The organism is Comamonas avium, assembly GCF_014836675.1.
Taxonomy (GTDB): domain Bacteria; phylum Pseudomonadota; class Gammaproteobacteria; order Burkholderiales; family Burkholderiaceae_C; genus Comamonas; species Comamonas avium.
In genome coordinates, this window is the sequence record NZ_JACSQK010000005.1 from 104,960 (window position 1) to 216,257 (window position 111,298).

The 111,298-nt window shown below is 58.9% G+C and carries 115 protein-coding genes and 1 tRNA gene (2 of these 116 cut by a window edge); 56 read left to right on the plus strand and 60 right to left on the minus strand.

What is annotated here, in order from left to right:
• The 10 genes from H9646_RS10695 to arsC form a co-directional block, all read left to right on the plus strand.
• Positions 1–2,481: the end of an Hpt domain-containing protein gene (locus tag H9646_RS10695; protein WP_191723668.1), read on the plus strand. The gene continues 3,615 nt to the left of window position 1, outside the view; the window shows 2,481 of its 6,096 coding nt (coding positions 3,616–6,096); the start codon falls outside the window, past its left edge; it ends in the stop codon at positions 2,479–2,481.
• A 195-nt stretch (positions 2,482–2,676) separates the two neighbouring features.
• Positions 2,677–3,276: a YqgE/AlgH family protein gene (locus tag H9646_RS10700; RefSeq protein WP_191723362.1), complete on the plus strand. Its 600-nt coding sequence runs from the start codon at positions 2,677–2,679 to the stop codon at positions 3,274–3,276.
• Between the two features lie 53 nt (positions 3,277–3,329).
• Complete coding sequence (ruvX, locus tag H9646_RS10705) at positions 3,330–3,737, plus strand: Holliday junction resolvase RuvX (RefSeq protein ID WP_225214157.1); 408 nt, start codon at positions 3,330–3,332, stop codon at positions 3,735–3,737.
• Positions 3,734–4,243 (plus strand): bifunctional pyr operon transcriptional regulator/uracil phosphoribosyltransferase PyrR, encoded by a 510-nt coding sequence (pyrR, locus tag H9646_RS10710; protein WP_191723364.1) that lies wholly within the window; start codon positions 3,734–3,736, stop codon positions 4,241–4,243. The genes ruvX and pyrR overlap by 4 nt, the downstream gene beginning before the upstream one ends.
• Before the next feature lie 2 nt (positions 4,244–4,245).
• A complete protein-coding gene (locus H9646_RS10715) occupies positions 4,246–5,208 on the plus strand; it encodes an aspartate carbamoyltransferase catalytic subunit (RefSeq protein ID WP_191723365.1) in 963 nt (320 codons plus the stop codon).
• 168 nt (positions 5,209–5,376) lie between these two features.
• The gene (locus H9646_RS10720) at positions 5,377–6,672 is read left to right on the plus strand and encodes a dihydroorotase (protein ID WP_191723366.1); all 1,296 of its coding nucleotides are present in this window, start codon (positions 5,377–5,379) and stop codon (positions 6,670–6,672) included.
• 57 nt (positions 6,673–6,729) lie between these two features.
• Positions 6,730–7,509: a lysophospholipid acyltransferase family protein gene (locus tag H9646_RS10725; RefSeq protein WP_191723367.1), complete on the plus strand. Its 780-nt coding sequence runs from the start codon at positions 6,730–6,732 to the stop codon at positions 7,507–7,509.
• 112 nt (positions 7,510–7,621) lie between these two features.
• A complete protein-coding gene (locus tag H9646_RS10730) occupies positions 7,622–9,028 on the plus strand; it encodes a dihydrolipoyl dehydrogenase (RefSeq protein ID WP_191723368.1) in 1,407 nt (468 codons plus the stop codon).
• A 67-nt stretch (positions 9,029–9,095) separates the two neighbouring features.
• Positions 9,096–9,491 carry a DUF423 domain-containing protein gene (locus H9646_RS10735; protein ID WP_191723369.1) on the plus strand — a complete coding sequence of 132 codons (396 nt, stop codon included), beginning with the start codon at positions 9,096–9,098 and terminating at the stop codon, positions 9,489–9,491.
• Positions 9,492–9,501: 10 nt separating this feature from the next.
• Positions 9,502–9,852, plus strand: coding sequence for an arsenate reductase (glutaredoxin) (arsC, locus tag H9646_RS10740; protein WP_191723370.1), 351 nt, complete (start codon positions 9,502–9,504; stop codon positions 9,850–9,852).
• Positions 9,853–9,897: 45 nt separating this feature from the next.
• On the opposite strand, the gene H9646_RS10745 is transcribed toward arsC, so the two are convergent.
• The 6 genes from H9646_RS10745 to ureE all read right to left on the minus strand — a co-directional run bounded on the left by H9646_RS10745 (position 9,898) and on the right by ureE (position 14,200).
• On the minus strand, positions 9,898–10,317 hold the full coding sequence (locus H9646_RS10745; protein WP_191723371.1) for a hypothetical protein: 420 nt from the start codon (positions 10,315–10,317) through the stop codon (positions 9,898–9,900).
• A gap of 168 nt (positions 10,318–10,485) precedes the next feature.
• Complete coding sequence (locus H9646_RS10750) at positions 10,486–11,559, minus strand: DUF697 domain-containing protein (RefSeq protein ID WP_191723372.1); 1,074 nt, start codon at positions 11,557–11,559, stop codon at positions 10,486–10,488.
• Positions 11,560–11,766: 207 nt separating this feature from the next.
• Positions 11,767–12,429: an urease accessory protein UreG gene (gene ureG, locus H9646_RS10755; RefSeq protein ID WP_191723373.1), complete on the minus strand. Its 663-nt coding sequence runs from the start codon at positions 12,427–12,429 to the stop codon at positions 11,767–11,769.
• A gap of 103 nt (positions 12,430–12,532) precedes the next feature.
• Positions 12,533–13,240 carry an urease accessory protein UreF gene (locus H9646_RS10760; protein ID WP_191723374.1) on the minus strand — a complete coding sequence of 236 codons (708 nt, stop codon included), beginning with the start codon at positions 13,238–13,240 and terminating at the stop codon, positions 12,533–12,535.
• Between the two features lie 4 nt (positions 13,241–13,244).
• Positions 13,245–13,571 carry a DMT family transporter gene (locus H9646_RS10765; protein ID WP_191723375.1) on the minus strand — a complete coding sequence of 109 codons (327 nt, stop codon included), beginning with the start codon at positions 13,569–13,571 and terminating at the stop codon, positions 13,245–13,247.
• Positions 13,568–14,200, minus strand: a complete 633-nt coding sequence (ureE, locus tag H9646_RS10770) for an urease accessory protein UreE (protein WP_191723376.1) — start codon at positions 14,198–14,200, stop codon at positions 13,568–13,570. The genes H9646_RS10765 and ureE overlap by 4 nt, the downstream gene beginning before the upstream one ends.
• Positions 14,201–14,287: 87 nt before the next feature.
• Between ureE and H9646_RS10775 the strand changes: the two genes are divergently transcribed.
• Positions 14,288–14,770 carry a gamma-glutamylcyclotransferase family protein gene (locus tag H9646_RS10775; protein ID WP_191723377.1) on the plus strand — a complete coding sequence of 161 codons (483 nt, stop codon included), beginning with the start codon at positions 14,288–14,290 and terminating at the stop codon, positions 14,768–14,770.
• Between the two features lie 40 nt (positions 14,771–14,810).
• Here the strand turns inward: H9646_RS10775 and H9646_RS10780 are convergent, their stop codons facing one another.
• Genes H9646_RS10780 through H9646_RS10805 form a run of 6 tightly spaced genes read right to left on the minus strand, consistent with a single transcriptional unit; the run spans position 14,811 to position 18,413 of the window.
• Entirely contained in the window at positions 14,811–15,275 is a 465-nt protein-coding gene (locus tag H9646_RS10780) for a GNAT family N-acetyltransferase (RefSeq protein ID WP_191723378.1), read from the minus strand.
• A gap of 8 nt (positions 15,276–15,283) precedes the next feature.
• Entirely contained in the window at positions 15,284–17,002 is a 1,719-nt protein-coding gene (gene ureC, locus H9646_RS10785; RefSeq protein ID WP_191723379.1) for an urease subunit alpha, read from the minus strand.
• A 1-nt stretch (position 17,003) separates the two neighbouring features.
• Complete coding sequence (locus H9646_RS10790) at positions 17,004–17,309, minus strand: urease subunit beta (protein WP_191723380.1); 306 nt, start codon at positions 17,307–17,309, stop codon at positions 17,004–17,006.
• Positions 17,310–17,313: 4 nt separating this feature from the next.
• On the minus strand, positions 17,314–17,451 hold the full coding sequence (locus H9646_RS10795) for a hypothetical protein (protein WP_191723381.1): 138 nt from the start codon (positions 17,449–17,451) through the stop codon (positions 17,314–17,316).
• The gene (locus H9646_RS10800; RefSeq protein WP_191723382.1) at positions 17,452–18,060 is read right to left on the minus strand and encodes a HupE/UreJ family protein; all 609 of its coding nucleotides are present in this window, start codon (positions 18,058–18,060) and stop codon (positions 17,452–17,454) included.
• A 50-nt stretch (positions 18,061–18,110) separates the two neighbouring features.
• Positions 18,111–18,413: an urease subunit gamma gene (locus H9646_RS10805; RefSeq protein ID WP_191723383.1), complete on the minus strand. Its 303-nt coding sequence runs from the start codon at positions 18,411–18,413 to the stop codon at positions 18,111–18,113.
• 327 nt (positions 18,414–18,740) lie between these two features.
• Between H9646_RS10805 and urtA the strand changes: the two genes are divergently transcribed.
• The 5 genes from urtA (at position 18,741) to urtE (ending at position 24,771) form a co-directional block, all read left to right on the plus strand.
• On the plus strand, positions 18,741–20,012 hold the full coding sequence (gene urtA / locus H9646_RS10810) for an urea ABC transporter substrate-binding protein (RefSeq protein WP_191723384.1): 1,272 nt from the start codon (positions 18,741–18,743) through the stop codon (positions 20,010–20,012).
• 195 nt (positions 20,013–20,207) lie between these two features.
• Positions 20,208–21,755 carry an urea ABC transporter permease subunit UrtB gene (urtB, locus tag H9646_RS10815; RefSeq protein ID WP_191723669.1) on the plus strand — a complete coding sequence of 516 codons (1,548 nt, stop codon included), beginning with the start codon at positions 20,208–20,210 and terminating at the stop codon, positions 21,753–21,755.
• Between the two features lie 131 nt (positions 21,756–21,886).
• Positions 21,887–23,038 carry an urea ABC transporter permease subunit UrtC gene (urtC, locus tag H9646_RS10820; protein ID WP_191723385.1) on the plus strand — a complete coding sequence of 384 codons (1,152 nt, stop codon included), beginning with the start codon at positions 21,887–21,889 and terminating at the stop codon, positions 23,036–23,038.
• Entirely contained in the window at positions 23,035–23,907 is an 873-nt protein-coding gene (gene urtD, locus H9646_RS10825) for an urea ABC transporter ATP-binding protein UrtD (protein WP_191723386.1), read from the plus strand. The genes urtC and urtD overlap by 4 nt, the downstream gene beginning before the upstream one ends.
• A gap of 171 nt (positions 23,908–24,078) precedes the next feature.
• A complete protein-coding gene (urtE, locus tag H9646_RS10830) occupies positions 24,079–24,771 on the plus strand; it encodes an urea ABC transporter ATP-binding subunit UrtE (RefSeq protein ID WP_191723387.1) in 693 nt (230 codons plus the stop codon).
• 76 nt (positions 24,772–24,847) lie between these two features.
• On the opposite strand, the gene H9646_RS10835 is transcribed toward urtE, so the two are convergent.
• From H9646_RS10835 to H9646_RS10850, 4 genes are all read right to left on the minus strand, one after another.
• Positions 24,848–25,102, minus strand: a complete 255-nt coding sequence (locus tag H9646_RS10835) for a putative hemolysin (RefSeq protein ID WP_191723388.1) — start codon at positions 25,100–25,102, stop codon at positions 24,848–24,850.
• Positions 25,103–25,340: 238 nt separating this feature from the next.
• Positions 25,341–26,201 carry a M48 family metallopeptidase gene (locus H9646_RS10840; RefSeq protein ID WP_225214133.1) on the minus strand — a complete coding sequence of 287 codons (861 nt, stop codon included), beginning with the start codon at positions 26,199–26,201 and terminating at the stop codon, positions 25,341–25,343.
• Between the two features lie 147 nt (positions 26,202–26,348).
• On the minus strand, positions 26,349–26,720 hold the full coding sequence (locus H9646_RS10845) for an Hsp20/alpha crystallin family protein (RefSeq protein WP_191723389.1): 372 nt from the start codon (positions 26,718–26,720) through the stop codon (positions 26,349–26,351).
• A 237-nt stretch (positions 26,721–26,957) separates the two neighbouring features.
• Entirely contained in the window at positions 26,958–27,845 is an 888-nt protein-coding gene (locus tag H9646_RS10850; RefSeq protein ID WP_191723390.1) for a LysR family transcriptional regulator, read from the minus strand.
• A gap of 103 nt (positions 27,846–27,948) precedes the next feature.
• Between H9646_RS10850 and H9646_RS10855 the strand changes: the two genes are divergently transcribed.
• From H9646_RS10855 to H9646_RS10865, 3 genes are read left to right on the plus strand one after another with little or no spacing between them, the layout of a single operon-like run.
• Positions 27,949–28,962 carry a Bug family tripartite tricarboxylate transporter substrate binding protein gene (locus H9646_RS10855; protein WP_225214134.1) on the plus strand — a complete coding sequence of 338 codons (1,014 nt, stop codon included), beginning with the start codon at positions 27,949–27,951 and terminating at the stop codon, positions 28,960–28,962.
• A gap of 23 nt (positions 28,963–28,985) precedes the next feature.
• Complete coding sequence (locus H9646_RS10860; RefSeq protein WP_225214135.1) at positions 28,986–30,380, plus strand: lyase family protein; 1,395 nt, start codon at positions 28,986–28,988, stop codon at positions 30,378–30,380.
• Positions 30,377–30,823 carry a carboxymuconolactone decarboxylase family protein gene (locus H9646_RS10865; RefSeq protein ID WP_191723391.1) on the plus strand — a complete coding sequence of 149 codons (447 nt, stop codon included), beginning with the start codon at positions 30,377–30,379 and terminating at the stop codon, positions 30,821–30,823. Before H9646_RS10860 ends, H9646_RS10865 begins: the two co-directional genes overlap by 4 nt.
• Before the next feature lie 34 nt (positions 30,824–30,857).
• Here the strand turns inward: H9646_RS10865 and H9646_RS10870 are convergent, their stop codons facing one another.
• The 5 genes from H9646_RS10870 to H9646_RS10890 all read right to left on the minus strand — a co-directional run bounded on the left by H9646_RS10870 (position 30,858) and on the right by H9646_RS10890 (position 35,482).
• Positions 30,858–31,688: an urease accessory protein UreD gene (locus H9646_RS10870; protein ID WP_191723392.1), complete on the minus strand. Its 831-nt coding sequence runs from the start codon at positions 31,686–31,688 to the stop codon at positions 30,858–30,860.
• Positions 31,689–31,801: 113 nt separating this feature from the next.
• On the minus strand, positions 31,802–32,374 hold the full coding sequence (locus H9646_RS10875) for a nucleoside deaminase (RefSeq protein ID WP_225214136.1): 573 nt from the start codon (positions 32,372–32,374) through the stop codon (positions 31,802–31,804).
• A 398-nt stretch (positions 32,375–32,772) separates the two neighbouring features.
• Positions 32,773–33,549 carry an ABC transporter permease gene (locus H9646_RS10880; RefSeq protein ID WP_191723393.1) on the minus strand — a complete coding sequence of 259 codons (777 nt, stop codon included), beginning with the start codon at positions 33,547–33,549 and terminating at the stop codon, positions 32,773–32,775.
• Positions 33,550–33,566: 17 nt separating this feature from the next.
• Entirely contained in the window at positions 33,567–34,394 is an 828-nt protein-coding gene (locus H9646_RS10885; RefSeq protein ID WP_191723394.1) for an ABC transporter ATP-binding protein, read from the minus strand.
• Positions 34,395–34,453: 59 nt separating this feature from the next.
• On the minus strand, positions 34,454–35,482 hold the full coding sequence (locus tag H9646_RS10890; protein ID WP_191723395.1) for an ABC transporter substrate-binding protein: 1,029 nt from the start codon (positions 35,480–35,482) through the stop codon (positions 34,454–34,456).
• Positions 35,483–35,737: 255 nt separating this feature from the next.
• Between H9646_RS10890 and H9646_RS10895 the strand changes: the two genes are divergently transcribed.
• The 3 genes from H9646_RS10895 (at position 35,738) to H9646_RS10905 (ending at position 38,390) form a co-directional block, all read left to right on the plus strand.
• A complete protein-coding gene (locus H9646_RS10895; RefSeq protein WP_191723396.1) occupies positions 35,738–36,187 on the plus strand; it encodes an acyl-CoA thioesterase in 450 nt (149 codons plus the stop codon).
• Between the two features lie 320 nt (positions 36,188–36,507).
• Complete coding sequence (locus tag H9646_RS10900) at positions 36,508–37,005, plus strand: MarR family winged helix-turn-helix transcriptional regulator (RefSeq protein WP_191723397.1); 498 nt, start codon at positions 36,508–36,510, stop codon at positions 37,003–37,005.
• Complete coding sequence (locus tag H9646_RS10905; protein ID WP_191723398.1) at positions 37,002–38,390, plus strand: MATE family efflux transporter; 1,389 nt, start codon at positions 37,002–37,004, stop codon at positions 38,388–38,390. The genes H9646_RS10900 and H9646_RS10905 overlap by 4 nt, the downstream gene beginning before the upstream one ends.
• Before the next feature lie 127 nt (positions 38,391–38,517).
• Here H9646_RS10905 and H9646_RS10910 read toward each other — a convergent pair whose 3' ends face one another.
• Together H9646_RS10910 and H9646_RS10915 are read right to left on the minus strand one after the other, a co-directional pair.
• A complete protein-coding gene (locus H9646_RS10910) occupies positions 38,518–39,558 on the minus strand; it encodes a patatin-like phospholipase family protein (protein ID WP_191723674.1) in 1,041 nt (346 codons plus the stop codon).
• A 155-nt stretch (positions 39,559–39,713) separates the two neighbouring features.
• Positions 39,714–40,157 (minus strand): CBS domain-containing protein, encoded by a 444-nt coding sequence (locus H9646_RS10915; RefSeq protein ID WP_191723399.1) that lies wholly within the window; start codon positions 40,155–40,157, stop codon positions 39,714–39,716.
• 364 nt (positions 40,158–40,521) lie between these two features.
• On the opposite strand from H9646_RS10915, the gene H9646_RS10920 reads away from it, so the two are divergent.
• A complete protein-coding gene (locus tag H9646_RS10920; protein ID WP_225214137.1) occupies positions 40,522–40,929 on the plus strand; it encodes an SH3 domain-containing protein in 408 nt (135 codons plus the stop codon).
• A 386-nt stretch (positions 40,930–41,315) separates the two neighbouring features.
• On the opposite strand, the gene H9646_RS10925 is transcribed toward H9646_RS10920, so the two are convergent.
• The 7 genes from H9646_RS10925 to H9646_RS10955 all read right to left on the minus strand — a co-directional run bounded on the left by H9646_RS10925 (position 41,316) and on the right by H9646_RS10955 (position 50,488).
• Positions 41,316–41,390 (minus strand) — tRNA-Arg (locus H9646_RS10925).
• A gap of 69 nt (positions 41,391–41,459) precedes the next feature.
• Positions 41,460–45,536: a translocation/assembly module TamB domain-containing protein gene (locus tag H9646_RS10930; RefSeq protein WP_225214138.1), complete on the minus strand. Its 4,077-nt coding sequence runs from the start codon at positions 45,534–45,536 to the stop codon at positions 41,460–41,462.
• A 4-nt stretch (positions 45,537–45,540) separates the two neighbouring features.
• Complete coding sequence (locus H9646_RS10935; RefSeq protein ID WP_191723400.1) at positions 45,541–47,394, minus strand: autotransporter assembly complex protein TamA; 1,854 nt, start codon at positions 47,392–47,394, stop codon at positions 45,541–45,543.
• 4 nt (positions 47,395–47,398) lie between these two features.
• Positions 47,399–48,586, minus strand: coding sequence for a vWA domain-containing protein (locus tag H9646_RS10940; RefSeq protein ID WP_191723401.1), 1,188 nt, complete (start codon positions 48,584–48,586; stop codon positions 47,399–47,401).
• 73 nt (positions 48,587–48,659) lie between these two features.
• Entirely contained in the window at positions 48,660–49,286 is a 627-nt protein-coding gene (locus tag H9646_RS10945; protein ID WP_191723402.1) for a GNAT family N-acetyltransferase, read from the minus strand.
• Between the two features lie 12 nt (positions 49,287–49,298).
• The gene (locus H9646_RS10950) at positions 49,299–49,547 is read right to left on the minus strand and encodes a hypothetical protein (RefSeq protein WP_191723403.1); all 249 of its coding nucleotides are present in this window, start codon (positions 49,545–49,547) and stop codon (positions 49,299–49,301) included.
• 98 nt (positions 49,548–49,645) lie between these two features.
• Positions 49,646–50,488 (minus strand): AAA family ATPase, encoded by an 843-nt coding sequence (locus tag H9646_RS10955; RefSeq protein WP_191723404.1) that lies wholly within the window; start codon positions 50,486–50,488, stop codon positions 49,646–49,648.
• 108 nt (positions 50,489–50,596) lie between these two features.
• Between H9646_RS10955 and H9646_RS10960 the strand changes: the two genes are divergently transcribed.
• Positions 50,597–51,253, plus strand: a complete 657-nt coding sequence (locus H9646_RS10960) for a c-type cytochrome (RefSeq protein WP_191723405.1) — start codon at positions 50,597–50,599, stop codon at positions 51,251–51,253.
• A 58-nt stretch (positions 51,254–51,311) separates the two neighbouring features.
• Here H9646_RS10960 and H9646_RS10965 read toward each other — a convergent pair whose 3' ends face one another.
• Positions 51,312–51,749, minus strand: a complete 438-nt coding sequence (locus H9646_RS10965; protein ID WP_191723406.1) for a DUF1841 family protein — start codon at positions 51,747–51,749, stop codon at positions 51,312–51,314.
• A gap of 113 nt (positions 51,750–51,862) precedes the next feature.
• Here H9646_RS10965 and H9646_RS10970 point away from each other — a divergent pair, with 113 nt between their 5' ends.
• Both H9646_RS10970 and H9646_RS10975 read left to right on the plus strand, forming a co-directional pair.
• Positions 51,863–52,501: a LysE family translocator gene (locus tag H9646_RS10970; RefSeq protein ID WP_191723407.1), complete on the plus strand. Its 639-nt coding sequence runs from the start codon at positions 51,863–51,865 to the stop codon at positions 52,499–52,501.
• Positions 52,502–52,649: 148 nt separating this feature from the next.
• Positions 52,650–53,132, plus strand: a complete 483-nt coding sequence (locus H9646_RS10975) for a MaoC family dehydratase (RefSeq protein ID WP_191723408.1) — start codon at positions 52,650–52,652, stop codon at positions 53,130–53,132.
• Here the strand turns inward: H9646_RS10975 and trmL are convergent.
• Both trmL and H9646_RS10985 read right to left on the minus strand, forming a co-directional pair.
• Complete coding sequence (gene trmL, locus H9646_RS10980; protein ID WP_191723409.1) at positions 53,129–53,614, minus strand: tRNA (uridine(34)/cytosine(34)/5-carboxymethylaminomethyluridine(34)-2'-O)-methyltransferase TrmL; 486 nt, start codon at positions 53,612–53,614, stop codon at positions 53,129–53,131. The genes H9646_RS10975 and trmL overlap by 4 nt on opposite strands.
• Positions 53,615–53,655: 41 nt before the next feature.
• Complete coding sequence (locus H9646_RS10985) at positions 53,656–54,132, minus strand: ComF family protein (protein ID WP_191723410.1); 477 nt, start codon at positions 54,130–54,132, stop codon at positions 53,656–53,658.
• A 329-nt stretch (positions 54,133–54,461) separates the two neighbouring features.
• Here H9646_RS10985 and H9646_RS10990 point away from each other — a divergent pair, with 329 nt between their 5' ends.
• The 7 genes from H9646_RS10990 (at position 54,462) to H9646_RS11020 (ending at position 61,017) form a co-directional block, all read left to right on the plus strand.
• A complete protein-coding gene (locus H9646_RS10990) occupies positions 54,462–55,370 on the plus strand; it encodes a methyltransferase domain-containing protein (protein WP_191723411.1) in 909 nt (302 codons plus the stop codon).
• Positions 55,371–55,849: 479 nt separating this feature from the next.
• Positions 55,850–57,427 (plus strand): cytochrome c oxidase subunit II, encoded by a 1,578-nt coding sequence (gene coxB / locus H9646_RS10995; RefSeq protein WP_191723412.1) that lies wholly within the window; start codon positions 55,850–55,852, stop codon positions 57,425–57,427.
• A gap of 34 nt (positions 57,428–57,461) precedes the next feature.
• Positions 57,462–59,099: a cytochrome c oxidase subunit I gene (gene ctaD / locus H9646_RS11000; protein WP_191723413.1), complete on the plus strand. Its 1,638-nt coding sequence runs from the start codon at positions 57,462–57,464 to the stop codon at positions 59,097–59,099.
• A gap of 3 nt (positions 59,100–59,102) precedes the next feature.
• Positions 59,103–59,258, plus strand: a complete 156-nt coding sequence (locus H9646_RS11005) for a cytochrome oxidase small assembly protein (protein ID WP_191723694.1) — start codon at positions 59,103–59,105, stop codon at positions 59,256–59,258.
• A gap of 13 nt (positions 59,259–59,271) precedes the next feature.
• The gene (locus H9646_RS11010; protein WP_191723414.1) at positions 59,272–59,880 is read left to right on the plus strand and encodes a cytochrome c oxidase assembly protein; all 609 of its coding nucleotides are present in this window, start codon (positions 59,272–59,274) and stop codon (positions 59,878–59,880) included.
• Positions 59,877–60,080, plus strand: a complete 204-nt coding sequence (locus tag H9646_RS11015) for a DUF2970 domain-containing protein (RefSeq protein ID WP_225214139.1) — start codon at positions 59,877–59,879, stop codon at positions 60,078–60,080. Before H9646_RS11010 ends, H9646_RS11015 begins: the two co-directional genes overlap by 4 nt.
• Positions 60,081–60,135: 55 nt before the next feature.
• Positions 60,136–61,017, plus strand: a complete 882-nt coding sequence (locus H9646_RS11020) for a cytochrome c oxidase subunit 3 (RefSeq protein WP_191723415.1) — start codon at positions 60,136–60,138, stop codon at positions 61,015–61,017.
• 145 nt (positions 61,018–61,162) lie between these two features.
• Here the strand turns inward: H9646_RS11020 and H9646_RS11025 are convergent, their stop codons facing one another.
• Complete coding sequence (locus H9646_RS11025) at positions 61,163–61,390, minus strand: twin transmembrane helix small protein (protein ID WP_370551148.1); 228 nt, start codon at positions 61,388–61,390, stop codon at positions 61,163–61,165.
• Between the two features lie 24 nt (positions 61,391–61,414).
• Here H9646_RS11025 and H9646_RS11030 point away from each other — a divergent pair, with 24 nt between their 5' ends.
• The 3 genes from H9646_RS11030 to H9646_RS11040 all read left to right on the plus strand — a co-directional run bounded on the left by H9646_RS11030 (position 61,415) and on the right by H9646_RS11040 (position 63,552).
• The gene (locus H9646_RS11030) at positions 61,415–62,191 is read left to right on the plus strand and encodes an SURF1 family protein (protein ID WP_191723417.1); all 777 of its coding nucleotides are present in this window, start codon (positions 61,415–61,417) and stop codon (positions 62,189–62,191) included.
• The gene (locus tag H9646_RS11035) at positions 62,172–62,864 is read left to right on the plus strand and encodes a hypothetical protein (protein ID WP_404813099.1); all 693 of its coding nucleotides are present in this window, start codon (positions 62,172–62,174) and stop codon (positions 62,862–62,864) included. The genes H9646_RS11030 and H9646_RS11035 overlap by 20 nt, the downstream gene beginning before the upstream one ends.
• Positions 62,865–62,937: 73 nt before the next feature.
• Positions 62,938–63,552, plus strand: coding sequence for an SCO family protein (locus H9646_RS11040; protein ID WP_191723418.1), 615 nt, complete (start codon positions 62,938–62,940; stop codon positions 63,550–63,552).
• Between the two features lie 138 nt (positions 63,553–63,690).
• Here the strand turns inward: H9646_RS11040 and H9646_RS11045 are convergent, their stop codons facing one another.
• The 4 genes from H9646_RS11045 to H9646_RS11060 all read right to left on the minus strand — a co-directional run bounded on the left by H9646_RS11045 (position 63,691) and on the right by H9646_RS11060 (position 67,694).
• The gene (locus H9646_RS11045; protein WP_191723419.1) at positions 63,691–64,704 is read right to left on the minus strand and encodes a Bug family tripartite tricarboxylate transporter substrate binding protein; all 1,014 of its coding nucleotides are present in this window, start codon (positions 64,702–64,704) and stop codon (positions 63,691–63,693) included.
• Positions 64,705–64,832: 128 nt separating this feature from the next.
• Entirely contained in the window at positions 64,833–65,777 is a 945-nt protein-coding gene (gene rpoH, locus H9646_RS11050; protein ID WP_191723420.1) for an RNA polymerase sigma factor RpoH, read from the minus strand.
• A gap of 340 nt (positions 65,778–66,117) precedes the next feature.
• Positions 66,118–67,017, minus strand: coding sequence for an MBL fold metallo-hydrolase (locus H9646_RS11055; RefSeq protein ID WP_191723679.1), 900 nt, complete (start codon positions 67,015–67,017; stop codon positions 66,118–66,120).
• Between the two features lie 38 nt (positions 67,018–67,055).
• Positions 67,056–67,694: a DsbA family protein gene (locus H9646_RS11060; RefSeq protein WP_191723421.1), complete on the minus strand. Its 639-nt coding sequence runs from the start codon at positions 67,692–67,694 to the stop codon at positions 67,056–67,058.
• 99 nt (positions 67,695–67,793) lie between these two features.
• On the opposite strand from H9646_RS11060, the gene H9646_RS11065 reads away from it, so the two are divergent.
• The 6 genes from H9646_RS11065 to H9646_RS11090 all read left to right on the plus strand — a co-directional run bounded on the left by H9646_RS11065 (position 67,794) and on the right by H9646_RS11090 (position 76,311).
• Entirely contained in the window at positions 67,794–68,705 is a 912-nt protein-coding gene (locus tag H9646_RS11065) for a LysR family transcriptional regulator (protein ID WP_191723422.1), read from the plus strand.
• A 276-nt stretch (positions 68,706–68,981) separates the two neighbouring features.
• Positions 68,982–69,752, plus strand: a complete 771-nt coding sequence (gene dsrO, locus H9646_RS11070; RefSeq protein ID WP_191723423.1) for a sulfate reduction electron transfer complex DsrMKJOP subunit DsrO — start codon at positions 68,982–68,984, stop codon at positions 69,750–69,752.
• 17 nt (positions 69,753–69,769) lie between these two features.
• The gene (gene nrfD, locus H9646_RS11075; RefSeq protein ID WP_191723424.1) at positions 69,770–70,807 is read left to right on the plus strand and encodes an NrfD/PsrC family molybdoenzyme membrane anchor subunit; all 1,038 of its coding nucleotides are present in this window, start codon (positions 69,770–69,772) and stop codon (positions 70,805–70,807) included.
• A 102-nt stretch (positions 70,808–70,909) separates the two neighbouring features.
• Entirely contained in the window at positions 70,910–74,095 is a 3,186-nt protein-coding gene (locus H9646_RS11080; protein WP_191723425.1) for a tetrathionate reductase subunit A, read from the plus strand.
• 90 nt (positions 74,096–74,185) lie between these two features.
• Positions 74,186–74,863 carry a response regulator gene (locus H9646_RS11085; protein WP_191723426.1) on the plus strand — a complete coding sequence of 226 codons (678 nt, stop codon included), beginning with the start codon at positions 74,186–74,188 and terminating at the stop codon, positions 74,861–74,863.
• Positions 74,860–76,311: an ATP-binding protein gene (locus H9646_RS11090; protein WP_191723427.1), complete on the plus strand. Its 1,452-nt coding sequence runs from the start codon at positions 74,860–74,862 to the stop codon at positions 76,309–76,311. The genes H9646_RS11085 and H9646_RS11090 overlap by 4 nt, the downstream gene beginning before the upstream one ends.
• A gap of 199 nt (positions 76,312–76,510) precedes the next feature.
• On the opposite strand, the gene dkgB is transcribed toward H9646_RS11090, so the two are convergent.
• Positions 76,511–77,314, minus strand: coding sequence for a 2,5-didehydrogluconate reductase DkgB (dkgB, locus tag H9646_RS11095; protein WP_191723428.1), 804 nt, complete (start codon positions 77,312–77,314; stop codon positions 76,511–76,513).
• Between the two features lie 223 nt (positions 77,315–77,537).
• Positions 77,538–78,701: an MFS transporter gene (locus H9646_RS11100; protein ID WP_191723429.1), complete on the minus strand. Its 1,164-nt coding sequence runs from the start codon at positions 78,699–78,701 to the stop codon at positions 77,538–77,540.
• Between the two features lie 75 nt (positions 78,702–78,776).
• On the opposite strand from H9646_RS11100, the gene H9646_RS11105 reads away from it, so the two are divergent.
• From H9646_RS11105 to cutA, 3 genes are all read left to right on the plus strand, one after another.
• Complete coding sequence (locus H9646_RS11105) at positions 78,777–79,679, plus strand: LysR family transcriptional regulator (protein WP_191723430.1); 903 nt, start codon at positions 78,777–78,779, stop codon at positions 79,677–79,679.
• Positions 79,680–79,845: 166 nt separating this feature from the next.
• On the plus strand, positions 79,846–80,775 hold the full coding sequence (locus H9646_RS11110; protein ID WP_191723431.1) for a DMT family transporter: 930 nt from the start codon (positions 79,846–79,848) through the stop codon (positions 80,773–80,775).
• Positions 80,772–81,116, plus strand: coding sequence for a divalent-cation tolerance protein CutA (gene cutA / locus H9646_RS11115; protein ID WP_191723432.1), 345 nt, complete (start codon positions 80,772–80,774; stop codon positions 81,114–81,116). Before H9646_RS11110 ends, cutA begins: the two co-directional genes overlap by 4 nt.
• A gap of 120 nt (positions 81,117–81,236) precedes the next feature.
• On the opposite strand, the gene ftsY is transcribed toward cutA, so the two are convergent.
• Entirely contained in the window at positions 81,237–82,397 is a 1,161-nt protein-coding gene (gene ftsY / locus H9646_RS11120) for a signal recognition particle-docking protein FtsY (protein ID WP_191723433.1), read from the minus strand.
• 27 nt (positions 82,398–82,424) lie between these two features.
• Here ftsY and H9646_RS11125 point away from each other — a divergent pair, with 27 nt between their 5' ends.
• The 4 genes from H9646_RS11125 (at position 82,425) to coaD (ending at position 86,577) form a co-directional block, all read left to right on the plus strand.
• Positions 82,425–83,885, plus strand: a complete 1,461-nt coding sequence (locus H9646_RS11125) for a M16 family metallopeptidase (protein ID WP_191723434.1) — start codon at positions 82,425–82,427, stop codon at positions 83,883–83,885.
• A gap of 11 nt (positions 83,886–83,896) precedes the next feature.
• Complete coding sequence (locus tag H9646_RS11130; RefSeq protein ID WP_191723435.1) at positions 83,897–85,246, plus strand: M16 family metallopeptidase; 1,350 nt, start codon at positions 83,897–83,899, stop codon at positions 85,244–85,246.
• Positions 85,246–85,968, plus strand: coding sequence for a 16S rRNA (guanine(966)-N(2))-methyltransferase RsmD (gene rsmD / locus H9646_RS11135; protein WP_191723436.1), 723 nt, complete (start codon positions 85,246–85,248; stop codon positions 85,966–85,968). The genes H9646_RS11130 and rsmD overlap by 1 nt, the downstream gene beginning before the upstream one ends.
• A 117-nt stretch (positions 85,969–86,085) precedes the next feature.
• Positions 86,086–86,577 carry a pantetheine-phosphate adenylyltransferase gene (gene coaD / locus H9646_RS11140; RefSeq protein ID WP_191723437.1) on the plus strand — a complete coding sequence of 164 codons (492 nt, stop codon included), beginning with the start codon at positions 86,086–86,088 and terminating at the stop codon, positions 86,575–86,577.
• Here the strand turns inward: coaD and H9646_RS11145 are convergent.
• From H9646_RS11145 to H9646_RS11165, 5 genes are all read right to left on the minus strand, one after another.
• Complete coding sequence (locus tag H9646_RS11145) at positions 86,574–87,665, minus strand: zinc-binding metallopeptidase family protein (RefSeq protein WP_191723438.1); 1,092 nt, start codon at positions 87,663–87,665, stop codon at positions 86,574–86,576. The genes coaD and H9646_RS11145 overlap by 4 nt on opposite strands.
• A 106-nt stretch (positions 87,666–87,771) precedes the next feature.
• A complete protein-coding gene (locus H9646_RS11150; RefSeq protein WP_191723439.1) occupies positions 87,772–88,092 on the minus strand; it encodes a BON domain-containing protein in 321 nt (106 codons plus the stop codon).
• Between the two features lie 99 nt (positions 88,093–88,191).
• Complete coding sequence (locus tag H9646_RS11155; protein WP_191723440.1) at positions 88,192–88,629, minus strand: hypothetical protein; 438 nt, start codon at positions 88,627–88,629, stop codon at positions 88,192–88,194.
• Between the two features lie 62 nt (positions 88,630–88,691).
• A complete protein-coding gene (locus tag H9646_RS11160) occupies positions 88,692–88,859 on the minus strand; it encodes a DUF1328 domain-containing protein (protein ID WP_191723441.1) in 168 nt (55 codons plus the stop codon).
• Positions 88,860–89,195: 336 nt separating this feature from the next.
• Entirely contained in the window at positions 89,196–90,563 is a 1,368-nt protein-coding gene (locus tag H9646_RS11165; protein WP_191723442.1) for a CHASE3 domain-containing protein, read from the minus strand.
• A gap of 151 nt (positions 90,564–90,714) precedes the next feature.
• Between H9646_RS11165 and H9646_RS11170 the strand changes: the two genes are divergently transcribed.
• Positions 90,715–91,347, plus strand: a complete 633-nt coding sequence (locus H9646_RS11170; protein WP_191723443.1) for a response regulator — start codon at positions 90,715–90,717, stop codon at positions 91,345–91,347.
• Positions 91,348–91,417: 70 nt separating this feature from the next.
• Here the strand turns inward: H9646_RS11170 and H9646_RS11175 are convergent, their stop codons facing one another.
• The 4 genes from H9646_RS11175 to gpmA form a co-directional block, all read right to left on the minus strand.
• Positions 91,418–91,786, minus strand: coding sequence for a response regulator (locus H9646_RS11175; protein WP_191723444.1), 369 nt, complete (start codon positions 91,784–91,786; stop codon positions 91,418–91,420).
• Between the two features lie 90 nt (positions 91,787–91,876).
• Positions 91,877–92,629, minus strand: coding sequence for a HesA/MoeB/ThiF family protein (locus H9646_RS11180; RefSeq protein ID WP_191723445.1), 753 nt, complete (start codon positions 92,627–92,629; stop codon positions 91,877–91,879).
• A 139-nt stretch (positions 92,630–92,768) separates the two neighbouring features.
• Positions 92,769–94,217 carry a S41 family peptidase gene (locus tag H9646_RS11185; protein WP_191723446.1) on the minus strand — a complete coding sequence of 483 codons (1,449 nt, stop codon included), beginning with the start codon at positions 94,215–94,217 and terminating at the stop codon, positions 92,769–92,771.
• 95 nt (positions 94,218–94,312) lie between these two features.
• Positions 94,313–95,056 carry a 2,3-diphosphoglycerate-dependent phosphoglycerate mutase gene (gene gpmA, locus H9646_RS11190; RefSeq protein WP_191723447.1) on the minus strand — a complete coding sequence of 248 codons (744 nt, stop codon included), beginning with the start codon at positions 95,054–95,056 and terminating at the stop codon, positions 94,313–94,315.
• A gap of 141 nt (positions 95,057–95,197) precedes the next feature.
• Between gpmA and H9646_RS11195 the strand changes: the two genes are divergently transcribed.
• The 4 genes from H9646_RS11195 (at position 95,198) to H9646_RS11210 (ending at position 97,652) form a co-directional block, all read left to right on the plus strand.
• On the plus strand, positions 95,198–95,605 hold the full coding sequence (locus H9646_RS11195) for a rhodanese-like domain-containing protein (protein WP_191723448.1): 408 nt from the start codon (positions 95,198–95,200) through the stop codon (positions 95,603–95,605).
• A gap of 91 nt (positions 95,606–95,696) precedes the next feature.
• Entirely contained in the window at positions 95,697–95,954 is a 258-nt protein-coding gene (gene grxC / locus H9646_RS11200; RefSeq protein ID WP_191723449.1) for a glutaredoxin 3, read from the plus strand.
• Between the two features lie 114 nt (positions 95,955–96,068).
• Positions 96,069–96,524, plus strand: a complete 456-nt coding sequence (gene secB / locus H9646_RS11205) for a protein-export chaperone SecB (protein ID WP_191723450.1) — start codon at positions 96,069–96,071, stop codon at positions 96,522–96,524.
• A 111-nt stretch (positions 96,525–96,635) separates the two neighbouring features.
• Entirely contained in the window at positions 96,636–97,652 is a 1,017-nt protein-coding gene (locus tag H9646_RS11210) for an NAD(P)H-dependent glycerol-3-phosphate dehydrogenase (RefSeq protein ID WP_191723451.1), read from the plus strand.
• Between the two features lie 139 nt (positions 97,653–97,791).
• Here the strand turns inward: H9646_RS11210 and lysA are convergent, their stop codons facing one another.
• On the minus strand, positions 97,792–99,039 hold the full coding sequence (lysA, locus tag H9646_RS11215) for a diaminopimelate decarboxylase (RefSeq protein ID WP_191723452.1): 1,248 nt from the start codon (positions 99,037–99,039) through the stop codon (positions 97,792–97,794).
• A gap of 148 nt (positions 99,040–99,187) precedes the next feature.
• Between lysA and H9646_RS11220 the strand changes: the two genes are divergently transcribed.
• Positions 99,188–100,123, plus strand: coding sequence for a LysR family transcriptional regulator (locus H9646_RS11220; RefSeq protein ID WP_191723453.1), 936 nt, complete (start codon positions 99,188–99,190; stop codon positions 100,121–100,123).
• Here the strand turns inward: H9646_RS11220 and H9646_RS11225 are convergent.
• From H9646_RS11225 to H9646_RS11250, 7 genes are all read right to left on the minus strand, one after another.
• On the minus strand, positions 100,120–101,430 hold the full coding sequence (locus tag H9646_RS11225; protein ID WP_191723454.1) for an MFS transporter: 1,311 nt from the start codon (positions 101,428–101,430) through the stop codon (positions 100,120–100,122). The two genes, H9646_RS11220 and H9646_RS11225, sit on opposite strands and share 4 nt — an antisense overlap.
• Entirely contained in the window at positions 101,411–102,520 is a 1,110-nt protein-coding gene (locus H9646_RS11230) for a siderophore-interacting protein (protein WP_191723455.1), read from the minus strand. The genes H9646_RS11225 and H9646_RS11230 overlap by 20 nt, the downstream gene beginning before the upstream one ends.
• Positions 102,517–103,353, minus strand: coding sequence for an ABC transporter ATP-binding protein (locus H9646_RS11235; RefSeq protein WP_191723456.1), 837 nt, complete (start codon positions 103,351–103,353; stop codon positions 102,517–102,519). Before H9646_RS11235 ends, H9646_RS11230 begins: the two co-directional genes overlap by 4 nt.
• Positions 103,350–104,420: a FecCD family ABC transporter permease gene (locus H9646_RS11240; protein ID WP_318244915.1), complete on the minus strand. Its 1,071-nt coding sequence runs from the start codon at positions 104,418–104,420 to the stop codon at positions 103,350–103,352. Before H9646_RS11240 ends, H9646_RS11235 begins: the two co-directional genes overlap by 4 nt.
• Positions 104,417–105,571 (minus strand): ABC transporter substrate-binding protein, encoded by a 1,155-nt coding sequence (locus H9646_RS18435; protein WP_225214140.1) that lies wholly within the window; start codon positions 105,569–105,571, stop codon positions 104,417–104,419. The genes H9646_RS11240 and H9646_RS18435 overlap by 4 nt, the downstream gene beginning before the upstream one ends.
• Positions 105,558–107,630, minus strand: coding sequence for a TonB-dependent receptor domain-containing protein (locus tag H9646_RS11245; RefSeq protein WP_191723458.1), 2,073 nt, complete (start codon positions 107,628–107,630; stop codon positions 105,558–105,560). The genes H9646_RS18435 and H9646_RS11245 overlap by 14 nt, the downstream gene beginning before the upstream one ends.
• A gap of 214 nt (positions 107,631–107,844) precedes the next feature.
• Positions 107,845–108,858 carry a helix-turn-helix transcriptional regulator gene (locus H9646_RS11250; protein ID WP_191723459.1) on the minus strand — a complete coding sequence of 338 codons (1,014 nt, stop codon included), beginning with the start codon at positions 108,856–108,858 and terminating at the stop codon, positions 107,845–107,847.
• A 359-nt stretch (positions 108,859–109,217) separates the two neighbouring features.
• On the opposite strand from H9646_RS11250, the gene H9646_RS11255 reads away from it, so the two are divergent.
• Complete coding sequence (locus tag H9646_RS11255; protein WP_191723460.1) at positions 109,218–109,595, plus strand: hypothetical protein; 378 nt, start codon at positions 109,218–109,220, stop codon at positions 109,593–109,595.
• A 153-nt stretch (positions 109,596–109,748) separates the two neighbouring features.
• Here the strand turns inward: H9646_RS11255 and H9646_RS11260 are convergent, their stop codons facing one another.
• Together H9646_RS11260 and H9646_RS11265 are read right to left on the minus strand one after the other, a co-directional pair.
• Entirely contained in the window at positions 109,749–110,450 is a 702-nt protein-coding gene (locus H9646_RS11260; RefSeq protein WP_191723680.1) for a tRNA-uridine aminocarboxypropyltransferase, read from the minus strand.
• A gap of 158 nt (positions 110,451–110,608) precedes the next feature.
• On the minus strand, positions 110,609–111,298 hold the end of the coding sequence (locus H9646_RS11265) for a sensor domain-containing diguanylate cyclase (RefSeq protein ID WP_191723461.1). Its footprint extends 774 nt past the window's final position; the window shows 690 of its 1,464 coding nt (coding positions 775–1,464); its start codon lies beyond the right edge, outside the window; the stop codon is at positions 110,609–110,611.

The following is a 111,298-nucleotide window of genomic DNA, read 5'->3' on the forward strand; positions in this document are numbered from 1 at the left end:
GCACCGCAAGACGACGATATTGACGCCGTTGATGTGATTGATTCCGACCTCTTTCCTATTTTTGAAGAGGAGGCCGTTGAGTTGCTGCCGACAATGGGTGGTGCCATGCGCGACTGGGCCGCGCACCCCACCAGACTGGAGGCGCGCAGTACATTGCTGCGTGCCTTGCATACGCTTAAAGGCAGTGCACGCCTGGCAGGGGCGATGCGCATGGGCGAGATGGCGCATCGGCTTGAGTCGGCCCTGGAGGCACTGGATGTGGACGCGGCCACGACAGAGCAGATTGAGCCATTGTTTGCGAGCCTGGATGCCATTGATGCCAATTTCAATGTGCTGCGTGCAATGGATGCGCAGGCACAAGCAGCACCTTGGCAGGTGCAGCCTGAGGTGCAAGCGCAGGAGCAGGCACCTGCGGCAGCGGCTGATGCAGCACTGCCGCCGGTAGTGGCAGATCTAGCGCAACCGGTTGAGACAGCGCCAAGTCTGGCGCCCAGCCCATTGCCTGTGGCTGCAGCGTGGACCAAACCCGCATTGGTGGCCGCGCGCCAGGGTACACAGCCCACGGTGCGGGTGCGTTCCAATTTGCTGGATCGGCTGATCAATGAGGCCGGTGAAGTGCTGATCGCTCGCTCGCGCCTGGATGAGCGTGTGGGCAGTATCAAGGCATCTCTGGGTGACTTGACCCACAACCTGGATCGTCTGCGCCAGCAACTGCGTGATATTGAGGTGCAGGCCGAATCGCAGATGCAGTCGCGCATGCAGCTGTCCAAGGAAGCAGGCGCTGATTTTGATCCGCTGGAGTTCGACCGCTTTACGCGCGTGCAGGAGCTGACGCGGATGATGGCCGAATCTGTCAATGACGTGGCCACGGTGCAGCGCACTTTGCTGCGGGATGTGACGGGTGCTGAAGACGATCTGATTGCTCAGGGCCGCCAGGCCCGTGAACTGCAGCGTGACTTGCTGCGCACGCGCATGGTGGAGTTTGACTCCATCTCCGAGCGTCTGTACGCCGTGGTGCGTCTGACGTCCAAGGAAACGGGCAAGCAGGTCAAGCTGGGGCTGTCTGGCGGAACGATTGAGATGGACCGCGGTGTGCTCGATCGCATGGTGCCGGCATTTGAGCATTTGCTGCGCAACTGCGTGGACCACGGTATTGAAATGCCAGAGCAGCGCAAGGCAGCAGGCAAGAGCGTAACGGGCACGATCAACGTACAGGTGGAGCAGTCAGGCAATGACGTTGCTGTGACTTTTCAGGACGATGGTGCTGGCCTGAATGTGGCTCGTATTCGAGACAAGGCGCTGGGGCTGGGGCTGATTGCCGCAGATGAACCCATGGACGCAGCCCGCGCTGCGCAGCTGGTACTGATGCCGGGCTTTACCACGGCAGAGCAGCTGACAGGGGTGTCGGGGCGCGGCATCGGCATGGATGTGGTGCGCACAGAGGTGCAGGCGCTGGGTGGCCGTATTGAAACGCGCAGTGAGGAAGGTCAGGGCTCTTCATTTCGCTTGGTGCTGCCTTTGACGACTGCTGTGACGCAAGTGGTCATGCTGCGCGCAGGGGAGTTCTCGGTGGGCGTGCCGGCCAGCTTGGTTGAAATGGTGCGCCGTGTCAGCCTGGGTGATTTGGAGGCGGCCTATCGCAGTGGCGAACTGCTCGATGGCGATGCACGCATTCCATTCTTCTGGGCTGGTGCGGTCTGGAGCCAGTCACCGCGCAGTCTGGACGTTGCGGCGGGCAAGACGCGGCCTGTGATCATCTTCCGCAGTGCAGCACAGCGTATTGCGCTGCACGTGGATGAAGTGCTGGGCAACCAGGAAGTGGTGGTGAAAAATTTGGGCCCGCAAATGTCGCGTCTGCCGGGGTTGACGGGCATGTCTGTGCTGGCATCGGGCGCTGTGGTGCTGATTTACAACCCGGTAGCGTTGACTGCGGTGTATGGCGAGCAGATTCACCAGCTGGGTCAAGGTTTGCCAGCGCTGCTAGATGCACACACCGCCAAGCAGCTGCAGGGTGAAGCTGTGCCGCCGGGCACGGTGGCGGGTCTGGCGTCTTCCAGCCAGGTGCCTTTGGTGATGGTGGTGGATGACTCCATCACCGTGCGCCGGGTCTCTCAGCGCTTGCTGCAGCGCGAGGGATATCGGGTGGTGACGGCCGCCGATGGTCTGCAGGCGCTGGAGAAGCTGCAAGACGAAGTGCCCTGTGTGGTGTTGTCAGACATTGAAATGCCGCGCATGGATGGCTTTGACTTGCTGCGCAATATCCGCGCACAAGAGCGGTTGCAGCAGCTGCCCATCATCATGATCACTTCACGCACTGCACAAAAGCACCGTGATCACGCCATGCAGCTGGGGGCCAACCACTATCTGGGCAAACCGTACTCCGACGAAGAACTGATGGGTCTGGTGCACCATTACGCGGCGGGTCAAGGTTTGCCCGTGGCACATGCTGCGGCCACCATGGAGACCGCCAGTACCAGCTGACGACAGAGGTTGTATTGAAAAAGAGAGCTGTCAGCGCATGTGTTTATTGAGTTTTCAATGCAAAGTACATTGAAAACTAATGATTACAAGCGTTGATAGCTCTCTTTTTGTTGATTTGTGCCGTATGTGTGCAGGACCCAAGGGCTTAGCTCACAGCGTGATTGCTGGAGCGGTTCACCGTTAAAATGCACAGTTATGCCCGCTGATTCTGTGTCCATCAACCTGACGCACCATTTTCTGATCGCCATGCCCGGTCTGGAAGATGAGTCCTTTTCCCGCAGCGTGGTGTATTTGTGTGAGCACAACGAGCGCGGAGCGCTTGGTCTGATCATCAACAAGACCTCCACGCTGACTCTGCAAGCGCTGCTGCACAAAATCGATCTGCCTCTGGGTCGCCAGGATTTGCAAGATGATCTGGTCTTGCGCGGTGGCCCCGTACAAACCGACCGAGGCTTTGTGCTGCACGACCCCATCATCATTGAAGGCGCCAAGGACGACGAGTCGGCCTACGCCTCCACCATGACTATTCCTGGCGGGCTGGAGATGACCACATCCAAAGATGTGCTCGAGGCCATTGCCCATGGTGCTGGCCCACGCCGTGTGCTGGTGACGCTGGGCTATGCCTCGTGGGGCGAGGGGCAGCTGGAGTCAGAACTGGGCGAAAACACCTGGCTGACGGTGGATGCAGATCCGCAAGTCATCTTTGAGACCCCGGTTGAAGAGCGTTACAACAAGGCCATGGGCCTGCTGGGGCTGCAGCCCTGGATGCTGTCTCCCGACGCTGGACGCGCATGAATACCAGTACCTCTGACACACGGCCCAGCAACGCTGCTGCACAGGCCGTGGACATGCCTGCGCAATGTCCTGCGCACATTCAGCAGTTTCTGGCTTTTGACTTTGGCACCAAGCGCACGGGCGCTGCCTCGGGCAACCGCGTGTTTGGCGCGGCCAGCCCGCTGCCCACCATCAAGGCCGAAGGCGCCGATGCACGCTTTGCCGCGGTCGAAAAACTGATCAAGGAGTGGCAGCCACAAGCGCTGGTCATTGGCGTGCCGTATCACCCCGATGGCAATCCGCACGAAAACACGGTCAAAGCGCTGAAGTTTGGCCGCCAGCTGCGCGGTCGCTTCAACCTGCCTGTTTATGAAGTAGATGAACGCTACAGCACCACCGAAGCCTTGGCCGGCGGTGCCAAAGATGCCGATGCTGCATCGGCCTGCATCATCTTGGAGCAATTTTTGAGGAGCATTGCATGAGTCTTTCCGCTGGTTCTTTGGTGCTGGATGCCGAGGCCCTGTACCGTGAGTTGCTGCGCGGCGTGCGCAGCCTGATGGGCCCGAACACGCAACTGGTGGGCATTGCCTCCGGCGGGGCGTGGCTGGCGGAACGTTTGCACAAAGACCTGGGGCTGCAGGGCAGTGCTGGTGTGCTGTCGTCTGCGCTGCACCGCGATGATTTTGCGCAGCGAGGCATGTCGCAAAGCGTGCAAACTCAGATCGATTTTGATGTCAACGATGCCGACATTCTGGTGATGGACGATGTGCTCTACACCGGGCGCACCGTACGCGCCATCCTGAACGAGTTGTATGACTACGGCCGCCCTGCCTGTGTGCGGCTGGCCGTGCTGGTGGACCGTGGTGGCCGTGAGCTGCCTGTGGCCGCCGAATTTGCCGCCGCCCGTGTGGCGCTGCCTGCCAGCCAGTCGCTGGCGCTGGCACGCAGTGACGACGGCACCTTCCACTTCGAAGTCAAAGAGGTTTAAACGTGCTGTACAAGCGCAACCCCCAACTGAACAAGAACGGCGAGCTGATTCACCTGCTCTCCACTGAAGGTCTGACCAAAGACATTCTCACGCAGATTCTGGATACGGCCAGCAACTTCGTCAGCGTCAACGACCGCGAAGTCAAAAAAGTACCGCTGCTGCGTGGCAAGAGCGTGTTTAACCTGTTCTTTGAAAACAGCACGCGCACACGCACCACGTTTGAAATTGCGGCCAAGCGTCTGTCGGCCGATGTGTTCAATCTGGACATCGCGCGCAGCTCGGCCAGCAAGGGCGAGACGCTGCTGGACACCATTGACAACCTCTCGGCCATGGCTGCTGATGTGTTTGTGGTGCGCCACAGCGAATCGGGTGCGCCTTACCTGATTGCCCAGCATGTGGCCCCGCATGTGCACGTGGTCAACGCCGGCGACGGCCGTCATGCCCACCCGACGCAGGGCTTGCTGGACATGTACACCATCCGTCACTACAAGAAGGATTTCTCCAACTTGCGCGTGGCGATTGTGGGTGACGTGCTGCACTCGCGCGTGGCGCGCTCCGATATCCATGCGCTGACCACGCTGGGCGCTGCCGAAGTGCGCGTGGTAGGCCCACGTACGCTGGTGCCCGCCGACATGGCCAGCATGGGCGTGCGCGTCTTTCACAATCTGGAAGAAGGCATCAAGGACTGCGACGTCATCATCACGCTGCGCCTGCAAAACGAACGCATGAGCGGTGCGCTGCTGCCCTCCAGCCAAGAGTATTTCAAGAGCTTTGGTCTGACGGAAAAGCGCCTGGAGCTGGCCAAGCCTGACGCCATCGTCATGCACCCGGGCCCAATCAATCGTGGCGTGGAGATTGACTCCGCCGTGGTGGATGGACCGCAGGCCGTGATCCTCTCGCAGGTGACGTTTGGTATTGCTGTGCGCATGGCTGTGATGTCGATCGTTGCAGGCAACGAAGCCTGACATGTCAAGCCATCCTCCTGAGGCGCTGCGCGCTCTCGAGCTGCTCTTGCTGCAGGCAGCGGCAAGGGCAGTGACACCATCGCGTCCAGGGGGTGTGAAAGTGAAAAATATGTTTATCGCTGTTAGCGCTTGCTACATAAGGGCTGGCAGCCAATTTGGTGTGAATCCATGAAAATCTTGATTCAAAACGGTCGCGTGATGGATCCCGCCCGCGGGTTGGACCAAATCTGTGATGTCGCCGTAGCGGCTGGTCGTGTGGTGTCGATTGGCCAGGCACCTGCTGGCTTTGAGGCGGACCGCGTGGTGGACGCTTCGGGCCTGTGGGTTCTGCCCGGTCTGGTGGATCTGGCTGTGCGCTTGCGCGAGCCTGGCCACGAGCATGAAGGCATGCTGCAGTCTGAAATGGCGGCCAGCGTGGCTGGTGGGGTGACCAGCCTGGTGTGCCTGCCGGATACCGAGCCTGTGCTCGATGAGCAGGGCCTGGTTGAAATGCTCAAGCTGCGCGCTGAGAATTTGCACCAGTCGCGCTTGTTCCCCATGGGTGCGCTGACCAAGGGCTTGCAAGGTGAAGTGCTCACCGAGATGGCCGAGTTGACGGAATCGGGTTGCGTGGCGTTTGGTCAGGCCGATGTGCCCTTGCCCAGCATCACTACGCTCAGCCGTGCCATGAGCTATGCCAACACCTTTGGGTATGCCGTATGGTTGCGCCCGCAGGACAAAGATCTGGGCAAGGGTGTTGCCGCCAGCGGCGCGCTGGCCACGCGCATGGGTTTGTCGGGCGTGCCAGTGGCTGCCGAGACCATTGCGCTGCACACGATTTTTGAGCTGATCCGTGGCTCCCAAACCCGCGTACACCTGTGCCGCATCTCCAGCGCTGCTGGCGTGGAGCTGGTGCGCAAGGCCAAGGCTGAAGGTTTGAACATCACGGCGGATGTCTCCATCAATTCGCTGCATCTGACCGAAAACGATATTGGCTACTTTGACAGCAGCGCACGTTTGATACCGCCTTTGCGCCAGCAGCGTGACCGCGATGCATTGTCTGGCGCCTTGGCCGATGGCACCATCGATGCGCTGGTGTCTGACCATTGCCCGGTAGATGACGATGCCAAGGTGCTGCCTTTTGCCGAAGCAGAAGCGGGAGCTACCGGTGTCGAGCTGCTTTTGTCGCTGGCCGTGAAATGGTCGCAAGACGGCGCAATCCCTCTGGCACGCGCCTTGGAGGTGGTCACCGCTGCCCCGGCACGCGTGCTGGGTGGTGCTCTGGGCACTTTGCAAGCCAGTTTGGGGCAACTGGTGGAAGGTGGGGTGGCTGACTTGTGCGTGGTCAACCCGAAAGCTGCGTGGACCGTGGCAGCGCCAGAACTGGTCAGTCAGGGCAAGTGCACACCGTTTAACGGTTACGAGATGCCCGCCCGTGTTCAGCTGACGCTGGTGAACGGCCATGTGGCTTTTGAGCGCGGGTGATGTGCCAGAAGCTGGTGAAGACCGCGTCGATCAACAACCACTGAAGGAATAGGCTGGATGGCTGGAACTTGGCGTGCAACGCGGCGACTGGTGCGGATGCTGTGGCATATCGTGCAAGGCATACGCCTCGTGCGCAACGGTTTCAACCATCTGGATGCCCATGCGCAGCAGCGCCTAGTGGAGCACTGGGCCCAGGGGTTTCTTCGCAAAGCAGGCATTGCATTGCAGGTTGAAGGCCTGCCAATTGCGACCAGCCCTGTGCTCTGGGTGGCCAATCACCAGTCCTGGCTGGACATTCCTACGTTGCACGCTGCGCGTTACTGCCGTTTTGTCTCGAAGGCCGAGATTGCCCAGTGGCCTTTGGTGGGCCATTTGGCACGTGCGGTAGGAACCTTGTTTATTCAGCGTGGTTCACGCCGCGAGACCCAGCGCATTGTGCAAACCATGACAGAGGCCTTGCAGCAGGGCGACAGTCTGGCCGTTTTTCCGGAAGGCACCGTGGGCAATGGCCGTGACTTGCTGCCGTTTTACGGAAACACGCTGCAAGCGGCCATTGATGCCGATGTACCCATTCAACCTGTCGGCATGACGTTTGTGGATGCCCGCACGGGGCAAGCTTCTTACGCGCCTTGTGAGGCATGGCAGGATGAACCGATAGTGCGCAGCCTGTGGCGCACACTCAAGACAGACCATCTGGTGGCTGTGGTGCGCTATGGCACGCCAGAAAAAGCCAGTGGACGTGACCGCCGTGCATGGGCCGGTGATTTGCGTACATGTGTAGAGGCGCTGCGCCAGCCTGCCACTGAGTCTGTCGAGACCGGGGCCAAGCTGCGCTGACCACAGCACGGCAACCTTCGGTGGGCTGGGGTAAGGTGGCAGCATATTCACTACCTTGCCTGCAGCAGCGACGGTGCTTGAGTGGCCGCAGGCAATCCAGAGAGGGCAAACCATGACTTCTGACACCATCCATGTGGATGTGGCCGTGATTGGCGCAGGCACAGCAGGAATGCATGCATTCAGCACGGCTCACCGCGCTGGGGCTGACACCGTGCTGATTGACCAGGGGCCACTGGGTACGTCCTGTGCCCGTGTGGGGTGCATGCCCTCCAAGGCCGTGCTGCATGCGGGCAAGCGCTGGAGCACCTTGCAAAGTCTGCTGCCGCAAGGTGCTCCAGCGCAACTGCCTGCAGGCCACACCACCCCCCAGCAGCTGTGGCAGCAAGCCTTGGCCGTACGCGACGAGCTGGTGGATGGCAATGTGCGCAATGTGCACCAGCTGGCCGGCGAGCGTTTGCTGCAGGCATCGGCCCGCTTTGTCGCACCTGACACGCTGGCATTGAGTGATGGGCGCAAGGTACAGGCACGGGCCTTTGTGGTGGCCACTGGCTCGCAAGCCGTCAGGCCCGCAGGTCTGCAGGCTGAGCTGGGCCAGGCTTTGATTACTACCGATGAGCTTTTTTATCTTCCGCAATTGCCACGCAGCGTTGCCGTAATGGGGCTGGGTGCGATTGGTTTAGAGATGGGGCTGGCCTTGTCACGCCTGGGCGTGCAGGTAGCCGCAGCGGGGCGCTCGCCCGTTCTGGCCAAAATTGCAGACCCCGAGGTGGCGCAGGCAGCCACCGACTATTTCTCGCAACAACTGCCTCTGGCATTGAGCGAGGCGCAGATTACGGTGCACCGCGACGGCGACGGCGTACTGATGCAGGCGGGGCCTTTGCGCCACCGCGCACAGTACCTGCTGGCGGCACTGGGCCGCAAGCCACGCTGGCAGGGGCTGGATATTGCCCAAGCAGGGGTGCAGCTGGATGACAAAGGTCGTCCGCACCTGGAGGCCGACAGCTTGCGCTGTGCAGGTAGCCAGGTGTTTGTTGCGGGAGATGTTTCGGCCCACCGTGCCCTCATGCATGAGGCAGGGCATGAAGGCACGCTGGCAGCACAGCAAGCGCTGCGCGCCTTGGGTGATGGGGGCTGGAAAAATCTACCTGAGCGTCACCGTACGGTGCCGATGTCGATTGTGTTCAGCGACCCCGACATTGCTGAAGTGGGCACGCGTTTTGATCAACTGCCAGAAGATGTGGTGATAGGTACGGTGCGTGGCCCGGGCAGTGGCCGCTCCAAGCTCATGCAAGCGCCGCACCATATCTTGCGCTTGTATGCGCAGCGCAGCTCAGGGCGTTTGCTGGGTGCAAGCTTGATGTGCGCCGGCGGTGAGCACCTGGCCCACCAGCTGGCATGGGCGGTACAGCGCAAAGAAACGGTCAACACCATGCTGGAGCTGCCGTACTACCACCCGAGCATGGAAGAGATGATTGATACCGCCTTGCGCGAGATGCGCCGCAGCTTGCGCAAGGCGTGACTGCGCAGGCTGTTTTGTCAGCCTTGCGGGCACATGATTTGTGGCTTTAAAAAACAGGATGCAGCGTATGCGCAAGTTTTGGATTCCTCTGGCGGCAGTGCTGGGTATGACCGGTGTTGGCATGGCCGCCTATGCCTCGCACGGGCTGGGCTTTATTGCCGACCCGGTGCTGCGCGAAGCTACGCGCAGCACGCTGCACATGGCGGTGCAGCAGCAGCTGTTTCATGCACTGGCGTTGCTGGGGGTGGGAGTTTTAAGCATCCAGGGTCTGGGCAATCGCTGGCTTTGCGCTGCAGGCGGTTTGTTTGCATTGGGTGTGTTGCTGTTCAGCGGCCTGATTTATCTGCGCACTTTCACCGGCATAGAAGCTTTTCGTCCCTTGGTGCCTTGGGGCGGAACCAGTCTGATGCTGGCCTGGCTGGCTTTGGGCGTGGGTGGCTTTAAAGCGGCGCGCAAGGCCTAAACTTGCGCCCATGAGCGATATCACCATTTTTCACAACAACCGCTGCAGCAATTCGCGCGGTGCCCTGGACATTCTGCGCGAGCGCGGGTTCGAACCCAATATCGTGGACTACATCGCCACGCCGCTGACGGCGGCAGAACTGGCGGAACTGGTCGCGCATGTCGGCGTGCCGGTGCGGCAGCTGCTGCGCACCAAAGAAGCGGCGTACAAGGAGCTGGGTCTGGACAATCCGGCGGTGAGCGACGCCCACATCATCATGGCGCTGGCGCAGCACCCCGCATTGCTCAACCGCCCGATTGTGGTCACCCCCAAAGGGGCTGCGCTGTGCCGCCCGCCCGAGAAAGTGCTGGAGCTGCTTTAAGGTTTTTCCGCGCTTGCGCCACAGGCAACAAGCCATGCACCAGCCTTAGCAGCCGGAGCGAAATTGCCAGTCACGGGTGTTCTGGCGGTCTTCGCGCAGGCGCTCCATCAGTTTGACTGAGCCACCGCGGCGTGCCAGCTCATCAATCTTTTTGATGCGCTGCTTGGCCGCTTCACATTTGGCGGTATTGGGTCGCCCTTGGCGTTGCGTTGGCGGCGCTGCCTGTGCCTTGTCCAGCTCACGCTCTGCGCGCTGCCACTCCCGGGTTTCTTTGTCTTCCTGGCGATAGTTCTTCTGGTGTGAGCTTGCGGGCAGCATGCCGCTTGCGGCGTTGCCTGTGGTGCTGGGGTACATATTGACCGCAGGCTCGACTTCTACGGCCTGACTACCCGTACAGGGTGCACTGCTGTAGCTATTGCCACAGCGGTATGCCTGCGCCTGGCTGGCAAGTGGGTACAGGGACAAAGCAAGCCACCAAGCAAGCCACAAAACCGTGCTTTGCCAAGTCAGAGGTGTAGGGCGGGTGTGCATGGCTGCATGTTAAGCACGGTGCTCTTTGCATTCAAGCGCGCCCATCCAGAAGCAGGCATCCAGCAATCAACGCTAGAGGCCCCCCCAAAAAAATTCAAAAAATCAGGGCTTGTCTTTGGGCTTGATAGATTGCTGCAAACGCTGGGTGACTGATGTGGTGGAGTCACGCACTTGCGCGGCGGCCTGACTCAGGCTCTGGGTCGTAGCGTGCACTGCCGACTGTGTGGCTGAACCCACAGAGCGGCCAGCCTGCATGACGCTGTCTGCAGCTGCCTGTGCGGTGTGCACCACGCTGGATTTGATACGCCCATAAACGGCCTGCGTGATTTGTGTGCCGCAGTCCTTGACGATGCTGCCCAGCATCTGTGCGGCGCGGCGGGTGGCTCCTTGTTTGACAGCCTGGCGCTCTGGCGCTTGCTGAGGGGCGCAGTAAGCATCGGCAATCAAGCCTACGCGCAATGTCAAAAACGCATTGGCAGCACCGCTGGCCAGACTGTTGGTGAGCAAGTTGCCCATGCCACCCAGCCCGGGAATGCTGCCCACGGCCGCAGGTGTAGCCGATTGCACGATGGGCGCGGTCAGCTCTGCAAAATCGACGTCGTCCAGACTGCTGGCAATCAGCACGCAAGCGCCGACGTTGCTGTACAGATAGCTCATTTGTTGAAGGGATGGGCGCAGACCGTAGATGCGAGCAATGCGCCATACCAGCTGAATCTGGCTGACCAGGACGACCAAGCCATCGAGCTTTCCGTTTTGCAGCAAAGCGGTGCTGGCCAGCACACTGGCAGCTGTGCGGCGGGTTTCGACTTCCGCCGCATCACGCAAGCGGGCAAGGGCGTGCATGACTTCTTCATCGCTGTTCAGCGGCTGGCCCGCCAGATGGCTGCTGCGTGCCAGATGTGCCCGCAGGCGCTGTTGGTACTCTGTGATGGCGGCCTGATCGCCTTCTGCGGGAAAGCGCAGAGCGGCGGGCAGACGCAGCAGCCACAGCGTAGGCACCAGCACGGTAGCGGTCAGCAGGCCGAGCAGACTCCAGAAGACGGGCTGACCCGCGCCGGCATGCAAGCGGTCTGCGGCATCGGCCAGCTGGCTGACCATGGCCACGGCAAACACAGCACTCCACACCACAAAACCGGTAGCGCAGATCCAGAGCAGGCGTGAAGTGAAGCGTGTCATGGTGTCAGTTCTCTCAATCAAAACGGCATCCAGTGTGCCTGAGTGCCGTTGGCGCTGCTGACTCCGCCTTCGATACGTCGCTGTTTCATCGGGTCGTATCGCTGGTGCTATCTGGCGCTTCATTCACGCCTTATCTTCATTGAAAACCTGTACTGGGCTGGGTGCAGCTAGCGGCTCTTCGCGCGTGGTGCGGCCGGTGTGAAAAATTCAGGCGCTGTGCAGCAAACCCTGCTTTTCGATGAAAGCAATCACCGTATCCAGCCCTTCCAGTGTTTTGAGGTTGGTCATCACAAACGGCTTCATGCCTTTGGGCGTATTGCGCATGCGCTCGGTATCGCTGCGCATGATGTCCAGATTGGCGCCCACATGGGGAGCCAGATCGGTTTTGTTGATGACAAACAGATCACTTTTAGTGATGCCGGGGCCGCCCTTGCGCGGAATTTTTTCACCCGCTGCCACGTCGATGACGTAAATCGTCAGGTCTGACAGTTCGGGGCTGAAGGTGGCAGCCAGGTTGTCGCCGCCTGATTCGATAAAGATGATGTCTGCATCCGGGAACTGGCCCAGCATGCGGTTGATCGCTTCGAGGTTGATAGAGGCGTCTTCACGAATGGCCGTGTGCGGGCAGCCCCCGGTTTCAACGCCCATGATGCGCTCGGCGGGCAGCGCACCGCTGATGGTCAGCAGGCGCTGGTCTTCCTTGGTGTAGATGTCGTTGGTGATGGCGATCAGGTCCCACTTGTCGCGCATGGCCTTGCACAGCATTTCAAGAATGGTGGTTTTTCCGGAGCCAACGGGCCCACCAATACCGACGCGCAGAGGTGGCAGCTTCTTGGTACGCAGGGGAATGTGGTGCAGTGCAGAAGTCATGGCGGTTCAGGTCATCAGAAATGGGGGAAATAAAAAATCAGGCCGGGTGGTGGTCTGGGTGATGGGGGCGTGACAGCGTCTGGGCAGGCATGGCGTAGCTTTTTTAGCTGCGAAACAGCCGGGAGTACTGGTGCTCGTGCCGCGCAGAGAGGATGGCCAGCATGGGTGAGAAAGCCTGGCGCTGCCCATCAGGCAACGCCAAGGCGTGCTCGACAGCGGCAGGAATGTCTGCGGTCAGCCGCGCCAGAATGCGCTGGCCAGCGTTTTGCCCCAGGGGCACAGATTTGATGGCTGCCTGCACCATGTTCTCGGCCCAGCCAAAGGTGTAGGCCAGCAGTGCATTGCGTGCTGTTGCACCCGTCAGCGTGGCGGCCAGCGCAAATGCCATGGGGTAGCTGGCATCCTGGGCAGCCAGCCAGCTCGTTTGCTGCATGGCTGCAGCGTCATCGGCATAGCGGTTCTTGAGCCATTCGATCAGAGAGCGCCCCATTTGCTCTGTCTGCAATCGCAGCTCACTGCTTTCGCGTGTGGTCAGCACCCAGGCATTGAGTGCTGCAAGGCGCGATGTGTCATGGCTGGCCCACGCGGGCATGGCTTGCGCAATGGCCGCCATATCTGCGCGCGACTGGCTCAGGTGCAATTGCGCTACCAGCCAGCTGCAAGCTTCTGATTCCGTGGCTACCAGTGCTGCATTGACTGCAGATTCAAGAGCTTCAGAGTAGGAAAAACCACCAATGGGCAGTGCTGGCGAGGCCAGCCACATCAACTGCAAAAAGCAATCCGGGGTGAGGGGCGGTGCAGGTGTGTTCATGCACTTATTCCCCGCGCAGCGTGAGGAGTTTCAAACCCACAATACCCATGAGGATCAAACCAAAGCAGGCCATGCGTGCAACGCTGCGGTTTTCTCCCAGAGCCAGCATGCCGTAAACGGCCGTGCCAACGGCACCGATGCCTACCCATACGGCATAGGCCGTACCTACGGGAATGGTGCGCGTGGCCAGCGAGAGCAAATACATGCTGGCCGCAATGAAGGCCCCGCAAAACAGGCTGGGCCACAGCCGGGTGAAACCTTCAGTGCGTGGCATGGCGGCTGCGTAAAAGATTTCGCACAGACCGGCTGCAATCAAAAAGACCCAGCTCATCCGCAACCGCCTTTGCTGTGCACATGCGTGCCATGGGCATGGCATGCCTGCTCGTGCGGGTGGTCACAGGTGCTGTGATCGTGGGAATGTGCATGCCCGTGATCGTGATCGTGGTGATGATCTTGTGCGTGGCTGTGCCCATGTCCATGGTGGCTGTGGCCATCATGGGTCACATGGCCGCCGTAGGCACCGCCTTCAGGCTCAAAAGGCATATCAGCCTGTACCACGGTCATGTGCATGCTGCGCAGCATGTCGGCCAGCACATGGTCGGGCTCAATCTTCAGGTGATCGGGCTGCAGCTCAATCGGCACATGGCGGTTGCCCAAGTGGTAGGCGGCGCGCACCAGATCAAAAGGGCTGCCGTGCACAGCGCAGGCCGTGATGTGCAGCACTTTCTGCGGCGCTGCAATCACACGCACCATGGAGCCATCCTCGGCCACCAGCACATCACCACCGCGCACCGCCTGGCCACGGGGCAGGAAAACAGCCAGCTCACGGCCCTGGCTGTCCGTGGCTGCAAAGCGTGATTTCTGGCGGACATCCCAGTCGAGTTCCACGGTGGCTGCACGTTTGAGCAGTACGCTGGCCAGGCCATGGCCCTGGGCAAGGAGTTTGTTTGCGGTCAACATTGGTTTCTGACTTTTCAAAGAAGTGCGACAAGCTGGCGTGCTTTATGCATTCGACAGCACTTTGTTTCAATCGATAGCATGACAAACATGTCAACCCCTACTGCGCTTTCTCTTCAGAAAAAATCCGACTGGCAGCCTTGTGGCGTGGACCATGTGGCCGTGTACGGCACGCTGCGCGCCGGTGGTGTCAATGAAATAGCACGCCTGCGCCCCGGCATCATCAGCACAGGCCGTACCACCTTGACGGGTACGCTGCATGATCTGGGCTGGTACCCGGGTCTGATTTTTCAAGGCACACAGCAGGTGCTGGCCGAGGTGTATCCGCTGGATCACGCGCTGGAGCAAGTGCTGGACGGGTACGAAGGCATCTGGCCGCAAAACACGGGCGAATACACCAAACGTATCGTCACGCTGCCCGTGGCATTGACCAGTGGCAGCACGAAGATGATGGCGTTGCTGGTCTATGAAGCCTTGCCCGCCACGGTGCAGCAGGCACCGGTGATTGCAGCCAGCGACTGGCTGGCCTGGTACCAGAGCAAAGGTGTGCCACCGGGGTCTGCAGCAACCTGAAGACCGGCTGGGTGCGGCCCTGGCATGTGAGCGTGGAAGGTTAAATAACACGGCTCATAAAGCAGCTGTGGGGGTCTGGGTGGTAGCTGCCAAAAGGCGCGCAGGGCACAAAGCCATTGCGGGCATACAGGCGGCGTGCAGGCACAAAGAAGTCCTGGCTTCCCGTCTCCAGACTGATTCGCTGTGCGCCACTTAGCTGTGCCTGCGTCAGAACAAAATCCAGCAATTGCTGCGCGGCACCGGTGCCGCGGTGCTTGGCGTCGATACGCATGGTCTTGAGTTCAAGGTGTGCGCTGTCAATGGTCTTGAGTGCGCAGCTACCCACCAGCGCATCGTGCACCCATGCCGTCCAAAAGCGTATGCCAGGCAGGCGCAATTGCGCTGTATCCAGCGCATGCACGCTTTCTGGCGGCGATACGCGGTGCATATCTTCCAGGTGCGCACGCAAAAAGGCCACGACGCGAGGGTCGTGCGCTGCATCCAGTTCAAATCGAAAAGCGGTCATGGCATGCCTCAAAACAAGAAGTAGCGCTGCGCCATGGGCAGGCTGGTGGCAGGCTCGCACGTCAGCAGCTGTCCGTCAGCGCGCACAGCGTAGGTTTGCGCGTCCACCTCCATGCGGGGGGCCAGATCGTTGTGGATCATGTGCTGCTTTTGTACGCCGCGTATGCCTTTGACGGCAGACAGCGTCTTGAGCAGGCCAAACCGCTCTGCAATACCTGCGGCCAGACCAGCTTGTGACACAAAGGTCAGCGAGGTTCTGGTCAACGCACCGCCAAAACTGCCGAACATGGGGCGGTAATGCACAGGCTGTGGTGTGGGGATGGAGGCATTGGGGTCGCCCATGGCGGCCATGGCAATGAAGCCGCCCTTCATGATGACGGCAGGCTTGACGCCAAAGAACGCGGGCTTCCAGATCACGATGTCGGCCCACTTGCCCACCTCAATGCTGCCCACCTCGTGGCTGATACCGTGGGCAATGGCCGGGTTGATGGTGTATTTGGCGATGTAGCGCTTGACGCGGAAGTTGTCATTGCGTGCGCCGTCACCGCTCAATGCACCGCGCTGCTGCTTCATTTTGTGCGCGGTCTGCCAGGTGCGCAAAATCACTTCACCCACGCGGCCCATGGCCTGACTGTCAGAGCTGAACATGCTGATGGCACCGATGTCGTGCAGGATGTCTTCGGCTGCAATGGTTTCCTTGCGGATACGGCTTTCGGCAAAGGCCAGATCTTCGGCAATGCCAGCGTCCAGATGGTGGCAGACCATGAGCATGTCCACATGCTCGTCCAGCGTGTTGATGGTGTAGGGGCGTGTGGGGTTGGTGGATGAGGGCAGTACGTTGGCCTCGCCCACCACTTTCAGAATGTCGGGCGCATGGCCGCCGCCTGCGCCTTCGGTGTGAAAGGTGTGAATGGTGCGGCCCTTGAAGGCGGCCACCGTGTCTTCCACAAAACCGCTTTCATTGAGTGTGTCGGTGTGGATGGCCACCTGAGTGTCGGTCTCTTCGGCCACCGTCAGGCAGTTGTCGATGGCCGCTGGCGTGCTGCCCCAGTCTTCGTGCAGTTTCAGGCCTATGGCCCCCGCGCTGATTTGCTCGTGCAGGCCTTGCGGCAGGCTGGCATTGCCCTTGCCCAGAAAGCCCAGATTCATGGGGAAGGCATCGGCCGCCTGCAGCATGCGCTCCATGTTCCACGGACCGGGCGTGCAGGTGGTGGCAAAGGTGCCGGTGGCGGGGCCGGTGCCACCGCCAATCATGGTGGTCACGCCACTGGTCAGAGCCTCTTCAATCTGTTGCGGCGCAATGAAATGGATGTGGGTGTCGATGCCGCCTGCGGTGACGATGCTGCCCTCGCAGGAGATGATTTCTGTGCCCGGGCCAATGATGACGTCCACCCCCGGCTGGGTGTCCGGATTGCCGGCCTTGCCGATGGCAGCAATGCGCCCGCCTTTCAATCCAATGTCGGCCTTGACGATGCCCCAGTGGTCGACGATGAGGGCATTGGTGAGCACGGTGTCCATGGCCCCTTGGGCGCGTGAAAACTGGCTTTGCGCCATGCCGTCACGGATGGTTTTGCCGCCACCAAATTTCACTTCCTCACCATAGCCACCGGCGGCCAGTGTGAAGTCTTTTTCAACCTCAACGATCAGCTCGGTATCGGCCAGCCGCACGCGGTCGCCCACGGTGGGGCCAAAGGTTTCGGCGTAGGCGCGCTTGTCCATCGTGGCCATATCAAAGTGCTCCTTGAATCAGGCCTCGAAAGCCGTAAATCTGGCGGTCACCGGCCACATCGACCAGCTCTACCGTGCGCTGCTGGCCTGGCTCAAAGCGCACAGCCATGCCACTGGCAATGTTCAGACGTTTGCCGTGCGCAGCCTGCCGGTCAAACTCCAGCCCGGCATTGGTCTCTGCAAAGTGGTAGTGAGAGCCGACCTGAATGGGCCGGTCGCTGGCATTTTTGATCAGCAGCGTCGTAACCGGGCGGCCGGGGTTGAGGACATGTGCGCCTGCATCCACCAAAATTTCACCGGGAATCATGCTTTTATCCTTGGCGCAATGCCGCGCAGTGCATGGCACGGCTTATCAATAACTGGCGCTGCATCAGCGCGGAGATGGCCCACACCACCACCGTCGCCTGCCTTGCGGCAGCGCTGTACGGCGGGGCAGTGTGGCGTTTCATTTAAGCCAGGCGGGTCAGCATGAAGGCCCCCAGTGCTGCAGTCAGCCCGCCAGCCAGCTTGGCAATCACCTGGTGGCGCTGCATGACTGCGTGGCCCAGCACGATGCCCGAGAGGTGCAGCAAGGCAGAGCCAGCGGCCATGCCAGCAATGGCACCCAGTGCAGCCAGCGCACTGTCTTGGGCCAGCTCGTAGCCGTGGGCGGCACCGTGAAAGAAGGCAAATACACCGGCCAGTGCGGCCGCTGCGCCCCAGGCCATTTTCTTTTGCACCATCACCAGCAGGCCCAGCACCAGCACCGATGCGGCGATCATGGGTTCGACCGCCGGGATATGCAGTCCCGCAAAACCGGCCAGACAGCCAGCAATGAGCAGCGCAACAAAGGCCGCTGGCGCGCGCCATGCGCTGGCCATGGTCAATGCACTCCATGCGCCCACAGCGAGCATGGCCGCCAGGTGGTCTGCACCGCCAAAGGGATGGGCAAAGGCGTGGCTCAGGCTGTCCAGAAAGTTGTGGTGGCCACCGCCGTCGGTGCTGATGTGTGCCATCGCAGACAGGGGCAGGAAAGAGGCAGCCGTGATGGCGGTGGTGATCAGATATTTGGTGTTCATAGCTGTTAGCGCAGGTGAAGTAAGGGCCGGGTGCCTGAAAGGCTTGAAATTCAAATAATCGGCTCGTGCACGGTGACCAACTTGGTGCCATCGGGGAACGTAGCTTCCATCTGGATGTCTGGAATCATCTCGGGCACGCCGTCCATCACGTCTTCGCGCGTCAGCACGGTGCGACCCTCGCTCATGAGCTGGGCTACGGTCTTGCCGTCGCGAGCGCCTTCCATCACAAAAGCACTGATCAAGGCGACGGCTTCGGGGTAGTTGAGCTTGAGACCACGGGCTTTGCGCCGCTCGGCCAGCAAGGCAGCGGTAAAGATGAGCAGCTTGTCTTTTTCGCGGGGTGTCAGTTCCATGGCGTGATCGGGTGCAGTGCAAATGGGCGACAGCGCCCTGCACAGTCTTTGCAAGAGCCGTGCCAGTGCCAGCCTGGGCGCTAGCTTGGTGCAGGGGTGCTGCCTTGATTTGGTGCCAGGGTGCTGCCCGCAGCTGGCGGCCCGGTTTTTATTGGTGCGCAGTGCGGCCAAAGCAGTGCAGTCACACCGGCTATCGGTTTATGTTGCACCACCATGGGGATTACGTGGTGCGTGGCTCAAAGTGGCACATGGCTTGCAAAGGGGGCACTGAGACCGCTGGTGTGTACCAGTGGAACCCATCAACCAGCCCTTTGAGGAGCACTTTCCATGAACCAGCGTCGTTTCACTTTGAAAACCCTGGCTGCCAGCGCAGCGGTTGCCGGATTTGGTTTTGCGGGTTTGTCCGCCCAGGCTGCGGACACCATCAAGGTGGGGGTGCTGCATGCGCTGTCGGGCACGATGGCGATTTCGGAGACCGCGCTCAAGGACATGGCGCTGATGACGATTGAAGACATCAACGCCAAGGGCGGTGTTCTGGGCAAGAAGCTGGAGCCCGTGGTGATTGATACGGCCTCCAACTGGCCGCTGGCGGCGGAGCAAGCCAAGCAGTTGATCAGTCAGGACAAGGTGGCGGTCACCTTTGGCTGCTGGACTTCGGTGTGCCGCAAGTCGGTGCTGCCGGTGTATGAAGAAAGCAATGCGCTGCTGTTTTACCCAGTGCAGTACGAGGGCGAAGAGCTGAGCAAGAACGTGTTCTACACCGGTGCGGCGCCCAACCAGCAGGCCATTCCTGCGGTGGAGTACCTGATGGGTGAAGACGGTGGTTCGGCCAAGCGCTGGGTGCTGCTGGGGACCGACTATGTGTATCCCCGCACGGCCAATAAAATTTTGCGCGCCTTCCTCAAATCCAAGGGTGTGGCAGACAAGGACATCATGGAAAGCTACACCCCGTTCGGGCATAGCGACTACCAGACCATCGTGGCAGACATCAAGAAGTTTGCAGCCGGTGGCAAGACTGCCGTGATCTCCACCATCAATGGCGACTCCAACGTGCCTTTCTACAAGGAACTGGGTAACGCAGGCATCAAGGCGACCGACGTGCCCGTGGTGGCTTTCTCTGTGGGTGAAGAAGAGCTGCGTGGCCTGGACCCCAAACCGCTGGTGGGCCATCTGGCTTCGTGGAATTACTTCATGAGCGTCAAGAACCCCACCAACGAAGCGTGGATCAAGCAGTGGAGTGCCTACGCCAAGGCCAAGAAGTTGCCCGGTCAATCCACCAAACCTTTGACCAACGACCCCATGGAAGCCACCTACGTAGGCATCCACATGTGGAAGCAGGCGGTTGAAAAAGCCAAGTCGCTGGAGGTGAACAAAGTCATTGCAGCCATGGCGGGCCAGACCTTCAAGGCACCGAGCGGCTTTACGCTGACCATGGATGCCAAGAACCACCACCTGCACAAACCTGTGCTGATTGGCGAAATCAAGGCCGATGGCCAGTTCAACGTGGTGTGGAAAACCAAGGCGCCCGTCAAAGCCCAGCCCTGGAGCCCCTTCATTGAAGGCAACGACAAGAAAAAGGACGAACCAGAAAAGAAGTGACGCAGCGCTGAAATGGCAGACGCGAGGTGTGCCTCCAGAGGCTGCCATTTCAGCGAGCAGGGATGCGCGTTGTGCAACCCGGTTTCTTTTCAGGGGCCCGCCCTTGCTGAGGCGGGCCGCTGGCCGATTGGATCGCTTATGTTTTTCCTCCTTTTGCACAGACTCAGGCCATGGCTGGGGGCCGCTGTGGCTGCCATGGCGCTGAGCCAGGCCCCCGCCCATGCCCTGACGGCAGAACAAGCCTTTGCCATGGCCGACGGCGACAACAACAGCCGCATTGCCGCCATGCAAGATGCCGTTGCAACGGGAGATGTCACCCGTGTGGCCGATTTTTTGAATGCCCTGCGCGATGGGCAAGTGCAATACGGTGCAGGCCGTGCCTTCATTGTGCGCGGTGATCAAGCACTGGATCCGGTGACAGGCAAGGCCACAGAACTGCCCGAAGGTGTGGACGACGCCAGCACCAACAACCGCATGCGCCGTGAAATTGGCAACGCACAGGCAGCGCTGAATTTGTTTGTGGGCAATGACAGCGAACGCCTGAGTGCGGCCAGGGCCATGCTCCAGGGCGCAACGCCGCAGCGCCTGCCCATGCTGGACAAGGCGCTGGCCAAAGAAAGCAGCGAGGCCGTCAAGGCAGAGCTGGAAATGGCCCGCTCTGCGGCCTTGCTGGGCAGCAGCAAGGCTGCTGAACGCACGGCTGCCGCCGCCTTGCTGGCCCAGCGGGCAACGCCTGCCACACGCCTGCTGCTCAGTGAACAGCTGACCCAGGAGCAAGACGAGAAAGTGCAGGTGGCACTCAAGCGTGCGCTGGCAGAAGTCAATGACAAGCTGGCCTGGGGTGAGCGTCTGGGCGTGGCCTTTACCGGCATCAGCCTGGGCTCCATCTTGCTGCTGGTGGCGCTGGGCCTGGCCATTACCTATGGGCTGATGGGCGTCATCAACATGGCCCATGGCGAGCTGATGATGATTGGTGCCTATGCCACTTATGTGGTGCAAGGCGTTTTTCGCACCTATGTGCCAGAGTTTTTTGACTGGTACTTGCTGGCTGCTGTGCCTGCATCGTTCATGGCGGCGGCTCTGGTCGGGGCCATCATGGAGCGTGGTGTGCTGCGGTTCTTGTATGGCCGCCCGCTGGAGACACTTCTGGCCACATGGGGCATATCGCTGGTGCTGATGCAGCTGGTGCGTACCTTTTTTGGTGCGCAAAACGTGGCCGTAGAAAACCCGGTGTGGATGAGTGGCGGCTGGCAGGTGCTGCCCAACCTCACGCTGCCGCTCAACCGCTTGATCCTGATTGTTTTTGCCTTCGCCGTGCTGGCTGGGGTGGCCTACATCATTGCCAGAACACGCCTGGGCCTGTTTGTGCGGGGTGTCACGCAAAACCGCCCGATTGCGTCGTGCATGGGGGTAAATACCGCGCGGGTAGACACCATGGCGTTTGCGCTGGGCAGTGGCATTGCCGGTCTGGCCGGCTGCGCCTTGAGCCAGGTGGGCAACGTTGGACCTGACCTGGGCCAGAGCTACATCGTGGATGCGTTCATGGTGGTGGTGCTGGGCGGGGTTGGCCAGCTGGCGGGCACGGTCTACGCCGCTCTGGGGCTGGGCATTCTCAACAAGTTCCTGGAAGGCTGGACCGGTGCGGTGCTGGCCAAGATTGCGGTGCTGGTGTTCATCATTGCTTTCATCCAAAAGCGCCCCCAAGGCATTTTTGCGATGAAGGGGCGCAGTGCAGAGGCCTAGATGAAACACCCCCTGAGCCGCTTACGCGCCTTCCCCCTCAAGGGGGGCGACAGCCTCGCTGCGGGGCGGCCCTGGCTCGCTGTCTCTGGCGAAAACGGGCGTTCTCCTAAGCCCTGCGAAGGATCACAGTTATGAATGCTTCAACAACGTTGAAATCGAATGTGTTTGTGCCAGTCTTGACATTGCCCGGCCGCAAACCCTTGCTCACCAAGGCCGGCTGGTCCGCCTTCATGGTGGCGCTGATCGTGGTGTGCGCGCTGGCACCGGTGCTCAATCTGTGGGTGGCCGAAGGCAGCGTGTTTCACCTTTCGGACTACGCGGTGCGCCTGCTGGGCAAGATCATGTGCTACGCCATCTGTGCGCTGGCCATGGACCTGATCTGGGGCTACACCGGCATCCTGAGTCTGGGGCACGGGCTGTTCTTTGCTTTAGGTGGCTATGTGATGGGCATGTACCTGAGCCGCCAGTCTGCCGGGGCTGATGAGCTGCCCGCCTTTATGGTGTTTCTGGCATGGAAAGAGCTGCCCTGGTTCTGGGCCCTGTCAGACAGTTTTTTGGCCACTTTCATTCTGATCTTTGCGGTGCCGGGTGTGGTGGCCTTTGTGTTTGGCTGGTTTGCCTTTCGCTCTCGCATCAAGGGGGTGTACTTTTCCATCATCACGCAGGCCCTGACGTATGCGGCCATGCTGCTGTTCTTTCGCAACGAGACGGGCTTTGGCGGCAACAACGGCTTTACCGATTTCAAGCGCATTCTGGGCATGCCACTGGCTACGCAGGAAATGCGCATGGCGCTGTTTGTCATTACGGGCTGCACATTGCTGGGCTTTTTTCTGCTGGCGCGCTGGCTGGTGCGCAGCAAGTTTGGCCGGGTACTGCAGGCCGTGCGCGATGCGGAAACGCGTGTCATGTTCTCGGGCTACTCGCCGCTGCCCTACAAGCTGACCATCTGGGTGATCAGCGCCATGATGTGCGGCGTAGCGGGGGCGCTGTATGTGCCGCAGGTGGGCATCATCAACCCGGTGGAAATGTCGGCAGCCAGCTCGATCGAGATTGCAGTGTGGACGGCGGTGGGGGGGCGGGGCACATTGGTGGGGCCGATTGTGGGGGCCTTTGCCGTCAACGGCGCCAAGAGCTGGCTGACCGTGGCCGCGCCCGAGTTCTGGCTCTACTTTCTGGGTGGCCTGTTCATTGTGGTGACGCTGTTCATGCCCCACGGCATCGTGGGTGTGGTGCGCAAGCTGCGCAGCAAGCTGCAAGGCAATAAGAAGGCAGGTGTGGCATGACCCCGGATCTGCTGGAAGCGGGCGCAACCCGCATGCGTACCGCTGCTGTGAAGGCTGCGCAAAACACCGAATCCGGTGGCCGCAGCGCCAGCATGGCGCGCATTGCAACCCCGGGTGAAGTCGATGTCACCCACGGGCGCATCTTGTATCTGGAAGACGTGCATGTCAGCTTTGATGGTTTCAAGGCCATCAACGGCCTGAACCTGGACATTGCCCCGGGTGAGCTGCGTTGCATCATTGGCCCCAATGGTGCGGGCAAAACCACCATGATGGACATCATCACCGGCAAGACACGGCCCCAGAAGGGCTCCGTGTTCTTTGGCTCCACCATCGATTTGCTGCGCCATAACGAGCCGCAAATTGCGCAGCTGGGCATTGGCCGCAAGTTCCAGAAACCCACGGTGTTTGAGCAGCTGACGGTGTTTGAAAACCTGGAGCTTGCCCTGAAAACGCACAAGGGCGTCAAACACTCGATGTTCTTCAAGCTCAGCAGCGAACAAGGCGACCGGCTGGCACAGGTGCTGCACACCATCCATCTGGCGGGCAGTGTGAACCGCATGGCGGGTGAGCTGTCGCACGGACAAAAGCAGTGGCTGGAGATTGGCATGCTGCTGATGCAAGACCCCAAATTGCTGCTGCTGGACGAGCCCGTGGCGGGCATGACCGATGACGAAACCGCGCGCACGGCGGAGCTGTTTCTGCGCCTCAAAGGCAAGCACTCGCTGATGGTGGTGGAGCACGACATGTCCTTCATCAACACCATCAGCGAAAAAGTAACCGTGCTGTGCGAGGGCAGCGTGCTGGCTGAAGGCACGCTGGCACAGGTGCAGGCGGACGAACGCGTGATTGAGGTGTATCTGGGCAGGTAGGCCAAAGGGCTTTGCCTGTAAATAATGTAGCTTCTATCGCTTGTAAATAAACAGTTTCAGATAATTTTCATTCTGAAAACTAACGTGCATAAGCGATAACAGCTATCAAGATTGAAACAAGCGCAGCCATGGGGCTGTTTGCGCAGGCTCTAGCTGCGCTGGAGACCAGAAATGCTCAAAGTCGACAACCTGCACCAGTACTACAGTGGCTCGCACATCTTGCGGGGAGTGAGTGTGACGGCGCAGCCGGGCAAAGTCACTGTCTTGCTGGGGCGCAACGGGGTGGGCAAGACCACGCTGCTCAAAAGCCTGATGGGGCTGGTGCCCATCAAGAGTGGCGCCATCGAATGGAAGGGGCAGCCCATCCACAAACTCACGCCGTATGAGCGTGCGCGCCGAGGCATTGGCTTTGTGCCTCAGGGCCGGGAGATTTTTGGCCGCCTGACGGTGGAGGAAAACCTGCGCATGGGGCTGGCCTATCAAAGTGGCAGCACACCCATTCCGCCAGATCTGTACGAGTTGTTTCCTGTCTTGAAGCAAATGCTGCATCGCCGTGGTGGTGACCTCTCTGGCGGCCAGCAGCAGCAACTGGCCATTGCCCGTGCGCTGGCCCCCGCGCCGGGGCTGCTGATTCTGGATGAGCCCACCGAAGGCATTCAGCCCAGCATCATCAAAGACATTGGCCGTGTGGTCCGCATGCTGGCCAAAGAGCGTGGCATGGCCGTGCTGCTGTGCGAGCAGTACTACGACTTTGCCGAGGAGCTGGCGGACGCATATGTGGTGATGGAGCGTGGTGAAGTGATTGCCGCCGGGCCGGGCGCTGAGATGCAGGACAAGGGCATTCAGAAGCTGGTGGCAATTTAGCAGGCCTCATGCGGCCCTCACAGCCGTGGCGGCGCGCATCGGATTGCGCCATCCATTTTCGTTGTGCTGACCGTGCTTAGTTGGTGTGGTGCTGGCGGAAAAATGCCCACTCTTCGATCTCGCGGCCGTCTGGCAGCACGCACATTGCGTGTTCGCCCAAGGCGGTTTTCACCATGCGCAACTTGCCGCCTTGCTGTATGCAAAACACCGAAGCTGGGTTGGCCATGCCCACTTTGGGCGGCGCGCCAGCCGGGGCTGGTGAAGGGGCGGGTGGATGGCTGCAGGCGCTGACCAGCAAAGCGGTAGCAGCCAACGTTGTGCTTTTTTTCATGGGCGTATGGGCTGTGGGGTGTGCACAGCATAAAAGCAAGGCCGACACGAGCGCGTGTCAGAGGGCCTTGTCTGCCTGTCAGCATGAAGACCTTTTAACACCGCGCCCTTGATACGTCGTTGCTTGGCCTGTCGTAGCGCCTGTGCTGCTTGTACTGACTGTGCTGCCTGTACCGACTGTGGCTTCGTGCTGCGTTTCCAATGCAAATCAAGGATTTGCTGGGTGGCGTTAGCTGCGCTTAGCGCCGGGGCATGGAGGTTTTTCTTTGCGACAAAGCTTGCTGGTAAAGCGGCATGACCTTGGGGACATAAGCGTCCAGCGCTGCAATGCGATCGGCACCGGCGGGGTGGGTGCTGAGAAAAGAGCTGCCCTGGCTGCCGCCGCTGATTTGCTGCATCTTCTTCCACACCGACGATGCGTTGCGTGGGTCATAACCTGCGCGCGCCATGAGCTCCAGTCCAATGATGTCGGACTCCAGCTCCATCGCGCGTGAGTTGGGCAGGTGCACCAGCATTTGCGAGCCGGCATCCATGATCTCGCCGGGCATGCCGGTGGCGGCAGCGACGGTGCTGGTTATCAGGCTGGAGAGCGTTTTTTGCGAAGCTTGTTCGCGCGAATGCTCGCGCAATGCGTGCGCAATCTCGTGGCCCATGATGGCGGCCAGCTCATCGTCGGTGAGCTTGAGCTTTTGCACGATGCCGGTATACACCCCGATCTTGCCGCCCGGAGCGCAGAAGGCGTTGATGGCATCGGACTCAAACACATTGATTTCCCAGGCCCAGTTTTTGGCGTCAGGGCGGAACACGCCGACATGGGCAATCAAGTCATTGCCAATCCTGCGCACGCGCTGCGTCATGGCCGCATCGGTGTTGAGCTTTTTCTTGGCCTGAGCGTCAGCGGTCAGCTGCTGAAAGCCCTTGGCCGCTTGCGCGTTGATGGTGTCACTGGAGACAAGCATCAACTGGCTGCGTTGCAGCCCGATGGCCCCCGAATTGGTGGTGCTGGCACAGCCTTGCAAAACCGCTGCAGTCAGCAAAGCACTGCCAATGCGCAGCAGCCAGCGGGGAGCCATTTCAAAAGCCATGTTTAAGTTCTTCAAGATGCGTCCCTACCAGAAACAAAAAATCAAACGCAATTGAATCACAGGCGTGGTCTTGCCACAAATGTGCGGCCAGCCAGCGCCGGGACGTGAAAAAGCCGTATTGCACGGCATGCAATACGGCTTGAAGCGATGGATGAAAGAGGATTACTGGATATTCAGCGTCACTGTCTTATCGACAGGCTGAAGGCGCTGCAATGTCAGCGTCAGCACACCCAGCTCCAGTTTTGCGCTAGAGGCTGCAGCATCAATCTTGTGCGGCAACTCCCAGCTGCGGCGTACCTGGCGGGGCGCATCTTCTACGCTGCTCAAATGCACCATGTTTTCTTCAATACGCAATTGCAGTTGTTCGCGGCTCAAGCCTGGGACGTCCACCGACAGCACGGTCGCTTCGTCGCTGTGGCTGACCTGAAAGTCTGCATTGAGCTGCTTGGACGCGTGCGTGGCGGCTTTCAAAAAGCGTTGCAGCGCTTCATCGGGACGGGTGACGTTACGGATGATTGGTGTAGCGAGAAACATGCTCAAACTCCTTGTGTAAAGGGCGCTGTCTGCGCCTGGATGCTCCCTACATGTCATCGCCCAGCGATTTTTCAAGAGAATTTTTTCAAGAATAAATTTTGTCTAAAACACTTGAAAAACTGCCAACTGCCTTTATTGCGCACGCATTGGCGGTGCATGGGCAGGGGCAGGTCATTGCGGTGAATGCTGCGATCGTGGCCTCAGGCAGGCTTTGGGCAAGCAGGGCAGGGCCCGCCATCAGGCTGGGTCGGGGGTGTCACTGGCGCACTGCAGAAATTGCTGAATCCAGCGGCTGTGGGCAGACGCTCGCATCCACAGCAGGCCCACTTCGCGGCCGCTGGCTTCGCGTGAGGTGGTGTGCGCAAGTGCCAGTGCCCGTATGGACTTGCCCCGGGTGAGCGCATGGCCAATGTCAGGCACCAGGCCAACCCCCATCCCTTGCTCGACGAGCATGGCAATGGCCAGTACGGAGCTGATCTCAAACCGTTCCTGGGGAGCGATGCCCACCGCCTTCAGGTAATCATCGGCCAGTTTGCCGCCGCCCAGGCGCCGCTCATAGCGCACCAGCGGCTGCGTACGCAATAACTCCAGAGGGTCGCGGTGTGCCAGTGCTGCCGGTGCCAGCACCACCAAAGGTTCATGGCGCAGGCCGTGCCAGAGCACGGATTTGGGCAGATCAAATGCGGGTTTGAGGCACAAGGCGGCATCCAGCTCGGTTTGCAGCAGCGCGCTGTACAGCTCAGGCGTCAGCCCGGTGCGGATATGCACGCGTACGCGGGGGTGGGTGTGTGTAAAGCGGCGCAGCATGTCGGGCAAAAAACCGTGCAGTGCCGTATTGACACTGCCCAGACGCAGCACACCGGTATCTTCTTCAGACACCACGTGATCGCGTAGCTCGTGCAGGTTCACCAGGAGGCGCTGCCCCTTTTCATACAAGCGCTGGCCGGCTCCATTGGGGCGTACATTGCGCCCCTGGCGCACCAGCAGGACGCAACCCATCTCTCCTTCCAGAACCCGCATTTGCTGTGCAATGGCTGCGGGGCTGAGGTGCAGTTGCCGGGCCGCTTCGGACATGGATCCGCAGTCCACTACTTTCAAAAAATTGTAGATGTATGAGGTTTCCATTCAACACATTTTCTTAAAAATGATGAAAGTGTAGGCCAGTTGGTTTCTCGGGTGGGAACATCGAAACTGCAGGCTAATGGATAGGCACAACAAGGAGACAAGCATGAACAAGCCTCAACCCCAGAGCCTGGGTGCAATGATGAAACGCCGCCAGTGGCTGCAGTCTGCTGCAGGCATGGCAGCGTGTGCGGTGCTGCCTGCATGGTCGCAGGGGCGCAGCAGTGCCAGCGGGCGTCTGGTCGTACCTTTCGCGCCGGGTGGCGGCAATGACGTGTTTGCGCGCCAGCTTTCACATGGCCTGTCTGAAGCGTTTGGCTACAACATGATTGTGGAAAACAAGCCCGGCGCTGGTGGCAATCTGGGCACTGAAATGGTGGTGCGCGCCAGCCCTCAAAGTGAAACCTATCTGCTCGGCCATACCGGCACGGTGTCGATCAACCCCGCGCTCTACAAGGGCCTGAAATTCAACCCCACCACCGATTTGCAGCCTGTGGCCATGTTCGCTTCGTCGGCCTTGCTGCTGGTGGTGCCCGCCAGCTCTCCCGTGCGCAACGTTGCCGAGCTGGTCAAGGCCTTGCGTGAAAAGGGCGAGGCGATGAACTATGCCTCCAGCGGTTCGGGCTCTGGCGGACATCTGGCAGGTGAAATGCTGGCATTTATGCTGGGTGTGAAGGCCACGCACGTGCCTTACAAGGGAACGGCCCCGTCTCTCAACGATGTGGCAGGCGGCCTGGTGGACTTCAGCTTCAGTGTGATTCCTGCGGCACAGGCGCTGGTCAAGTCTGGCAAGCTGCGCGCACTGGCAGTGACCAGTCTGCAGCGCCATGGACAACTGCCCGATGTACCCACCGTGGCTGAATCAGGTGTGGAGGCGCTGGCCAAGTTTGAGAGCACGCTCACCTATGGCGTGCTGGCACCCAAGGGCGCTGCTGCCAGTACGGTCAAAAAACTCAGCGATGAGATTTTGCAGGTGGCTGCGCAGTCTGCTTTCCAGTCCAAACTGGGGGTGGAGGGGGCCGTGCCTTTGCTGGGTGATTCCACGGCGTATGCCAAGAAAATTCAGGAAGAAACCCGTAAATGGGATGCCGTGATCAAAGCATCGGGTGCATCGGTATAAATCTCAGCACAACAAGCGCAGCCATGGTTTTTGCATCGTCTTCTTTAATGAGTGCCTATCTGAATCCGCTGCCGCAGGTGGAGCTGTTCAGTGACAGACAGTGGATAGATGCCATGCTGCGTTTTGAAGCACAGCTTGCCATGGCACAGGCCGAATGTGGTCTGGTTCCCCAGGCGGCAGCACAGGCCATTGCTCAGGCCTGTGCATCAGTTGCGCTGCATCCAGAGGCTCTGGCTGCGCAGGCGCGCCAAACCGGAGCGCTGGGCATGGCGGTGGTTGCCCCTTTGCAGCAATGGCTGCAGCGCCATGCCCCCGAAGGGCTGCCCTGGCTGCATTGGGGCACCACCACCCAGGATGTGGTGGATACCGCCAATGCCATGCTGACGGCCCATGCCCTTGAGGCTTTGCAGCGGCAATTAAAGGGGTTGCAGCAGTCATTGCTGCACATGGCCCACGAGCATGCAGCCACGCCAGTGCTGGGACGCAGTTTGCTGCAGCCCGCGCAAATCACCAGTTTTGGCTTCAAGTGCGCACAAACCGCAGCGGCTCTGGGGCGCAGCAGCGCGCAGTTGCAGCGGCTGGCCGCACAGGCGCTGTGTGTGCAGTTGGGCGGGGCTGTGGGCAATAGCGCTGCGCTGGGTGGCGATGCCATGCGTGTGGAGCAGGCATTGGCACGCCGCCTGGGGCTGAAGGCCTGCGGCTACAGCTGGCATACCCAGCGCGATGACTGGATGCGTCTGGGCATGGAAGTAGCAGTGTGCGGTGGAAGTCTGGCCAAACTGGCCAAGGACTGGGCCTTGCATGCGCAGTATGAAGTTGGTGAGCTGTGTGAGGCTGCGCGTGGCATCACCTCCAGTGCCATGCCGCACAAGCGCAACCCCGTGCATTGCCTGCAGGCCCTGGCGCAAACCAAGGCCGTGCCGCAACTGGCGGCTACCTTGCTGGCGTGCATGGACCAGGCGCACGAACGTGCACTGGGTGAGTGGCAGGCCGAAGTGGTGCACTGGGCACAGCTATGGACGCATGTGCATGCAGCTGCGGCTGCTTTGTGTGCGGCTGCGCAGGGCATGCAGGTGCATGCACTGCGCATGCAGGCGCATATCGACAGTTTGCAGGGAGTGGTGTTTTCCGAGCAGCTGGCGCAGGTGATCTTGCCCTTGCTGGGCAAACCCGAGGCGCAGGCCGCTGTGGCACTGTGCGCGCAGCAGGCTTTGCAGCAAGGCCAGCCTTTGCCCGCACTGCTGGCGGCTTACCTCAAAGAGCAGGGCCATGTCGTCAGCGAAACGCTGCATGCTCAGCTGCATGCCGCGGCAGATGTCCAGGCTGCGGCGCAGGCCTCTGCCTTGCGCTGCCATGAATTACTGACACAGATGACCAGCGCAGGCCAGCCCGCGCCACTGAACGAAAGCATTGCATGACAACAGCACCATCGCTAGACAGTTTGCAGCAAGGGCTGCGCAATCGTCGCCAGGTTTTGGGCGATGCCTGGGTTGAGCAATCGGTCAGCAACGCCAACGCGCTCAATGTCGAGTTTCAGCGTCTGATTACGTCTTACGCCTGGGACAGCATCTGGAGCCGCCCCGGTCTGGATCGCAGAACACGCCGCATCATGGTGCTGGCCACAACGGCTGCCATGGGGCGCTGGGAAGAGTTTGAACTGCATATTCGCACCGGCTTGATGGCCAACCCCCAGCAGGCTGATGCAGCGCCGCTGGACCTTGAAACGATCAAGGAAGTGCTGCTGCAAACCGCCGTGTACGCCGGAGTGCCTGCAGGCAATACCGGCATGGCGATCACGCTGAAAGTGCTGCGCGAGCTGGGGCGCGAGCCCGAGAAAAGCAGTTTTTTCCCGGCACCCTGAGCGTTCGCCACAGGCCGTCTGCCTGTGCAGGCACTTACATTGACCAGATGCGTGGCGCTGTCCCCGGCAGTTGCCAGTGCTCTTGGCGCCAGCACACGCGCACTTGTTGCCACAGTTGCATCAAGGGTTCCACCACTGGCGCCAGGCCACGCAGTACCAGCATGTGCGCGTTGGGTGCGGTAACGCCGCACCACTGGCCCTGGGGGTGTGCATCCAGTACGGCGCGTGTGGCGTCCAGCAAGTGCTCGCGCTGTGTGCGCGTCAAGGCAGTGCCGCAGGCCAGCAGCATGCTGCCCATGCAGCGCTGGCCAGCCAGCCCCAGGGGGCTGTCCATCAGGTAGGCATCATCGGCACGCACGGTGCCGTGTTCCAGCCAGTGGCCTGGCCACTGCATGTGCTGGGTAAAACGGCCTTGCACAAAGGGCTCACTGGCGTGGGGCAGGCCAAAGGCGGTGATGTCCCAGGCCATCAGTTCAGCGCCTTCGGCCACATCCATGTGCAGCAGGTTGTGGGCATCGCAGGCGTTGTAGGCCAGTGCTTCCAGCGGCAGCCATTCCAGCCGCGCCCCGGCCTGCAGCCTGAGGTGGGTGCGCTGGGCGGCAGGTTCGCCACTGGATTTGTAAAAACGGGTGGCACCGGGCGTGGTGACCAGCGCATGGGCATGGCTGCCCACTTGCACCGTAATGTCCAGCGTGTCGCCGCTGACCAGACCGCCGGGCGGGTGCACCAGCACGTTGTGGCACACCGCGTCTCCCTCGGGGTAGAGGCTGCGCAGCACCCGCAAGGGCCCATCGTGGCGGAAGTGCACGCGCGAGCGCCCTGCACTGAGGGAGTAGTTGAGATCAAGTTGAGCAAGCCAGGCCATGCGCTCAGACAAGCAAGAAATGCGCCCAATGCACCAAGCTGGGGCGTGATGCAGTAAAAAAGGCTGCAGTTTGCGGGGGGGGCCAGCCGCTTTTCAAGGGGCAAGTGCTGCGCTTACAGATCCGTGTTGCTGGAGCTGGCGTTATCGGCAGCGGACAGCCAGCTGTCCTCATACACGGCCAGGGCTTCGTCCACCAGACAGGGGCCAGCGCATTCCACAGGCTCGGTGGCACTGGCAAAAATATCGTGGCAACTGAGGTGAATGGGTCGCAGGTCTGGCCGGATGTGCTGCAAGCGCTGCCAGTCCAGCCCATACACCACACGGCGCACACCTGCTGAGCAAATGGCGCTGGCGCACATGGCGCAGGGCTCTGCGCTGGAGTACAGCGTGGCTGCGGCAATGACGTCGGCAGGCAGGCGTGCTGTGCCAATCTGGCGCACGGCATTCATTTCTGCGTGGCCTGTGCTGTCACCTGTTTCCTGGGTGTTGCTGAAGGCCTCGGCCAGGATGCGCCCGTCCGCCGTCACGATGATGGCGCCGAAGGGGCGATTGCCCCGTATGCGCGCTGCGTTGGCCCAGACAAAAGATTGCCGTAGCCAGTGCGCGTCGAAGCTGCAGAGCGGCTGCTCGTCTTCGGGGGGCATCTGGTTGGAATGGGTGTTGGACTGAAAGAAATGGGCTTGCATGGGCGGGCCTTTCCTGCATGCTGGGTGGGGCCACAACACGCTGACCGGGTGGTACAGCGTGCGTTCGTTGATGGCAAGCTTCAATGCACAGGCCGTGCCAAAGCGGGTGGGAATTTGTAGGTCAGAGGATGGGTGATTTGTAAGTTGATGTGAGCTGGCGCGTGGGGTGGAGAAAGAAGAGGCATTGATTGCCGGCGCTGCATTCAAAAACAGGGGCTGACAACGCCGCTTGATCCAGGACCCAGCGTTTGAATGCGATGGAGAAAACCCAGATGGAGATTGGACAGAGATGGTGCAGCGCTGTATGGGCAGGGCGCAGGACATAAAAAAAGGCCTGCACAAGGCAGGCCCAAGTCGAGGATAGAGAAGATCAGCGTTGCTCCATCAGCAACGGGCGATCAGTGGTTGTGTGAGCTGCGGTGTGCCCATGCGGTGGTGCGTTTTTCTACCCAGCTGAACAGCTCGTACATGGCCATGGCCATGGCCCCCACGACCAGCAAGCCGGCAAAGGCCAGACCCATTTGCATGGATGAGCCGGCCGAGATCAGCAGGTAGCCAATACCTTCGTTGGCGGCCGTCATCTCTGAGACGGTGGTGCCCACAAAAGCCAGCGTAATGGCTACCTTGAGCGAGCCGTAGAAGTAAGGCAGCGAGCGGGGCAGGCCCACTTTGATCAGCACATCCCAGCGCTTGGCACCGAGCACGCGCAGCACATCTTCCAGCTCAGGCTCCAGCGTGGCCAGGCCGGTGGCAATGTTGACGGTGATGGGGAAAAAACTGATGAGAAACGCCGTCAAGATGGCCGGGCCTACCCCAATGCCAAACCAGACCACCAAGATGGGGACGAAAGCGGCTTTGGGCAAGGCGTTGAAAGCGGTCATCAGCGGGTAAATGGCGGCATAGGCCAGGCGTGAGCTGCCAATCAGAAAGCCCAGCAGCACGCCCACCACAATCGCAATGCCAAAGCCTGCCATGGTCACCCAGAAGGTGCGCCAGGCGTGGTCAGCAATCACGCTGTGGTATTCCATGAAGTCCTTGAGGATGAGCGCAGGACTGGGGAAGATGAAAGGTGAGACCTGAAAGGCGGAGCACACCACCTGCCACAGCACGATCACGGCGAGCAGCAAAATCCAGGGCGACCAGCGCTGCAGCTGTTTGTTGTTGAGCTTGTACATGTTCAATGGCCTGCGGCTTATTGGTTGATGACGGCGCCGACTTTGCGCATGGCACCGATGTGGCCGCGCAACTCGTGCACGATGTCGGTGAATTCCTTGGTGTACGTCAGCTCCAGGTCACGCGGACGGGCAATGTCGATATCACGGCGCACCACGAAGCGGCCGGGGCTTTTGCTCATCACATACACGGTGTCTGCCAGAAAGACCGACTCGCGCAGGTCGTGGGTAACCAAGATGACGTTGAATTTCTGTTCCGCGTGCAGGTCACGCAAGATGCACCACAGCTCTTCGCGGGTGAAGGCATCCAGCGCACCAAAGGGCTCATCGAGCAGCAGCATCTTGGGCTCGTGAATCAGCGCCCGGCAAATGCTGGCGCGCTGCTGCATGCCGCCTGAAAGCTGCCAGGGGTACTTGTCTTCGTAGCCACCCAGCCCCACTTTTTGCAGCAGATGGCGTGCGCGCTCCACGTATTCTTTGCGGCGAGCCTTGAACTGGGAGCGGTGCGGCTCCACGATCTCCAGTGGCAGCAGCACGTTGTCCACCGTGGTGCGCCAGGGCAGCAGCGACGGCGACTGAAAGGCCATGCCGGAAATCTTCAGCGGGCCGGTGACCGGCTGGCCATCAATCAAAATTTTGCCCATCGAGGGCATGCGCAGGCCTGTGGCCAGCTTCATGAAAGTCGATTTGCCGCAGCCCGATGGGCCGACGATGGCGATGAACTCGCCTTGCTTGACCTTGAGGTCAATCGATTCGACGGCAAAGTGATTCTGGGCCAGCAACTCGTCGTTGTAGGCCAGCCAGACATCACGGAAATCAACAAAATTGGGTTCGGCAGCGCTTTGCATGCGGCTCCATCAGTGGGGCAGCCAAGCGCAGGGCCTGGCTGCCGGGTTGCACAGATGCTTTACTTCTTTGGAAAAACGTCCAGCTGCGCTGCACTGGGCAGGAAGCTGGCGTTCCACACAGCGGCGGGATCGATGCGGGTCTTGGTGCCAAATGCATCAGACACTTCAGACGCCATCAGCGACAGGCGGCCCGATTCCAGCTTGCCAAAGCCTTCCTTGCGGGCATCGGCACTGGCAACGACGGTGTCAATGGCCAGCTGCAGGCGGCGTGTTTCCAGTGCCGCATTGGCGATGCCGTCGCGTGCCTTCACGTATTCAATCGATGCACCGGGATTGGCCATGACTTCCTTGGCACCCTTGGAGAAGGCGGCCAGAAACTGCTTGATGGCCTCTGGGTTTTCTTTGATCAGCTTGGGGCTGGCAATGATCACGTTGCCGTAGTGCTTGACGCCATGGTCGGCGTACTGCAGCACCACCACGTCGCTGGCCTTGGCGCCACGGGCTTCCAGATTGAGCAGGCTGGTGAAGGTAAAGCCGGTGATGGCGTCAATGTCGCCGCGCACCAGCATGGTTTCACGCAGTGGGGGGTCCATCGATGTCCAGGTCACGTTTGCAATCTTGTTGGCCTTGGCAAATACAGGGAAAGCCTTGCGACCGGAGTCAAACACGGGGGCTCCCAGCTTCTTGTCGCTCAGATCGGCGGCAGTCTTGATGCCACTCTTTTTGAGTGCCATCACGGCTGCGGGCGTGTTGTTGTAGACCACCATGACGCCCACGGGCTTGTTGGGTGCATCGGGGTTGTTGGCGTGAAACTCCATCAGCGAAGCCATGTCGGCAAAGCCCATGTCGTAGGCACCCGAGGCCACGCGCTGCACCGCGCCGCCAGAGCCATTGCCAGCGTCCACGCTCACATCCAGACCCGCTTGCTTGAAGTAGCCCTTGGCCACAGGCTGCAGGAAGAAGGCTGAAGGGCCTTCAAAGCGCCAGTCCAGCTGGAACTTGATGGGCGTGTTTTGAGCGTGGGCAATGCCAAAGCTGCTGGCCAGAGCCAGTGCGGCGGTTGCTTGCAAGAAGCGGCGTTTTTGCATGGGGACTCCTGGTGACAAGGTGGTCAGAAATTTCCGCAACCTGCTGTGTGGTGCAAGGTTGGCGACTTTCGTAACGACAGTGAGCAAAAGTTGTGCCTGCTTTTTGTATGCAGTTTTTGTATGGTGTTTTTCGCCATCTGCGCAAGCTTGGTGCGCCCCTGCGCTGCTTTGCACCAAGGTGACTGCTGTCGGGGTGCAATACGGTGAAAATGCTGCGTTGCAACAATGCACGTTGCGCCTTTTTGGACCTTGGCCATGGCCCGCATTCAGCTTTCAGACTTTGATGATTTTGTTTTTGCCACTGCGTTGCAGTGCCCCGAGGCGCTGCATCCTGGTGCACATACCGACAACGTGCAGTTGCTGCAACTGGCATCGGCAGCGCGGTTTCGGTTTTTTGAATGGCTGGGCTACCGCGAAAACAATGTCGAGGGCGTGCAGATTTTTGTGGGCGATCAGGCGGTGCAGTACAAGGCCGAAGCTTTTCCCCAGCAAATGGTGGAAGTGCACATGGCCGTGCGGGACATGGCAGCCAAGGGCTTTGATCTGGCGTACCGGCTGGTGGATGCCGAAAGTGGCGCGCTGATCACGCTGGGCAAGATTGGCGTGGTGTGCGTACACCGCGAAAGCAAGCGCCCGTGCGCCGTGCCCGAAGTGCTCAAGCAGCGCCTGGCCCAGCTGGAGCCACTGCTGGCATTGGCTGCATAAAAATAGTGGTGCCATAGCTTGCTGGGTGCGTCGTTGCTTTGCCGGCTGTTCGTCTGCACTGCCTGCACTGGCTGAGGCCTTGCGCCTGTCTTGAGCGTCAACCAGAGTTTTAACGGGCGAGCTTTGCGGCTCCTGGTGCACAAGCATTCATCGATGCAAAGGTGTGAAAACCTTGGCGGATACGCACAGGGCGCTTCTTTTTAGCTGCAGGGTGTGAGTGAGCAGCTGCAGGATGCGGTGCGTCCCAGACATGACACGTGGCATGAATACGTGCATCTACACTTATTTTCGGCATCCCATTGGTTGGGGTGCAGGAGACCATGGTGACCCTCGCCCCCAAGCCCCCCACTGCGGCAGAGCCTGCCGCTGCGCCCCCTCAGGATGTGCGCTGCACCTGCTTTATGGTGCGCAGTCTTTCGCGCAAGATTTCTCAGCTGTATGACGACACGCTTGCGCCCAGCGGGCTCAAGGGCACGCAGTTCAGCCTGCTGTCGCAAGCGCGGACCAGGCGCGGTCAGGCTCCCCTGACCGTGACCGCGCTGGCGGCGGTGCTCAATACCGACCGCACCACCATGACGCGCAATCTGCGCACGCTGGAGCAGGCTGGCCTGATTGCACTGCAAGCCGGATCAGATGCGCGCAGTCGCTGCGTGGTGGTCACCGTGCAGGGTGAGGCTGCTTTTCGCCAGGCCCTGGGGCTGTGGAAGCAGGCGCAAGTGCAGGTGCGGCAGATGTGCGGCACCGATCAGATTGCCGCGCTGGAGCAACTGGTGCACCAGCTGCTGCCGCGTCTTGCAACCGTGCCGGAGGCCGCATGAGCACGGTTGCGCCTGTGGCTGCTTCTTCGGTTGCGGCGCTGCCCGCATCCAGCCACCCCTTGCTGCGCGGTGCCATCTTTCCGACCTTACTGCGGCTTTCAGTGCCCAATATGGTGGCCATGGGCATGGCCGTACTGGTGGCCGTGGCAGAGACGTATTACGTGGGCCGTCTGGGCACCACAGCGCTGGCTGCCATGGCGCTGGTGTTTCCGCTGGCCATGCTCACGCAAATGATGAGCAATGGTGCCATGGGCAGTGGGGTGTCCTCTGCCATCAGCCGGGCTCTGGGTGGTGGAGACAAAGACAAAGCCTCTGCGCTGGCTGTGCATGCCATCGTGATCGGGGGCGTGGTGGGGGTGCTGTATTCGCTGCTGTTTGTGCTGTGCGGCGCGGTGTTTTACCGCTGGCTGGGCGGGCAGGGGCAGGTGCTGCAAGCGGCCACAGACTTTGGCAGTGTGCTGTTCAGCGGTGCGGTGCTGGTGTGGCTGTGCAATACGCTGGCATCGGTAGTGCGGGGCACGGGCAATATGAAGCTGCCATCGGCCATTTTGTTTGGGGTGTCGATGGTGCAAATCGCCATAGGCGGGGGGCTGGGCCTGGGGCTGGGGCCGTTTCCACGCTGGGGCATGCAGGGTGTGGCGCTGGGCAATATCGTGGCCATGGCGCTGGCGGTGGTGCTGCTGCTGTGGTATTTGCTGCGTGGGCAAGACAAGCTGCAGCTGCGTGGCCATGGTGCGGCGCTGTCGTGGCCCATGTTCAAAGACATCTTGCGCGTGGGTGCGTTCGCCTGCATCTCGCCTGTTCAAACCTCGCTGGCGGCATTGATCTTTACCGGCATGGTGGCACGGCTGGGGCCGCAGGCCCTGGCAGGCTATGGCATTGGGCAGCGGCTGGAGTTTTTGCTCATTCCGATTGCCTTTGGCGTGGGGGTGGCCGCCGTGCCCATGGTGGGCATGGCCATGGGCGCAGGGCAGGTGCAGCGTGCACGCAGCGTGGCGTGGATGGGGGGCTGGCTGGCCGCTGCCATTTTGGCGGTGCTGGGCTTGCTGGTGCTGATCTGGCCCAGCGCATGGTCAGGCATCTTTACGCAAGATGCCCAGGTGCTTGCCTATGCCAACCTGTATCTGCGCACCGTAGGCCCGGTGTTTGGGCTGTTTGGCATGGGGCTGGTGCTGTACTTTGCCTCGCTGGGCGCAGGCTATGTGCGTGGGCCCGTGCTGGCGGGCACCGTGCGCCTGGCGGTGGTCATGGCCGGTGGCGCCTGGTTGATGCTGGGTGGCGCAGCCAGTGTGCATGCGCTGTTCATCTTGGTGGCGGTTGCCATGGCGCTGTACGGGGTGTGCACAGCGTGGGTCGTGTGGCGCACACCTTGGCAGCGCAGCTGAGTAATAAAAATAAGAGTTAAAAATAAGAGCTGCTAGCGCTTATGAGATGGCGTTTTCCAATATAAAACATATGGAAAACGTTGCTACTCAAGCGCTGGTAGCTCTTTTTTTTTAGATAAATGCTTTTTCAGGGATTGGCGCAGGCATTGTTCAAACCGGCCATGCCCGCCATTTTTTCAAGGCTGCTGCGCTGCTTCAAACAGGTCTGCAAGCGATCTTGCGCCGTCTGCTGCTGGGCCAGTTGTGCTGCTTTCAAACGCTCTGCCTGAATGCGCGCCACTTTCTCGCGGATTTGCGGCATCACGGCCATGACGGCCTTTTCGCCTTCCACAATGGCTTGGGCGCGCTGCGTAAAGTCAGAAGGCCCGATGTCCAGCACCTGGGGGCGCACGGTCACGTCGGCACGGGCCAGTTCAGCCTGCCCCAGCCGCTGACCCATGATGGCAATCGACTGCCCCATGGTGCCCAGCAGATTGGCGGGCGTTTTACCGCGCGGCTTTTCAGAAATATCGACGGCAATCACCAGATCAGCGCCCAGTTCGCGCACGGCATCTACGGGTACGGGGCTGGCAATGCCGCCATCCACATAGTGCTGTTTGCCAATGCGTACAGGCTCGAACACACCCGGAATACTGCTGGAGGCACGCACTGCCTGCCCCGTATTGCCGCGCGCAAACACGATGCGCTTGCCATCTTCCAGCCGCGTAGCAACCGCCACAAAGGGTTTGTGCAGTTTTTCCAGCGGCAGGTTCTGCACCTGCGTATTCACATAGTCTTGGAGTTTTTGCCCTTTGACCAGACCACCTGCCGACCACTGCAGGTCGCGAATGCTGGCTTCATCCAGAGCCACGGCCTTTTGCTGCATGTCAAAGGCATCCATGCCGCTGGCATACAGGGCCCCCACCACGCTGCCTGCGCTGGTGCCCGCCACCATGTCAGGAGCCAGGCCGTTGGCTTCCAGCATCTTGATCACGCCAATGTGCGCAAAGCCCTTGGCGGCTCCGCCACCCAGCGCAATGCCGATGCGCACTGGGGCATCGGCAGTAGGTATAGATGTAGTGCTGGCGTTGGCCGCGCTGGTACTGGTGCGGGGCACCGTGCTGCCACAGGCGGCCAAACTGAGTAAACAAACGCATGCGACAGGGCGCAGCAAGGCTTTCAAACGCATGCCTTCAATCTCGGGAGCAACAGAACAATCCAGTATAGAGGTGCCCGAAAGCGCATGCACAGTGCGTGCATGTTGCATGCAGATGTAACGAGTGGCTTTCAGGCCGCCAATCTGTTGCCCAGGTGCACAGGGGGGCAGGCACCTTGGGCACAGGCTCAGCGGTGAGCGCCGGAGATGTAATGCTCCAGATGTGCAATGGTCACTTGCTGGTCTGCCAGGGTGGTTTTGATCAAATCACCAATCGAAATCAGGCCCAGAAGCTCATGGTCGGCCCCCACCACAGGCAGGTGGCGAATTTTTAACTGCGTCATCAGCGCCATGCACTCGTCGCTGGTGTTATCTGGCCCTACGCAATGCACATGGGCGGTCATGATTTCACGCACCGGGGTGTCCAGAGAGTTACGCCCCTTGAGCGCAATTTTTCGTGCGTAATCGCGCTCGGAAACAATGCCGGCAATCGTACGCTCCTGTATGACCAGCAACGCCCCAATCTCATGCTCGGCCATTTGCTGCAAAGCAGTCAGCATCGAGTCATCAGGCTTTACGGCGTGGACAGTGGCATTCCCCTTGGTGCGCAAAATATCAGCAACTTTCGTCATGAGCCTCTCCCAAGTGATTTGGAAAATTCAGTGTGGCGATGTCGAAAAACAAATGCAAGCTGGGTTTTACGGGTGCGTGTGTGAGGAAAGCGCTTGCAGCTAGGGGAGTGACTTTCAAATGCGTGGCGCTCAAACGCTGGGGCCGGCTGGATGTGCTGCCGTTTCTCCGTTCAAGAAAAGCTGGCACGGCATAAGGCAGTCTAAAAATGTAAGAAAAATGAACTAGCTGCCAAGTTTGAACACGAACAGACCTGTATCTCCCCATATCTTGCTGAATTTCAGGAGCAAGATGTTCTAAAAACCTATCAGGAGTTTGGTACCAGTGTTTGGTCGTCTGTTCTCAAAAATTGTTCTTTTCTCCACCTTGGCTTTGTCAGCGCAGTGGGTGCATGCCAGCGAATTTCGCAGTGTCAAAGGCAACTCTGCCAACATCCGTGTTGCACCCAACACCAAATCGGAAGTTGCCTGGGAGCTGACCCGGGGCTATCCGCTAGCGGTGGTGAAAAAGAAGGGCAACTGGCTGCAAGTCAAAGACATTGATGGTGTGCTGGGCTGGGTTTACAAGCCCATTACAGCCACAACCCCTCACTACCTTGTCAAAGTCAAAACTGCCAACCTGAGAGCGGGGGCAGGCACCCAGCACAAGATCGTGGCCAAGCTGGATAAATATGACGTGGTAAAGACCATCGACAAGAAAAACGGCTGGGCCAAGGTTCGCACCAGCGCAGGCACCCAGGGCTGGGTATCGCAAAAGCTAGTCTGGGGCTGGTAGCCCAGAGCAACACATCAAGGCGCTGAGGCGCCTTTTTTTGTGTGGGCGCCAACTGATGCTGTCGGCCCAGACCTCTTGAATTTGCGCTGAACCATCTGAGGGGACTAAGAAAAGCTGGGGGCATTTTTAAATGCACCCCCAATTTTTAAAAATTTACCCCCAAATGTGCCTCCAGATGCTCCCTGGTGCCCCCGGATGCTCCCAGGTGCCCCCAGGTGCCCCCAGATGCTCCCAGGTGCCCCCAGATGCTCCCAGGTGCCCCCAGATGCTCCCAGGTGCCCCCGGATTGCGGCCCACTTTGGCGGGCGATGACGCACTACAGACTGTGTTCTACAGAGGGAAAAAGAAAAAGGCCGGAAGCTGGTGCAAGCTTACGACCTTTGATGTGGTCCCCTCGGCAGGAATCGAACCTGCATCTGACCCTTAGGAGGGGCCCGTTCTATCCATTGAACTACAAGGGGACGCGGGCGTTATTGTAAGTGGTGCAGCCCCAGGTTTTGCCAAACGAGTGGCGTGCGCTGGGGCTGGCATCAGTCCTTGCTTTTTGTGTAGATCAAGTCCACCGCGGTCTGCTCTCCGGTCTGACCGCGCAAGGTCAGGCGGCGTGACAGGTCATAGAAGATATAGAGCGTGCCCATGGCTCCGGCCAAACTTTGCTCATAGGCCACATACAGGTCTTTGGACAGGCGCTTGCCCACCGTGAGTGCAGCGCCTTGTTCGCCGTCTTCGCTGGGGCCCTTGAGGCCTACCTCATCAAACCCTAGCTGGCTGGCAAAGTTGCCGCCACCCCCACCACCACTGAGCAGGGCCAGTGCAGCTTGTTGCAGCAGGGCTGTTTCAGCGCCGCCTGCGGCTGCACTGCGGCCCATGACGACCCAGGAGAGTTTTTCCGCGTCCGACATCTCGGGCTCTGAAAACAGGGTGACACGTGGGTTGTTGGCGCTGCCTGTGACTTTGACCCCGGCCTTGACGTCGATATTGGGGCGGAAGGCCACGATATCGATGGCTGGGTTGGCATAAGGGCCGTTAAAGCGGACCGTGCCCGTTTCTACATCCAGTGACTGGCCCCAGGCACGGTAGCGACCATTGACGGTATGAATCTCGCCAGTGATGCGCGGCCCATTGGCAATCTGCAGCTGGCCTTCCAGGCGCGTGGTGATGCCATAGCCTTGCAGCGCAAAGTCATTGCCCAGGTCCAGCCGTACATCAATGATGGGTGGCTGCGCAGCTTGCACAGAGCCAGCGGCTTGGGCGCGGGCGGCTTCCTTGTCGGCCTTGTCTTGTGCAAGCTTGCGGCTGGCTGCAGAGGTGACGTGCACATCGGAATCCAGCGAAGGGGCAGACGCATCGGCCAGCATGATGGCGGCACGATCGACTTTGAGGTCGCCACGCAGCGTGACTTGGCCGCTGTTCATGCTTGCCTGAAGCTTGCCACTGACGCTGAGCTGCCGGTCGGCGCGCACCAGCACCTGCAGACGTTCTGCGAGCGCTTGAATGTCCATGCGTATACCAGAGCTGCCTGCCGGTGCGTTGGGGTCAAACTCGATAAAGCCATGACCAGTCAGCGTTCCGCCGTCTTTGGGGGCAGAGGTTAGGTTGCCGCTCTGGGTCAAGATGCGTGTGCTGCTGCCTTCGCCGCCTTTGAGGAACAGCTCGGTAATGTCCAGGCGAGAGCCCTGCAGGCGTGCACGCAGACGGCCATCTTTCAGATCCACACCATCCAGCAGTGACCGCACGCTGAGTTGATCGGCACTGAGCTGCCCGCTCCATTGCGGTGCGCTGCGGGTGCCTGAGATCACCATATCTGCATTCAAGGTGCCACCCACGCGCCATCCAGGAGGTGCAAACAAGGCCCAGATACCGATATTGGGCATGCTGGCTTTGATGGTTCCAGAAATCGGTGCATTCACCGGCCAGGCCAACCCGTTGGCGCCGGACTGTATCTGGCTGCGTAAATCGGCGTTAATCTGGCCTGCACGCTCAGAGTTCCAGGTCAGCTGTGTACGTAAGTCATTGCCCTGCGCATTCATTTGCAAACGCAACTCTTGCAGCCGGGTGCGCATACCTCGATTGCTGCTGACAGCGCGTGATTGCACTTGCTTGGTTTCTGCATTCACTTCGCTGGCACCCGTACTGCGTATGACGGTGATGGGGGCTGCGTCGCTGTCTTCTGCAGACAGGCGGATGTCGCCACTCGTGCGCTCCACGACAACGTCAGCGCGCAATTGACGGCCTGTGTTGTCAATGTCCCAGCGGCCTTGCACGACCAGATCTCCGCTGATGCCAGAGCCGGCCAGCAGAGGTTGCTTGGGGTCTGGGCTGAAAGCATCAACCCAAGCGAGTGGTACACCTTGTAGCTGGCCCTTGCTTTGCAGCGCCCAGCTGCCATTGCCAGCCTGGCGCAGCAGCACAGGCTCCCAGGCTACGCTGGCTGGCTGTGTGCCTGTGCCGGCTGGTGGTGTGATGAGCAGCCGGCCTTCACTGGCCTGAATGCGGGTGGTGCGCACAGGGTTGCCTGTGGTGTGGTGGCTGGCTGTTGCAGGGCTGGCCAGTTGCACCTGCCATGTGGTGTCAGCGCTGCCTTGCGGGCTCCAGCGCGCGTTGAGATTGGCAATTCGTGCTTGCCAGTCGGTGGCAGCAGATCCCTTGCTGGTGAGCAAACCTGCTGTGACATCGGTTGTCAGTGACAAGGTCTGGCTGCCCATTTGTGCTTGACTGTCCAGCGTGACTTGCAGAGATTCGGGGCTACCTGCCAGTGATAGCTTGAGCTGCTGCAGCTGCATTTTTGTGCCATCAGGCGGCAGATAGCTCAACTGTGGCGCAGTCACTTGGGCGTTAATTTGCAAACCACTGGCTTGCACCGCTGCTGCCGGGTTTTGCAGGCGTTGCTGCAACTTGGCCCAGCCACCACGCCATTGCAAGTTGACCGTGGTGCTGCCTTGCAGTTTGGCACCTGCCAGTGGGTCACTGCCGATGGGCAGCCGTGCCATCCATTGCCCCAGCTGCTCGGCAGAGTTGACGCGAAGGTTCAGTTTGCCCGTGCCTGCCTCAGGCCCGGCATCCATGTCCAGATCAGCCTGCACTCCGGGCAGCTGCGCATTGAGCTTGCTTTGAATGTGCTGTGTTTCGGTATTCAAGCGCAGCACATCGGTTTGCAGCTTGGTCTGCAGCGCATCCAGGTACAGGTTGCGTACCTCCAGCAGCGGCGCTTTCCATGTGCCTTCTGCCCGGGCGGCTTCAATGCGCAAGGTCTGCGCGCTGCGTGCACGGCTTGATTGCAGGTTCAGTTTGAACTGGACTTGCTGCTGTGCATTCGTTTGAGCCTGTAGCGAGCCAGACAGTGGCGCAGCATCCAGCGTGCTGTACAGATCGGCGGGGTTGACATTGATGAGCTCGGCTTGGCCTTCAAGCGCCTGAGTCTGGGTGTCAAAACGCCCCTGAGCTTGCAGATAGGCGTCGTCTGATTTGCCAAAGTCGATGCGTGCGTTTTGCAGCAGCCATGTCTGCAGGCCATCAAAGCTGGCATCTGCTGTGACGGTGCGAATGGGCAAGGCCTGTTTGTCCCATGGGGCGGGCATGCTGTTGGTTAGCGCTGCATGCACCTTCCAGCCTTGGCCTTCAGGGCCGGCCTGCAGCGTACCGTTGAGATCGGTACGCGGGCCACCGGCCATGAACAGCGATGCATCCACATGGCGCAACTGAGCGTGCGCCTGCTCCAGTGGCTGTGCCAGCCATGGCCGTACAACGGCGCTGATATCGGCAGACAAGGTGCTGCTGGCATCTTGCCCTTGAGCCTCAGTGGTGCGCGCTTGCGCGGAAATGTTCAGGCTGGCAGCTTCCGTGGCCAGGGTACCTTTGACCGAAGCACTGGCCTGAATATTAAGCAGCTTGTCGGGCTGGCTGGGCAGGGGGGCTTCGATAGCACCTTTGAGTGTGGCCTGCAGTTGCATGGGAGCCGCAGCTTGCAGCTGCGTTTCAGCCTCGTACAAGCCTCCGGCGTAGCGCAGGCTGCTGACCTTGACGTCGTGGTGGCTGCCGGTATAGCGGTAGTGGCCATACAGTTCGGTAATGACGGTTTCGGGTGGGCCTTCCCACACCAGGCGTTCAATGCGCAGTGGCACATCAATGCGCACAGGCAGCACCAGCGATTGCAGTGGCTGGGTGGGGGTATCGTCTTTGGGCTCAGGGGTGCTGCGAATGCGCAGCTCGTCCATGTTCACACGGCCAAAATGCAACTCTCTGGAGAGCAGCGGCTGCAGGCGCCATTCAATGTCTGCGCCTTTGATCTCGACCTGCATGGCTGGACTGCTCCAGCGCAGCCAGCCAATGCGGCCACCGTTGCGCAGGCTGCCCTGCACGCCGTCGGCTTCGAGCTTTTGATCGGCAGGCATCCAGCTTGCCACCTGGGCCAGCGTGCGGCTGAGCGAGTCGGCCTGACCAGACCACCACCACGCCACTCCCACCAGAGAGCACAGCGCAATCAGGCACAAGGCGATGGCCATCATGAGCCAGCGCAGCCAGCGGCGACGGCGGCGCAACTGGGCTTTGGCTGCAGGGGCAGGAGAGACCGCAGAGGTCTCCATTTGCGGTTCTTGGCGTTCTTGCATGAAATTAGAAATTGAATCCCAGGCGCAGGTGCAGGCGCACCTCCTTGGTCTCTAGGCCGTAGGCCAAATCGGCTTGCAGTGGCCCGACTGGGCTGCGCCATCGAATACCAGTGCCGATACCGACAAATACGGTGTAGATATCCAGCGAGTCAGTTACCGTGCCGGCATCCACAAAGGTGGCGTGCTCCCAGTCAGTGCGATTGCCCGCAATGGTGATGGGGCGCTGCCATTCAATGCTGCCCGATGCCATGTAGCGGCCACCAATCAGCTTGCCATTGTCACTGCGTGCACCAATGCTCTGATAGCTGTAGCCGCGCACTGTGGTGTCGCCACCAGACAGGAACAATTGCGTGATAGGTACCACGGCATCGTCGCGTGCAATTACTGCGCCACCATTGGCTCTGAAGGCTAGGCGACTGCGGCGGTTGGTGGCCTCATCGGTTTTGCTCAGCGGCATGAAGTACAGCCAGCGTGCAGACAGCCGGCTAAAGGGTTCACGGGCAGGGGTGAGCGTGGTGCCGGCACCTACGTCCCAGCCCAGCCCGTAGCCACGTGTGGGATTGGTGGCATTGTTGAAATAACGCCCTGTCCAGCCATAGTTGATGGTGATGGCCGAGCTGGAGGGTGGCGCGCCTGCGCCCTGCGCCTTGGCCATGTCGTACTGCAGATAGTAGGTGCGATCAATCTTGTCTTCGCTCTTGCTGCGGCCAGCCGCCAGCGTCACGCTGTTGGCGGTGTAATCGGCCAGCTCTTCGCGAGCGGCTTTGCCACCAAAGAAGTAATTCCAGCCGCTGTAATCAGGCAATGACGCGACGCGGGTAGAAAGCAGCGGGTTCTTCTTGTCCAGCTGCAGCTTGCTTTGCGCACGCCAGTCCAGATAAGGCACGCGGTTGTGGGTGTGATCGATGGAGAAGCGAAAACCTGTGTCGGTGCTCAAGCCCACGCCGTAAATCCATTTTTGCAACTTGGCCTCGCGCACCTGGGCGATGACGGGGGCGTGCACTTCGGTGTCGCCGGGCTGGGCCGCATCCGTTGCCAGTGTCAGAAAGACCGAGTCGTAATAGCCGCTGTTGGCCAAGCGTTGCTGGGCATCGAGCAGTGTGGTCTGGCGATATTCATCACCCACCGGCAACCGCGCCAGACGAATCAGGCCCGAAGGGTTGTAGCGTTCAGCGCCTTCAATGACCAGGGGGCCAAAGTAGTAAGCAGGGCCGGGTTCATACGCCACTTTGAGCTGCGCCTCTTGGGTGTCGGCATCGATGTCTGCACGGCTTTCAGTCAGGCTGGCGGTGGGGTAGCGACGGTTTTGCAGACGGCGGACGCCATCGTTTTTGGCGCTGCTCCATGCGGACTGGCTAAAACGTTCACCGACTGGCAAAGACCAATTGCGGCGAATGCTCTCACGCATGTTCCTGCCTTTGGGATCATCGGCATTGGTGCCGGTAAAGGCGACTTCGGTTTGGGTGACCTTGGTGGGCTCTCCTGGTTCCACTTGCACCACCACCTTGCGTGGCGTGTCGGCATCCTCTGGCGTTTCAATCAACTGCAGCTCAATGGTGGGCGAGAAATAGCCCATGGTGCCCAGCAGGCTGCGGATATTGCCATCAGCTGCGCCAAGCAGGCGGCTGAGTTCATTGCGGCGCAAGTCGCTCAAGCTGCGATAGCGCTGCAACTCCATGTGCTGCAGCAATAACTCGCGCACGTCTTTGGGGGCATCCACTTCCAGCGCAAAGCTGGCGGGAGCGTCATCACCGATTTTGTCTTTGGACAGCAGACTGCAGCCGGACAGCAGCAGTGCGCTGGTTAACAAACACGCCGATTTCCAGAAGGGCTTGTTTGTAGATAAGTGCTTGGGCATGGATTTATTTTGACAGCAGCCTCATGGTTTCTTCCAGACCTTTCAAAGTCAGGGGGTACATGCGACCGCCCATCAACTGGCGAATGACGTCAATACTTTGGCGATATTCCCACACACCCTGGGGTTCTGGATTGATCCATGCATGGTGAGGGAATGCGTTAGTCAGTCTTTGCAGCCACTCAGCGCCCGGCTCATCGTTGTTGTATTCAACGCTGCCGCCTGGTTGCAAGATTTCGTAAGGGCTCATGGTGGCATCACCAATAAATATCAATTTGTAATCTTTGTTGTATTTGCGAATGATGTCCCAGGTGTCGAACTTTTCAGCAAAACGGCGGCGGTTGTTCTTCCACATGAAGTCATACACACAGTTGTGAAAGTAATAGAACTCCAGATGCTTGAACTCGCTTTTGACGGCTGAAAACAGCTCTTCCACGCGCTGAATGTGATCGTCCATGGTGCCGCCCACATCCATGAGCAGCAGCACTTTCACATTGTTGTGGCGCTCGGGCACCATCTTGATGTCCAGCCAGCCAGCGTTGGCCGCTGTGCTGCGGATGGTGTCGGGCAAATCCAGCTCCAGGTTGCTGCCCTGGCGTGCAAATTTGCGCAGGCGGCGCAGGGCCACCTTGATGTTGCGGGTGCCCAGCTCTTGCGTGTCGTCGTAATCGCGGTAGGCGCGCTGCTCCCACACCTTGACGGCGTTGCGGTTTTTACCGGGTCCGCCAATGCGCACGCCTTGCGGGTTGTAGCCGCCGTGCCCAAAGGGGCTGGTGCCACCGGTGCCAATCCATTTGTTACCGCCTTCGTGGCGGCCTTTTTGCTCTTCCAGACGCTTTTTGAGTGTTTCCATGAGCTCATCCCAGCCCATCTTCTCGATAGCGGCCCTTTGCTCAGGTGTCAGCTCTTTGTCCAGCAGCTTGCGCAGCCACTCCTCGGGCAGCTCTTTCTTGAAGTCGGCCACCATTTCCACGCCCTTGAAGTAGGCGGCAAAGGCGCGGTCAAACTTGTCGTAATGCTTTTCGTCCTTGACCAGTGTGGTGCGGGCCAGAAAGTAAAAATCGTCCAGGCTCCAGCCGTCGTCACTGAGCGGGCCGACCACGCCGGCCTGCAGCGCTTCGAGCAGCATCAGGTATTCCTTGACGGAAACGGGCAGCTTTGCAGCGCGCAAGGTGTAGAAAAAATCGATCAGCATGGCAGTGAGAGTTTAAAAACAGAAGCTACAAGCGCTTGAAATTACTTATTTTCAAAGTGATTTGATGCGCAAGTTAATTGCTGGTAAGCGCCATATGCTTCAATTTTTCAAGTAAACGATGTTCTGCGGCTGGCCACTCGGCGGCCAGCATGCTGTACATCACGGTGTCACGCACGCTGCCATCCCAGCGCAGTGCGTGGTGGCGCAATACCCCGTCTTTATGTGCACCCAGGCGCTCAATGGCTTGCTGGCTGCGGGTGTTCAGAATGTCGGTACGCCAGCCCACCACGGCGCAGGACAGTGTTTCAAATGCATGCTGCATCAGCAGCAGCTTGGCGGCAGTGTTGACATGGCTGCGCTGTGCGCTGGCGGCGTACCAGGTGTAGCCAATCTCCAGGCGCTTTACCGCAGGCACGATGTCGTGGTAGCTGCTGGTGCCCAGCAACTTGCCGCTGGCCGCATCCAGTACGGCAAACGGGCAGCGCGTACCCTGGGCTTGCATGTCCAGGGCCTTTTGGATGTAGGCCGTCGCTTCTTCGTGCCTGGGCACCCAGGTGATGCGCAGATTCCACAGTTGGCCATCAGCGGCAGCTTCTTGCAGGCCTGCGGTGTGCAGCAGGCTCAATGGTTCAAGGCAAACACCCCAGCCTTGCAATCTGACGGGGGGCACAAAGGGCGTGCTCGGTTGTGGATCATGCATAGGGGGTAGAGGTCAATCGACCTCGGCTTCTTCGAGTTTGTTTTTGGCTTGCTGGTGGCTGCGCCAGATGCGTGCAATGTGCAAGCCTGCGCCGCCACCCAGGCCGATCATCAAAATGCCGATCATGCCGGAGCCGCTGTAGCCGTCTTCAAAGATGTCGATACCCACCATCTTGCCCAGACCATAGCCAGCCAGCGCGCCGAGCATGAAGCACACCGCGTCGGAAACTCCCTCGAGCAGCATTTTTTGTGCAGAAGCCATGTTTTTTCCCTTAAGCAAAGTCATCAAAACACCGAAGCTACGACAGACGGCATCTTTGCGCATTGGGGCAAGCCTGCAACGCGGCTGTCAGCGCCGTGTCAGCGGTTGCGCTGATTCATGAACACCAGCTTTTCAAACAGGCTCATGTCCTGTTCGTTTTTCAGCAAGGCACCAACCAGTGGCGGCACGGAGACCTTTTGGTCTGGAGACTGCAAGGCCTCCAGCGGAATGTCTTCGGCTACCAGCAGCTTGAGCCAGTCGATCAGCTCGCTGGTCGAAGGTTTTTTCTTCAGGCCCGGCAGGTTGCGCACGTCGTAGAACGTTTTGAGCGCTGCACTGAGCAAGTCGCCCTTGAGTGTGGGGAAGTGCACCGCCACAATCTGGCGCATGGTGTCTGCTTCAGGAAACTTGATGTAGTGGAAAAAGCAGCGGCGCAGGAAGGCATCGGGCAGCTCTTTTTCGTTGTTGGAGGTAATGAACACCAGCGGGCGGTGCTTGGCGCGGATCATCTCGCGGGTTTCGTAGCAGTAAAACTCCATGCGGTCGATTTCGCGCAGCAAGTCGTTGGGGAACTCGATATCTGCCTTGTCAATCTCGTCGATCAGCAGGGCCACGGGCTCGTCCGCAGTAAACGCCTGCCACAGCACGCCTTTGACGATGTAGTTGCGAATGTCCTGCGTGCGGGCGTCGCCCAGCTGGCTGTCTCGCAGACGTGAGACCGCGTCATATTCGTACAAGCCCTGCTGCGCTTTGGTGGTGGACTTGATGTGCCACTGCAGCAAGGGCATGTCCAAGGCGGCTGCCACCTCTTCGGCAAGCATGGTTTTGCCTGTGCCGGGCTCGCCTTTTACCAGCAGCGGGCGCTGCAGTTTGATGGCGGCATTCACCGCCAGCATCAGATCTTGGGTGGCAACGTAATTGTCAGAACCTTGGAATTTCATGGGCGTGATATCAGCGTAAACATTGATGTGGGTGCTTGACAACTGCTCTGATAATGAATTTTCACGACCAGATCCCAGCTGAACTTTGCAAAGGATTTTGTGCACAAAATGATCAAAACATGGACCACGGTGTTTGCATTGTTTGTCGCTTGTGCGACGTCAACTGCCTCGGCACAGGCTGTGCAGGGAGATATCAAGGCAGGTGAAGGGAAAATTTCCATGTGCATTGGCTGCCATGGTATCGCTGGTTACCAGGCCAGCTTTCCTGAGGTTTACAAGGTGCCCATGATATCGGGGCAGTCTGCAGCATATATTGCTGCGGCGCTGGATGCCTACCGCAAGGGTGATCGCCATCACCCCACCATGCGTGGCGTTGCCGAGTCACTCAGCGATCAGGACATCGCGGATGTGTCTGCCTACTACGAGGCCCACAACCCCGTACGCAAAGATGCCGCACAACCGCATGACCCACCGACGCAGGTGGCCGCCTTGATTGAAAAAGGTGCCTGCTTTACCTGCCATGGTCAAAATTTCTCCAAGCCGATTGACGCAAGCTACCCGAAAGTAGCAGGCCAGCACTCGGACTATCTGCTGGCGGCGCTCAAGTCATACAAAACAGTCAACAACCCCCGGGTTGGTCGCAGCAACGGCATCATGGCGCCAATTGCCCAGCAGTTCAGCAATCAGGAGCTCAAGCTGCTGGCCAACTACATCAGCAAGCTCGATGGGGATTTGAAAACGATTCCTCCAGCGCACTTTCGCTGAGCGCTGCCCAATAACAACAAGGCCCGCTGCAAGCGGGCCTTGTTGTTATTGGGGTTGTCTAGTCGCGCGTGGCGCGGCGCTGTACGGCAGCTACGTACTGGTCACCATCGGGCGGATGGCCATTGCGCTGGCTGTCGGCCAGCATCTGGCCCAGGCATTCCATGGTTTCGTGGTGTGCGTCGTGCAGTGAGTTGCGCCGTTTGGTCAGCAGCTCCACCGCCTGACGAATGCCGCGGGGCTGGTCTACGCTGCATTGCTCACTGATGGACAGGTGCATGGACAGGTGCAAAAACGGATTGGTGCGATCGGGCTCCAGGTCGTAATTGCGCTTGATGGCCGCCTCTACGTCGTCCAGCTCGGCAAAGTATTCCGGGTGTTCGTCAATCCACAGGCTGGCCAGTGTCTCGATGGCCTCCATCGGCGCGTTATGTAGCATTTTGCTGCGTACGCTACAGAAAAAGCGTCGCACGTCAGCTTGGGTGGGGTTGAAAAGCATGATGGGCGGCAGCGTAGCATGTGCGGCGCAATCCAGTCGCCAAGGTGGCAATAGGGCGCCGGGGTCGGCGTAAGATCGCGCGCTTCAGGTTGGCAGCTCTCGGACATTGGCACATGGATTTTCATACTTGGTTGGCATTTTTCTCGGCGTGCGTTTTCATCGCCATCTCTCCGGGCTCTGGGGCAGTGCTCTCCATGAGCCATGGTCTGGCCTACGGCGTGCGCCAGACTTCGGCCACGATTGGTGGCCTGCAGCTGGGGTTGCTGCTGATTTTGCTGATAGCAGGTGGTGGCGTTGGGGCTGTGCTGATTGCCTCTGACGTTGCCTTTACCGTGGTCAAGGTGCTGGGCGCGGGCTACCTGATTTATCTGGGCTGGAGCCAGTGGCGCAGTGTTGGCAACGGAGTGGATGTGGGGTACTTGCAGGCTGCACCTATGCCTTGGAGGCAGCGTACCCTGGCCGGATTTTTGACCAACGCCACCAACCCCAAGGGCATTATTTTCATGGTGGCTGTATTGCCGCAGTTCTTGAGCCCGGAGCGCGCATTGTGGGTGCAGCTGCTAGTGATGTCTGCGACCTGTCTGGCCGTAGATACCGTGGTGATGCACGGCTACGCCGCCAGCGCCAGTGCGCTGCGCCGCTGGATGCGCAGCAGCGAGGCCATGCGCTGGCAAAACCGCATCTTTGGTGGCTTGCTCATGCTGGTGGGTTTTGGACTGTTCTTTGTGCAGCGTTCGACAAACCAAGGGTAATTCTCGGGATGCCCGGCTTGGGCTAAATCGATAGCGGTCAGCACTTTGCGCATCAGCGCTCATGCCTGATCGGGCTGTCAGTCACCTAGGGTCAACCCCTGTCACAGGACCGACTGACTGCAGCCACAGAGGTTCTTAAATTGAAGGCATGAAAACCTTCAACTCTTATGCCCAACTGCGCGCCTGTGCAGGCCAGGAAATTGCGGTGACCGACTGGATCACCATTACCCAAGAGCAAGTGAACCTGTTCGCTGACGCAACGGGTGATCACCAGTGGATCCACATCGATCCGGTCAAAGCGGCTCAAGGCCCGTTTGGTGGGCCGATTGCACATGGCTTTCTGTCACTGTCACTGCTGCCTTTGTTTTTTAGCCAGGCAGTGCACATTGAAGGTGCCACGATGGGGGTGAACTATGGCTTGAACAAGGTACGTTTTCCGGCCCCTGTGCCTGTGGGCAGCCGCGTGCGAGCCCGGGTTGGGGTGCAGGCGGTGGAGCCCGTGGGCCCAGACAGCGTGCAAATTACATGGCTGGTGACTGTCGAGCGAGAAGGTGGCGACAAGCCGGTGTGTGTGGCGGAATCGCTGTCACGCAGTTACGGCGCCCCGATGGGGGCGTCGATGCTGACTTAACGTGCAGGGTGTCCGTCAGGCGTTAAAAAACGATTCTGGCGCCAGGCTTCAAACACGGTGACAGCCACGGCGTTAGACAGGTTCAGGCTGCGCTGGCCTTCCAGCATGGGCAGGCGCAGGCGCTGTGCCGTGGGGAAAAACTCACGCACTTCGGGTGCAAGGCCGCGTGTTTCACAACCGAACACAAACCAGTCGCCCGGTTGGAGCTGCAGCGAATGGGCAGGCTGGCTGCCATGCGTGGTCATGGCAAACATGCGTTCTTGCGCAGGTTGCATGGTTTGCAGAAAATTTTGCCAGCTGGCATGGCGACGCACGCTGGTGTACTCGTGGTAGTCCAACCCAGCGCGGCGCATGTGGCGGTCTTCCATGGAAAAGCCCAGGGGCTCAATCAGGTGCAACTGGCAGCCGGTGTTGGCTGCCAGGCGAATGATGTTGCCTGTATTCGGTGGAATCTCAGGCTCTACAAGAACGATATGGAACATGGCGGCGTATTGTCCGCTTTTGGGCTTGTCCCTGGCGGTGTTTATGGTGTCCGGGCCATGCACAGTACGTGAATCTGACGGGCGCCAGCTTGCAGCAAACAGTGGCTGGCTGCGGTGAGTGTGGCGCCAGTGGTCATTACGTCATCGATCAACAGAACTTTTTTACCCTGAATGTGGTGGCGCTGCGCAGTGTCAATGGTGAAGGCGTTGCGCAAATTACGCAGACGCTGTGCGCGGGTTGAGCCACTTTGGGCCATGGCGTGGTGCGTGCGTGCCAGGCAATGGAGCTGGTGCTTGTGACTTTTGAAAGCCTGGGCCAGCAGCGCCGCCTGGTTGTAGCCGCGTTCACGCATGCGTTCTTTGGATAAGGGGATGGGGATCAGTACATCAGCGGCATCGATAGCGGCTTGAATGCGTGCGTCTTGCAGCATCCAGTGTGCTGCGTAGCGGGCCAGAGCGGGCTGCTGTCCAAATTTCCAGCGTGAAATCAAGTTGTTCCATGGATAGTGGTAGTCCATCCATGCGTGTGCTTCATGCCATGCAGGAGGGTGCCGCAGGCATGCGCCGCAGCGCGGCCGCTCGGGGCCAACGCCTGGCAGAGCCAATGCACAGCCTGTACAGCGAAATGGTGCATGGGTGGCAAAACGCTGCCAGCAGTCGGGGCACAGCACATCCTGGCTTGGCCATGCGTGGCATGCCAGACACTGACTGGGTAAGGCACGGAGCCATTTCACAGGATGGGATAGCCATGTTGGCCAACGCAGAGGCATGAAATCAATATACTGCCGCGGCACCTGCCGTTGCCATGCCGTGTGGCGGCGGGGTTGCTAGTTGAGTTTGCACTTCCATGTCTGAGCACTTGCCCCCCACCATTGATCCTATCGCTGCTGCACGCTGGCAACAGGCTGCACCGGCCCAGTCGCCGTGGCTGCATGAAGAGGTGGGCCGCCGGATGGAGGCGCGTTTGCAGTGGATTTGCCGCACCCCCGGTACATGGTGCGACTGGCAGCCCGTGCGCGGTGGCATGCAGGTGCATGCAGCTTTGGCACAACGCTATCCGCAGGCGCAATGCTATGTGGTCGAGCCCGTGCCGCGCATGCAGACTGTTGCCCAGGAGCAGTGGGCCAAGCCATGGTGGAGCCCCTCACGCTGGGGTGGTGCCAAGACTTTGATGGAGATGCCGGCCGCCGGTAGCGTGGATATGTTGTGGGCCAACATGCTGCTGCACAACCAGGCACAGCCTGTGCAAATGCTCAAGCAGTGGCATGAAGCTTTGGCTGTAGATGGCTTTGTGATGTTTTCGTGTCTGGGGCCAGATACCGCCAAAGAAATGCGTGCCCTGTATGAGCGCATGGGCTGGCCAGCAGCCGGGCATAGCTTTACCGATATGCACGACTGGGGAGACATGCTGGTGCAGGCAGGCTTTGCAGAGCCTGTGATGGATATGGAAACCATTACGCTGACTTTTGCCAGCCCCGAGCGCTTGCTGCAAGAGCTGCGTGAGCTGGGCTGCAACTTGCATCCCCAGCGTTTTTCGGGCTTGCGTGGCCGCGCATGGTTGGCACAGTTGCACGCTGCCATGGGCGAGCATTTGCGTGTCGATCACAGCGAGGGGCAACTGGCCTTGTCCTTTGAACTGGTTTATGGCCATGCGTTTAAACCTGTTCCACGTGTGGCAGTGGACAGTGAAAGTTCGGTCTCTTTAGACCAGATGCGCAGCATGCTCAAGCAGGGTCGGGAGCAGGGTTTGCGATAGGCGAAAAGCCTTTTTTGCTGCATTGATTTAACGCAAAGCGCACTACAATTTTTTCAAACTACTGATAGCAAGCACGGCCCTGGAGCGCGGATTTGGGCAGTGCAAAGCCAACGGCCCAGCGGTCGTCAGGGGAGAAAAAAATTGGTGTGTCGCTATGCCTTGCAGACAGGCTGGACCGCAAAGCCTGGGTCAGTCTCTCGTGTTTTTTTGTTGTTGCATCACGCGTACCAGCGTGCATGCAGTTGGCGATTTCATTCATCGTTTTTTGCGCGGCATCCTACAGGGCACCGTTGCAGCGATGTCTTCTCCTGCTTGAAACCCCTGTATGCGCTGGCGCTGCATCCCTGCAAACTGCATGCAGGGCAGTTGGGTGCAGTGTGCCAGGCACCTTGATTTTTGCTTTCTTCGCAAGACTTCGCACGGCACTGTAATGGCAGGCGGGCAACGGAATCCCGGAGGCTCAGACGCAAGTGAGAAATATGAAAAGCAGTATCTTTCAACTGGTTTCTCTGTGTACGGCTGCAACAGCATGGCTGGCCAGTACCGCGCATGCAGTGCAAGACTTGCCCGGTGGCCCAGCCGTCAAACAGCTGAACTTGCACCCGCCGGTCACGCGCATTGCCCAGGAGCAGCACTTTCTGCACTGGATGATGCTGGCCATCTGCGTAGTGATCTTTGTGGCTGTATTTGCGGTGATGTTCTATTCCATCTGGAAGCATCGCAAATCCCAGGGTGCCAAGGCTGCCAACTTCCACGAATCAGCGACGGTAGAGGTCATCTGGACGGTGATTCCCTTCATCATCGTGATCTTGATGGCGCTGCCCGCTACCAAGGTGCTGGTGGCGCAAAAAGATACCACCAACGCCGAGCTGACCATCAAGGTCACGGGCTATCAGTGGAAGTGGGGGTACGACTACCTCAAAGGCCCGGGCGAGGGGCTGAGCTTCCTGTCCACCATCGACAGCAGCCACCGTGCAATGTCCAGCAGCGGTGATGTGAGCAATGCACCCAATGATTATTTGCTGCGGGTAGACAACCCGCTGGTCGTGCCAGTAGGCAAGAAGGTGCGCATCATCACCACGGCCAATGATGTGATCCATAGTTTCATGGTGCCGGCTTTCGGTATCAAGCAAGACGCGATTCCTGGCTTTGTACGTGATACATGGTTCAAGGCAGACAAACCGGGTGATTACTACGGACAGTGCGCAGAGCTGTGCGGAAAAGAGCACGCCTACATGCCGATTCATGTGAAGGTGCTGGACAGCGGCCCTTATGCAGCATGGGTGGATGAACAGCTCAAGCTGGCAGCGGCCAAAAAAGATGACCCAACCAAAGAGTGGAAGCTCGATGAACTGGTTGCGCGTGGCGCAAAGGTTTACGCAGCCAACTGTGCGGCGTGTCATCAGGCCAGTGGCAAGGGCGCAGGGGCTATCAAGGCGCTGGATGGCAGCGCGCTGGTACGTGGCTCTCTGGCTGAACCCATGCATGTGGTGCTGGAAGGGCGTGCGAATGGGGCCATGCCATCCTGGAAGCAACTGAGCGATGTAGAGCTGGCCGCCGTGCTGACCTATGTGAAAAACAATTGGAGCAACCAGACGGGGCAATTGATTCAGCCTGCGCAGTTCACCCAGGCGCGCAAGGGCAGCTTTCCTGAAGGTGGTGCACCTGCTGCGGCTACTGAGCCAGCGCCAGCTTCTGCAGCGCCTGCGCCAGACACTGCTTTACCCGTCAGTGCGGGTGGCATGCCTTACCAGGTTTTCTTTGCCACCGGCCAAAGTGCGCTGGATGACAAATCAAAGGCGACCGTGCAGCAAGCCGTGCAGTGGCTGCAAAGCAATGACAGCGTCAAGATTGCGCTGTCAGGTTATGTCGATGCCACCGGCAGCGCTGATGTGAATGCGGAACTTGCCAAGCAGCGTGCCCAGGCAGTGGCCAAGGCGCTGACAGATGCGGGCGTGGCCGCTGAACGTATTGAGCTGCGCAAGCCGCAAACCATTACCGACAGCGCTGGTGCCAACGAGCAGGCACGCCGTGTAGATATCGTGGCTGCGCAGTGAGCGCAATGCAAAACAGAGACAGGGAGCCCCGCACATGAGCGCCATTTACCCACCTTCTCACGACCAGGCCACACATTGTGATCACCACCATGATCATCACCACGCCACGCCCACGGGCTGGCGCCGCTGGCTGTACGCCACCAACCACAAAGACATTGGCACGCTGTACCTGCTGTTCAGCTTCACCATGTTGATGATTGGTGGAGTGCTGGCGCTGTTGATCCGTGCAGAGCTGTTTCAGCCCGGCTTGCAGCTGGTCAACCCAGAGCTGTTCAATCAATTGACCACCATGCACGGTCTGATCATGGTGTTTGGCGCCATCATGCCGGCCTTTGTGGGCTTCGCCAACTGGATGCTGCCTCTGCAAATCGGCGCATCAGACATGGCTTTTGCCCGTATGAATAATTTCAGTTTCTGGCTGATGGTGCCTGCGGGCCTGATGCTGGTGGGCTCGTTCTTCATGCCCGGCGGGGCACCGGCTGCGGGCTGGACGCTGTATGCCCCCCTGACGCTGCAGATGGGGCCATCCATGGACACCAGCATCTTTGCGATGCACATCATGGGTGCCAGCTCCATCATGGGGTCGATCAACATCATCGTCACCATCTTGAACATGCGCGCGCCCGGCATGACGCTGATGAAGATGCCCATGTTCGCCTGGACATGGCTGATCACGGCCTACCTGTTGATTGCCGTCATGCCCGTGCTGGCAGGCGCTATCACCATGACGCTGACAGATCGCCACTTTGGCACCAGCTTCTTCAACCCTGCAGGGGGTGGTGACCCGGTGATGTACCAGCACATCTTCTGGTTCTTTGGCCATCCAGAGGTCTACATCATGATCTTGCCGGCCTTTGGCATCGTCAGCCAGATCGTGCCTGCATTCAGCCGTAAAAAACTGTTCGGCTATGCCTCCATGGTGTATGCCACCAGCTCGATTGCCATTTTGAGCTTCATCGTGTGGGCGCATCACATGTTCACCACGGGCATGCCGGTGACTGGCCAGCTGTTTTTCATGTATTCCACCATGTTGATCTCAGTGCCCACGGCCGTGAAGATTTTCAACTGGGTAGCCACCATGTGGCGCGGCTCCATGACGTTTGAGACGCCTATGCTGTTCTCGGTGGGCTTTATCTTTGTGTTCACCATGGGTGGCTTTACCGGGCTGATCTTGTCCATGGCCCCCATTGATATTCAGTTGCAGGACACCTACTACGTCGTCGCGCACTTTCACTATGTGCTGGTGGCTGGTTCGCTGTTTTCCATGTTTGCGGCGTATTACTACTGGTCGCCGAAATGGACGGGCGTGATGTATTCCGAGCGACGTGGGCAGATCCACTTTTGGGGTTCGCTGATCTTCTTCAACATCACTTTCTTTCCCATGCACTTCCTGGGTCTGGCCGGTATGCCACGCCGCTATGCCGACTATCCCATGCAGTTCGCCGACTTCAACGCGGTAGCTTCTATAGGCGCATTTGGATTTGGCTTGATGCAGGTGTATTTCTTCCTGGCCGTTGTAGTGCCCGCAATGCGTGGCAAAGGGGAAAAAGCACCGCAGAAACCATGGGAAGCGGCAGAAGGTCTGGAGTGGGAAGTGCCTTCGCCTGCGCCATTTCATACCTTTGAAACACCTCCTAAATTGGATAGCACCGCAACTCGCGTGATTGGATAAACCATGATTCACCCTAAACACAGCAACTCCATGCCTGGCCGTACAGAAGCCTGGCAACTGCAGCGCCAGCGCAATACGCGCATGGCCCTGGTGCTGGCGTCTATCGCCGTCGTGTTCTTTGTGGGATTTGTGGCCAAGATGGCATTGTTGGGCGGCTAAGGCACGCACAGCCATGAATCCACGCAAGCGCAGCGCCAATTTTCAAATGGTCACCAAACTGCTGGTGATCACTGTGGGAATGTTTGCCTTTGGCTATGCGTTGATTCCCATCTACAAGCATGTGTGTGAGGCGCTGGGCATCAACATTCTCACCATCTCCGAGCGGCAGGTGCCGGGCAACGGAGCGGTGGGAAAGCTGCCCACTAATACGCAGGTAGACACCACCCGCACGATCACGGTGGAGTTTGATGCCAATGCGCGAGGTCCATGGGATTTCAAACCCGAAATACGCTCTTTGCAGGTGCACCCCGGTGAGCTGGCGACGGTGATGTATGAGTTTCAAAACATCCAAAACCGTGCCATGGCAGCGCAGGCTATCCCAAGCTATGCGCCTCGGCAGGCTGCACCGCATTTTGTGAAGATGGAGTGTTTTTGCTTTAACCAGTACGAGCTGCAGCCCGGCGAGAAAAAGGAGTGGCCTGTAGCGTTTGTGATCGATCCTCGGCTGCCTAAGGACGTGACCACCATCACGCTGAGCTACACCTTCTTTGAAGTGGGTGGCAAGGTGCCTGCGGCACCGACAGCAGCGCTGCAGCAGCCAGCACAAGGAGGTGCGTCTTGAGTGAACAGCAATCCTCTCGTAAACCGTCGCTGTTGCGCACCATCAAGGCGATGGCCTGGGCCTTTTTGGGTGTGCGCAAAGGCAGCGAGTGGCGCAGTGATTCGGCGCAGATGACCCCGCTGCTGGTCGTCAGTGTGGGGCTGGTGGCAATTTTTGTATTTGTGTTGTTGTTGATCGGTATTGTCAATTGGGTGGTCTAGCGCGCAGCGCTGGATCGAAACGCTATGTTTGAGACGAGTGATGACAGGAGCTGACATGGGTACACCGCACACTGCAAGCACCCCGTACTATTTTGTACCTGCTGAATCAGGTCACCCCATCTGGGCCGCTGCCGGACTGTTTTTTGTCATTCTGGGCGCGGGCATGTGGGTCAATGGCCACCAGTGGGGCATGTGGAGTTTCTTTTTTGGCCTGACATGGTGGCTGGTGGTGCTGTTTCGCTGGTTCCGTGAAGCAGCGCAGGAGAGCGAGCGTGGCTTGTTCGGTCGCAAGATTGACCTGTCTTACCGCTGGAGCATGAGCTGGTTCATCTTCTCGGAAGTCATGTTCTTTGGCGCATTCTTTACTGCCCTGTGGTGGGGCCGTGCGCACTCTGTGCCAGCCTTGGGCAGTCTGGAAAACTCATTGCTGTGGCCCGGTTTTAGCGCCGTGTGGCCCAGCGTCATGCCGGGTGCCACGGCTGCACCTGGTGGCATGGTTGAGGCGTTTCAAACCGTAGGGCCGTTCTGGCTGCCCACCATCAACACCGCATTGCTGCTGACTTCGGGCGTTACGCTCACCATTGCCCACCATGCACTGCGGCTGGGTCAGCGGGCTAAAACGATTGGTTTCATGTGGGTGACGGTGCTGCTGGGTATCACGTTCTTGTGCGTGCAAGGCTACGAGTACTACCACCTGTATACGGATTTGAACCTCAAGCTCAACTCCGGCATCTTTGGCTCCACCTTCTACTTGCTCACAGGCTTTCACGGTTTCCACGTGTTTGTGGGCATGCTGATGCTGCTCTTTATTACCTTGCGCTTGCAAAAAGGCCACTTCACGGCAGAGCACCATTTCGGCTTTGAAGGGGCCGCCTGGTACTGGCACTTTGTAGACGTGGTGTGGCTGGGCCTGTACATACTGGTGTACTGGATGTGAATGCGGTCAGGGCCTGCGCCCTGATGGCTGGCAAGGAACGTGGTTTGAATAAAAGAGAGCTGTTAGCGCTTATCAGTACTTGTTTTCAATATGAAATCATTTTGAAAACACGTGTGTGTAAGCATTTCGAGCTCTCTTTTTTATTTCACTTGCCAACCGGCAAGCCTGTGGGCTGGATGTACCCCAGCTTCCACGCCAGCAGCAGGCACAGAAACAAAACCACCGACAGCACAATCCGCCAAGTGAGCGCACGTGCCATGTTCTTGCTGCGTGCCGCATCGTGTTCGGCATCACTTTTGCGCAGCATAAAAAATCCTGCCGCAGCAAGGCTGACAAGAATGGCCAAAAAGAAAAGGGCGATGGCGTATGTCATGCCGTCCATTATGGAGAGCTGCGTATGACGCGCAAGCGGGGCAACCTGCGGTGGTGGCTGGCGACGGTGGCTGGCGTTATCGGCGTATGTGTAGGGCTGGCTTTGGGGTTTTGGCAGCTGGAGCGCGCAGCGCAGAAAACCAGGCTGCACGATGCCATGCAAGCGCAATCGAGCACAGTCACCTTGGATGCCCGTGCCGTGCACGACCAGCTTGCGCTGGGAGATGCAACGCTGACCCACTGGCTGTATCGCCCGATTGCATTGCACGGCCAGTGGATGCCTGCACACACGGTGTATCTGGACAACCGGCAAATGCAGGGGCGGCCAGGCTTTTTTGTTTTTACGCCACTGCAACTGGCCAGCGGTGAGGTGGTACTGGTACAGCGCGGCTGGATTGCGCGCAACTTTCAGGACCGGCAATTGCTGCAAGCCATTGAAACCCCCGCGGGTACCGTAACGGTTGAAGGCCAACTGGCTGGTGCGCCCGGGCGTCTGTATGCCCTGGGTGAAGGTGATGCACCCGATGCACACAACCCTCACATTCGCCAGAACCTCAACCTGACGGCTTATGCACAAACCACAGGTTTGCCACTGTGGCCTGTCACGGTGGTACAAACCGGCGCAGCCAGCGAAGGGCTGTTGCGTGCGTGGCCACAGCCCAGCAGTGGTATTGCCACGCACCAAGGTTATGCTTTCCAATGGTTTGCCATTGCAGCCGTACTGGCTGCCATGGTGCTGTGGTTTCAATTTTTGCGGCCTGCCCGCACTGCCCGACAACGCCATGCCGCACCAAAAAGTTGATTTGCTCCCCTTGAACTTGACCGTGCACAGCACGCCCAGCATGCAAAGCTTGTCGCAAGGCGTGCAGGCCGTTGAGACCCAGCGCAAAGGGCGCTGGAAAATGTTTGCAGTGCTGCTGGTGTGTGCAGCACCGGTGATCGCTTCTTACTTCACGTATTACGTCATCCGGCCCGAAGGTCGGCGCAATTTTGGCGAGCTGATTGAGCCGCAAAAAGACATGCCTGCGTTGATGGCCAAAACGCTGGAAGGCCAAGAAGTTCCTCTGTCGCATCTCAAAGGACAGTGGCTGCTGGTCAGCACCTCGGGTGCAGCCTGTGCAGCGCAGTGCGAAACCCATCTGTATTTGCAGCGGCAACTGCGTGAAGGATTGGGCCGTGAGAAAGAGCGGCTGGACTGGGTGTGGCTGGTGACAGATGGGAAGCAGCCCGCTGCGGAGCTGAAAAAGGCTTTGCAGCCAGCCCAGGTTCTGCAAATCGATGCCACTGCGCTGCAAACATGGCTGCAACCTGCTGCAGGGCAGCAGCTTTCAGATCACTTGTACGTGATCGATCCGCTCGGGCACTGGATGCTGCGCTTTCCTGCGAATCTGGACAAAACCAGCGCACCGAAAGCCAAGCGCGACCTGGAGCGCTTGCTGCGCGCATCTTCATCCTGGGATCAGCCCGGACGTTGAGCATGCACAAGCTTGCGTGAATGAGGCATTTGCGTTTGCGGTTATGGTTATGGATTGATTGACTGAGATTGCCATGCAAAGAAGACATGCACTACAGACCTTGATGGTGGGAGCCTCTGCCATCGGTGCTGCCACCGTTTTGATGGGTTGCAAGCCCAAACCGATCAGCTTTGAAGGCGTAGACATCACTGGCGCCGAATACGGGCAAGACTTCCCGCTGCCGGATGCCTATGGCAAGCCCCGTTCAGTCAGTGAGTTCGCGGGCAAGGTGGTGGTGGTCTTTTTTGGCTATACCCAGTGTCCGGACGTCTGCCCCACTACCTTGCAAGAGCTGGTAGAGGCCAAGGCCATCCTGGGTGAGCAGGGCGATCGTTTGCAGGGCATTTTTGTTTCGCTTGATCCAGACCGCGATACGCCAGAAGTGCTGCGTGCCTACGCTGAAGCCTTTGATCCGCAAATGGTGGCGCTGACAGGCTCGCATGAGCAAATCACTGCGGTAGCCAAAAACTTCAAAGTGTTCTACAAGAAAGTAGAAGGCAAGCAGCCCGGCAGCTACACCTTGGACCACTCCGCAGGCCTGTATGTCTATGACCCACAAGGCAAACTGCGTGTGTATCAGCGTTACGGTCAGGGCGCGCAGATTTTGGCCAAAGATGCCAAGGCGCTGCTGGACGAAGCCAAGGCTTAAGCTGACGCCGAAAGGCCATCAATCGGGCTACGTAGTTTGTCGCCATGCGTCAGCGCTGCCTGCATGCAGTGCGGGAACATAAAAAAAGCCACCGAAAGGTGGCTTTTTGCTGAGGCGAAGCTGGTTACTGGTTACTGGTTACTGGTTGCTGATCTTTTGTTCTTTGATCAGTTTGCTCAATTCTTCGGTATCTTTTTTGATGCGGTTGGCCAGGCCTTCGGGTGAGGTTCCCACCGTTTGCCAGCCCTGCTGAAACAACTTTTGGCGCACCTGCGGCGTGCGCGCAATCTCTACCAGAATGCCCGCCAGTTTGGTGCGAATGGCTTCAGGCATGGCATAGGGCGCAGCAAAGGCATTCCAGATCTGTAAATCGAAATTGCTGACCCCCGCTTCTGCCAGGCTGGGTACGCCGGGTGCCAGTGCACTGCGCCCGCTGGATGTGACGCCAATCAAACGCAGCTTGCCAGCTTGTGCCTGAGCCATGGCCAGCGCGGGAGGCAGCAGCGCCATTTGCAGCTGGCCGCCCATCATGGCCGTGGCCACTTGCGGGTAGCCGCTGTAAGGCACGTGAACGGGTGCAATACCGCTGCGTGTTTTGAGCAGCTCAGTGCCCAAATGGCCGATGGTGCCCACACCAGGGGTGCCGTAGCTCCACTTATCTCCCGCCTGCTTGGCGGCAGCGAAGAAGGCTTTGGCGTCGGCGTCTTTGGCAACGCCGGGTTGTTCCAGCGGAGCCGTCAACACCAAGGGTGAAACACCAATGAGCGTCAAAGGTGCCAAGTCCTTGAGCGGGTCGTAAGTGGTAGCAGGGTTGAGGATTTTGGCAATCGTCATGTTGCCATTGATCATCAGGCCAATGGTGTGGTTGTCGCTAGCCCGTGCAACTTCTGTGGCACCAATGTTGCCGCCCGCACCGACCTTGTTTTCCACAATCACAGGTTGTCCAAGTATTTTGGACAAGGGCTCAGAGAACGTCCGGGCTGTGAGATCGGGCGAAGACCCTCCAGGAAAACCCACCACAATACGCACCGGTCTGGTGGGCCAGGTGTCCGCCGAAGGGCTTGCAAACACAGAAGTGGTGGCAGCGGCAGCAACCAGAGCTGAGCTAGCAGTCAAAACCGTACGGCGGGCAATCTGGTAGAGAGAAGTCATATCGCGTGGTGCAGAAAATAGTGAGGAGTGAAGACGCCACTTCCCAAGAAAAAAGAAAGCCCGGAAATTATCCGGGCTAGTCTGAGCAGCAATCTGGTCTTTTTCAGGCAGATAGCGCAGGAAGATGATTAAGCAAACTCCACCAGCGCTTTTTTCATCTTTTTCATAGCTGCCACTTCAATCTGGCGAATGCGTTCGGCACTGACGCCATATTCAGCAGCCAGCTCGTGCAGTGTCATGCCGCCAGAACCATCGTCGTTCACCTTGAGCCAGCGCTCTTCCACGATGCGACGGCTGCGGTCATCCAGCATTTCCAGCGCTTGGCTGATACCGTCGGTTGCAAGCATATCGCGCTGGCGTGTCTCGATCATGCTGGTAGGTTCATGCGAGGCATCTGACAAGTAGGCAATCGGGCCGAATGCATGCTCGCCATCATCGTTGGGGCTGGGGTCCAGCAAGACATCACCACCAGACAGACGTGTTTCCATCTCCATGACTTCTTCACGCTTGACGTTCAGCTTGGCGGCCATGGCGTCGATCTGCTGAGCTGTCAGCGTTTCACGCTGGATCAGTTCATCGTCCATGGCAGCATCGGCCTGCATACCCTGCTTGAGTGAGCGCAGGTTGAAGAACAGCTTGCGCTGGGCCTTGGTGGTGGCCACCTTGACCATGCGCCAGTTCTTCAGAATGTACTCATGAATTTCAGCCTTGATCCAGTGCATGGCGTAGCTGACCAAGCGCACATTCTGCTCGGGGTCAAAACGCTTGACGGCCTTCATCAGGCCAACGTTGCCTTCTTGAATCAGGTCGCCATGTGGCAAGCCATAGCCCAGGTACTGGCGCGAAATGGAGACCACCAAGCGCAAGTGCGACATGATCAGGCGCCCGGCAGCATCCAGATCGTTGTGTTCTTTGAGTTTGTGGGCGTACTCTTGCTCTTCCTCTGCGGTGAGCAGAGGCAAGCGGTTCACCGCAGTGATATAGGCATCCAGATTGCCCAGCGGCGGAACCAGCGCCCAAGGATTCGCAGGAGCCAAAGCAGAAGCAGCAAGTGTGCTAGTTTGGGTTGTCATTGCATTCCATCCTTTCATCCATCGCTTCATATTAGCACTCTCTGTGATTGAGTGCTAAATCAAAAGTTCCCCTAGATAATGGCGGTCTTCGAGAGCGCATGGGCTACCGATTGGCAGCAAATGTATAGCTGTGTGTTGCTGAGTTTTTCACGAGAACAACGCTTTTATTTTGCAAGTTGTTGAATTTTTTCGGTGAATAGGGTTTTTGTCGCGTGGTTCTGGCTGTCTTGTGTCTGGGCGCCAGCAGGCCCTTGCTGCTTGTCACAAGCACGGGTCTTCAAAAACCAAAGTGATGTTCTTTGCTGTCTGAAGACCCGCTGCTATGGCGTTCAGCGAAGGATCAACCCCATTTCATTTCGCCTTTGGCGACCTTTGCACCTATTTGCAGGGCTGGGGCCAGACCTGCGGCGGGGTAGCGTTTGCTCATGGCTGCGATCAGCGCATCGCTATGCGGCGCTTTGGCCAGTTCTTCTTCAAACGCCAGCAGGTACTCCCGGGTGTAGTTCACGGCAGAGATATCCAGCGCGCTGTTGTTGGCCATGTGGCCGGGCACCACTGTGGTGGGCTTGCGCGCAGCAATGGCATCCAGGTTCTGGATCCAGGCAGCACGTGACGCAGGTGTCGGGGTATCTGCGGTCCAGACGTGCAGGCCCGAGAAAATCAGTACACCACCGAATACGGCATTCAAAGAGGGCACCCACAGGTAGCGGCGGTTGCTCATACCCTGGGCCTTCACAATCTCGATGCTCTGGCCTTCCAGCGTCAGCGCAGGGCCATCAAAGGCTTCAGGAAAGATGATGTCGGTCAGTTTTTGCGGACCGTTCTCTTTGAGCTGGGGCGCCCATGTATCAATTTTCTTTTGTGCATTGGCGCGGATTGCGGCAATGGTTTCAGTCGCGGCAATGACTTTGGCGTTTGGAAATGCTTGCTTGATAGGCCCAAGGCTGAAGTAGTAGTCGGGGTCACTCTGGCTGATGTAGATCGTGGTCAGTGTCTTGCCTGAGGCTTGGATGGCCTCTGCCACAGCACGGCCATCAGGCAGTGAGAAACCTGCGTCGATCAGGATGGCCTCCCGGGCACCGGACAGCAGCACGGGTGCACGGAAGAAGCCTTTCTCGCCCGCAGGCAAGTGTTTCCATTGCAGTGGGGTGCTTGTGCTCGATAGGGCTGCGCAGCCTGCCATGGCGATGGTGGCGCCTGCGGCTGCAGCGGTTTGAACAAAATTTCGGCGGTTCATCAGGGTGCTCCTTTGGTCGATGTGGATAAAGAGAGAAGGCCTCAGGCTGCAGCCAGTTGGTCTACGAAGGTCTGCGGGTTGGACAGTGCTGCGTTTGAAGACATCAACTGGCGATGTCCATTCATCTCCACAATGAAGGCAGGCACACCACGTGCCCCAAATTGCGCAAGCAGTGCTTGCGCTTGTGCAATGCGGGCGCTGTTGGCTGCGATCAGGCTTGCATCTGGCTGGGCCAGCAGTTTTGCGGCGTCTTCAAGGCCAAGCGCATGGAGTAAAGATGCCAAGGTGCCAGGCTGCGTGATGTCGAGCCCGTCCACGTAACGTGCCTGCTGTATGGCTTTGAGTGCATGCCCCTCACGGCTGCGCGCTGTCAGGGCCACGGCCGTCAAAGCCAGCGTGGCAGGCGCGCTGTCAAACATCTGCTGGTTGTCGGTCAGCACTTCATGGCGGTAGCGTTCGGTGAACCGCTGGCCTGTCAGCTGCTCAATGCGCTGGTCGTTGCTCCATGCGTAGGCCGCGAAATCCTCGCTCATCGGCCGTGCGCCTTCGCCAGAGAACAGTCCGCTGGGCAGCATTTGCAGCGCTATGTCTGTGCTGTCTGCCAGAGCTTGCACTGCGCCACCAGCGCCGTAGCACCATCCACACAGCGGGTCGTAGATGTAGTACAGGGTTTTGCGCATAAAAAGGCTCCGTTTCATTCAATGCCGTGATGGTAGAAGTCCTGCATTGATGAATAAAGGGTGGTGAAATAGATGGACCGTATGTAAAAAGCAAACAATATGGAAGCAACCGATCTGAGTAACTTTGCCAATCTCAAGCGACTGGCCTATTTCGCTGCTGTGGCGGAGACCGGCAGTTTCACGGCCGCAGCAGACCGTCTTGGCATTACCAAAGCCGTGGTGAGCCAGCAGGTGGCGCGGCTGGAGAGAGAGTTCCGGACGACCTTGCTGACACGAACGACACGCAAGGTGGCACTGACAGCGGCTGGCAAAGGTTTTTATCAAAGGTGTGCGCTGATCCTCAAAGAAGCGAGCGATGCCTTTGAGGAACTGGCCGAGGTAGCGGTAGAGCCTGCTGGGACTCTGCGTTTGACCGCACCGCTGGACTACGGCATCACCACGATCGTGCCGGCCATTGCTGAATTCACACGGCGCTTTCCGCAATGCAAGGTCGATGCAGCGCTCAGCGACCAGTCCCTTGACCTCATGGCTGGGCAGGTGGAGCTGGCAATTCGCGTGGGCTGGCTGACAGACCTGCATTTGCAAGCACGGCAAATCGGGACATTTCGGCAGCTGCTGGTGGCTGCCCCTGGCTGGCTGTCGCAATCGGCACGGGTGACTGCGCCGAAAGACATTGAGGCACTGCCATTTGTGGCCAATACGGCATTGCGTGACCCCACACGCTGGAGTTTTTCGCACCCTGCGCTAGAGCCTCAGAGCGTTGTTGTTCACCCGTGCATTTATCTGGATGCAACGCTGGCCGTGCGCGAGGCCGTGCGTCAGGGGGCGGGGCTGTCCATCTTGCCGGACTACATGGTGGCGCAAGATTTGGCTGACGCAAGCTTGACCCATGTCTTGCCTGAGTGGGCGCTGCCCTCAGGGGGCATTCATGCCGTATTTCCGGCATCACGGTTTCGTCCAGCAAAGGTTCGGGCTTTTGTGGATCTTTTGCAGGAAAAGTTTTGTCATTAGCCGTGCCAGACTCGCCCGTTTCAGCCCTTTTGGTGATGCCAAGCCTTGTTCAGCAATGAATAAAATAATTTGTTGAAAGGTAGTGGATCTCTATTTAATCAACGATTTGTGTATTTTAATTATTTGTTAATACTTCCTTAATTATTATTATTTAATATCACTGGTTTTGTTAAAAAATACAATAAAAACAATAACTTATATGATTGATGTGTGTCAATTTGAATAGGGTGCGAAGCATTTGAAAATCAGGGTATTCCTTCATAAAAGGATTTTCAAATGCATGAAAACCATATTAGTCCCACACCTTCGAATACAAAGCGGAGTTTCTTGCAAGAGTTGGTCGCTTTGGCCACCGGCTTTGGCCTGGCTGGTAGCGCTAACGCTGCGCAGCCGGAACCGGACTTCCAGCCACAGCGCCGCCCCGGCATGCAGGGCAAGCGTTTTGGCATGCTGGTTGACATGCGTAAATGCATTGGCTGCCAGGCATGCACCGTCAGCTGCTCTGTAGAAAACTTGCCCCCTATTGGCCAGTTCAGAACGACAGTGCTGCAGTACGAGATCAGCCAGCCAGGGGCCAGCGCTCCTGCCATGGTGAGCTTGCCGCGCCTGTGCAACCACTGTGACAACCCTCCCTGCGTTCCTGTTTGCCCGGTGCAAGCAACCTTCCAGCGCACGGACGGCATCGTCCTGGTGGACAACGAGCGCTGCGTGGGCTGCGGGTACTGCGTGCAAGCCTGTCCTTACGACGCGCGCTTTATCAACCATGAAACGCAGACTGCCGACAAGTGCACTTTCTGTGAGCACCGGCTGGAAGCTGGGCTCTTGCCTGCATGCGTAGAGAGCTGCGTGGGCGGGGCCCGCGTGATTGGTGACCTGAACGATCAGGGCAGTGAAATCAACCAGCGCATGGCTGCACACAAGCAGGACATCAAGGTGCTCAAGCCAGACATGAAGACAGAACCACGTGTTTTCTACATTGGTTTGCCCAACGAGTTTGTCAACGGTGTTGACGGCCAAGCCAGCGTGCGCCTTCTCTCCGATCACTGAAGCCTTGGGAGTGTCTTATGCAAATCACTGAACTCTTGACCCCGCATTACGAAGTGGCCTGGCTGCCCTGGGCTGTCCAGTATTTCTTCTTGGTGGGCGTGGCCACTGGTGCCGCACTGCTGGTTTCGGTATGTGCTTTTGGTCAACGCGGTAGTGCCATGCAGCGTCTGCTGCCCGTGGCTGTGTTGACGCTGGCTGTAAGCACCTTGGCTGCACCTGTTTCGTTGCTGGCGGATTTGCACCAGCCCGCACGCTTCTGGCATTTTTATGCCCACTTCACGCCTTGGTCGTGGATGTCGCGTGGTGCGGTGCTGTTGCCACTTTTTGTGGTCATAGCGCTGGCCTTTTGTGCCGCATGGTGGCTAGGTAAAACCCGCTGGATGCGAGGACTGGTGCCATTGCTGCTGCTGTCTGCGCTGTCGATCACTGTTTATTCCGGCGCGGAGCTGATGGTCATTCGTGCACGTCCCTTGTGGAACACCCTGTGGGTGCCGGTGAACCTGGCCTTGACAGGGTGGCTGGCCGCAGTGGGCGTGATGCTGGTGGTCGAGCGCTTTTTGCCCGCCAAGCTGCGCCCCGATGCAAGTGCCCTGCAAGTGCTGCGCAGCATTGGATTAGGGGTTGCTGGCTTGCTGTTGCTGGTGGTGCTTGCGTGGGCCTTGTCTGGTGTTCTGGGCTGGAGCCCATCCTTTAACGAAGCTTTGCGACTGTTCAGTGAATTTCCTGTGTGGCGCATGACCATGCTGGGGTCGGCGGTGTTTGGCGCTGTGGTGGTGGGGGCGTTGCTTCGTGGCAGGCAGCGTTTGAACGCCAGTGGTTACACGCTGGTGCTGGGCCTGGGCCTGGCAGCTGCAGCCTGGGCATTTCGCTGGGCTTTGTTCATGGGCATTCAAGGCGTGCCTAAGTTTGGAGCAGGTCTGTACCTGTACCACATGCCTTTGGGGGGCGATGGCCTGCTGGGCATGCTGGGTGTCGCTGGCCTGTGTGTGGCTTTGGTGGCGATGGCAACTTGGGCACTGGAAGTCTTTCCTGAGCGCCACCCCCAGACCGCTTGAGCAAGCTTCATAGGTTTGAAGCCAATTCAGCCTTTAACGCAACATTGACGGGCACTTGCAGTTATTGAACTTTTGCAGGTGCCTGCCCTGAAAGGGCAGACCATGACTGATAAAAAACATTCTTCCGAACAATTCAACGAACCCGATGTAGCGCGCCGGCGCATGCTGCTACGCGGCGGTGCCGTGGCAGGCGGTCTGGCTGCTTTTGCGGCAGGCTACGGTGAAACGGTGGTTAAAACCGCCAAAGGCTTGGTGGGTGGCACCTCGGGTGTGCCCACAGCCAGTGCTACACGCGGCAACTCGCTCACCCCAGAGTTTCGTATCGATCCTTTGACTGGCCAGCTCACCACCCAGCCGGGGCAGGTGGTCAGCCCATCGTCATGTCTGGGGTGCTGGACGCAGTGCGGCGTTCGAGTGCGTATCGACACCGAAAACAACCAGATTCTCCGAATTGCTGGCAACCCTTACCACCCGCTTGCAACCACCAATCCCGCTCCCATGGAAACACCGGTGCGCGAGGTGTACGCCATGCTGGGGGGCGACCATGGTCTGGAAGGGCGCGCCACCAGCTGCGCGCGTGGCTCTGCCATGCTGGCCCACCAAACTGCTGCACATCGCGTGCTCACGCCGCTCAAACGCGTAGGGCCACGCGGCTCTGGCCAGTGGAAAAGCATTTCGCTTGAGCAGTTGGTGCAGGAAATCAGCGATGGGGGCAACCTGTTTGGCGAAGGCCATGTCGACGGTCTGCGTGCCATTCGTGATCTGGAAACACTGATCGATCCGAACAACCCGGAGTACGGCACCAAGGCCAATCAGTTGCTGGTAACAGATGCGTCGAATGAAGGTCGCACACCGCTGATCAACCGTTTTGCGCGCCAGTCATTTGGTACGGTCAATGTCTCCAATCATGGCGCTTACTGTGGTCAAAGCTACCGTGTAGGCACGGCAGCAGCCTTGGGCAATATTGCTGGCATGCCCCACGGCAAGCCCGACTGGCGCAATTCGCGGTTTGGCCTTTTCATTGGTACCGCACCGGCGCAGGCAGGCAACCCTTTCCAGCGGCAGGGGCGTGAGCTTGCAGATGCGCGCTCGCGCCAAGAGCAAACCTATACCTATGTGGTGGTCTCCCCCGTGTTGCCAACCTCATCGAGCTACGCCTCGGGTGATAACAACCGCTGGCTTCCCATCAAGCCTGCCACCGATCTGGCGCTGGTCATGGCCATGATTCGCTGGATCATTGAAAACGAGCGTTATGACGCCGATTTTCTGAGCCAGCCCGGCCCTGTGGCCATGGCTGCTGCGGGCGAAGCCTCATGGAGCAATGCCACGCACTTGCTGATCAATGATCGCAAGCACCCTCGCTATGGTCAGTTTCTGCGTGGGGCGGATATGGGCTGGCCCATGCCTGAGGCCGTTGACGAGAAGACGCCTGCTGAAGATGTGTACGTGGTTGAATTGCTGGATGGTCAACTTGCGCCACACACCAGTGCGCAGCCTGCACAGCTGTGGGTGCCTGAGCGCGTGGTCAGCCTTGCGCCAGCGCCAGACGCAGCAGAGGGCGCAGCCGCAGCGGTGCCCGTATGCACCGCCATGGTCAAGCTGCGCGAGGAGTCGCAGCAAATGACGCTGCAAGAGTATGCCGATCAGTGCGGCGTGCCTGTTGCAGACATCGAAGCGCTGGCGCAAGAGTTCACCAGCCATGGCAAGCAGGCGGTGGCCAACTCTCACGGCGGCACCATGAGTGGCGCAGGTTTTTACACAGCCTATGCCATTGCCATGCTCAACAACCTGATTGGCAACTTGAATGTCAAAGGTGGCTGGGTGCTGGATGCAGGGCCCTTTGGTCCGTTTGGCCCAGGTCCGCGTTATAACTTTGCGCAATTTCCAGGAGCGGTCAAAGCCGGCGGGGTCTCTCTGTCACGCACGCGTTTCCCGTATGAAAAGACCAGTGAGTTCAAGCGCAAAAAAGAAGCGGGTGAGAACCCCTATCCCGCCAAAGCACCTTGGTACCCAGCGCCAGGAGGGATGAGCAGTGAAATGCTGGCAGCGGGCCTGCTGGGCTACCCCTACCCCGTGAAGGCGTGGCTCAATCACATGAGCAACCCTGTGTATGCCATCTGTGGTTTTGAAAACACCCTGGTAGATGCGATCAAGGACCCGAAAAAACTGCCATTGTTCATTTCGGTAGATCCCTTCATCAATGAAACCTCGGCACTGGCGGACTACATCGTGCCTGATACGGTCACCTATGAAAGCTGGGGCATTGGCGCTCCGTGGGCCGACGTGGTGGCCAAGAGCAGTACGGTGCGCTGGCCTACTGTAGAAGCAGCAACGGCCAAGACGGTCGATGGCAAGCCCGTCAGTTTTGAGAGCTTCGTGTTTGCGCTGGCCAAGCAGCTGGCACTACCCGGTTTTGGCAAAAATGCGATGTCTACCAAAGACGGCGAACCGCTGGACCTGGAGAGTGCTGAAGACTTCTACCTGCGTGGCATGTGCAATATTGCCTACCAGGCGGGCAAGCCTGTGGCGGAAGCCAGCGATGACGATATTGCGCTGACAGGGCTAGATAAATGGATGCCTGCACTGCAGCAGCGCCTCAAACCCGAGGAAGTGCGCCGCGTTGCCATGGTCATGACCCGGGGAGGGCGCTTTGACAAGGTGGAAGATGCCTGGAAGGCTGACCACATCAAGGCGGCGCACAAATTTCCAGTACAGATCTGGCATGAAGGCCTTGCCAAGATGCGCCATTCCATGACGGGTGAAAAATACACGGGCTGCCCGACCTGGTACCCCACACGCTTTGCAGATGGAAGCAGCATGCGTGAGCATTTCTCCGAAAAGGAATGGCCGCTTTCGATGAGCAGCTATAAATCCAATCTGATGAGCTCGATGTCGATTGCCGCTGCACGCCTGCGCCAGGTGCACCCACACAATCCGATCAGCTTGAACACGGAAGATGCAGCGCGCTTTGGGATCGCCAATGGCGACCGTATTGAAGTGCGCACGCCTGGTGCCAAGCTGGAGGGGATGGCCCTGGTGCGCAGCGGCATTGCCAAAGGTGCGATTGCCATTGAGTACGGCTACGGGCATACGCAATTGGGGGCTGTTGCCCATGTTGTGGATGGCAAGCCCACACACACCAATCCACAGTACGGCAACGGAGTGAATCTCAACAGGCTGGGCTTTACCGACCCCACGCGGCCAGCCAAAGACAATGTCTGGATTGACTGGGTTTCTGGCGCTGTGGTGCGACAAGGCTTGCCAGTGAAGATCCGCCGTATCAGCTAAGCGCTGTTGGCGTACACCGCCGTTGAAAGGGCAGGCCAGTGAAGCCCAAGGGTTGCACTGGCCTGCTGTGCTTTGGATACAGTCCTTGCCATGCACGTATTAATTGTCGAAGACAACACGCTGGTTGCCCGTGGAATCAAAGCAGGTCTGGAGCTGCACGGGATGACCTGCGATATCGCCATGCACATTGCCCAGGCGCAACTGCTGATGGCTGCCTGCCAGTTTGATGCGTGTGTACTCGATCTGGGCTTGCCTGATGGCGATGGACTGCAGCTGTTGCAGCAGTGGCGCGCCCGCACCCTGGATGTGCCTGTGCTCATCTTGACGGCGCGCGGCACTGTCGAAGACAAGGTGCTTGGCTTTCAGACGGGGGGTGATGACTATCTGGCCAAACCTTTTGATTTGCCAGAACTGGTGGTGCGGCTGCAAGCTTTGCACCGCCGTGCGGCAGGCCGCGCCAGTGATTGGCAGCAGTGGCCAGCCCTGCGCTTGAACCTTGCCACGCATGAGGCTTTTGTGCACGAGCAACCGGTAGAGCTTTCACGCCGTGAATGGGCCTTGCTGGGGGCGCTGCTGCAAGCCAATGGGCGTGTGCTCACCCCTGTGCAGTTGCACGACAGGCTGTACGGCTTTGAGCAGGATGTGGGCAGCAACACCGTGAATGTGCATGTCCATAACCTGCGCAAGAAGCTAGGGGCCGAGCTCATTGATACCGTACGTGGACTTGGCTTTCGTCTGGGGGCAAGCTACTGCAAGGACATGGCATGAAAAGTTTGCGCTGGAGGCTGCTTGCCACGCTGGGCATTGCCATCTTTGTGCTGTGGAGCAGCATGGCCGCCTGGATGTTCACCAGCATCCGGCGTGAATTGATCAGTGTTCTGGATGACCGGCTGATCGCTTCGACACGCATGGTGGCCGGGATTGTTCAGCAGTTTTCACACGAACAAATACAGTCAGCGAGCGTGCCAGGCAAACATGTGGATCTGACCTCGGTGATTGCCCGAGATGGTGTGGCATGTGAGGTCAGTCTGGTGCGCGCAGAGGTGGAATTGCTGCCGCTTGCGCGCACAGAAAACAGCCCTGGTTTTGATAGCCTGCAGGGCACAGGTTTTGGGCGCATCGACAAGGGTGGAAAGCTTTGGCGCACTTACGTTCTGGAAGAAAACGGTATCCGTATTGCAACGGCAGATCGTATTGATGTGCGAGAGGGGCTGGTTCAGTCGTTTGCCTACGCCATGGTGCTGCCGTTTGCCATGGCATTGCTGGGGCTGCTGGCCATCACGTGGTGGGCATGCACGAAGGGGCTGGAGCCGTTAAGGCGTCTGCAGCACACCCTGGCCAAACGACCTCCGCAAGATGGCACGCCGATTGAAGACGGCAGAGACATTGAAGAGCTGGCGCCCATGGTCAACAGCTTGAATGCATTACTGCTGCGCATGAACGCAACCATTGAGCATGAAAGGCGCTGGACTGCCGATGCCGCCCATGAGCTGCGCACCCCCCTGACCGCCATCAAGACGCATGTGCAAGTCACGCAATTGCTGGTGCAGCGTGAATTGAAACTCATGCCAGGACAAAGCTGTCTGGCAGCCGAGCAGATACAGCAGTCGCTGGAATACACCATGTCAGGCATCACACACATGCATGACACCCTGGAGCAACTGCTGATGCTGGCGCGGGTGGAAAGTGGCAGCGCCCTGGATACGCGCAAGCTCAGCGGCATCGCCATTGTTGGTGCTTTTGAGCGCGCTTGTGAGCAATCCCAGCAGCACGCGGCAGAGCAAGGCCATACCGCCCAGCTTCAGGCGCAGGTGTCTCCTGGCGCGCCACAGGACTGGCAGTCATGGCAGGTGGCATTGCCCGCGCCATTGCTGGTGTGCGCGGTCAGCAATCTTGTCGATAACGCATTGCGCCACCACCAGGGCCAAGAGCCCGTGACAGCGCATCTGGAGCTGCAGGAGCAGGCTGGCCAGGTTTGCATCAGCATTCGTGACCATGGGCCGGGCATGTCGCAAGCCGAGTGTGAACAGGCGTTGCGACGTTTTTGGCGGAAAAACCCGTCCAGTCAGGGCAGTGGTCTGGGCCTGACGATTGTTCAGCGCATCGTGGACAGTGTGCAGGGGCACCTGACTGTGCAGCCAGCGCCGGGCGGTGGTTTGAAGGTGCACTTGCACCTGCCCGTGGTGCTTTGCCAATCCGCAGAGTGCGCAGCCTAGAGCGCCACAGAAAATGAATGTGCACAAAATAAATGCGCACAAAAGCTATCCCCGAAAAAGCAATTCCTGCAAAAGCAATTCCCTCAAGGGTCCGGCCTGCACACAGCTGCTCAGCTGGCAGTGACGGAATGGCTGCTACAGGCCAGAGTCGGGAGCAGCCCCCCTCTGTCTGGCCTGAGGCAGCAAGGCAAAGCGTTCATCAATCCCAGTCGGGCGCCAGACCTTCTGGGTTGACCTCGCGGCCATTGCGATCGAGCGTGGCAATCAGCGCCATGTCCTGTGCATCGAGCTTGAGGTCACGGGCCAGCAGGTTGCTGCTCAGATTTTCACGCTTGGTCGACGATGGAATCACCGCATAGCCCAGTTGAAGTGCCCATGCCAGTGCCACCTGTGCCACGGTAGCGTGGTGTTTTTCGGCAATCGTTGCCAGCACCGGGTCTTTGAGCACCTTGCCATACGCCAGGGTCATGTACGACGTCACAGCAATGCCTTGCTCTTTGAGATAAGCCGTCAGCTTGTGGCTCTGCAGGTAGGGGCTCAGCTCTATTTGATTGGTGGCAATTTCGTCTTTGCCCACCACGGCGATGGCCTGCTGCGTCAGCGCAATATTGAAGTTGGAAATACCGATCTGGCGTGTCAGACCCAGCGCCTTGGCTTCGGCCAGTGCTTCCATGTATTGGGGCAGTGGCACGCCATTGCCGGGCGCGGGCCAGTGAATCAGCGTCAGATCGACAGAGTCAGTACGCAGTTTCTCCAGGCTTTCACGCAGGCTGGATACCAGCTTGGTTTTGGCGTAGTTGGCTGTCCAGATTTTGGTGGTGATGAACAGTTCGCTACGGGGAACGCCGCTTTCGGCAATGGCTTGCCCAACTTCGGCTTCGTTGCCATAGATTTGTGCGGTGTCGACCGCGCGGTAGCCTACGTCCAGTGCATTGCGCACCGAGTCAATTGCGCTCTGGCCGGTCAGACGGAAAGTACCAACACCAAAGGAAGGGATGCCCATGGAAAACTCCTAAATGAGAAAAGTCAGTTGAGTGAAAAAAAAATGGCTTGAAACCAGACGCAGTGCGGCTGCGATCAATCCCGTGTTTCGCTATGAATGCCGGTGGGCCGGCTCCATAGTTGTTGATGAAGTCTGGGACTTCCTCCGTATTTTTGAAACTGCAGCCAATGCCTGCGAAGGTCTGGCACCTGCAAGAAAAGTTGTTGAGGGCATGTCCATCGGCTTATGCGCATTGCTTTGCTTCGCGGCGATGCATGCTGCCCAGCCATACCAGTGCCAGTCCGCCTGCGGCAAGTGCGGCCCCTACCCAAGGCACGGCCGCATAACCCAGGCCCTGACCAATCACCATGCCACCCAGTGCCGCACCGACTGCATTGCCCAGATTGAATGCACCGACGTTGACCGAAGAGGCCAGGCCAGGTGCCTGAGATGCTGCTTGCATCACCCGCATCTGCACGGGTGGGACGATGCCAAAAGCGGCGGCCCCCCAGAAGACCAGTCCGATAGCGGCCCCGGTATGGGTGGTCAGCAGCATGGGCAGCAAGAGCATGGTCAGTGCAAGGGAGGCAAGAATCAGCTTGGTGGCACCATCGAGTGACCAGTCAGCCAGACGGCCACCCAGGCTGTTGCCCAGCGTGAATCCAACGCCAATCAGCACCAGAGCGAAAGCCACAAAATCCGGGCTGGCCTGGGTCAGCTCAGTGAGCATGGGGGCGATGTAGGTGTAAAGCGTAAACATGGCGGCAGAACCCAGCACGGTGGTGCCCATGGCCAGCAGCACTTCTGGGCGTACCAGTACTTTGAGTTCACGGCGCACATCGGGGCGTGTACCGGGCATGCCCTTGGGCAGGGCTGCCCACAGCGCTGCCATGGTGATCAGGCCCAATATGGCCGTGCCACCAAAAGCCACCCGCCAGCCCACTTGCTGGCCGATCCAGGTTGCAGCAGGCACGCCGCCAATATTGGCAACCGTCAGGCCCATGAACATGGCGGCAATGGCTCTGGCCTGCTTGTCTTTGGGCACCACGCTGGCCGCTACCACGGCACCGATACCAAAGAAGGCACCGTGGTTCAGGCTGGTAAACAGACGTGACAACAGCAAGGTGGTATAGCTGGGGGCAAAGGCAGACAGCAAGTTGCCAATGGTGAAGATGAGCATCAGCGATATCAGCGCGGTGCGTTTTCCGAAGCGGCTGAACAGCAGCGTCATGACTGGCGCGCCCACCATGACACCGATGGCGTAGGCCGACACCAGCATGCCAGCCGTGGGAATACTGACTTGCACACCATCGGCAATGACGGGCAGCAAGCCCATGGGCGTGAATTCGGTGGTGCCAATGGCAAATGCGCCAATGGCCAGAGCGAAAAGAGCAACTGAAGATTTCATGGGGCTCAGTGTGCCCGGTTAATATTTGTAGATTAAGCCTTGTATTCAATAAATTATTTTGAATTAAATTCAACAATGAAAACTACCCTGGATGAACTGCAAGCTTTTGCTGCCGTGGTCGATACGGGTTCGATCACTGCCGCCTCAGAGTTGCTGGGGCTGACCATCTCGGCCACCAGCCGCACGCTGGGCAGGCTGGAAAAAAAGCTGCAAACCACCCTGCTGCGGCGCACGACACGGCGGCTGGAGCTGACGGAGGAGGGGGCTTTGTTTTTGCAGCGTGCGCGGGACATCATTGCAGCGGTGGACGATGCCGAAGAGCAAATGGCCGCCAGACGCATCCGTCCTGCAGGGCGGCTGCGCGTGGATGCCGCCACGCCTTTCATGCTGCATGTGCTTGTGCCGCTGCTTGAGAGTTTTCGTGACAGGTACCCCGAGGTAGAGCTGGAACTGACATCCAACGAAGGTTTTGTGGACTTGCTGGAAAAGCGCACAGATGTGGCGTTTCGCATTGGCGCACTCAAAGATTCCACGCTGCATGCACGCCCTGTCGGCATGAGCCGTTTGCGCGTGCTGGCCAGCCCCGGCTATCTACAGCGGCACGGCACGCCCACTGCACTCGATCACCTGGGACAACATATCCTGCTGGGGTTTTCTCAGCCTGAGACCTTGAACGATTGGCCTTTGCGTGATGCCGATGGCAACGTGCTGCACATTCAGCCCAGCGTTGCCTCCTCCAGTGGCGAAATACTGCGCCACATGGCACTGGCAGGGCTGGGCATTGTGTGCCTGTCAGATTTCATGACGCACCAAGATCGCAGCGCTGGCACGCTGGTGCCCCTTCTGGCGCAACAGACGCTGGATGTGTGCCAGCCGATCAATGCGGTGTACTACCGCAATACGGCGCTGGCAGCGCGCATTACCTGCTTTGTAAATCACGTGGTGGAGTCACTGGGCGAGCGCCCCTTCTGTGAGTGAAGGGCTCTTTTTGCCCGTGCGTCATCTGCGTGGCCGTATCGGTGGCATGCCCTGTTTCGCTCTACACGCGGCTGGAAGGCTCTCTGGCGTGCTGTACTGATTTTGAACTGATCTAGAGGGGGCCACGCGCCATCTATGATTGCGTAGCTTTTTTTCGAGTTTGCCTGTGAATTCTCCCTCTCGGCCTGTGGCCTACCTTTGTCTGGCGCTGAGCATGGCGCTGGTTGGCAGCTATGTGGCGCTGTCCAAGCCGCTGGCGGCATTGTTTCCGGTGCTGCTGCTGGCCTGGCTGCGTTTTGGTATCGGGGTTGTTGCGATGGCACGCTGGCTGCGCAAGCAAGCTGATGAAGCGCCACTGAACGGCCGCACCAAGCGGTTGCTGTTTCTGGAATCTTTCTTTGGCAACTTCTTATTCACGGTGTGCATGGTCACGGGCGTGAGCTTGACCAGTGCTGTTACTGCAGGCGTCACCATGGCGTCCATTCCCGTGGCGGTGGCAGTGCTGAGCTGGCTGATTTTGCGTGAGCAGATTGCCCGGCGCACCTGGGCTGCTGTGGCGCTGGCCGTGGCGGGCATTGCCTTGTACGCCGTGGCCAAGCCACAAGATGCCGCAGCAGACCAGCCTTATGCATGGCTGGGGCAACTGTTATTGCTGGCCGCCGTGCTGTGTGAGGCCATGTACGCCGTGATCGGCAAGCAGCTGACCGCCACGCTGTCCCCCAAGCGCATCAGCGCCATCATCAATCTGTGGGGTTTTTTACTGTCAACCCCGTTCGGGCTGTATCTGGCGTGGCACTTTGATTTTGGTGGTGTCAGCCTGTCCATGTGGACGCTGCTGCTGTTTTACGCCTTGGCAGCCTGTGTGTGGACGGTCTGGCTGTGGATGACCGGATTGCGTGCCGTACCGGCTGCACAGGCCGGTATTTTTACGGTCATGCTGCCCATCAGCACTGCCCTGGTCGGCATGCTGGTGCTGGGTGAACACATCAGCCAGCTGCAATTGCTGGCGCTGGGCGTTGCGCTGCTGGGCGTACTGGTGGCGACATGGCCGGTCAAGCCCCGCAAACAGCCGGTCAACCACATCTTTAAGCCATGACATTGCCCCTCTTACTCGCACCGGTTGCCATCGTGACCACCACTGTGGGTACGCAGGCCCAGGCCCAGCAACTGGCGCAAGACGCCATCCACAGCAACCTGGCCGCCTGCGCGCAACTGGAGGCAATCACTTCGCACTATCAGTGGCAGGGCCGTCTGGAGCACAGTGCCGAATGGCGCGTGGTTTTCAAAACCGTGCCCGATGCGGTGCAGGCACTGTGGCAGTGGCTGCAGGCTGCCCACCCTTATGAGGTGCCGCAACTGTTGCTGCGTACCGAGCAAGCCGATGCCGCTTATGCCGCGTGGGTGAATGCCAATGTTGTAATAAATAAGAGCTACTAACGCTTATACAACAACGATTTCAGTATTAAAACTATCTGAAAACGTTTGTGGCTGTGCGTTGGTAGCTCCTAAAAACAAGAGCCCCGCAATGCGGGGCTTTTGTTTGGACGGGCATCAGCCTTAAGCCAGCAGGGCCTGGGCAAACTCTTTGGCGCTGAAGGTTTCCAGGTCTTGCACTTTCTCGCCCACTCCGATGAAGTACACGGGAATGGGGCGCTCTTGTGCAATCGCAGCCAGCACGCCGCCCTTGGCGGTGCCGTCCAGCTTGGTCACGATCAGGCCGGTCAGGCCCAGCGCCTCGTCAAACGCCTTGACCTGGTTGAGTGCGTTCTGCCCCGTGTTGCCGTCAATCACCAGCAGCACCTCATGCGGCGCAGAGCTATCGGCCTTGCTGATCACGCGCTTGATTTTTCTCAGCTCTTCCATCAGGTGCAGCTGCGTGGGCAGGCGGCCTGCGGTATCTACCAGCACCACATCTTTCTTGCGGGCCTTGCCAGCGCTGACTGCGTCAAAGCTGACTGCAGCGGGGTCGCCACCGGCCTGGCTGATGATCTCCACGGTGTTGCGCGTGGCCCAGACACCCAGCTGTTCGCGCGCAGCTGCGCGGAACGTGTCGGCAGCAGCCAGCAGTACGGACTGATCGTTGTCGGCCAGATGTTTGGTGAGCTTGCCAATGGATGTTGTCTTACCTGCACCGTTGACGCCGGCCACCATGATCACGGTGGGCGTGTGCTTGCCGATGGTCAGAGGCCTTTCCAGGGGTTGCAGCAGATCGGCCAAGGCATCGGCGAGCAGCGCTTTCACGGCGGCAGGATCGGAGGCTTTGCTGTCTTTGACGCGATGTTTGAGGTCATCGAGCAGATGCATGGTGGCTTTCACACCGGTATCTGCCATCAAAAGGGCGTCTTCCAGCTCCTCATATAAGGCATCATCAATCTTGGTCCCGGTAAACACGGTGGTGATACTGGAGCCCGTTTTGCGCAGGCCTGCTTTGAGCCGGTCCATCCAGCCTTTGCGCTCGCCAGCCGCTTCGGGCTTGGCTTGCGGTTCAGGGGCTTGCTCAAAGACTTCAGACTCTGGTGCGACACTGGCAGGAACTTCTTCCTTGTCACCCATTCCGAAGGTATTGCGCAGCCAGCCACCGACAGCGTCGGTTTTGGCAGCGGGTGCAGATATCTCCTCGTGCGCGGGGACAGAGGTGGTAGGTGCGACGGTCTCAGACTGCGCAAGCGCAGGAGCCACGTCGGCTTGTGGGACTTTTTTCTTGAAAAAACTGAACATTGGCGGGTTCTTAGAATCCTGCATTCTATGAAACGAACTTTATCCCTCCTAGTGCTGGTGGCCAGCCTGAGTGCCGCGGCCGAGAATTCGGTGCCTGCTGGCACGTTGTCGTCATCTCTGGCCGAGTGGGCCAGCACCTCTGCGGCCAGCCCGGCCACGGCGGTGCAGCAGTTCACGCTGGGCAATGGCATGCAGCTCATCGTGCAGCCTGACCGCCGTGCGCCCACAGCCGTGCACATGCTGTGGCTGCGCGTAGGGTCCATGGATGAAGTCGATGGCACCACGGGCGTGGCGCATGTGCTGGAGCACATGATGTTCAAGGGCTCTGAAAAACTGGCTCCAGGTGAGTTTTCTCGCCGTGTGGCTGCTTTGGGCGGGCTGGAAAATGCCTTTACCAACCGGGATTACACGGGCTATTACCAGCAAATTCCCTCCAACCGTCTGCGCGACGTGATGGAACTGGAGTCCGACCGCTTTGCGCACAACCAGTGGCCCGACGAAGAGTTCGCCAAGGAAATCGAGGTGGTCAAGGAAGAGCGGCGCATGCGCACCGAAGACAACCCGCGCTCCATGCTGTTTGAGCAGTTGTCGGCCACGGTCTTTCAATCCAACCCTTACCGTCGCCCCGTGGTGGGCTGGATGAGTGACCTCAACTCCATGACGGCAGACGATGTGCGCAACTTCTACCGCCAGTGGTATGTGCCCGCCAAGGCGGCCATCGTGATTGCCGGGGATGTGGATGTGGAGCAGGTCAAAGCCTGGGCAGAAGCGACCTATGGGCAAATTCCTGCGCGAGCTGCCGTACAGAGCAAGCCACAGCAAGAGGCACAGCAACTGGGGATTCGCCGCATTGAAGTCAAGCAACCTGCTGAGCAGGCTTTTGTGGCCATGGCCTTTCGCGCGCCGTCCATTCGCAACGTAGAAAATCTGGATGCCCAGGACAAAGATGCACTGGCCTTGCTGGTGCTGTCTGCGGTGCTGGACGGCTATGACGGCGCCCGTCTGGAGCGTGCTCTGGTGCAGGGTCAAGAGCGCGTGGCAGACAGCGCCAGCAGCTCGGCCAGCATCATGGGCCGGGGTCCGTCGGTGTTTGTGCTCTCGGGGGTACCCGCCAAGGGCAAGACTGCGGCGCAGCTGGAGCAGGCCCTGCGTGCCCAGGTGCGGCGCGTGGCCAAGGATGGCGTGCAAGCGACGGAGCTGGAACGTGTCAAGACGCAGTGGATGGCTTCGCAAGTCTACGAGCGCGATTCGGTGATGGGTCAGGCGCAAGGTCTGGGCAACTACTGGGTCATGGGCATGCCCACCAATGCCGATGAATTGCTGGTCAAGGAATTGATGAAGATCACCGCAGCCGATGTGCAGCGTGTGGCCCAGCGGTACTTTGGCGATGACCAGATGACCGTGGCTACCCTGGTGCCCCAGCCGCGCGCAGCCGGCCAGGCCCCCCGTCCCGCCCAGGGCGCAGCCAGCGATACGCTTGAGCATTGAAAGTGATGACAATGAAAACAAAAACCATAGCTGCCAGCGCCTGGCTGGCTTTTACTGTTTCCGGCTTTGGCATGGGCTCTGCATGGGCCATATTGCCTATCCAGCACTGGCAGCAGCCTTCGGGTGCCAAGGTATGGCTGGTAGACAGCCCCAGCATCCCCATGGTGGACATTCAGGTGTCCTTTGACGCCGGTGCACGCCGTGACCCGCAAAGCAAGTCAGGTCTGGCTACGTCGGTCAGCCTGATGACTTCCAAAGGCATCAAGGCCGATGGCAAACAGCCTGCGCTGGATGAAAACGGCTTAGGTGAGGCCTGGGCAGATCTGGGCGCCGGCTTTGGCGCCAGCGCCGGGCAGGACAGCTTCAGCTACACGCTGCGCAGCCTGATGGTGCCCGATCTGCTCAACCGTGCAGTGGATTTGGCTTCGCGCCAGATGGCCCAGCCCAGCTGGCCTGCACAGGTATGGCTGCGCGAGCGCGCACGCTGGAGTGCGGCAATTGCCGAGTCCAATACGCGCCCCGGTACGGTTGCCCGCCGTGCCTATGTCGAAGCGGTGTATGGCGGCCACCCTTATGGCATGCAAACCACGGCTGCAACGCTCAACCATATCCAGATCAAGGATATGCAGGCTTTTCATGCCAGCGGCATTCAGGCGTGCCGCGCCAAGGTCAGTGTGGTGGGCGCTGTGGACAAGGCGCAGGCCGATGCACTGGTGACGCAATTGCTTTCGCGCTTGCCCAAGGACGATGGCAAGGGCTGCCAGCCCCTGGCGCCGGTGCCAGAAGTACCGCCGCTGAAAGAGGCCAAGCTCATCCGCATTCCTTTTCAGTCTGCCCAGGCCCAGGTTCTGATCGGCCAGCCAGGTATCAAACGCAATGATCCTGACTTCATGGCGCTATTGGTGGGTGACCACATTCTGGGCGGTGGCGGTCTGGTCTCGCGCCTGATGGAAGAGGTGCGTGAAAAGCGTGGCCTGACCTATGGTGTCTCCAGCGGCTTTTCTCCGGGGATGCATGCCGGTGCGTTCACCATCAGCTTGCAAACGCGCCCTGATCAGGCCGAGCAGGCACGCCAAGTGACACAAGAGACTTTGGCCCAGTTTGTGGCTGATGGCCCTACGGAGAAAGAACTGCGTGATGCCAAGGACAATCTGATCGGTAGCTTTGCGCTGCGCATCGACAGCAACCGCAAGCTGCTGGGCAATGTGGCCAATATCGCGTGGAATGATTTGCCACTGGACTATCTGGATCACTGGACCGCGAAGGTCGAAGCCTTGACCGTTGCCGATGTGCGCAGCGCCATCCAGCGTGTGCTCCATCCGGATCGCATGGTGACCGTGGTGTTAGGGGAAAAGAAATAATGGGTCGCAATAGTTATCGCAATATTGAACAGGCTTTGGCGGTGCAAGCCCGTCTGAAAAAACGCGAGGCGTTCAAACAGGCAGAGGCCGAAGTGCTGGCTGTGGCTGCGGGTAAAAAACCGGGCAGCAAATCCACCAAACCAGCCAAACCGGGCAGTGGTGGTTCAGGAGAGATTCGCATTATTGGTGGCCAATGGCGCCGCACGCGTCTGGCTGTGGCTCAGCGCCCGGGTTTGCGCCCAACGCCTGATCGGGTGCGCGAGACCCTGTTCAACTGGCTGGGCCAGGACATGGCGGGCTGGCGTTGCATCGATGCGTTTGCAGGCACGGGTGCATTGGGTTTTGAAGCGGCCTCGCGCGGGGCAGCCCAGGTGCGCATGGTGGAGCAAGATGCCGGCCTGTCACAGCAGTTGGAGCGTCTGAGCCAGCAGCTCAAGGCAGAAGGTGTGCATGTACAGCGCGGCGACGGTATCGGAGCACTGGGCCAGAGCACGCCTGGGCATTGGCACCTGGTGTTCATTGACCCCCCGTTTTCGGCAGAAGCCTTGTTTGCGCCGGCAGTGAAAGCGGCCGCGCTGGCCATCGCCGATGACGGCTTTATCTACCTGGAAGCGCCCAAGGCGTGGACAGATGAAGAACTGGCAGAGTTTGGTCTGCAGCAATACCGCTATCTCAAAGCGGGTGCAGTGCATGCCCATTTGCTTAAGAAGTTGCCAATTTAAACGTTGATTGGCTAAATAGCTTCTAACGCTTGGTACACAAGCGCTAGAAGCTATTTTTATGGCCAAAATCCGCGCAGGCATAATGCAGCGCAATCGTTGAAGAACATGGAGATCGCTATGGCTGAGCACGTGGTTGCTGTCTACCCCGGTACGTTTGACCCGATTACTTTGGGGCACGAAGACATGATTGGCCGCGCCAGCCAGATGTTTGGCCAGGTGATTGTGGGAGTGGCTACGGCACACCATAAAAAGACCATGTTCACGCTGGACGAGCGCCTGGCGATGGTGCGCGAGGTCTTTAGCGATGTGCCCAATGTCAGCGTGGCCAGCTTTGAGGGGCTGGTGCGTGACTTTGTGGCGCAGCAGGGTGCCAAGGTGATGGTGCGCGGCTTGCGATCAGGCACTGACTTTGACTACGAGTTTCAGCTGGCAGGCATGAACAAGCACTTGATGCCTGAAGCAGAAACGGTGTTTCTGACGCCCAGTGCAGAAACGATGTTTATCAGCAGCACCCTGGTGCGTGAAATTGCCACGCTGGGGGGAGACGAGGTGCGCAAATTTGTCTCGCCCACAGTGCTGCAGCAGTTGCTGGGCAAGTTGAAACGCTAGGTTTGCCGTAGCTTGCGCATGCGGTGGTCAGTGACCACCTCGTGAATGAACTGCAGCTTGGCAACTGCGCCGCTGGAAAGCGCGAACGGGTAGGCATCGCTTTGCCCCAGGCTGCGCGTCAGGCTGTTGAGCATGAGGGTAAGCGGCACGCACTGCTGCAGGATGTGCTCAAACGCGATGTGAATGTTGGCAAATGGATCATCTACCGGTGCGCAGCTGCTCTGGTGGCCAGGCAGGCGCAGCTGCACGTGGTAGCTCGCTGCGGTTTCCATCAAGTCCATCACATGCAGGTAATGCGCCCATGTTTCGGCCCAGTCTTCCCACGGGTGTGCGGCTGCGTATGCGCTGACATAGTGTGCTTGCCAGCCCGCAAGCCCCATCGGTCCGCGTGCGTAGTGGTTGTGCAGTGCAAGGGCGTAGTCGATGCGTTCATCGCCGAACAATTGCCTGAATGGAGCCAGCCATTGGGTGTCGCGCACCAAGGTGTCCCAGAAGAAATGCCCGGATTCGTGTCGCAAGTGGCCCAGTAAAGTGCGGTAGGGTTCAAACATGGCCAAGCGTCGGCGGGCGCGCTCGTCATCATCTGCCTCGGCCACGTTCAGGGTAATGACGCCTGCGGTGTGTCCGGTCATGATCTGAGGTTGCCCCGGCAAGTCTTCCAAGAAGTCAAAAGTTGGGGCAGCAAATCCTTGAAGTGGGGTCAGCTGCAGACAAGACAGGGTGTAGAACAGGTGTCGCTTGGCGTTTTCCACTTTGCTGGCGCGCAGCACATTCAGCGGATTGATGAAGTTGGGTAACCAGCGTGTCTGCCTGCAGGAGACGCAATACGGCTGAGACCCATCGGCATCGGTTGTGAAGTTGCATGCCGCTCCTTCGTTGCTGCGATTGCGGCACATGCGCAAGTGCTTAGACCCTTTGTCGAAGTGGCTGGATACAGGCTCCCAGATGCCTGGCTGAGTTTGCGAGGGTGCCAGCGCGGCCATGTGCATGCGCTCTGGCACAAAAGCCAGCGTAGAGCCGCAATGCACACAGGTTGTGCTTTCAAAAAACACCAGGTGCCCGCAGTGGTCGCAAGTAAAAGTACGCATGGCACCAGCTTAGCGAGGATTGCGCATAAATAGAAATGCCGGCCCATATGGGCCGGCATTGCTTGAGGCAGTGGTCAAAAGCAGCAGACAGCTGCCTGCTGCGTGATTAAGGGCGAACCACGATGCTGTTGCGAACAGCGGTTACACCTTTGACATTGCGGGCAATGGCTTCGGCGCGGTCTTTTTCAGCCTGGCTCTTGGCAAAACCGGACAGCTGTACGGTGCCTTTGAGTGTCTCCACGCTGATAGATGTGGCCGCTACGGATTTGTCTTCCGCAAATTTGGCTTTCACCGCAGTGGTGATGCCCGCGTCATCAACATACGAGCCTACGGTCTGCTGGTTGCGGGCTACGGAGCAACCTGTGGCTCCAATGATGGTGACGCCAACCAAAGTAGCAAAAGCGAGAGCACGTGTGGTTTTATTCATAGCAAGCCTTTAAGTCTTAGTTTTAGATCGGTGCGCAAAATTTAACTCCCCCTGGCATGCGCACCCTCTGCGCCATGGGTTGGTTCAATCCCGAGGTATTTAGCGGCGACGGCCCATCAAGAAGGCAGCAGCAACGGCTGCGCCAGCGGCGGCGGCCATCAAGATGGATTTACCGGGCTGCTCTACGACGTAGCGCGTCGTGCTTTGAGCAGCTTGTTGAAACTGCTTGCGGGCGCGCTCAGAGCTTTCGGCACAAAAATCAATGCTTCGATTGCAAAACTCCTGAGCGCGTAAAGACAGGTCATCAATGGCTGGGCTGAGTTCTTTTTCTACCGCTCGCATGCCATCTTGTGCTTTTTCAAACGCATTGCTCGCTGCTTCTCGAGTGGTCTTGACAGCCTCTTTGGCCGATTCGCTGGTTTGTTGAGCGAAGTCCTGTGCGCTTTTTCTGGCTGTTTGTGCAGCGTCTTTGACGGCTTCTGCGGTGGTATCTGCTGCTTCGGTCAGCTTTTTCTTGGCGTCTTCAGTTTGGCTCATATCAAGTTGTCCTTCTGTGTTGAAAAGTGCAAATCAGTGATTTGCAGCTGACGTTCTCAGGCTTAGCCTTTCTTTTTGAGCAGGCTCATCACAAAAGTGATGACGGCCATAACGACAAAGACAAAGAACAAAATCTTGGCAATACCGACTGCGCCTGAAGCGATGCCGCCAAAACCAAAGATGGCAGCAATCAAGGCAATGATGAGAAATACGACGGCGTAATGCAGCATAGTGAACCTCCTCTAGGTGCTGGTCATTGCGTGCTTTGAATAGAGCTCGCTAACCAATGCTTTGACTGTAGAGAAGCTGGTGCAAGCTGTGTGACAGTACCGGGGGCGGTTTTTTGTAAGCATGCAGACTGACATGCATGTGCGCGCAGGCCTACAGATGGCTGGCGCTGTGTTTCTGTCAGGTGAGCAATGCCATGGCCAGCGAAGCACAGGAAAAGCGAGCAATGAAAGTGCTCGCGTCCTCAAAAACACCAAGGGGGCGCAGATTGCGCCCCCTTGGTCAGGCCACAAGCGGCGCATGTCTGGCAATGCGCTGTGGCCCAGGACAAGCCTAGATTAAGCCGGTGTGAGCGTTTCTACTGCGGTGGTGCCAACCGGAATCACCGCAGAGACGGTGGTGCCTTCTCCAATTGCTGAGTTGATGGTCAGCCGGCCTCCGACTGCTTCTACACGGTGGCGCATACCTGCCAAACCGTGCGAGTTGGGCCGGATGGATGCCAGATCAAAACCCTCGCCATTGTCCTGAATCTGTACAGCGACATAGGTGGGGTATTTGTGCACGGTGACCTGAATTGCGGTGGCCTTTGCGTATTTGCCGATGTTGGTGAGCGATTCTTGCACCAAGCGGTAAATGGTCAGCTCGGTGGCGTCCGGCAGTTCTACCGCCTCGAAGTTGGCTTCCATGGCAATGCCACTGCGCTGTGCAAATTCAGAAGTCAGGATTTCAAGCGAAGTGGGCAGCCCCAGGTTGGCCAAGGAGGAGGGGCGCAAATCTTCCACAATGCGGCGCTTGAGCGCAATGCCGCTGTTGAGCGTTTCTGTGAGGTGCTTGATGCGGTCAGTCACTTCCGGATTGAGCATGTCGATTTTTGATTTCAGCCGTGCAACATCCAGCTTGGCTGCTGTGAGTAATGCGCCCAGCTCGTCGTGCAGCTCGCGTGCCAGGTGACCTCGCTCGTCTTCACGCACTTGCTGCAAATGGTTGGCCAGTTCTGTCAAGGTGGCAGTACGCTCGCGCACCAGTTGCTCCAGGCGGCTGCGTTCTTCCAGCTGCAAGGCTTGCTCGCGTTTGTGCAAACGCTCGACCATGTTGTGTTGACGCAGGTACAGATAAAACGCCAAGAGACCGATGAGGGTGACTGTGGTGACGCCCACGCGAGCCAGGAAAACCGAAGATTTCACGTTCTGGTGATAGGCGTTGGCCTCTTGCGTTTCCAGTGCAACCAGCTGGTGCGAAAGCTCCCGGATATTGCCCATGTCCTTGTTGCCCATGTCCGTGAACATCACAAACTTCAGGGCATCTGCGTTGCCTTCACGAAAAAGGCGCAAGCTCAAATCCATTTCTGCAGTTTTGCGGCTGATGCTGCGTGACAGAGGCACGAACAATTTCATGCTCTCAGGTGAGCGCTGCAGCAGCGTGCGGATGCGATCCTGAGACTGGTTGATGCTTTTGATGGCATCGTTGTATGGTTGCAGGTAGTTCTCGTCTCCCGTCAAAAGGAAGCCACGTAAACCAGTTTCTGCATCCAGCATTTCTTTCATGAGTGAGCTAACGGCATTGCGCGTGTCGTATGCATGCGTCAAGTTGGTGAGCGATTGATTCGTCTGCTTGTAGCCATACTCATTGATACTGATCATGAGACAAGCTGCCAAGATGGCCAGTGGCAAGCTGATTGCCATACGGCGCAATTTCGTCCAGTTCACATTGATTCCTCCAGCAAGTTCCCAGTTTGGTACAGATATTCTGCATAATCAAGTTTGCTTTGAGACAGGGTTACCGCTGTGTGCCGCAAACATATGTCTTGCGAAACTAGAAAATCTAGGGATTCGTCCCATAACACGAAGAGAGGCTTCGATGATCAAAGTAGGTATCGTGGATGACCACGCCATCGTGCGCTCAGGTTTGCGCCAGTATTTGTCTGAACACGTAGATCTGCGTGTCGCAGGAGAGGCCAGCAATGGCCGTGAAGCCATTGATCTGGTACGTCAGCAAGACATTGATGTCTTGGTGATGGACTTGTCCATGCCAGGTCAAAGTGGCCTGGATGCGCTGGCCATGCTGCGTGCCAAGGCGCCAGACATGGGCATCCTGATTTTGAGTGGCTATCCCGAAGAGCACTATGCAATCAATTTGATTCGCCAGGGTGCAAGCGGCTACTTGAACAAAGAGTGCGAGCCCAAGGAGATTGCCGAGGCTATTCGCACCATTTCTCTGGGGCGGCGTTACCTGACGCCCACGGTGGCTGATCTGCTGGCGCAGCAGCTCAATCGTAAAGATGATGCGCCCCCCCATGAGCAGCTGTCCGAGCGCGAGTTTCAGGTGTTCTTGAAACTGGCTAAGGGTGAAACAGCAGGTGATATTGCCAAGTCGCTGTCACTGAGCGTCAAAACAGTCAGCACGTACCGCACGCGTTTGATGGAGAAGATGGCGCTGTCTTCCAACAGCGATCTGACTTACTACGCATTGAAAAACAAATTGATCGATTGATCTTTTTACATTTTCAAGCATAAAAAAAGCTGACGGAAGTCAGCTTTTTTATGCTTGAAAGAAAACCCGGTCACGTCATTTCCATGCAGAAATCCAGTAAAGCATCAATTTCATTGGATTTATCGAAAATAGCATCCACCCCCAGCTCTTTGCAGCGCTGGCGTACATCCAGCGTGGCGTAGTTGCTCAGCACAATCACGCGCTGACCAGGTTTGCGGTTCTGGCAGGCAGCCACGACGCCCAAGCCACTGCCCTGGCGCAAAAACAGATCGACGATGGCCAGGTCCCAGTGGTTGTGCGGGTCTGTCAGCCAGGCAATGCCTTCTGCTTCCGTTTCTGCATAGCCGATAGCGTTGACATCCGAGAGTTCAAGCAAAGTCTCGATCAAGTTTTCGCGAATGGTGGCGTTGTCTTCCACGAAGAAAGTTTGGAGAGTCACAGTGGGAATAAATCAATGAAGTGCAATGGCATCGGGGAGACAGTGCTTAAATTTTGCATGTCCCTGTGACTGGTGTTTGTAGTCAATAGCCTACTTCTGGTTACAACAAACGATGCATTCGGGATTGCGGCTGGTACGCATGCGCGACCACTCCATGTTCTTTCCGTCCAACATCAACAACTTACCTGCCAAAGACTCACCAACCTGTGCAATCAGCTTCAAAGCCTCGGCCGCTTGCATGCACCCAATAATGCCGACCAAAGGTGCAAAGACACCCATGGTGGAGCACTGCACTTCTTCAAAAGTTTCTTCGGGTGAGAACAGGCATGCGTAGCAGGGTGATGTTTCCTTGCGTGGATCAAACACCGTAATCTGGCCATCGAAACGAATGATCGCTCCAGCAACCAGAGGGGTTTTGTGTTTGACGCACGCGGCATTCACAGTTTGCCGCGTTTGGTAGTTATCACAGCAGTCCAAAACGACCGTAGCCTGTGAGACAAGTTCATCGAGCAACGCGGCATCTGCATGTTGCTCGATGCAGCGCACGGTCACTTCGGGATTGATGTCGTGCAGCGCTTGCGCTGCAGAGTGCACCTTGGGCTGGCCCACACGAGCGGTGGTGTGGGCAATCTGGCGCTGCAAATTGGTCAGATCGACGCTGTCATGATCGACCAGAGTGATGTGGCCCACGCCTGATGCAGCAAGGTACAGTGCAGCCGGAGAGCCTAAACCACCTGCACCAATGATGAGTGCGTGCGCATCCAGCATGGCTTGCTGGCCTTCGATGCCAACTTCGTCCAGCAGGATGTGTCGTGAGTAGCGCAGCAGTTGTTCGTCGTTCATGGTGGTTCCATGAAAAAAGCCGGGCACAAGGCACCCGGCTGTTAAAGAAAAAGAGAGCGGCTGGCGCTTGTCCTACTTAGGTTTCAATATGAATTAACTTTTAAAACTAAGCTGGTTCTGCGATAGCTGCTATCTCTATTTATTCGTCTTTGTCTTTTTGCTCTGGAGGGCGTTCAGTCAAAGTCTTACTGACTTTGACTGGCAGACCTTTGAGCTGGTTCAAAGCTTGTTGCAATTGAAAGTCTTTGGCAGAGCCAAACTCAGGCAGGCGACGTTCAGCGATGGGCTTTTTAGCATCTTCTTCCAGGCGCTTTCGGGCTTCTTCGCGCAGTTTTTCGCGGGCCGCAGCAGCTTCGCTTTCGGCGGTGGCATCACCGTTGCCCAAGTGCTTTTCCAGATCGGCTTCACGCATGCGAAGGGCTGCGTAGACATCGCCTTCTGCTGTTTCGTCCACCATGATGTTGGGCACAATGCCCTTGGCCTGAATGGATTTTCCGCTCGGCGTGTAGTACAGCGCTGTGGTGAGCTTCAGGCCCGTATCTGGGCCTAAGGGGCGCACGGTTTGTACCGAGCCCTTGCCAAACGACTGGCTGCCCATGATGGTGGCGCGCTTGTGGTCTTGCAAAGCACCTGCCACGATTTCGCTGGCAGAGGCCGAGCCTTCATTGACCAGCACCACCAATGGCACTTTTTTCAGTGCAGCAGGCAAGCGCTTGAGCGGATCACCATTGCCACGGCGTGCATAGAACTCTGGCGCAGCCTTGAAGACGGCTTTGCTTTCTTCCAGCTGGCCGTCCGTGCTGACCACGGTCACGCCTTCCGGCAGGAATGCGGCAGAGATGGCGACAGCGGCATCCAGCAAGCCACCCGGATCATTGCGCAGGTCCAGCACCACGCCCTTGATGTCGGGGTCTTCCTTGTACAGCTCTTCAACCTTGCGCACAAAGTCATCCACGGTGCGCTCTTGGAACTGGCTCAGGCGTACCCAGGCGTAGCCGGGCTCGATCAGCTTGCCCTTGACCGACTGGGTCTTGATTTCTTCGCGCGTGATGGTCACGGGGAAGGTGCGGCTTTCGTCCTTGCGGAAGATGGTCAGCTCGACCTTGGTCTTGGGCTCACCGCGCATGCGCTTGACGGACTCATTGAGTGTCAGTCCCTTGACAGCGGTGGAGTCGATCTTGGTGATCAAGTCACCGCTTTTCAGACCGGCGCGGTCAGCGGGAGAGCCTTCGATGGGAGAGACAACTTTGATCAAGCCGTCTTCCTGTGTGATCTCAATACCCACGCCCACGAAGCGACCCGAAGTGCCTTCTCGGAATTCCTTGAAAGACTTCTTGTCGAAATACTGGGAGTGGGGGTCGAGGCTGGAGACCATGCCAGAGATGGCGTCGGTGATCAGCTTTTTGTCGTCCACAGACTCGACGTAATCGGTCTTGATGATGCCGAACACAGCCGACAGCTGCTGGATTTCTTCCAGAGGAAGGGGCGAGATGCCGCCGCGCGCAACGGTTTGCAGTGACACCGTGGTCAGTGCCCCCGCTAAAACGCCCAACGAGACCCATCCAGCAATTTTGAGTTTTTGGCTCATAGAGACTTTAGTTTTTACCTGCGTCGACAAATATACACGGCGCTGCCTTGCAGGTGGTGCGTTAAAGACGCAACCACCCGTAGACAGGAAGGGTGTTACACCTTGCCTTGGGCTGCAACGGCGGCTGCAGCCTTGGCTGCAGCTTGTGCATCACCCAAATAGTAGCTGCGGATGGGCTTCAGGTTCTCATCGAGCTCATACACCAGTGGAATACCGTTGGGAATGTTGACACCAACGATAGCGTCATCGGCGATATTGTCCAGGTACTTCACCAGTGCGCGGATCGAATTGCCGTGGGCGGCCAGCACGACACGCTTGCCTGCCTTGATCTGGGGTGCCAGTGTTTCGCTCCAGAACGGCACCACGCGGGCCACGGTGTCCTTGAGGCATTCAGTCAAAGGGATTTGCTCGGGCTGCAAGTGAGCGTAGCGGCGGTCGCCACGCTCGCTGCGTGGGTCGTTGGCCTCCAGCGCTGGTGGCGGCACATCGTAGCTGCGGCGCCAGACCAGTACTTGCTCTTCGCCGTATTGCTTGGCCATGTCGGCCTTGTTCAGGCCCTGCAGGCCGCCGTAGTGGCGCTCATTGAGGCGCCAGTCTTTGTTGACGGGCAGCCAGGTGCAGTTCATCTCGTCCAGTGCGTACCAGAGGGTGTGAATAGCGCGCTGCAGCACGGAGGTGTAGGCCACATCGAATTCATAGCCGTCAGCTTTAAGCAATTGACCGGCCTTTTTGGCCTGGGCGATGCCCGTGGGTGTCAGGTCAACATCGGTCCAGCCGGTGAAACGGTTTTCAAGGTTCCAGGTGGACTCACCGTGGCGGATCAGCACGAGCTTGTACATGGCTTCTTTCTGCACAACAACACAAAGGGGAAAGGGTGTAGCCTGCTATTTTAGGCTGTGCGCCGGCTCTGTATAGCTTGCTTTGTCAGGGGCGTTGGCAGTGCCCCTAAAATTGCACGCTTTGCCAACCCAAGGACTGACGTGACTTTCATTGTTGAAAACTGGTATTTGATTTTGCTGGCGGTGGTCACCGGTGGCCTGTTGCTGGTGCCTTCGCTCAAGGGTATGGGCAACGGTTCGCTGCAGCCCAATGAGGCTGTGGCCAAGATCAACCGCGAAAAAGCGGTGATCGTGGATGTGCGCGAACCCGAGGAATATGTGAAGGGCCATATTGCCAATGCCAAGAACATTCCTCTGGCACAGCTGGACGAGCGCCTGCCCCAGATGGCCAAGAACAAGGCCCTGCCTGTGGTGCTGGTTTGCGAGAAGGGTGCCCGTGCGGTGCGCGCTGAAGCCCAGGCCAAGAAGCTGGGCTATGAGCATGCGCAGGCACTGGCCGGTGGCATGAAGGCCTGGCGCGATGCGGGCCTGCCTGTCACTAAAGCTTAAGCAGGTCAGTTTTTTTCAACTGTCCTACCATTAAGGGGTTGCAAGGCCCCTTTTTTGCAGCCTTCATTTTTGACTCACAAGGATTCCTGTCATGCAAGCCGTGAAGATGTACACCACCGCCGTCTGCCCTTACTGCGTGCGCGCCAAGCAAGTGCTCAAGTCCAAGGGCGTGGAGCAGATTGAAGAAATCCGCATCGACGTGGACCCTGCTGCCCGTGCTCAGATGATGGAAATTACAGGCCGCCGCTCGGTGCCGCAGATTTTTGTGGGCGACACCCACGTGGGCGGCTGCGATGACCTGATGGCACTGGATGCCAAAGGCGAGCTGCTGCCTTTGCTCAACGCCTGATTTTTCTGTGCGGGCTGCATGCCTGCATAATGATCGGCTTAAGTGCCCGCTGCCGCAGCCACTGCCAGCGGGCCTTTTTATGATCGCCTGCTTTGCGTAAGAAAGACTGACACCATGTCCGAACAAGCTACTCCCGTCTTCCAGATTCAACGTGTCTATCTGAAGGACCTGTCGCTGGAGCAACCCAATTCGCCCGCTATTTTGCTGCAGCAAGAACAACCCAATGTCGACATCCAACTGGGCGTGGAAGCCACTCCAGTGGCTGAAGGCGTGTTTGAAGTGGCTGTGACGGCCACCGTGCAAACCAAGATCGAAGACAAAACCTTGTTCCTGGTGGAAGCCAAGCAAGCCGGTATTTTCGAAATCCGCAACATCCCAGAAGAGCAGATGGGTGGCGTGATTGGCGTGGCTTGCCCTCAAATCGTGTACCCATACCTGCGTGCCAGCGTGGCCGACATCGTGACCCGCGCTGGTTTCCCGCCTGTGCATTTGGCTGAAATTAACTTTCAAGCCATGTACGAGCAGCAAAATGCCGACGCCGCCGGGCAAGTTGAAGGCACGGTGCAGTAAGCCACTGTCACGCAGCCAGCCTGTGGGCATGCTACAAAAGAGGTTCCGCTTGCGGAGCCTTTTTTTATGCATTTTTAGCCTCTGAGGCTTGATGAATCAGCGTTAAAAGCTATGAATTTAATTGTGATTGGTGCTGGTGCCTGGGGCACAGCACTGGCGATTGCAGCGGCGCGCCACAGTGCGGGCCACCACGTCACGCTGTGGGCGCGCGATAGCCAGCAGGTGCAGGAGATGCAGGCGGCAGGCAGCAATGCCCGCTATTTGCCGGGCATGGCATTTCCTGCGGCGCTGCAAGTCAGCGCGGCGCCATTGGCGCAAGCCGTGCAGGGTATGGAGCTGGTCATTGTGGCTACGCCCATGTCTGCACTGCGCAGCACATTGCAGGCCCTGGCTGATGCACATGTCACGGTGCCCGTGGCATGGCTGTGCAAAGGCTTTGAAGCTGTGCCTGCCGGGCACAGCGGCGTGGGTCTGATGCCGCATGAGGTGTGTGCACAGGTGGCGCCGCAGCTAGCCAGCGGTGCCTTGAGTGGCCCCAGCTTCGCGCAGGAAGTGGCCAATGGGCAGCCGACGCTGCTGGTAGCGGCCAGCCGGCATCTGCTGGTGCGCCAGGCCTTGTTGCAGGCATTTCACACGGGCCCGCTGCGCCTGTATGCCAACGAAGACATCGTGGGCGTGGAAGTGGGCGGCGCTGTCAAAAACGTGATGGCGATTGCTGCAGGCCTGTGCGATGGCATGCATCTGGGTCTGAACGCACGGGCGGCCTTGCTGACGCGCGGACTGGCAGAGATGACGCGTCTGGGTGTGGCGCTGGGTGCCAAGGCCGACACCTTCATGGGCCTGAGTGGCCTGGGGGATTTGATGCTGACGGCCACGGGCGACCTCTCGCGCAACCGCAAAGTGGGGCTGCTGCTGGCTCAGGGCATGACGCTGGCGCAGGCCGTAGATTCGCTGGGGCACGTGGCCGAAGGGGTGTACAGCGCACGCACCGTGGTGCAGCGTGCACAGGCCGCGGGCGTAGAGATGCCGATTGCCGCCACCGTGGTGCAGTTGCTGGATGGCCGCATCAGCCCGCAAGATGCGGTGCAGCGCCTGATGGCGCGAGATCCGAAAAGTGAAGGTATATAAAAAATGAGCTACTTGCGCAGGTGTACAAAGGTTTTCAGATACTTTTGTATTTGAAAACCTTGCTGGATAAGCGCTGGTAGCTATAAAGATAAAAAAGGAGCCCTGAAGGCTCCTTTTTTAATGGGGTACACGGGGCGCGTTAAAGGTCCAGCTCCAGCGCCAGCAGCTCTTCCACGGTCTGGCGGCGGCGAATCAGTTGTACCTTGCTGCCATCGACCAGCACTTCTGCAGCCAGCGGGCGGGTGTTGTAGTTGCTGGACATGGACGCGCCATAGGCACCCGTGTCGTGAATGACCAGCAGGTCGCCCACCTGCGCATCACCCAGCGTGCGGGGCAGTACCACGCCGCCGTCGCCCTGGGTGAATACGTCGCCAGACTCGCACAGCGGGCCTGCTACCACGCTGTCACGCACGGGCGGCAGTACGCCCGCGCCACGGCGCTGGATGTGCATGCCGTGGTAGCTGCCGTACATGCTGGGGCGCATCAGCTCGTTAAAGCCGGTGTCCACCAGAGTGAAGTGGTTGTTGCCTGCGTTCTTGGTGGCGCGCACGGTGCCCAGCAGCACGCCCGACTCGGCCACCAGAAAGCGGCCGGGCTCCAGCTCCAGAGTCAGCTTGTGGCCGATGATGACTTCTGCCTGCTTGCGCGCGGTGTCCCACAGACCAAAGTAGTGGTCGGTGTCGATGGTGGCATCGCCTTCACGGTAGGGGATGGACAGGCCGCCGCCCGCCGAGATGGCTTGCAGGTCATGGCCATGCTCTTTGGCACGCTTGACCAGCGCCACCATGGCACCGCAGACCTCTTGCAGATGCGAGTAATCCACCCCTGATCCAATGTGCATGTGCAGGCCAGCCAGATGCAGGCCGTGCTGGGCAATGGCATCCAGTGCTGCCGTCAGATCGGTGTGCCAGATACCGTGCTTGCTGTGCTCGCCGCCCGTGTTGGTCTTGTTGCTGTGGCCATGGCCAAAGCCGGGGTTGATGCGCAGCCACACACTGTGGCCGGGCGATGCCTGGCCCAACTGGTGCAGCATGTCAATGGAGCCCGCGTTGACCGGCACTTTGTAGTCGACCACGGTCGCCAGCGTGGCGGCGTCCATCACATCGGCGGTAAAGACGATGTCTGAGGGCTCGCCCCCGGCCACGTAGCCAGCGGCCAGTGCGCGCACCACTTCGCCGCGCGAGACTGCATCCACCTTGACGCCCTGCTCGCGCATCAGTTTCAAGATGTGGATGTTGGAGCACGCCTTCTGGGCAAAGCGGACGGTGTCAAACGCCTTGAGCTGGGCAATGCGCTCGCGAATCACCTGGGCGTCGTACACCCACAGCGGGGTGCCAAATTCATCAGCAAGGTTCCACAGTTGTTCTGGCGAGAAAGGGCAAGACATGGCTTTAAGTGTTGGATGGCTGCATGCACTGGTTTGACCAGCACTGACAGCCCATAAGGTTGGTAACGGTTGCCATCTTCGTAGGTTTTATGCATTCAGACCAATGCTTATGCTTATTTGGTCTATTCATTTTCGATATGCTTGTGCCATGAATGCGCAACCCACGCCCGCCAATCCAGACCGCATTGCACACCGCCATATCGAGGTGTTTCGCGCCCTCATGCTCACTGGCAGCGCCACGGCTGCAGCGCAGATGCTGTTTACCTCACAGCCTACGGTCAGCCGTGAACTGGCGCGGCTGGAGCAGCTTTTGGGCTACGCGCTGTTTGAGCGCGCACAAAGCCGCTTGCGGCCCAATGCCCGTGCGCTGCGCCTGTGGGAGGAAGTGCAGCGCAGCTGGGAGGGGCTGGATCGCGTGGTGGAGCATGCGCTGGCACTGGGGCAGCCACACCAGGGGCGCATCAGCGTACTGAGCCTGCCAGCGCTCAGCCATGCCTTGCTGCCGGGGGCGCTGGAGCGCTTGCAGCGCAGCCACGGCGCCGTGGCGGTGAGTGTGGCCACGCAAGAAGGGCCGTTGCTGCAGGAGTGGATGGCTGCGCAGCGGTTTGATCTGGGGCTGACCGAGTTGGGCGACGCCCCACCGGGCACCCGCGTGATCGCCTTGCCTGCCATGGATGAGGTGGCGGTGCTGCCCGCAGCCCATCCGCTGGCAGCCCAGCCTGTGCTGCAGGCACAAGACTTTGATGGGCAGGCATTTATCAGCCTGGCGCGTGATGACCCTTACCGTGTGCAGATCGATGCAGTGCTGGCCAGAGCAGGCGTGCAGCGGCGCATGCTGGTGGAAACGCACAGTGCCGTGGCCGTGTGTGCCATGGTGCAGCACGGGCTGGGCGTGGCGATTGTGAATCCGCTGACTGCCCGTGCCTGCGCAGGCGCTGACCTGGTGCTCAGGCCCTTGCAGTTTTCCATACCGTTTCAGGTGCACATGCTGCTGCCCTTGCACCGGCCTGCCGTCCCCGAAGTTGATTGGCTGGTACAGGCGCTGCAAGCCGAAGCTGCAGCGGCTTGCGGCACCCCGCGCTAGTTTGAAGGGGCCGTGCTGGGCAGCGTCTGTTCACACCGCCATGGGCTGTGGCGCAGGCTGCGGTTGAAGCCACCCGCCAGCAATGATGTAAATGCGCAAACCAGCCCTCCCGCCAACAAGGCCGCGCTGGCAGACCAGCGCTGCGCTGCGCCACCTAGAAACACACCGCCTGCGGCCGGGGCCAGATGCATTTCCATGAGCCACAGCGCGGACACTCGGCCCCGTAGCGCATCGGGGGTGTGCAGTTGCAAGAGCGCGCCGCGCACGATGTCTGCCACGGTGTCCGCCGCGCCTGCCAGCACCAGCAGTGCCAGCACCCAGACAGCCTGTGTGCTGGCGCCGGCGCTTGCCAATGCCAGCCCCCAGACCACGGCTGCGACGATCAGCAACGCTCCGGGCCGCTGCAAGCGCCGTGTCCAGCCAGAGGTGGCTGCCGCCACCATCGCGCCAGCGGCAGGGGCAGCATGCAGCCAGCCCACCAGCTGGGCATCACCGCCGAGCGACTCCACCCCCAGTTGCGGCAGCAACACCCAGGGCGTGGCGGCAAGGGCCATGACCACATCCAGCAGCAGCAGCCCGCCAACGACAGGGCTGCGCCAGGCAAACAGCAAGCCTTCACGCCACGCTCGCCATGCCGGGGGCGGGCGCAGTGCTGCGGTGTGGGTGGGTGGCGGCATGGAGGGCAGACGCAATAACAGCAGTGGTGTGGCAAGGGCGCCCGCCAGTGCCAGCGTGTAGCAAGCGCTGCTGCCGCCGAAGCTGATCAGTGCAGCTGCCAGCAGAGGGCCGATCAGGCGCCCCAGCTGCTCAGCCAGTGCGCCCAAGGCCCCGGCAGCGGCCAGCTGCTGGGGCGGCAGCAGCGCAGGCACGGATGCCATCAGGGCAGGGGCGCTGATGCCGCCGGTCAAGCCGCTGAGCACGGTGGCCAGATAAATCCACTCCACCTGAGGCGATGTCTGCAGGCTGTTGATCAGCAGCAGCACGACGACGGGTATATAGGCGGCTCTGCCCGCCACCATGGTGGTGCGGCGGTTGACGCGGTCGGCCAAGAACCCGCCCACCATCAGGCCCAGCATGGTGCCAAGGGCCAGACCTACGCCGACACCCGCAACCTTCAGGGAAGATTGCGTGAGGCTCCACACTTGCCATGCCACGGTAATACCGAGAACGCCATACACCACGACGGCAATCACTCGCACCGTATAGAGCCAGCTAAAGCTGGTGTTGCGCAGTGGTGCCAGATCCAGTGCATGCCGCAGCACCTGGGAGCGCCAGGCCGCTGCAGGCTTACTTGCTGGAGGGCTCACTTTTTGCCTTGGACTTGAATTGCGACTCGCTCATGCCATGGCGCCAATAGGCAACGATCAGTTGTTCGTGTTTTTCTAGGCCCTTTTCTTCCTTGGCCCATTGTCGGATGGCCTGTGCGGTTTGAAATTCGGCACCGACCCAGAGGAATTTGCTTGCTGACGGCTCTGGCCAAGTGACCGATCGCAGCGCTGCCTGCAGCAAGCTGCTGCGACCAGCTTCGGTGTCAGCGCGGTGCAGCCAGTGCCACTGCAGCCCTGGCGGCGTCTGCACGGCTTGTTCATCTTCTGGGCCCTGAACTTCAGCAAACACATGGCCGCGTGTGTGCTGGGGCAGGCTTGCGGCAATGCGCAGCATGGCGGGAAGGGCGGTGTCGTCGCCAGCCAGCAGCATCCAGTCTGCGGGTGTGGCTGTGCGGCCACCCGGGCCACTCATGCCAATGGTCTGGCCGGCAGTTGCCTGGCTGGCCCAGGCTGAACCGGGGCCAGCATCGGCATGCACTACAAAATCGACATCCATCCAGCCTGCTTTTTCGTCGATCGCCTGAATGGTGTAGGTGCGGACATCCAAGCGTTGATCACCTTCGGGAAATCGCGGCATGCCGCTGCTGGTCAGCGTCGGCCATTGCGGCTCGCTGATGCCGGGCTGGGGAAAGATAAGCTTGCAGTGGATGTTGTCAGGCTGGTCGTAGCGTGCCAGATCATGGCAAGCAAAGCGCACGCGGCGCATATGGGGTGTCAGGTCGCGGATGGAAAGCACACGCAACAGGCGAAAGGCGGGCGGGCGCTGCAAGGCGTTGCCGTCTCCTTGCCACGACAGGGCGTCATCGTCACTGCCCGTAACGTCAAGCACCACGTGCGCCATGATGAGTTTCAGGTCGTGCAGGGCATCCAGTGTGGGGGCAGTAATGTCCAGGTGTATATGCCCTGCCTCTTGCCACAGGCTGCCCAGACCGCCGGCGTAAGAAAGTACCCAGCGTTCTCCTTGCTGGCGTGGTTCCAGTTCGTGTTCTTGCATGTGCTCCACGATGGTGTGAACCAGAACGTGGGCTTGGTCGGAGCGCACGCAACTGTGCGCTTGCAGCGATGTCATCGCAACTCCTGTTGTGCCAATGGCGTAGGGGAAAGGGAAGAAGGGGGCGTAGCCAGACCATCCACCATCACATACATACGGCCTTGCTCGCAGTGGCGGACTCGGCTGTGCACGCCATAAGCAGTGCGCAGCAGCTCAGGGGTGATGGCCAACTGCGGTGGGCCGAAGGCAAGCAATTGGCCGCCTTGCAGCAGTGCAATGTCGTCGGCCCACTGCGCTGCCAAAGTTAAGTCATGCAAAACCATGCAGACAATGCGCCCTGCACGGGCCAGGGATTGCACGCTGTGCAAGACCTGCCACTGGTGGGCCAGATCCAGCGCACTGACAGGTTCATCGAGCAGCAATACCGGGCAATTGCGAACCACTGCCTGGGCCAGTGCTGCCATTTGGCGCTGTCCACCAGAAAGGCTGCTGAGTGCCTGCATCGCCAGATGGGCAATGCCCAGCTGCTGCAGCACCTGCAGCGACTGCTCCAGTGGCTGGTGCATGTGCAGCCCATGCGTGGCGACCAGTGTGGCTTCCAGCACGGTCATGGTGGTGCCTGGTGGAACGTGCTGCGGCATGAAACTGACCATTTCCGCCCGTGTAGACGGCAAAAGTGTGAGCAGCTCATGCTTGCCGAGCGCTGCGAGACCAGTGGCGGGTATCAATCCCGCCAGCGCACGCAATAAGGTCGATTTGCCTGCCCCATTCGGTCCGACCAAGGCCAGCACGCGACCCGGCTGCAGTGCTGGCAGGGTCAGTCCATGCAGTACAGCGCGCTGGCGGTAGCGAACCGTCAGGTCACGTATTTCCAGGGCTGCGCAAGCGTGTGAAGATGTTGCTTGGCTCATGGCGCATTCCGGGTGCGGTTGAGCACCAGCATCATGAAAACCGGCAATCCCACCAAGGCAGTGATGATGCCAACCGGCAGCAAAACACCGGGTACCGCTGATTTACTGATGACAGACGCCAGGGCCATCAACAAGGCCCCTACCAAGGCACTGGCTGGCAGCAGATGGCGGTGTCCGTCACCAACGAGCATGCGGGCCACATGCGGGCCCACCAAGCCTACAAAACCAATGGTGCCTGCCATGGCCACTGCCACGGCAGCCAGCAAACTGATGCGCAGCAGCGCCCAGCGGCGCAGCTTGGCCACATCGATGCCAAAACTCTGGGCACGTTCTTCGCCCAAGCTCAGGGCCGTCATAGCGCTGGCGGCACGCCAGGTAAACGGTGTGACGACTGCAACAACGCATGCCAGCATGGTGACGCTGGGCCAGTCAGCACGGGCAAGGCTGCCCATGCTCCAAAAAATGAGTTGCTGCAGAGCATCTTCACTGGCCACGAATTGCACCAGTGACAGCAGTGCTGCTGCCGCAAAGCCAATCGCAATACCAAAGAGCACCAGAATCTGGGTATTGGTGCCGGGTCGGTTGGCCATCATCTGCAGCAGCGCCAGTGCAATCAACGCAAAGACAAAGGCGTTGCCAGAAACGACCCAGGCCGCAGGCAAGCCCGGGATGCCCCAGTCAAGCACGATGGCCAGTGAAGCGCCCAGTGCAGCTGCTGAAGACACACCCAGCGTAAAGGGTTCAGCCAGTGGATTGCTCAGTATGGTTTGCATCTCTGCACCAGACAGCGAGAGCGCCATGCCGACAAGAACGGCCAGCACCACGACCGGCAAGTGCACTTCCCAAAGAACCACCTGCAGGCTGCGAGGCAGCGTTTCGGGTTGCCACAGGCCATGCACGGCTTGCATAAAACCCAGCGATGAAGGCCCTGTGGTGATATCCAGCAGGATGGCCAGCAGGGTCAAGAGGGCCAGCACAGCGATCAGGCTTCGGCGCCTCCATTGGCTGGCGCGGTAAGCGTGCAGGACGTGGCTGTTGGAATGGGGGGCACAGTTCGGGGTGTTCACGGTAGCGGGGCTGCGGTTGCTTGCAGGCTGGTCCAGAAAGTTCCTTGCCAGGGAAACGCCAGAAAGCGCTGATTTAAAGCATCCAATGTCGCTTGGGGTCGGACGTCGGCAAATTCTTCGGGATGGAGCCAGCTGGCAATACATTCCAAATTGACAATCCCCAGACCTCCGTGCCAGATGCCGTGCACGCGGCGATTGCGAATGGCGCGTGTGTGCGAGAGTCCTGTGCGTTGAATGACATGCTGCAGACTGGAGTGAGCCTGTGACGTGCTCACACCAGGTCCGAGCAGCAGACCATTGCGTGCCTTTAAATGACCGCCCCCTGTGCCAATATAAATTTCGGGGTCCTGGTCGATGACGTATTCGGTGCTCAGTGTGCCGGCCATGCCTGCAATCAGCTCCCCGCCCATCAGACGGCCCCCCGCCATGCGAACCATATCGCCCAGATTTTTGCCATTTCCCATGGACAGACAGCAAGGTGCCGAGCCTGCATGGGGCTCCATCAGCACCAAGGGCTCAGGTGCTCCGCGGGATTTCAGGCGTTGCACGCCTTCGCGAATACGGTGGACACGTTGCTCTATAAAACTGGCAACTTCTCTGGCGCGTGCCTCATGGCCCGTCAAGATGCCAAACTGAATCAAGCCCTGTGTGGGTTGGGGCTGGCGCAGATCGGGGTTGATTTCAAGCACAGCCACAGGAATGCCTGCTTTTTCCAGGCGTGCCACAGTTTGGGTCGCTTTGGCATAGAAGGCATCCAGCACAATCAGATCAGGCTCCAGGGCGATCAATGACTCGGCATGCAGGCTCTGCGGCCCGTCAATCGCAAGCTGTGCCATATGGTCAAACGCCTTGGTATCAGGCCCGCGTAGCATCAGCAGGCTTTGCGCATCAAGCCGCCATTTGTTCCAGGCAACGACATTGCGCGCAGGCTGCTTATCCAGCATGGACAGCAAAACAAAGTCATCGGTAGCGCCCAGTACCATGCGTTGAGCCGGTTTGGGCAGTCGTACCGTGCGGCCACGTAGATCGGTAATCTGCAGAGGCTGGCTGCTGGCAGGCGCAACCCCGCTCAGCATCAGCCCTGCCAGGGCTGCTGTGCTTTGCAGCCACTGGCGCCGCGTGCTGCCGTAGCTGGTGTTAGAACTCGGCATTGACACCCAGCCACAGGCGACGGCCTTCATCTGCCATCCAGTTGCCGTCCAACCCTGTCGTGCGTGTACGAACGTCGACTGGCACTTTGCGGTCAGTGACGTTCAACACGGAAAAGCGCAATGTGGTCGTCTTGTTCAGGCTGTAGTTCCCGCCCAGGTCCAAGGTTGCCGAGCCTTCGCGCTCACGCGTGACACTGGCGCCATTGCGAAAGCCCGCATACATGGCTTTGCCGGAATAGTTCAAGCGTGCAAATGTATTGAGTGTGCTGCTGGTTTGCCAATCAAGCTGCGCGTGCAGCATGTGCTTGGGCGTCTTCTCCAGCGGCAATCCATCCAAAGAGGTGCCGTCAAATGCGGTCTCGGTTCCGCCTTGGCGGCGCGACTGGGTGTAGGTATAGCTGGCGTCCAGACGCAGATTGCGTGCCAGCGGCATCTTCACCCCCATTTCCAGCCCTCGAATCTTGACTTCATCGACGTTGTCGTAGACGAACAGATGGTTGGCCAGCGGTGGGACAGGCGATGGCAGACCGGAGTCGAAGCTGACCACCTTGTTCTTGAACTTGGTGTTGAACACGGTTGCCGTCAAAGTGCTGGCCGGTGCCCACTCATAACTAAGGCCAAATTCTTGGGTCAGGCTGGTTTCAGGCTTGAGGTCAGGGTTGCCGCACAACGGGCCACGTATGCCAGAGTTGCCGCCTGTGCTCATGCAGTAACCTGCAGTGCTTTGGCGAATGGTGGGCGCTTTAAAGCCTGATGTGATGCCGCCGCGAAAAGTGAGCGCATCGGAGGCGTGGTACACCCCGTACAGACGCGGAGACCAGTGGGTGCCGTGGCGCTCATCATGGTCCATGCGCACGCCGCCGGTTAGCGTGAACTGTTCGGTAATCAGCCAGTCATCTTCTGCAAACAGCGCGTAGTTGGTCAGCGAAACCTTGTCAGTGTTCGTGGGAAACCCTGCTACCGAGGCCTCATTGCTGATGCCTTTGAGGGAGGTGCGCAAAACCTGCCCCCCCACACGCAGTACGTGCTTTTCAAACGGCAGGCTCACATTGCCATCCAGCGTAGTGTTGTTTACTTTGCGGTTGCTGTAGAGCGCAGCTTTGGGCCAGTCTTCCAGTTCGCCCTCTTCGGTGTACAGGGCCAATTTGCTTTGACCAAAATCCCATCGTCCGGTGTGGCTGATGCCGTAGTGGTTGCGCGTGTGGCGAACCTTTTTCCAAGCGATCGTGGGGAGTGTGGAGCGTCCAGGTGTTGTTTCTGTCGTAGTGCGCTCAGTGCCCATGTCCAGCACGATTTCTTGGCGGCTGTCGGGGCGTGCTGTCAGCTTGACGCCCAAGTTCTGGTTTTTGCGTCCATAGGCCGTGTCCGCAGAAGGATAGAAGTTGCCCGCTTCGCTGCGGTTTTCGCTCTTGCCCCAGATCTGCAGGCCCAGCACATCACTCTGGATAGGGCCTCCCAGCCAGAACTCGCCGTTGCGGGAATTGCCATAGTCATCGTCGCTTTGCAGTGTCATGGCGCCAGCCACGCTGCCACCCCAGCGGCTGGGCACTTTCTTGGTAATGATGTTGATGACACCACCCATGGCTTCAGAGCCATACAGCGAAGACATGGGGCCGCGAATGACCTCAATGCGCTCAATAGCAGACAACGGAGGGAGCAGATTGGATTGAATACCGCTGGTGCCGCGGTTCATGGTCTCGCGGGTGTTTTGGCGCTGACCATCAATCAAGATCAGGGTGTACTCTCCCGGCAGACCGCGGATCACGATGTCCGAAGTGTTGGGGTTGTCGCCCACCAAAGAAACCCCTTGTACGGAGCGCACGGCATCGGCAACAGATTCGTAGTTGCCTTTCTTGATGTCTTCCTGTGTCAGCACGCTGATGGACGCCGGCGCGTCCTTGATGTGCTGCTGCACACCACTGGCGGTGACAACAATCGTGTCCATTTGCGTGGTTTGTTCCTGCTGTGACCACGCAGATGTGGCGCAGGCGACGAGAAGAGCCGTCGTGGCCCAGCGAAAAGGAGCAGCAGAAACTGCATGCTGAAAATTAGTTGTCATGACCATTTGAACCTTGTTACGCGGACGCAAGGGAGGTTTTTCTGGCTGACGCACGCGCGGCGAACCGGGTTTTGCACCTCCGATGTAGCAAGGCGTCATTGCAGCACTGGCCGTGCATCAGGTGTTTTGCGCAAGCGGTGCAAATGTTTGCAATTCAATCGAAATAATTCTTATTTATAAACTTTTGCCTGGCGCTGGCGGCCTGGCATGCGAGTTAGACCTTGCCGCGCACCAGTTTGGGCGACATGCCAAACCGCCGCTTGAATGCGGTTGAGAAATTGGCTGCGCTGGTGTAGCCCGCCGTATGCGCCACCTCAAGAACGCTGCAGCCTGTCTGCTCCAGCATGTGCCTGGCATGGTCTAGGCGCTGTGCTCGGCGATAGTCATCAATGCTGGAGCCATAAATCTGCCTGAACTGGCGTTGCAGCGCGCTGGTACTCAGGCCGACTTCCTGCGCCAGCTCGCCCAGTGAGCGCCAAGCATCATCGCCGCTGTCCAGCAGTTGCTTGAGTCGTGCCAAGCGCTGATGTTCTCGCACGCCCAATGCGTGGACGGAGGGCCGCGCAATCGAAGCAAGCGATTGCAGCGCCTCATGCGTCAATTCCAGCGTACGACTGAGCAGCAACAGTGGCGAAGTACCGTCACGTGCCAGCTGAATGATTTGCTCCGCTACAGCAATCGCCCGGGGAGATGGCTGCCATTGCTGAATCGCCAGCTGCTGGCTGGCGATCCATGTGCGCAGCAACTGCGGCGCTGCCTTGTCTGTTTGGCATAAATCAGCCAGCCACGCGGGCTCCAGACTCAAACTGATTTTGCGCTCGAACTTGCCTTGCTTCCAGCGGCGTCGGAACAGATCGCCAGGGCGTGTATGGATGATGGCCCCACATGCCTGCACTGGCCGGGAGCCGGTGGTGGCCACCTCCATCTTCAAGGCTTGTTCACCGAAAGAGACATCTACGCTGCCCTCTAAAACCACCACAATGTGCAGCCCCGGTTCTGCTGGGGAGCATGTGTTGAGCGTGCGCAGGTCGCGGGCTTCTACGCCATGCAGCAAGATGCCCGGGTGGACTTGCAGTGATTGCAGGTGTCCGGCCAGTAAAGCGTCTTGCGCGGCGGGGCGGATATCCAGAAATTGATAATCGGGACCATTGAAGTCACATGCCCTGAGCGTACCTAGCCGCATCCATCGAGGTTGACTGCGTGCAGAGAGCGGGAGATGTGCGGTCATGGTCAGGCAAAAGTGTCAAAGGCGGCTGGGCCTGTAGGTTATGAATTGAGAATTATTATCAACACTCAATTGTATGCAATGCCTCGATGGAGTACAGAGGTGCGTTTTATTACCAATGCAGGTAGGCATTTTGTTTTTTGGATTCGCCATGACTTGCCGCTCTTGCCCGCATATTTCAGACCCAGACTTCAACGGATGGGGGGGGGGCGGCGCCCTGAGCGGGCATGCGCTCTGACATGCGGGTCAGCAGTTTGGACTTTGCACTGGGCTGCGCATCTGCCTATGCTGCAGCCATCGCCCCAGCATGCAGTGATGGTGTGGTTGTGGCTGGCCTTGCACATCTGAACAGGAGACGCAGCATGATTTTTGAGTTCACCGACTCTGAGGTGGCCCAATGCACGTGGGAAGACGGCCGCCTGCAACTGCGTTTTTCTGCTGCCCGTCTGCTCGATGCCAGCGACCTGCGTGCCGATGCAGTCTGGGCCCCCGTGCTGCTCACGGCAGAACACGCGGAGCCTTGGGAGACCTTGGAGCCTGCGGCCTGTATGGGGCGTATCCGCCAGGGCTTTGTGCTGCATGCCAGCCAGCGCATTCAAAAACTGCCCATGCCGTGCGAGCTGCAAGGCGTGGTCACCATGGAGCTGGAATTTGAGCAAGGCGGTGTCGTGCATGTGCGCTGCAAGGGTTTGTCCTTGCACCCCTTGCAAGGGGGAGTTGCTGGGGCCTATCAGTGCTAAGACACTTAATCGTCAGCTAACACCAGCTAAAAATCAATAAGAACCACGCTTGGTAGGTCGTTGCTTGGCCTTGTCGTGCGCTTGTACTGCCGGTGGCTTCGCGCCTCGTTTTCAGCGTAAATCAAGGATTTTCTTGGGGGGGGGCTTCCGACCCTAAGGGTTCAACAGCACCTCTGCGCCCTGGCGTTTGTGAGAAGCGCTGTGACTGGCTGCTTGAAGCTGCTGGTGCTGGGTGATGGCGGCATCAAAGCTTTGCATGAGCTGCTGCCTGCCGACGTGCTCATCGCCCCAGGATTGCAATTGCGCCAAAGCCTGGACCGCAGCTTCAAAACTTGAAAGTTGATCTGGCGCGTGGGCCTTGCGAATCGTATAGCGCCCTTGCAGAACGCCGTGCAGCTGCAGACGTGGCAGTTGCTGCAAAGCGGGGTTCAGATACAGCATCTTGCGACTTTTTCGCCAGGTGCCATCCAGCACCACCAGGCGCAGTGATGCAGGCTGCCCCAGCCAGTCGCCGGGCAGTGCAGGCGGTGCAGTTACGGGCAACTGCGGATCGGGGGGCGTGGGAGGGTAAAGCAGCACGGGGCGCACGACTGCATCGGTGCTCAGGTCCGGCCAGGGTGCATGCAGCCACGCGTTGAGTTGCTCCCCATCAAAAACTTCACCTGCGTGCAGGCGGCTGCCATGGACGCACAGGTGCAGCAGGCGTGCCGTGTTTTTGGCATGTCCCACTTCCATGGGGTGTTGCAGGATCAAGAGCTGAACCTGGCTGTGCACCGTTTGCACCAAAGGGCATAAACAAGCGCTGTGAGGGCGCAGGCATGCGCTGCAAAGTGGGCGGCGAGAGGCTGAAGAGATGTCCAATTGGGTAGCTGTTTGCGATGGCTGTACGGCGTTGTAGGCCATATCGAATGGCAATTGCTGCCAGCGGGGTATCTGTGCCCGGGTTGGCCGTCCCATGGCACAGCGGCACAGAACTGCTGCTGGCATGCAGAGCACTGCTTGCTGCGTGCTGCTTACTGCAATCGCCGATTAAGCGTGCTGGTCTGATAGAAACGGGTTTTTTCAACATACATGCTCTGATCGGCACGGTGCACCACCGCTTCCATTGATGCTCCCTGCTGGCCACAGGCTACGCCCATGGCAATGTGGATGGTTTGCCCCGGATAGAACTGGTTGTTCAATTCAAGCAGGGACAGAATCCGCTCTTGCATGGCTTGAGCACCTCGCTCGTCGGTAGCAGGCAGCAGTACCATGAATTCGTCACCGCCGATACGGGCGGCGCAGGCCGGTGCATCCACGGCCTTGGCCAGCACCTCGCCCACCCGTCGCAGCATGGCGTCGCCAGCCGCGTGACCGTGCTCATCATTGACGGCTTTGAGGCCATTCATGTCAATGGCAATCACAGACAGAGGCCATGGCCCTTTGCGCGAGAGCCGGTTGAGCTCTTCCATATAGAAAGCACGGTTGCGCAACTGGGTCAGGACGTCGTGCTTGCCCAGGTACTCCAGATAGGCCTCGGCTTTTTTGCGTGCAGTGATATCGACCAAGGACAGGAGCACCAGGTCCCAGTTTTCCACATGGCTGGACATGACGGCGAACTCCAAGTGGATGTGCAGCGTGTCCCCGGTGAGGGAATAGTTCACCACTTCACGCTGCTGTACCAGCTTGCCGTTCCACAGATCTTGCAACTGCTCGGCAAAGGA

Bases quoted from the DNA above. Each gene is read 5' to 3' on its own strand.
- H9646_RS11080 (WP_191723425.1), top strand. From the start codon at position 70,910: ATGACTGATAAAAAACATTCTTCCGAACAATTCAACGAACCCGATGTA.
- H9646_RS10795 (WP_191723381.1), bottom strand. From the start codon at position 17,451: ATGAAACGCCACACTGCCCCGCCGTACAGCGCTGCCGCAAGGCAGGCG.
- H9646_RS11045 (WP_191723419.1), bottom strand. From the start codon at position 64,704: ATGACTTCTCTCTACCAGATTGCCCGCCGTACGGTTTTGACTGCTAGC.
- H9646_RS11180 (WP_191723445.1), bottom strand. From the start codon at position 92,629: ATGAACGACGAACAACTGCTGCGCTACTCACGACACATCCTGCTGGAC.
- H9646_RS11090 (WP_191723427.1), top strand. From the start codon at position 74,860: ATGAAAAGTTTGCGCTGGAGGCTGCTTGCCACGCTGGGCATTGCCATC.
- H9646_RS11125 (WP_191723434.1), top strand. From the start codon at position 82,425: ATGAAACGAACTTTATCCCTCCTAGTGCTGGTGGCCAGCCTGAGTGCC.
- cutA (WP_191723432.1), top strand. From the start codon at position 80,772: ATGACATTGCCCCTCTTACTCGCACCGGTTGCCATCGTGACCACCACT.
- lysA (WP_191723452.1), bottom strand. From the start codon at position 99,039: ATGTCTTGCCCTTTCTCGCCAGAACAACTGTGGAACCTTGCTGATGAA.
- H9646_RS10850 (WP_191723390.1), bottom strand. From the start codon at position 27,845: ATGGAAACCTCATACATCTACAATTTTTTGAAAGTAGTGGACTGCGGA.
- H9646_RS10775 (WP_191723377.1), top strand. From the start codon at position 14,288: ATGTCAACCCCTACTGCGCTTTCTCTTCAGAAAAAATCCGACTGGCAG.
- H9646_RS10915 (WP_191723399.1), bottom strand. From the start codon at position 40,157: ATGACGAAAGTTGCTGATATTTTGCGCACCAAGGGGAATGCCACTGTC.
- H9646_RS10975 (WP_191723408.1), top strand. From the start codon at position 52,650: ATGAAAACCTTCAACTCTTATGCCCAACTGCGCGCCTGTGCAGGCCAG.
- nrfD (WP_191723424.1), top strand. From the start codon at position 69,770: ATGCAAATCACTGAACTCTTGACCCCGCATTACGAAGTGGCCTGGCTG.
- H9646_RS10930 (WP_225214138.1), bottom strand. From the start codon at position 45,536: ATGCAAGAACGCCAAGAACCGCAAATGGAGACCTCTGCGGTCTCTCCT.
- H9646_RS11020 (WP_191723415.1), top strand. From the start codon at position 60,136: ATGGGTACACCGCACACTGCAAGCACCCCGTACTATTTTGTACCTGCT.
- H9646_RS11150 (WP_191723439.1), bottom strand. From the start codon at position 88,092: ATGAATAAAACCACACGTGCTCTCGCTTTTGCTACTTTGGTTGGCGTC.
- H9646_RS11185 (WP_191723446.1), bottom strand. From the start codon at position 94,217: ATGAGCCAAAAACTCAAAATTGCTGGATGGGTCTCGTTGGGCGTTTTA.
- H9646_RS11170 (WP_191723443.1), top strand. From the start codon at position 90,715: ATGATCAAAGTAGGTATCGTGGATGACCACGCCATCGTGCGCTCAGGT.
- H9646_RS11025 (WP_370551148.1), bottom strand. From the start codon at position 61,390: ATGACATACGCCATCGCCCTTTTCTTTTTGGCCATTCTTGTCAGCCTT.
- H9646_RS11065 (WP_191723422.1), top strand. From the start codon at position 67,794: ATGGAAGCAACCGATCTGAGTAACTTTGCCAATCTCAAGCGACTGGCC.
- H9646_RS10720 (WP_191723366.1), top strand. From the start codon at position 5,377: ATGAAAATCTTGATTCAAAACGGTCGCGTGATGGATCCCGCCCGCGGG.
- H9646_RS11105 (WP_191723430.1), top strand. From the start codon at position 78,777: ATGAAAACTACCCTGGATGAACTGCAAGCTTTTGCTGCCGTGGTCGAT.
- H9646_RS10735 (WP_191723369.1), top strand. From the start codon at position 9,096: ATGCGCAAGTTTTGGATTCCTCTGGCGGCAGTGCTGGGTATGACCGGT.
- H9646_RS10895 (WP_191723396.1), top strand. From the start codon at position 35,738: ATGGCCCGCATTCAGCTTTCAGACTTTGATGATTTTGTTTTTGCCACT.
- urtC (WP_191723385.1), top strand. From the start codon at position 21,887: ATGAATGCTTCAACAACGTTGAAATCGAATGTGTTTGTGCCAGTCTTG.
- H9646_RS11160 (WP_191723441.1), bottom strand. From the start codon at position 88,859: ATGCTGCATTACGCCGTCGTATTTCTCATCATTGCCTTGATTGCTGCC.
- coaD (WP_191723437.1), top strand. From the start codon at position 86,086: ATGGCTGAGCACGTGGTTGCTGTCTACCCCGGTACGTTTGACCCGATT.
- H9646_RS10965 (WP_191723406.1), bottom strand. From the start codon at position 51,749: ATGCTTTTCAACCCCACCCAAGCTGACGTGCGACGCTTTTTCTGTAGC.
- urtD (WP_191723386.1), top strand. From the start codon at position 23,035: ATGACCCCGGATCTGCTGGAAGCGGGCGCAACCCGCATGCGTACCGCT.
- H9646_RS10950 (WP_191723403.1), bottom strand. From the start codon at position 49,547: ATGGCTTCTGCACAAAAAATGCTGCTCGAGGGAGTTTCCGACGCGGTG.
- H9646_RS10730 (WP_191723368.1), top strand. From the start codon at position 7,622: ATGACTTCTGACACCATCCATGTGGATGTGGCCGTGATTGGCGCAGGC.
- H9646_RS11130 (WP_191723435.1), top strand. From the start codon at position 83,897: ATGAAAACAAAAACCATAGCTGCCAGCGCCTGGCTGGCTTTTACTGTT.
- trmL (WP_191723409.1), bottom strand. From the start codon at position 53,614: ATGTTCCATATCGTTCTTGTAGAGCCTGAGATTCCACCGAATACAGGC.
- H9646_RS11155 (WP_191723440.1), bottom strand. From the start codon at position 88,629: ATGAGCCAAACTGAAGACGCCAAGAAAAAGCTGACCGAAGCAGCAGAT.
- urtA (WP_191723384.1), top strand. From the start codon at position 18,741: ATGAACCAGCGTCGTTTCACTTTGAAAACCCTGGCTGCCAGCGCAGCG.
- dsrO (WP_191723423.1), top strand. From the start codon at position 68,982: ATGCATGAAAACCATATTAGTCCCACACCTTCGAATACAAAGCGGAGT.
- dkgB (WP_191723428.1), bottom strand. From the start codon at position 77,314: ATGGGCATCCCTTCCTTTGGTGTTGGTACTTTCCGTCTGACCGGCCAG.
- H9646_RS10875 (WP_225214136.1), bottom strand. From the start codon at position 32,374: ATGCAAGCCCATTTCTTTCAGTCCAACACCCATTCCAACCAGATGCCC.
- H9646_RS10945 (WP_191723402.1), bottom strand. From the start codon at position 49,286: ATGCATGATCCACAACCGAGCACGCCCTTTGTGCCCCCCGTCAGATTG.
- H9646_RS11010 (WP_191723414.1), top strand. From the start codon at position 59,272: ATGAATCCACGCAAGCGCAGCGCCAATTTTCAAATGGTCACCAAACTG.
- H9646_RS10865 (WP_191723391.1), top strand. From the start codon at position 30,377: ATGACAACAGCACCATCGCTAGACAGTTTGCAGCAAGGGCTGCGCAAT.
- H9646_RS10835 (WP_191723388.1), bottom strand. From the start codon at position 25,102: ATGAAAAAAAGCACAACGTTGGCTGCTACCGCTTTGCTGGTCAGCGCC.
- ctaD (WP_191723413.1), top strand. From the start codon at position 57,462: ATGAGCGCCATTTACCCACCTTCTCACGACCAGGCCACACATTGTGAT.
- H9646_RS10880 (WP_191723393.1), bottom strand. From the start codon at position 33,549: ATGTACAAGCTCAACAACAAACAGCTGCAGCGCTGGTCGCCCTGGATT.
- H9646_RS10855 (WP_225214134.1), top strand. From the start codon at position 27,949: ATGAACAAGCCTCAACCCCAGAGCCTGGGTGCAATGATGAAACGCCGC.
- H9646_RS11085 (WP_191723426.1), top strand. From the start codon at position 74,186: ATGCACGTATTAATTGTCGAAGACAACACGCTGGTTGCCCGTGGAATC.
- ureC (WP_191723379.1), bottom strand. From the start codon at position 17,002: ATGGCCACGATGGACAAGCGCGCCTACGCCGAAACCTTTGGCCCCACC.
- H9646_RS11060 (WP_191723421.1), bottom strand. From the start codon at position 67,694: ATGCGCAAAACCCTGTACTACATCTACGACCCGCTGTGTGGATGGTGC.
- H9646_RS10905 (WP_191723398.1), top strand. From the start codon at position 37,002: ATGAGCACGGTTGCGCCTGTGGCTGCTTCTTCGGTTGCGGCGCTGCCC.
- H9646_RS10910 (WP_191723674.1), bottom strand. From the start codon at position 39,558: ATGCGTTTGAAAGCCTTGCTGCGCCCTGTCGCATGCGTTTGTTTACTC.
- H9646_RS10780 (WP_191723378.1), bottom strand. From the start codon at position 15,275: ATGACCGCTTTTCGATTTGAACTGGATGCAGCGCACGACCCTCGCGTC.
- H9646_RS11250 (WP_191723459.1), bottom strand. From the start codon at position 108,858: ATGACCGCACATCTCCCGCTCTCTGCACGCAGTCAACCTCGATGGATG.
- secB (WP_191723450.1), top strand. From the start codon at position 96,069: ATGTCCGAACAAGCTACTCCCGTCTTCCAGATTCAACGTGTCTATCTG.
- H9646_RS11005 (WP_191723694.1), top strand. From the start codon at position 59,103: ATGATTCACCCTAAACACAGCAACTCCATGCCTGGCCGTACAGAAGCC.
- grxC (WP_191723449.1), top strand. From the start codon at position 95,697: ATGCAAGCCGTGAAGATGTACACCACCGCCGTCTGCCCTTACTGCGTG.
- H9646_RS11145 (WP_191723438.1), bottom strand. From the start codon at position 87,665: ATGCGTACTTTTACTTGCGACCACTGCGGGCACCTGGTGTTTTTTGAA.
- rsmD (WP_191723436.1), top strand. From the start codon at position 85,246: ATGGGTCGCAATAGTTATCGCAATATTGAACAGGCTTTGGCGGTGCAA.
- gpmA (WP_191723447.1), bottom strand. From the start codon at position 95,056: ATGTACAAGCTCGTGCTGATCCGCCACGGTGAGTCCACCTGGAACCTT.
- coxB (WP_191723412.1), top strand. From the start codon at position 55,850: ATGAAAAGCAGTATCTTTCAACTGGTTTCTCTGTGTACGGCTGCAACA.
- H9646_RS11220 (WP_191723453.1), top strand. From the start codon at position 99,188: ATGAATGCGCAACCCACGCCCGCCAATCCAGACCGCATTGCACACCGC.
- ureE (WP_191723376.1), bottom strand. From the start codon at position 14,200: ATGTTGACCGCAAACAAACTCCTTGCCCAGGGCCATGGCCTGGCCAGC.
- arsC (WP_191723370.1), top strand. From the start codon at position 9,502: ATGAGCGATATCACCATTTTTCACAACAACCGCTGCAGCAATTCGCGC.
- H9646_RS11230 (WP_191723455.1), bottom strand. From the start codon at position 102,520: ATGACATCGCTGCAAGCGCACAGTTGCGTGCGCTCCGACCAAGCCCAC.
- rpoH (WP_191723420.1), bottom strand. From the start codon at position 65,777: ATGACAACCCAAACTAGCACACTTGCTGCTTCTGCTTTGGCTCCTGCG.
- H9646_RS10960 (WP_191723405.1), top strand. From the start codon at position 50,597: ATGATCAAAACATGGACCACGGTGTTTGCATTGTTTGTCGCTTGTGCG.
- ureG (WP_191723373.1), bottom strand. From the start codon at position 12,429: ATGACTTCTGCACTGCACCACATTCCCCTGCGTACCAAGAAGCTGCCA.
- H9646_RS10955 (WP_191723404.1), bottom strand. From the start codon at position 50,488: ATGAAATTCCAAGGTTCTGACAATTACGTTGCCACCCAAGATCTGATG.
- H9646_RS10870 (WP_191723392.1), bottom strand. From the start codon at position 31,688: ATGGCCTGGCTTGCTCAACTTGATCTCAACTACTCCCTCAGTGCAGGG.
- ftsY (WP_191723433.1), bottom strand. From the start codon at position 82,397: ATGTTCAGTTTTTTCAAGAAAAAAGTCCCACAAGCCGACGTGGCTCCT.
- H9646_RS11255 (WP_191723460.1), top strand. From the start codon at position 109,218: ATGATTTTTGAGTTCACCGACTCTGAGGTGGCCCAATGCACGTGGGAA.
- H9646_RS10985 (WP_191723410.1), bottom strand. From the start codon at position 54,132: ATGGACTACCACTATCCATGGAACAACTTGATTTCACGCTGGAAATTT.
- H9646_RS11040 (WP_191723418.1), top strand. From the start codon at position 62,938: ATGCAAAGAAGACATGCACTACAGACCTTGATGGTGGGAGCCTCTGCC.
- H9646_RS10845 (WP_191723389.1), bottom strand. From the start codon at position 26,720: ATGTTTCTCGCTACACCAATCATCCGTAACGTCACCCGTCCCGATGAA.
- H9646_RS10725 (WP_191723367.1), top strand. From the start codon at position 6,730: ATGGCTGGAACTTGGCGTGCAACGCGGCGACTGGTGCGGATGCTGTGG.
- H9646_RS10990 (WP_191723411.1), top strand. From the start codon at position 54,462: ATGTCTGAGCACTTGCCCCCCACCATTGATCCTATCGCTGCTGCACGC.
- H9646_RS10935 (WP_191723400.1), bottom strand. From the start codon at position 47,394: ATGCCCAAGCACTTATCTACAAACAAGCCCTTCTGGAAATCGGCGTGT.
- ruvX (WP_225214157.1), top strand. From the start codon at position 3,330: ATGCCTGCGCAATGTCCTGCGCACATTCAGCAGTTTCTGGCTTTTGAC.
- H9646_RS10940 (WP_191723401.1), bottom strand. From the start codon at position 48,586: ATGCTGATCGATTTTTTCTACACCTTGCGCGCTGCAAAGCTGCCCGTT.
- H9646_RS11210 (WP_191723451.1), top strand. From the start codon at position 96,636: ATGAATTTAATTGTGATTGGTGCTGGTGCCTGGGGCACAGCACTGGCG.
- urtB (WP_191723669.1), top strand. From the start codon at position 20,208: ATGGCGCTGAGCCAGGCCCCCGCCCATGCCCTGACGGCAGAACAAGCC.
- urtE (WP_191723387.1), top strand. From the start codon at position 24,079: ATGCTCAAAGTCGACAACCTGCACCAGTACTACAGTGGCTCGCACATC.
- H9646_RS10970 (WP_191723407.1), top strand. From the start codon at position 51,863: ATGGATTTTCATACTTGGTTGGCATTTTTCTCGGCGTGCGTTTTCATC.
- H9646_RS10885 (WP_191723394.1), bottom strand. From the start codon at position 34,394: ATGCAAAGCGCTGCCGAACCCAATTTTGTTGATTTCCGTGATGTCTGG.
- H9646_RS18435 (WP_225214140.1), bottom strand. From the start codon at position 105,571: ATGCCGAGTTCTAACACCAGCTACGGCAGCACGCGGCGCCAGTGGCTG.
- H9646_RS10760 (WP_191723374.1), bottom strand. From the start codon at position 13,240: ATGAACACACCTGCACCGCCCCTCACCCCGGATTGCTTTTTGCAGTTG.
- H9646_RS11030 (WP_191723417.1), top strand. From the start codon at position 61,415: ATGACGCGCAAGCGGGGCAACCTGCGGTGGTGGCTGGCGACGGTGGCT.
- H9646_RS10860 (WP_225214135.1), top strand. From the start codon at position 28,986: ATGGTTTTTGCATCGTCTTCTTTAATGAGTGCCTATCTGAATCCGCTG.
- H9646_RS10765 (WP_191723375.1), bottom strand. From the start codon at position 13,571: ATGAGCTGGGTCTTTTTGATTGCAGCCGGTCTGTGCGAAATCTTTTAC.
- H9646_RS10800 (WP_191723382.1), bottom strand. From the start codon at position 18,060: ATGAACACCAAATATCTGATCACCACCGCCATCACGGCTGCCTCTTTC.
- H9646_RS11245 (WP_191723458.1), bottom strand. From the start codon at position 107,630: ATGACAACTAATTTTCAGCATGCAGTTTCTGCTGCTCCTTTTCGCTGG.
- H9646_RS10890 (WP_191723395.1), bottom strand. From the start codon at position 35,482: ATGCAAAAACGCCGCTTCTTGCAAGCAACCGCCGCACTGGCTCTGGCC.
- H9646_RS10900 (WP_191723397.1), top strand. From the start codon at position 36,508: ATGGTGACCCTCGCCCCCAAGCCCCCCACTGCGGCAGAGCCTGCCGCT.
- H9646_RS11035 (WP_404813099.1), top strand. From the start codon at position 62,172: ATGCCGCACCAAAAAGTTGATTTGCTCCCCTTGAACTTGACCGTGCAC.
- pyrR (WP_191723364.1), top strand. From the start codon at position 3,734: ATGAGTCTTTCCGCTGGTTCTTTGGTGCTGGATGCCGAGGCCCTGTAC.
- H9646_RS10790 (WP_191723380.1), bottom strand. From the start codon at position 17,309: ATGATTCCCGGTGAAATTTTGGTGGATGCAGGCGCACATGTCCTCAAC.
- H9646_RS11100 (WP_191723429.1), bottom strand. From the start codon at position 78,701: ATGAAATCTTCAGTTGCTCTTTTCGCTCTGGCCATTGGCGCATTTGCC.
- H9646_RS10805 (WP_191723383.1), bottom strand. From the start codon at position 18,413: ATGGAACTGACACCCCGCGAAAAAGACAAGCTGCTCATCTTTACCGCT.
- H9646_RS11235 (WP_191723456.1), bottom strand. From the start codon at position 103,353: ATGAGCCAAGCAACATCTTCACACGCTTGCGCAGCCCTGGAAATACGT.
- H9646_RS10700 (WP_191723362.1), top strand. From the start codon at position 2,677: ATGCCCGCTGATTCTGTGTCCATCAACCTGACGCACCATTTTCTGATC.
- H9646_RS10750 (WP_191723372.1), bottom strand. From the start codon at position 11,559: ATGACACGCTTCACTTCACGCCTGCTCTGGATCTGCGCTACCGGTTTT.